Annotated in this window: 103 protein-coding genes, 1 tRNA gene and 1 riboswitch (2 of these 105 running past the window's edge); of the genes, 53 read left to right on the forward strand and 51 right to left on the reverse strand. The window is 68.3% G+C overall.

Annotation, left to right across the window (positions count from 1 at the left end; genetic code table 11):
* The 5 genes from H0X95_RS11415 to H0X95_RS11435 all read left to right on the forward strand — a co-directional run.
* Positions 1 to 505, forward strand: partial view of a TetR/AcrR family transcriptional regulator gene (locus tag H0X95_RS11415; protein ID WP_006485742.1) — the 3' portion only. It extends 95 nt beyond the left edge of the window; the window shows 505 of its 600 coding nt (coding positions 96–600); its start codon lies off the left edge, out of view; its stop codon occupies positions 503 to 505.
* Between the two features lie 58 nt (positions 506 to 563).
* On the forward strand, positions 564 to 2,351 hold the full coding sequence (locus tag H0X95_RS11420) for an acyl-CoA dehydrogenase C-terminal domain-containing protein (protein WP_006485746.1): 1,788 nt from the start codon (positions 564 to 566) through the stop codon (positions 2,349 to 2,351).
* Between the two features lie 113 nt (positions 2,352 to 2,464).
* The gene (locus H0X95_RS11425; protein WP_059720722.1) at positions 2,465 to 4,900 is read left to right on the forward strand and encodes a 3-hydroxyacyl-CoA dehydrogenase/enoyl-CoA hydratase family protein; all 2,436 of its coding nucleotides are present in this window, start codon (positions 2,465 to 2,467) and stop codon (positions 4,898 to 4,900) included.
* A gap of 70 nt (positions 4,901 to 4,970) precedes the next feature.
* On the forward strand, positions 4,971 to 6,170 hold the full coding sequence (locus tag H0X95_RS11430; RefSeq protein ID WP_006485733.1) for an acetyl-CoA C-acyltransferase: 1,200 nt from the start codon (positions 4,971 to 4,973) through the stop codon (positions 6,168 to 6,170).
* Positions 6,171 to 6,261: 91 nt separating this feature from the next.
* Complete coding sequence (locus H0X95_RS11435) at positions 6,262 to 7,029, forward strand: enoyl-CoA hydratase (RefSeq protein ID WP_059720721.1); 768 nt, start codon at positions 6,262 to 6,264, stop codon at positions 7,027 to 7,029.
* 51 nt (positions 7,030 to 7,080) lie between these two features.
* Here the strand turns inward: H0X95_RS11435 and fdhD are convergent, their stop codons facing one another.
* Positions 7,081 to 7,923: a formate dehydrogenase accessory sulfurtransferase FdhD gene (gene fdhD, locus H0X95_RS11440; RefSeq protein WP_374762754.1), complete on the reverse strand. Its 843-nt coding sequence runs from the start codon at positions 7,921 to 7,923 to the stop codon at positions 7,081 to 7,083.
* A 114-nt stretch (positions 7,924 to 8,037) separates the two neighbouring features.
* On the opposite strand from fdhD, the gene H0X95_RS11445 reads away from it, so the two are divergent.
* Complete coding sequence (locus tag H0X95_RS11445) at positions 8,038 to 8,520, forward strand: nitrate reductase associated protein (RefSeq protein WP_012492415.1); 483 nt, start codon at positions 8,038 to 8,040, stop codon at positions 8,518 to 8,520.
* A gap of 36 nt (positions 8,521 to 8,556) precedes the next feature.
* Here the strand turns inward: H0X95_RS11445 and H0X95_RS11450 are convergent, their stop codons facing one another.
* A complete protein-coding gene (locus H0X95_RS11450) occupies positions 8,557 to 8,952 on the reverse strand; it encodes an acyl-CoA thioesterase (RefSeq protein ID WP_006485741.1) in 396 nt (131 codons plus the stop codon).
* Between the two features lie 175 nt (positions 8,953 to 9,127).
* Between H0X95_RS11450 and H0X95_RS11455 the strand changes: the two genes are divergently transcribed.
* Positions 9,128 to 10,999 (forward strand): ABCB family ABC transporter ATP-binding protein/permease, encoded by a 1,872-nt coding sequence (locus tag H0X95_RS11455; RefSeq protein WP_006497382.1) that lies wholly within the window; start codon positions 9,128 to 9,130, stop codon positions 10,997 to 10,999.
* Positions 11,000 to 11,204: 205 nt separating this feature from the next.
* Here the strand turns inward: H0X95_RS11455 and murU are convergent, their stop codons facing one another.
* Both murU and H0X95_RS11465 read right to left on the reverse strand, forming a co-directional pair.
* On the reverse strand, positions 11,205 to 11,927 hold the full coding sequence (gene murU, locus H0X95_RS11460) for an N-acetylmuramate alpha-1-phosphate uridylyltransferase MurU (RefSeq protein WP_012492416.1): 723 nt from the start codon (positions 11,925 to 11,927) through the stop codon (positions 11,205 to 11,207).
* Positions 11,928 to 11,949: 22 nt separating this feature from the next.
* Positions 11,950 to 12,999, reverse strand: coding sequence for an aminoglycoside phosphotransferase family protein (locus H0X95_RS11465; protein WP_034201384.1), 1,050 nt, complete (start codon positions 12,997 to 12,999; stop codon positions 11,950 to 11,952).
* A gap of 224 nt (positions 13,000 to 13,223) precedes the next feature.
* On the opposite strand from H0X95_RS11465, the gene H0X95_RS11470 reads away from it, so the two are divergent.
* From H0X95_RS11470 to rsmA, 4 genes are read left to right on the forward strand one after another with little or no spacing between them, the layout of a single operon-like run.
* On the forward strand, positions 13,224 to 15,584 hold the full coding sequence (locus tag H0X95_RS11470; RefSeq protein ID WP_006485743.1) for an LPS-assembly protein LptD: 2,361 nt from the start codon (positions 13,224 to 13,226) through the stop codon (positions 15,582 to 15,584).
* 51 nt (positions 15,585 to 15,635) lie between these two features.
* Complete coding sequence (locus H0X95_RS11475) at positions 15,636 to 16,994, forward strand: peptidylprolyl isomerase (protein WP_034178516.1); 1,359 nt, start codon at positions 15,636 to 15,638, stop codon at positions 16,992 to 16,994.
* Positions 16,995 to 17,005: 11 nt separating this feature from the next.
* Positions 17,006 to 17,995 carry a 4-hydroxythreonine-4-phosphate dehydrogenase PdxA gene (gene pdxA, locus H0X95_RS11480; protein WP_006491615.1) on the forward strand — a complete coding sequence of 330 codons (990 nt, stop codon included), beginning with the start codon at positions 17,006 to 17,008 and terminating at the stop codon, positions 17,993 to 17,995.
* A gap of 47 nt (positions 17,996 to 18,042) precedes the next feature.
* On the forward strand, positions 18,043 to 18,870 hold the full coding sequence (rsmA, locus tag H0X95_RS11485) for a 16S rRNA (adenine(1518)-N(6)/adenine(1519)-N(6))-dimethyltransferase RsmA (RefSeq protein WP_058901797.1): 828 nt from the start codon (positions 18,043 to 18,045) through the stop codon (positions 18,868 to 18,870).
* 85 nt (positions 18,871 to 18,955) lie between these two features.
* Here the strand turns inward: rsmA and H0X95_RS11490 are convergent, their stop codons facing one another.
* Positions 18,956 to 19,891: a DMT family transporter gene (locus H0X95_RS11490; RefSeq protein ID WP_006491616.1), complete on the reverse strand. Its 936-nt coding sequence runs from the start codon at positions 19,889 to 19,891 to the stop codon at positions 18,956 to 18,958.
* Between the two features lie 398 nt (positions 19,892 to 20,289).
* Between H0X95_RS11490 and gloA the strand changes: the two genes are divergently transcribed.
* Complete coding sequence (gloA, locus tag H0X95_RS11495; protein ID WP_006477863.1) at positions 20,290 to 20,673, forward strand: lactoylglutathione lyase; 384 nt, start codon at positions 20,290 to 20,292, stop codon at positions 20,671 to 20,673.
* Between the two features lie 108 nt (positions 20,674 to 20,781).
* Here the strand turns inward: gloA and H0X95_RS11500 are convergent, their stop codons facing one another.
* From H0X95_RS11500 to glyQ, 5 genes are read right to left on the reverse strand one after another with little or no spacing between them, the layout of a single operon-like run.
* Positions 20,782 to 21,669, reverse strand: coding sequence for a M48 family metallopeptidase (locus tag H0X95_RS11500; protein WP_034201389.1), 888 nt, complete (start codon positions 21,667 to 21,669; stop codon positions 20,782 to 20,784).
* Between the two features lie 45 nt (positions 21,670 to 21,714).
* Positions 21,715 to 22,479, reverse strand: coding sequence for a lysophospholipid acyltransferase family protein (locus H0X95_RS11505; RefSeq protein ID WP_006488592.1), 765 nt, complete (start codon positions 22,477 to 22,479; stop codon positions 21,715 to 21,717).
* Between the two features lie 43 nt (positions 22,480 to 22,522).
* Positions 22,523 to 23,086 carry a D-glycero-beta-D-manno-heptose 1,7-bisphosphate 7-phosphatase gene (gene gmhB / locus H0X95_RS11510; protein WP_006488591.1) on the reverse strand — a complete coding sequence of 188 codons (564 nt, stop codon included), beginning with the start codon at positions 23,084 to 23,086 and terminating at the stop codon, positions 22,523 to 22,525.
* A gap of 10 nt (positions 23,087 to 23,096) precedes the next feature.
* On the reverse strand, positions 23,097 to 25,196 hold the full coding sequence (gene glyS / locus H0X95_RS11515; RefSeq protein WP_006488597.1) for a glycine--tRNA ligase subunit beta: 2,100 nt from the start codon (positions 25,194 to 25,196) through the stop codon (positions 23,097 to 23,099).
* 22 nt (positions 25,197 to 25,218) lie between these two features.
* A complete protein-coding gene (gene glyQ / locus H0X95_RS11520; RefSeq protein WP_006488593.1) occupies positions 25,219 to 26,223 on the reverse strand; it encodes a glycine--tRNA ligase subunit alpha in 1,005 nt (334 codons plus the stop codon).
* Between the two features lie 283 nt (positions 26,224 to 26,506).
* Between glyQ and H0X95_RS11525 the strand changes: the two genes are divergently transcribed.
* Complete coding sequence (locus H0X95_RS11525; RefSeq protein WP_059720720.1) at positions 26,507 to 28,153, forward strand: hypothetical protein; 1,647 nt, start codon at positions 26,507 to 26,509, stop codon at positions 28,151 to 28,153.
* A gap of 72 nt (positions 28,154 to 28,225) precedes the next feature.
* Here H0X95_RS11525 and lnt read toward each other — a convergent pair whose 3' ends face one another.
* The 8 genes from lnt to H0X95_RS11565 all read right to left on the reverse strand — a co-directional run bounded on the left by lnt (position 28,226) and on the right by H0X95_RS11565 (position 36,551).
* Positions 28,226 to 29,926, reverse strand: a complete 1,701-nt coding sequence (gene lnt / locus H0X95_RS11530) for an apolipoprotein N-acyltransferase (protein ID WP_006497374.1) — start codon at positions 29,924 to 29,926, stop codon at positions 28,226 to 28,228.
* 52 nt (positions 29,927 to 29,978) lie between these two features.
* Entirely contained in the window at positions 29,979 to 30,866 is an 888-nt protein-coding gene (locus tag H0X95_RS11535; RefSeq protein ID WP_006487531.1) for an HlyC/CorC family transporter, read from the reverse strand.
* Between the two features lie 294 nt (positions 30,867 to 31,160).
* Positions 31,161 to 31,310 carry a hypothetical protein gene (locus H0X95_RS11540; protein ID WP_006497373.1) on the reverse strand — a complete coding sequence of 50 codons (150 nt, stop codon included), beginning with the start codon at positions 31,308 to 31,310 and terminating at the stop codon, positions 31,161 to 31,163.
* A gap of 43 nt (positions 31,311 to 31,353) precedes the next feature.
* Entirely contained in the window at positions 31,354 to 31,986 is a 633-nt protein-coding gene (locus H0X95_RS11545; protein WP_006486595.1) for a gamma-glutamylcyclotransferase, read from the reverse strand.
* 12 nt (positions 31,987 to 31,998) lie between these two features.
* Entirely contained in the window at positions 31,999 to 32,775 is a 777-nt protein-coding gene (ybeY, locus tag H0X95_RS11550; protein ID WP_006497372.1) for an rRNA maturation RNase YbeY, read from the reverse strand.
* 151 nt (positions 32,776 to 32,926) lie between these two features.
* Positions 32,927 to 33,973, reverse strand: a complete 1,047-nt coding sequence (locus tag H0X95_RS11555; RefSeq protein ID WP_006486600.1) for a PhoH family protein — start codon at positions 33,971 to 33,973, stop codon at positions 32,927 to 32,929.
* Between the two features lie 29 nt (positions 33,974 to 34,002).
* The gene (gene miaB, locus H0X95_RS11560; protein ID WP_006486604.1) at positions 34,003 to 35,376 is read right to left on the reverse strand and encodes a tRNA (N6-isopentenyl adenosine(37)-C2)-methylthiotransferase MiaB; all 1,374 of its coding nucleotides are present in this window, start codon (positions 35,374 to 35,376) and stop codon (positions 34,003 to 34,005) included.
* Between the two features lie 242 nt (positions 35,377 to 35,618).
* On the reverse strand, positions 35,619 to 36,551 hold the full coding sequence (locus tag H0X95_RS11565; protein ID WP_006486591.1) for a LysR family transcriptional regulator: 933 nt from the start codon (positions 36,549 to 36,551) through the stop codon (positions 35,619 to 35,621).
* A 147-nt stretch (positions 36,552 to 36,698) separates the two neighbouring features.
* Between H0X95_RS11565 and H0X95_RS11570 the strand changes: the two genes are divergently transcribed.
* From H0X95_RS11570 to ribB, 3 genes are all read left to right on the forward strand, one after another.
* Positions 36,699 to 37,874 (forward strand): MFS transporter, encoded by a 1,176-nt coding sequence (locus tag H0X95_RS11570; protein WP_006497370.1) that lies wholly within the window; start codon positions 36,699 to 36,701, stop codon positions 37,872 to 37,874.
* A 219-nt stretch (positions 37,875 to 38,093) separates the two neighbouring features.
* Entirely contained in the window at positions 38,094 to 38,783 is a 690-nt protein-coding gene (locus H0X95_RS11575) for a helix-turn-helix domain-containing protein (protein ID WP_006489265.1), read from the forward strand.
* A gap of 187 nt (positions 38,784 to 38,970) precedes the next feature.
* Positions 38,971 to 39,119: riboswitch (FMN riboswitch) on the forward strand.
* Between the two features lie 118 nt (positions 39,120 to 39,237).
* Positions 39,238 to 39,948 (forward strand): 3,4-dihydroxy-2-butanone-4-phosphate synthase, encoded by a 711-nt coding sequence (gene ribB / locus H0X95_RS11580; RefSeq protein WP_006489272.1) that lies wholly within the window; start codon positions 39,238 to 39,240, stop codon positions 39,946 to 39,948.
* A 70-nt stretch (positions 39,949 to 40,018) separates the two neighbouring features.
* Here the strand turns inward: ribB and H0X95_RS11585 are convergent, their stop codons facing one another.
* The 5 genes from H0X95_RS11585 to H0X95_RS11605 form a co-directional block, all read right to left on the reverse strand.
* Positions 40,019 to 40,705 carry an HAD family hydrolase gene (locus H0X95_RS11585; protein ID WP_034178337.1) on the reverse strand — a complete coding sequence of 229 codons (687 nt, stop codon included), beginning with the start codon at positions 40,703 to 40,705 and terminating at the stop codon, positions 40,019 to 40,021.
* A 188-nt stretch (positions 40,706 to 40,893) separates the two neighbouring features.
* Positions 40,894 to 41,880 carry an inositol 2-dehydrogenase gene (iolG, locus tag H0X95_RS11590; RefSeq protein ID WP_048987467.1) on the reverse strand — a complete coding sequence of 329 codons (987 nt, stop codon included), beginning with the start codon at positions 41,878 to 41,880 and terminating at the stop codon, positions 40,894 to 40,896.
* 38 nt (positions 41,881 to 41,918) lie between these two features.
* Positions 41,919 to 42,746, reverse strand: a complete 828-nt coding sequence (locus tag H0X95_RS11595) for a TIM barrel protein (RefSeq protein WP_059720719.1) — start codon at positions 42,744 to 42,746, stop codon at positions 41,919 to 41,921.
* A gap of 40 nt (positions 42,747 to 42,786) precedes the next feature.
* Positions 42,787 to 43,812, reverse strand: coding sequence for a xylose isomerase (locus H0X95_RS11600; RefSeq protein WP_196446048.1), 1,026 nt, complete (start codon positions 43,810 to 43,812; stop codon positions 42,787 to 42,789).
* Positions 43,813 to 43,955: 143 nt separating this feature from the next.
* The gene (locus H0X95_RS11605; protein WP_059720717.1) at positions 43,956 to 45,020 is read right to left on the reverse strand and encodes a LacI family DNA-binding transcriptional regulator; all 1,065 of its coding nucleotides are present in this window, start codon (positions 45,018 to 45,020) and stop codon (positions 43,956 to 43,958) included.
* A 174-nt stretch (positions 45,021 to 45,194) separates the two neighbouring features.
* Here H0X95_RS11605 and H0X95_RS11610 point away from each other — a divergent pair, with 174 nt between their 5' ends.
* From H0X95_RS11610 to H0X95_RS11620, 3 genes are read left to right on the forward strand one after another with little or no spacing between them, the layout of a single operon-like run.
* Complete coding sequence (locus tag H0X95_RS11610; RefSeq protein ID WP_059720716.1) at positions 45,195 to 46,277, forward strand: fatty acid desaturase family protein; 1,083 nt, start codon at positions 45,195 to 45,197, stop codon at positions 46,275 to 46,277.
* A 36-nt stretch (positions 46,278 to 46,313) separates the two neighbouring features.
* Positions 46,314 to 46,622 (forward strand): non-heme iron oxygenase ferredoxin subunit, encoded by a 309-nt coding sequence (locus H0X95_RS11615; protein WP_059720715.1) that lies wholly within the window; start codon positions 46,314 to 46,316, stop codon positions 46,620 to 46,622.
* A 4-nt stretch (positions 46,623 to 46,626) separates the two neighbouring features.
* On the forward strand, positions 46,627 to 47,877 hold the full coding sequence (locus H0X95_RS11620) for an NAD(P)/FAD-dependent oxidoreductase (protein ID WP_059720714.1): 1,251 nt from the start codon (positions 46,627 to 46,629) through the stop codon (positions 47,875 to 47,877).
* A 60-nt stretch (positions 47,878 to 47,937) separates the two neighbouring features.
* On the opposite strand, the gene H0X95_RS11625 is transcribed toward H0X95_RS11620, so the two are convergent.
* The 3 genes from H0X95_RS11625 to glpD form a co-directional block, all read right to left on the reverse strand.
* A complete protein-coding gene (locus tag H0X95_RS11625; RefSeq protein ID WP_006484467.1) occupies positions 47,938 to 48,654 on the reverse strand; it encodes an MIP/aquaporin family protein in 717 nt (238 codons plus the stop codon).
* A gap of 81 nt (positions 48,655 to 48,735) precedes the next feature.
* Positions 48,736 to 50,238, reverse strand: a complete 1,503-nt coding sequence (gene glpK, locus H0X95_RS11630) for a glycerol kinase GlpK (RefSeq protein ID WP_006497360.1) — start codon at positions 50,236 to 50,238, stop codon at positions 48,736 to 48,738.
* Between the two features lie 104 nt (positions 50,239 to 50,342).
* Positions 50,343 to 51,866 carry a glycerol-3-phosphate dehydrogenase gene (gene glpD, locus H0X95_RS11635; RefSeq protein WP_006484470.1) on the reverse strand — a complete coding sequence of 508 codons (1,524 nt, stop codon included), beginning with the start codon at positions 51,864 to 51,866 and terminating at the stop codon, positions 50,343 to 50,345.
* A gap of 162 nt (positions 51,867 to 52,028) precedes the next feature.
* Between glpD and H0X95_RS11640 the strand changes: the two genes are divergently transcribed.
* Positions 52,029 to 52,397, forward strand: a complete 369-nt coding sequence (locus H0X95_RS11640; RefSeq protein ID WP_012492423.1) for a hypothetical protein — start codon at positions 52,029 to 52,031, stop codon at positions 52,395 to 52,397.
* A gap of 94 nt (positions 52,398 to 52,491) precedes the next feature.
* On the opposite strand, the gene H0X95_RS11645 is transcribed toward H0X95_RS11640, so the two are convergent.
* Together H0X95_RS11645 and H0X95_RS11650 are read right to left on the reverse strand one after the other, a co-directional pair.
* Complete coding sequence (locus H0X95_RS11645; RefSeq protein ID WP_006477892.1) at positions 52,492 to 52,689, reverse strand: hypothetical protein; 198 nt, start codon at positions 52,687 to 52,689, stop codon at positions 52,492 to 52,494.
* 300 nt (positions 52,690 to 52,989) lie between these two features.
* The gene (locus H0X95_RS11650) at positions 52,990 to 53,769 is read right to left on the reverse strand and encodes a DeoR/GlpR family DNA-binding transcription regulator (protein ID WP_006493999.1); all 780 of its coding nucleotides are present in this window, start codon (positions 53,767 to 53,769) and stop codon (positions 52,990 to 52,992) included.
* 212 nt (positions 53,770 to 53,981) lie between these two features.
* Between H0X95_RS11650 and H0X95_RS11655 the strand changes: the two genes are divergently transcribed.
* The 3 genes from H0X95_RS11655 (at position 53,982) to H0X95_RS11665 (ending at position 57,354) form a co-directional block, all read left to right on the forward strand.
* The gene (locus H0X95_RS11655) at positions 53,982 to 55,622 is read left to right on the forward strand and encodes a gamma-glutamyltransferase family protein (RefSeq protein ID WP_059720713.1); all 1,641 of its coding nucleotides are present in this window, start codon (positions 53,982 to 53,984) and stop codon (positions 55,620 to 55,622) included.
* Between the two features lie 327 nt (positions 55,623 to 55,949).
* Positions 55,950 to 56,777: a ferritin-like domain-containing protein gene (locus tag H0X95_RS11660; protein ID WP_006484464.1), complete on the forward strand. Its 828-nt coding sequence runs from the start codon at positions 55,950 to 55,952 to the stop codon at positions 56,775 to 56,777.
* 70 nt (positions 56,778 to 56,847) lie between these two features.
* Positions 56,848 to 57,354, forward strand: a complete 507-nt coding sequence (locus H0X95_RS11665) for a hypothetical protein (RefSeq protein WP_059720712.1) — start codon at positions 56,848 to 56,850, stop codon at positions 57,352 to 57,354.
* Here the strand turns inward: H0X95_RS11665 and H0X95_RS11670 are convergent.
* From H0X95_RS11670 to H0X95_RS11680, 3 genes are all read right to left on the reverse strand, one after another.
* Positions 57,348 to 58,796 (reverse strand): DEAD/DEAH box helicase, encoded by a 1,449-nt coding sequence (locus H0X95_RS11670; protein ID WP_034201401.1) that lies wholly within the window; start codon positions 58,794 to 58,796, stop codon positions 57,348 to 57,350. The two genes, H0X95_RS11665 and H0X95_RS11670, sit on opposite strands and share 7 nt — an antisense overlap.
* Positions 58,797 to 58,933: 137 nt before the next feature.
* Positions 58,934 to 60,232 carry a c-type cytochrome gene (locus H0X95_RS11675; RefSeq protein WP_006477897.1) on the reverse strand — a complete coding sequence of 433 codons (1,299 nt, stop codon included), beginning with the start codon at positions 60,230 to 60,232 and terminating at the stop codon, positions 58,934 to 58,936.
* Between the two features lie 19 nt (positions 60,233 to 60,251).
* A complete protein-coding gene (locus tag H0X95_RS11680; protein WP_006483254.1) occupies positions 60,252 to 61,016 on the reverse strand; it encodes a c-type cytochrome in 765 nt (254 codons plus the stop codon).
* Positions 61,017 to 61,391: 375 nt separating this feature from the next.
* Between H0X95_RS11680 and H0X95_RS11685 the strand changes: the two genes are divergently transcribed.
* Positions 61,392 to 62,324: a CopD family protein gene (locus H0X95_RS11685; protein WP_059720733.1), complete on the forward strand. Its 933-nt coding sequence runs from the start codon at positions 61,392 to 61,394 to the stop codon at positions 62,322 to 62,324.
* Between the two features lie 164 nt (positions 62,325 to 62,488).
* Here the strand turns inward: H0X95_RS11685 and dgoD are convergent, their stop codons facing one another.
* A complete protein-coding gene (dgoD, locus tag H0X95_RS11690) occupies positions 62,489 to 63,637 on the reverse strand; it encodes a galactonate dehydratase (protein ID WP_006483258.1) in 1,149 nt (382 codons plus the stop codon).
* Positions 63,638 to 63,775: 138 nt separating this feature from the next.
* On the opposite strand from dgoD, the gene H0X95_RS11695 reads away from it, so the two are divergent.
* Positions 63,776 to 64,459, forward strand: coding sequence for a FadR/GntR family transcriptional regulator (locus H0X95_RS11695; RefSeq protein ID WP_034178258.1), 684 nt, complete (start codon positions 63,776 to 63,778; stop codon positions 64,457 to 64,459).
* A gap of 34 nt (positions 64,460 to 64,493) precedes the next feature.
* On the opposite strand, the gene H0X95_RS11700 is transcribed toward H0X95_RS11695, so the two are convergent.
* On the reverse strand, positions 64,494 to 64,739 hold the full coding sequence (locus H0X95_RS11700) for a DUF1272 domain-containing protein (protein WP_006483256.1): 246 nt from the start codon (positions 64,737 to 64,739) through the stop codon (positions 64,494 to 64,496).
* 148 nt (positions 64,740 to 64,887) lie between these two features.
* Here H0X95_RS11700 and H0X95_RS11705 point away from each other — a divergent pair, with 148 nt between their 5' ends.
* Positions 64,888 to 65,235 carry a GFA family protein gene (locus H0X95_RS11705; RefSeq protein WP_196446049.1) on the forward strand — a complete coding sequence of 116 codons (348 nt, stop codon included), beginning with the start codon at positions 64,888 to 64,890 and terminating at the stop codon, positions 65,233 to 65,235.
* A 39-nt stretch (positions 65,236 to 65,274) separates the two neighbouring features.
* Here H0X95_RS11705 and H0X95_RS11710 read toward each other — a convergent pair whose 3' ends face one another.
* Positions 65,275 to 68,382, reverse strand: a complete 3,108-nt coding sequence (locus H0X95_RS11710) for a transglycosylase domain-containing protein (RefSeq protein WP_059720711.1) — start codon at positions 68,380 to 68,382, stop codon at positions 65,275 to 65,277.
* 246 nt (positions 68,383 to 68,628) lie between these two features.
* Positions 68,629 to 69,516, reverse strand: a complete 888-nt coding sequence (locus H0X95_RS11715) for a LysR family transcriptional regulator (protein ID WP_034201402.1) — start codon at positions 69,514 to 69,516, stop codon at positions 68,629 to 68,631.
* Between the two features lie 563 nt (positions 69,517 to 70,079).
* Here H0X95_RS11715 and H0X95_RS11720 point away from each other — a divergent pair.
* Positions 70,080 to 70,364: a PAAR domain-containing protein gene (locus H0X95_RS11720; RefSeq protein WP_006483555.1), complete on the forward strand. Its 285-nt coding sequence runs from the start codon at positions 70,080 to 70,082 to the stop codon at positions 70,362 to 70,364.
* Positions 70,365 to 70,401: 37 nt separating this feature from the next.
* Here H0X95_RS11720 and H0X95_RS11725 read toward each other — a convergent pair whose 3' ends face one another.
* Both H0X95_RS11725 and H0X95_RS11730 read right to left on the reverse strand, forming a co-directional pair.
* Entirely contained in the window at positions 70,402 to 70,713 is a 312-nt protein-coding gene (locus H0X95_RS11725; RefSeq protein ID WP_021033176.1) for a cupin domain protein, read from the reverse strand.
* Between the two features lie 59 nt (positions 70,714 to 70,772).
* Entirely contained in the window at positions 70,773 to 71,456 is a 684-nt protein-coding gene (locus H0X95_RS11730) for a DJ-1/PfpI family protein (protein ID WP_006483566.1), read from the reverse strand.
* Between the two features lie 116 nt (positions 71,457 to 71,572).
* On the opposite strand from H0X95_RS11730, the gene H0X95_RS11735 reads away from it, so the two are divergent.
* Entirely contained in the window at positions 71,573 to 72,547 is a 975-nt protein-coding gene (locus H0X95_RS11735) for a GlxA family transcriptional regulator (protein WP_048989299.1), read from the forward strand.
* A gap of 164 nt (positions 72,548 to 72,711) precedes the next feature.
* A complete protein-coding gene (locus tag H0X95_RS11740) occupies positions 72,712 to 73,686 on the forward strand; it encodes a LysR family transcriptional regulator (RefSeq protein ID WP_059720710.1) in 975 nt (324 codons plus the stop codon).
* 108 nt (positions 73,687 to 73,794) lie between these two features.
* Here H0X95_RS11740 and H0X95_RS11745 read toward each other — a convergent pair.
* From H0X95_RS11745 to H0X95_RS11760, 4 genes are all read right to left on the reverse strand, one after another.
* Positions 73,795 to 73,871 (reverse strand) — tRNA-Met (locus H0X95_RS11745).
* Positions 73,872 to 74,025: 154 nt separating this feature from the next.
* Positions 74,026 to 75,684 (reverse strand): MFS transporter, encoded by a 1,659-nt coding sequence (locus H0X95_RS11750; RefSeq protein ID WP_006483562.1) that lies wholly within the window; start codon positions 75,682 to 75,684, stop codon positions 74,026 to 74,028.
* Between the two features lie 228 nt (positions 75,685 to 75,912).
* The gene (locus H0X95_RS11755; RefSeq protein ID WP_006497348.1) at positions 75,913 to 77,460 is read right to left on the reverse strand and encodes a sensor histidine kinase; all 1,548 of its coding nucleotides are present in this window, start codon (positions 77,458 to 77,460) and stop codon (positions 75,913 to 75,915) included.
* A gap of 17 nt (positions 77,461 to 77,477) precedes the next feature.
* On the reverse strand, positions 77,478 to 78,206 hold the full coding sequence (locus H0X95_RS11760) for a response regulator transcription factor (protein ID WP_196446050.1): 729 nt from the start codon (positions 78,204 to 78,206) through the stop codon (positions 77,478 to 77,480).
* Between H0X95_RS11760 and H0X95_RS11765 the strand changes: the two genes are divergently transcribed.
* From H0X95_RS11765 to H0X95_RS11810, 10 genes are all read left to right on the forward strand, one after another.
* On the forward strand, positions 78,205 to 78,423 hold the full coding sequence (locus tag H0X95_RS11765; protein ID WP_125332991.1) for a hypothetical protein: 219 nt from the start codon (positions 78,205 to 78,207) through the stop codon (positions 78,421 to 78,423). The two genes, H0X95_RS11760 and H0X95_RS11765, sit on opposite strands and share 2 nt — an antisense overlap.
* The gene (gene recA, locus H0X95_RS11770) at positions 78,393 to 79,463 is read left to right on the forward strand and encodes a recombinase RecA (RefSeq protein ID WP_006486701.1); all 1,071 of its coding nucleotides are present in this window, start codon (positions 78,393 to 78,395) and stop codon (positions 79,461 to 79,463) included. Before H0X95_RS11765 ends, recA begins: the two co-directional genes overlap by 31 nt.
* Entirely contained in the window at positions 79,463 to 80,326 is an 864-nt protein-coding gene (gene recX / locus H0X95_RS11775) for a recombination regulator RecX (RefSeq protein WP_006486692.1), read from the forward strand. Before recA ends, recX begins: the two co-directional genes overlap by 1 nt.
* Positions 80,327 to 80,472: 146 nt before the next feature.
* A complete protein-coding gene (locus H0X95_RS11780; RefSeq protein ID WP_034178260.1) occupies positions 80,473 to 81,081 on the forward strand; it encodes a DUF2889 domain-containing protein in 609 nt (202 codons plus the stop codon).
* A gap of 68 nt (positions 81,082 to 81,149) precedes the next feature.
* Complete coding sequence (gene sucC / locus H0X95_RS11785; protein ID WP_006491644.1) at positions 81,150 to 82,316, forward strand: ADP-forming succinate--CoA ligase subunit beta; 1,167 nt, start codon at positions 81,150 to 81,152, stop codon at positions 82,314 to 82,316.
* A 64-nt stretch (positions 82,317 to 82,380) separates the two neighbouring features.
* Positions 82,381 to 83,262 (forward strand): succinate--CoA ligase subunit alpha, encoded by an 882-nt coding sequence (gene sucD, locus H0X95_RS11790; RefSeq protein WP_006477916.1) that lies wholly within the window; start codon positions 82,381 to 82,383, stop codon positions 83,260 to 83,262.
* A 157-nt stretch (positions 83,263 to 83,419) separates the two neighbouring features.
* Complete coding sequence (locus H0X95_RS11795) at positions 83,420 to 84,124, forward strand: TerC family protein (protein ID WP_006497345.1); 705 nt, start codon at positions 83,420 to 83,422, stop codon at positions 84,122 to 84,124.
* Between the two features lie 97 nt (positions 84,125 to 84,221).
* Entirely contained in the window at positions 84,222 to 84,818 is a 597-nt protein-coding gene (locus H0X95_RS11800; protein WP_006497344.1) for a pilin, read from the forward strand.
* Between the two features lie 156 nt (positions 84,819 to 84,974).
* Complete coding sequence (locus H0X95_RS11805; RefSeq protein WP_034201903.1) at positions 84,975 to 86,753, forward strand: PglL family O-oligosaccharyltransferase; 1,779 nt, start codon at positions 84,975 to 84,977, stop codon at positions 86,751 to 86,753.
* Positions 86,754 to 87,204: 451 nt separating this feature from the next.
* Positions 87,205 to 87,555, forward strand: a complete 351-nt coding sequence (locus H0X95_RS11810) for a TonB family protein (RefSeq protein WP_059720708.1) — start codon at positions 87,205 to 87,207, stop codon at positions 87,553 to 87,555.
* A 351-nt stretch (positions 87,556 to 87,906) separates the two neighbouring features.
* On the opposite strand, the gene moaC is transcribed toward H0X95_RS11810, so the two are convergent.
* Positions 87,907 to 88,395, reverse strand: a complete 489-nt coding sequence (moaC, locus tag H0X95_RS11815; protein WP_006482362.1) for a cyclic pyranopterin monophosphate synthase MoaC — start codon at positions 88,393 to 88,395, stop codon at positions 87,907 to 87,909.
* 269 nt (positions 88,396 to 88,664) lie between these two features.
* On the opposite strand from moaC, the gene H0X95_RS11820 reads away from it, so the two are divergent.
* Positions 88,665 to 90,359 carry a M48 family metalloprotease gene (locus tag H0X95_RS11820; RefSeq protein ID WP_043205695.1) on the forward strand — a complete coding sequence of 565 codons (1,695 nt, stop codon included), beginning with the start codon at positions 88,665 to 88,667 and terminating at the stop codon, positions 90,357 to 90,359.
* Between the two features lie 39 nt (positions 90,360 to 90,398).
* Here H0X95_RS11820 and H0X95_RS11825 read toward each other — a convergent pair whose 3' ends face one another.
* The 6 genes from H0X95_RS11825 to H0X95_RS11850 all read right to left on the reverse strand — a co-directional run bounded on the left by H0X95_RS11825 (position 90,399) and on the right by H0X95_RS11850 (position 94,957).
* Entirely contained in the window at positions 90,399 to 90,986 is a 588-nt protein-coding gene (locus H0X95_RS11825; RefSeq protein ID WP_059720707.1) for a DUF2946 family protein, read from the reverse strand.
* Positions 90,979 to 92,016 (reverse strand): hydrolase, encoded by a 1,038-nt coding sequence (locus H0X95_RS11830; protein ID WP_006482501.1) that lies wholly within the window; start codon positions 92,014 to 92,016, stop codon positions 90,979 to 90,981. Before H0X95_RS11830 ends, H0X95_RS11825 begins: the two co-directional genes overlap by 8 nt.
* Positions 92,017 to 92,049: 33 nt before the next feature.
* The gene (locus H0X95_RS11835) at positions 92,050 to 92,496 is read right to left on the reverse strand and encodes a nuclear transport factor 2 family protein (protein ID WP_006477934.1); all 447 of its coding nucleotides are present in this window, start codon (positions 92,494 to 92,496) and stop codon (positions 92,050 to 92,052) included.
* 115 nt (positions 92,497 to 92,611) lie between these two features.
* On the reverse strand, positions 92,612 to 93,649 hold the full coding sequence (gene waaF, locus H0X95_RS11840) for a lipopolysaccharide heptosyltransferase II (RefSeq protein WP_059720706.1): 1,038 nt from the start codon (positions 93,647 to 93,649) through the stop codon (positions 92,612 to 92,614).
* Between the two features lie 139 nt (positions 93,650 to 93,788).
* Positions 93,789 to 93,983, reverse strand: coding sequence for a zinc-finger domain-containing protein (locus H0X95_RS11845; protein WP_006482499.1), 195 nt, complete (start codon positions 93,981 to 93,983; stop codon positions 93,789 to 93,791).
* Positions 93,984 to 94,033: 50 nt separating this feature from the next.
* Positions 94,034 to 94,957, reverse strand: a complete 924-nt coding sequence (locus H0X95_RS11850) for a branched-chain amino acid transaminase (RefSeq protein ID WP_059720705.1) — start codon at positions 94,955 to 94,957, stop codon at positions 94,034 to 94,036.
* A 207-nt stretch (positions 94,958 to 95,164) separates the two neighbouring features.
* Here H0X95_RS11850 and H0X95_RS11855 point away from each other — a divergent pair, with 207 nt between their 5' ends.
* The 9 genes from H0X95_RS11855 (at position 95,165) to H0X95_RS11895 (ending at position 104,810) form a co-directional block, all read left to right on the forward strand.
* On the forward strand, positions 95,165 to 95,920 hold the full coding sequence (locus H0X95_RS11855) for an AzlC family ABC transporter permease (protein WP_006481734.1): 756 nt from the start codon (positions 95,165 to 95,167) through the stop codon (positions 95,918 to 95,920).
* Positions 95,917 to 96,240, forward strand: coding sequence for an AzlD domain-containing protein (locus H0X95_RS11860; protein WP_059720704.1), 324 nt, complete (start codon positions 95,917 to 95,919; stop codon positions 96,238 to 96,240). Before H0X95_RS11855 ends, H0X95_RS11860 begins: the two co-directional genes overlap by 4 nt.
* Before the next feature lie 280 nt (positions 96,241 to 96,520).
* Positions 96,521 to 97,717 carry a phosphoglycerate kinase gene (locus H0X95_RS11865; protein ID WP_006481732.1) on the forward strand — a complete coding sequence of 399 codons (1,197 nt, stop codon included), beginning with the start codon at positions 96,521 to 96,523 and terminating at the stop codon, positions 97,715 to 97,717.
* A 284-nt stretch (positions 97,718 to 98,001) separates the two neighbouring features.
* Positions 98,002 to 99,438 (forward strand): pyruvate kinase, encoded by a 1,437-nt coding sequence (pyk, locus tag H0X95_RS11870; RefSeq protein WP_006493398.1) that lies wholly within the window; start codon positions 98,002 to 98,004, stop codon positions 99,436 to 99,438.
* A 317-nt stretch (positions 99,439 to 99,755) separates the two neighbouring features.
* Positions 99,756 to 100,820, forward strand: coding sequence for a class II fructose-bisphosphate aldolase (fba, locus tag H0X95_RS11875; protein WP_006481730.1), 1,065 nt, complete (start codon positions 99,756 to 99,758; stop codon positions 100,818 to 100,820).
* Positions 100,821 to 101,054: 234 nt separating this feature from the next.
* Positions 101,055 to 101,945 (forward strand): phosphoribosylaminoimidazolesuccinocarboxamide synthase, encoded by an 891-nt coding sequence (locus tag H0X95_RS11880; RefSeq protein WP_006477945.1) that lies wholly within the window; start codon positions 101,055 to 101,057, stop codon positions 101,943 to 101,945.
* 16 nt (positions 101,946 to 101,961) lie between these two features.
* Positions 101,962 to 102,483: a 5-(carboxyamino)imidazole ribonucleotide mutase gene (gene purE, locus H0X95_RS11885; protein WP_006481724.1), complete on the forward strand. Its 522-nt coding sequence runs from the start codon at positions 101,962 to 101,964 to the stop codon at positions 102,481 to 102,483.
* A 90-nt stretch (positions 102,484 to 102,573) separates the two neighbouring features.
* Positions 102,574 to 103,770, forward strand: a complete 1,197-nt coding sequence (locus H0X95_RS11890) for a 5-(carboxyamino)imidazole ribonucleotide synthase (RefSeq protein ID WP_006497338.1) — start codon at positions 102,574 to 102,576, stop codon at positions 103,768 to 103,770.
* An 11-nt stretch (positions 103,771 to 103,781) separates the two neighbouring features.
* Positions 103,782 to 104,810 (forward strand): L-threonylcarbamoyladenylate synthase, encoded by a 1,029-nt coding sequence (locus tag H0X95_RS11895; protein WP_006497337.1) that lies wholly within the window; start codon positions 103,782 to 103,784, stop codon positions 104,808 to 104,810.
* A gap of 90 nt (positions 104,811 to 104,900) precedes the next feature.
* On the opposite strand, the gene H0X95_RS11900 is transcribed toward H0X95_RS11895, so the two are convergent.
* The 3 genes from H0X95_RS11900 to dacB form a co-directional block, all read right to left on the reverse strand.
* The gene (locus H0X95_RS11900; RefSeq protein WP_006481733.1) at positions 104,901 to 106,037 is read right to left on the reverse strand and encodes an SGNH/GDSL hydrolase family protein; all 1,137 of its coding nucleotides are present in this window, start codon (positions 106,035 to 106,037) and stop codon (positions 104,901 to 104,903) included.
* 95 nt (positions 106,038 to 106,132) lie between these two features.
* Positions 106,133 to 107,047, reverse strand: a complete 915-nt coding sequence (locus H0X95_RS11905; RefSeq protein WP_006497335.1) for a sterol desaturase family protein — start codon at positions 107,045 to 107,047, stop codon at positions 106,133 to 106,135.
* A 332-nt stretch (positions 107,048 to 107,379) separates the two neighbouring features.
* Complete coding sequence (gene dacB, locus H0X95_RS11910) at positions 107,380 to 108,912, reverse strand: D-alanyl-D-alanine carboxypeptidase/D-alanyl-D-alanine endopeptidase (RefSeq protein ID WP_059720703.1); 1,533 nt, start codon at positions 108,910 to 108,912, stop codon at positions 107,380 to 107,382.
* Positions 108,913 to 109,099: 187 nt separating this feature from the next.
* Here dacB and H0X95_RS11915 point away from each other — a divergent pair, with 187 nt between their 5' ends.
* The 4 genes from H0X95_RS11915 to H0X95_RS11930 all read left to right on the forward strand — a co-directional run.
* On the forward strand, positions 109,100 to 109,762 hold the full coding sequence (locus tag H0X95_RS11915) for a response regulator (RefSeq protein ID WP_006481728.1): 663 nt from the start codon (positions 109,100 to 109,102) through the stop codon (positions 109,760 to 109,762).
* A gap of 3 nt (positions 109,763 to 109,765) precedes the next feature.
* A complete protein-coding gene (locus H0X95_RS11920; RefSeq protein ID WP_006493399.1) occupies positions 109,766 to 111,112 on the forward strand; it encodes an ATP-binding protein in 1,347 nt (448 codons plus the stop codon).
* Positions 111,113 to 111,213: 101 nt separating this feature from the next.
* On the forward strand, positions 111,214 to 112,698 hold the full coding sequence (locus H0X95_RS11925) for a DegQ family serine endoprotease (protein WP_006497333.1): 1,485 nt from the start codon (positions 111,214 to 111,216) through the stop codon (positions 112,696 to 112,698).
* Between the two features lie 112 nt (positions 112,699 to 112,810).
* A protein-coding gene (locus H0X95_RS11930; RefSeq protein WP_006490101.1) for a carboxypeptidase-like regulatory domain-containing protein crosses the window boundary here: on the forward strand, positions 112,811 to 112,970 show its start. The gene runs 278 nt beyond the window's last position; the window shows 160 of its 438 coding nt (coding positions 1–160); the start codon lies at positions 112,811 to 112,813; its stop codon lies off the right edge, out of view.

Raw genomic sequence — 112,970 nt, forward strand, 5'->3', positions numbered from 1 at the left:
GGCCGAGCGCATGCAGATGAGCAAGAGCGGCGTGTTCGCGCACTTCGGATCGCGCGAAGACCTGCAGGTCGAGGTCGTCCGCGAGTACCACCATCGTTTCGAAAACGAGGTGTTCTTTCCGAGCCTGCGCGAGTCGCGCGGTCTGCCGCGTCTTCGGGCGATGCTGGCGCGCTGGATCGAGAAGCGCATCCAGGAGGTGACGACCGGGTGCATCTACATCAGCGGCGCAGTGGAGTACGACGACCGGCCGGACAGCCCCGTGCGCGAGCAGTTGATCGCGAGCGTGACCGCCTGGCGTGCCGCGTTGCTGCGCGCCATTTCGCAGGCGATGGAAGAAGGGCATCTGCGCACGGACACGGATCCGGAACTGATGCTCTTCGAGTTGTACAGCTTCACGCTCGGCCTGCATCACGATGCACGCTTCCTGCATTCGCCGGACGCCGTGCGCCTCACGTGGGCCGCGCTGGAAAAGACGATTGTTTCGTATCAGAGCGAGAGCCGTTAGCGGCGCGTGACCCGCCCGCCAGGAGCTCGAGCCGTTTTGCCCACCTTTGGAGAGAGTCATGGGACAGTACGCCGCGCCGCTGCGCGACATGCAATTCGTGTTGCACGAGCTTCTGAACGTCGAAGCCGAAGTCAAGCAAATGCCCAAGCATGCGGACCTCGACGCCGACACGATCAACCAGGTCCTCGAGGAAGCGGGCAAGTTCTGCTCCGAGGTACTGTTCCCGCTGAACCAGGTCGGCGACCGCGAAGGCTGCACGTATGAAGGCGACGGCGTCGTGAAGACCCCGACCGGCTTCAAGGAAGCGTATCAGCAATACGTCGAGGCCGGCTGGCCGGCGCTCGGCTGCGATCCGGACTACGGCGGCCAGGGCCTGCCCGCGTTCGTGAACAACGCACTCTACGAAATGCTGAACTCGGCGAACCAGGCCTGGACGATGTATCCGGGCCTGTCGCACGGCGCGTACGAATGCCTGCACGCGCACGGCGCGCCGGAACTGCAGCAGCAATATCTGCCGAAGCTCGTGTCGGGCGAATGGACGGGCACGATGTGCCTGACCGAGCCGCACTGCGGCACCGACCTCGGCATCCTGCGCACCAAGGCCGAACCGAACGGCGACGGCTCGTACTCGATCAGCGGCACGAAGATCTTCATCTCGAGCGGCGAGCACGACATGTCGAAGAACATCATCCACCTCGTGCTCGCGCGCCTGCCGGACGCGCCGCAAGGCACGAAGGGGATCTCGCTGTTCATCGTGCCGAAGTTCATTCCGGACGCTGCGGGCGAGCCGGGCGAGCGCAACGGCATCAAGTGCGGCTCGATCGAACACAAGATGGGCATCCACGGCAACTCGACGTGCGTGATGAACCTCGACGGCGCGAAGGGCTGGATGGTCGGCGAGCCGAACAAGGGCTTGAACGCGATGTTCGTGATGATGAACGCCGCGCGCCTCGGCGTCGGCATGCAGGGCCTCGGCCTCACGGAAGTCGCGTACCAGAACTCGCTGACGTACGCGAAGGAACGCCTGCAAATGCGTTCGCTGACGGGCCCGAAGGCACCGGACAAGCCGGCCGACCCGATCATCGTGCACCCGGACGTGCGCCGCATGCTGCTCACGCAGAAGGCTTACGCGGAAGGCGCGCGCGCGTTCACGTACTGGTCCGCGCTGCAGATCGACAAGGAGCTGTCGCACGCCGACGAAGCGGTGCGCAAGGAAGCGGCCGACCTCGTCGCGCTGCTCACGCCGATCATCAAGGCGTTCCTGACCGACAACGCGTTCGAGTCGACCAACCACGCGATGCAGATCTACGGCGGCCACGGCTTCATCTCCGAGTGGGGCATGGAGCAATACGTGCGCGACGCGCGGATCAACATGATCTACGAAGGCACGAACTCGATCCAGTCGCTCGACCTGCTGGGCCGCAAGGTGCTCGGCGACATGGGCGCGAAGCTGAAGAAGTTCGGCAAGCTCGTCACCGAATTCGCGGAAGCCGAAGGCGTGAAGCCGGAGATGGCCGAGTTCATCAACCCGCTCGCCGACATCGGTGAAAAGGTGCAGAAGCTGACGATGGAAATCGGCATGAAGGCGATGCAGAACCCCGACGAAGTCGGCGCGGCCGCCGTGCCGTACCTGCGCACCGTCGGCCACCTGGTGTTCTCGTACTTCTGGGCGCGCATGGCGCGTCTCGCACTCGACAAGGAAGCGTCGGGCGATCCGTTCTACAAGTCGAAGCTCGCCACCGCCCGCTTCTACTTCGCGCGTCTGCTGCCTGAAACGGCATCGACGATCCGCGCCGCGCGCGCCGGTTCGAAGACGCTGATGGAAGTCGACGAATCGCTGTTCTGACGCGATTCAGGGCGGTGCGCGCCGCGCGCCGCCCGGACGCAACGGTTCCTGGTACTCACTTCGCCGTGCAGCCCTCACATTTCGCGCTGCACGACACTATCCGGAGACATCCCGTGAGCAATTTCCTGATTCGCAAGGTCGCCGTGCTGGGCGCCGGCGTGATGGGCGCGCAAATCGCCGCGCATCTCATCAACGCGCGCGTGCCGGTGCTGCTGTTCGACCTGCCGGCCAAGGAAGGCCCGAAAAACGCGATCGCGCTGAAGGCGATCGAGAACCTGAAGAAGCTGTCGCCCGCGCCGTTCGGCGTGAAGGACGATGCGAAGTACCTCGAAGCGGCGAACTACGAGGACGACATCGCGAAGCTGGCCGAATGCGACGTCGTGATCGAGGCGATCGCCGAGCGGATGGACTGGAAGCACGACCTGTACAAGAAGGTCGCGCCGCACATCGCTTCGCACGCGATCTTCGCGACCAACACGTCGGGCCTGTCGATCACGAAGCTGTCCGAAGGTTTCTCGGACGAGCTGAAGTCGCGCTTCTGCGGCGTGCACTTCTTCAACCCGCCGCGCTACATGCACCTCGTCGAGCTGATCCCGACCGCGCATACGCGCCCGGAGATCCTCGACCAGCTCGAGACCTTCCTGACGAGCGTCGTCGGCAAGGGCGTCGTCCGCGCGAAGGACACGCCGAACTTCATCGCGAACCGCGTCGGCATCTTCTCGATCCTCGCGGTGATCACCGAGGCCGCGAAGTTCGGCCTGCGCTTCGACGAAGTCGACGACCTGACGGGCAGCCGCCTCGGCCGCGCGAAGTCGGCGACGTTCCGCACCGCGGACGTGGTCGGCCTCGACACGATGGCGCACGTGATCAAGACGATGCAGGACAACCTCGCCGACGATCCGTTCTTCCCGGTCTACCAGACGCCTGCCGTGCTCGCCGAGCTGGTGAAGCAGGGCGCGCTCGGCCAGAAGACGGGCGGCGGCTTCTACAAGAAGGAAGGCAAGGCGATCAAGGTGCTCGACGCGAAGACGGGCACCTACGTCGATTCGGGCGCGAAGGCGGACGAAACGGTCGGCCGCATCCTGAAGCGTCCGCCGGCGGAACGCCTGAAGCTGCTGCGCGAGACGGATCATCCGCACGCGCAGTTCCTGTGGTCGATCTTCCGCGACGTGTTCCATTACATCGGCGTGCATCTCGAGTCGGTCGCCGACAACGCGCGCGACGTCGACCTCGCGATCCGCTGGGGCTTCGGCTGGAACGAAGGTCCGTTCGAAGGCTGGCAGGCCGCCGGCTGGAAGCAGGTCGCCGAGTGGGTGCAGGAAGACATCGCGGCCGGCAAGGCGCTCGCGAACGTGCCGCTGCCGTCGTGGGTGCTCGAAGGCCCGGTCGCCGAGAAGGGCGGCGTGCACACGGCCGAAGGCTCGTGGGCGCCGGCCGCGAAGCGCTTCGTGCCGCGCTCGGACCTCGCGGTCTACGGCAAGCAGGTGTTCCGTGCGCCGCTGCTCGGCGAAGCGGGTGCCGATCCGAAGACGTACGGCAAGACGCTGTTCGAGACCGACGCGGTGCGCGCATGGGTCGACGACCGCGCCGGTGAAGACGACGTCGTGATCGTGTCGTTCAAGTCGAAGATGAACACGATCGGACCGAGCGTGATCGACGGCCTCGTGCAGGCGATCGAACTCGCGGAGAAGGACTACAAGGGCGTGGTGATCTGGCAGCCGACGTCGCTGAAGCTCGGCACGCCGGGCGGCCCGTTCTCGGCCGGCGCGAATCTCGAGGAGGCGATGCCCGCGTTCATGATGGGCGGCGCGAAGGGCATCGAGCCGTTCGTGAAGAAGTTCCAGGAAGGCATGCTGCGCGTGAAGTACGCGAACGTGCCGGTCGTCGCGGCCGTGTCGGGCATCGCGCTCGGCGGCGGGTGCGAGCTGATGTTGCACAGCGCGAAGCGCGTCGTGCACGTCGAGAGCTACATCGGTCTCGTCGAAGTGGGCGTCGGCCTCGTGCCGGCGGGCGGCGGCCTGAAGGAAGCGGCGCTGCGCGCGGCAGACGCCGCGACGGCCGCGAACGCGACCACCGACATCCTGAAGTTCGTCACGAAGTCGTTCGAGAACGCGGCGATGGCGAAGGTGTCGGCGTCCGCGCACGACGCCCGTGCGATGGGCTACGTGAAGCCGTCCGACACGATCGTCTTCAACGTGTTCGAACTGCTCGACACCGCGAAGAAGGAAGCGCGTGCGCTGGCCGACACCGGCTACCGCGCACCGCTGCGTGCGAAGGACGTGCCGGTTGCAGGCCGTTCGGCGATCGCGACGATCAAGGCATCGCTCGTCAACATGCGTGACGGCCGCTTCATCAGCGACCACGACTACCTGATCGCGAGCCGCATCGCAGAAGCCGTGTGCGGCGGCGACGTCGAAGCCGGCAGCCTGGTCGACGAAGAATGGCTGCTTGCGCTGGAGCGTCGCGCATTCGTCGAGCTGCTCGGCACGCAGAAGACGCAGGAACGGATCATGGGCATGTTGCAGACCGGCAAGCCGGTGCGTAACTGAGCGAGCGGATAACTTTGTATGGGGCCCGGGCCGGCGCTGAAGCGCCCGCTCGGGTCGACAGGAGTCTGAAATGAGCAAACAACTGCAAGACGCATACATCGTCGCCGCCAGCCGCACGCCGATCGGCAAGGCCCCGCGCGGTGTCTTCAAGAACACGCGGCCGGACGAGCTGCTGGTCCACGCGATCAAGTCGGCGGTCGCGCAGGTGCCCGGCCTCGACACGAAGGTGATCGAGGATGCGATCATCGGCTGCGCGATTCCGGAAGCGGAGCAGGGCCTGAACGTCGCGCGCATGGGCGCGCTGCTCGCCGGCCTGCCGCAGACGGTCGGCGGCGTGACGGTCAACCGCTTCTGCGCGTCGGGCATCACCGCGCTGGCGATGGCGGCCGACCGCATCCGCGTCGGCGAATCGGACGCGATCTTCGCGGGCGGCTGCGAATCGATGAGCATGGTGCCGATGATGGGCAACAAGCCGTCGATGTCGCCGCACATCTTCGATCGCAATGAAGATTTCGGCATTGCATACGGGATGGGCCTGACCGCCGAGCGCGTCGCCGAGCAGTGGAAGGTGAGCCGCGAAGACCAGGACGCGTTCTCGGTCGAGTCGCACCGCAAGGCGCTCGCCGCGCAGCAGGCCGGCGAGTTCAACGACGAGATCGCCGCCTACACGATCAGCGAGCGTTTCCCGAACCTCGCGACGGGCGAAATCGACGTGAAGACGCGCGAGATCAAGCTCGACGAAGGTCCGCGCGCGGATACGTCGCTCGAAGGCCTCGCGAAGCTGCGCACGGTATTCGCGAACAAGGGCTCGGTCACGGCCGGCAACAGTTCGCAGACGTCGGACGGCGCGGGCGCGCTGCTCGTCGTGTCGGAGAAGGTGCTCAAGGAATTCAACCTGACGCCGCTCGCGCGCTTCGTGAGCTTCGCGGTGCGTGGCGTGCCGCCGGAAATCATGGGCATCGGTCCGAAGGAAGCGATTCCGGCCGCGCTGAAGGCCGCCGGCCTGAAGCAGGACGATCTCGACTGGATCGAGCTGAACGAAGCGTTCGCCGCGCAATCGCTGGCGGTGATGCGCGACCTCGGCCTCGATCCGTCGAAGGTCAACCCGATGGGCGGCGCGATCGCGCTGGGCCACCCGCTCGGCGCGACCGGCGCGATCCGCGCGGCGACCGTCGTGCACGGCCTGCGCCGCCGCAACCTGAAGTACGGGATGGTCACGATGTGCGTCGGCACCGGCATGGGTGCGGCGGGCATCATCGAACGCCTGTAAGCGGGACGCGACGACAAGCGATGACGGTGCGCGGGCCACGAGCTCGCGCACCGTTTTTTCATTCCGGTAGAGACAGTCAAAGGAGACGGTTGTGGCCGACATTCAAGTGGAACGCGCCGACGGCGTGATGACGATCACGATCGCGCGCCCGGCGAAGAAGAATGCGCTGACGGCGGCGATGTACCAGACGATGGCCGATGCGCTCGCCGATGCGCAGGAAGACAAGGCGGTTCGCGTGATCCTGCTGCGCGGCAGCGACGGCAATTTCAGCGCGGGGAACGATCTCGAGGATTTCCTGAAGTCGCCGCCGAAGGACGACACCGCGTCGGTCTTCCAGTTCCTGGCGCGGATCAGTAGCGCGAGCAAGCCGGTCGTGGCGGCGGTGCCGGGCATCGCGGTCGGCGTCGGCGTGACGATGCTGCTGCACTGCGATCTGGTCTACGCGGCCGATACCGCGACGTTCTCGCTGCCGTTTGTGCAGCTCGGGCTGTGCCCGGAGGCCGCATCCAGCGCGCTGCTGCCGCGTCTGGCCGGCCATCAGGTCGCGGCCGAGAAGCTGCTGCTGGGCGAGCCGTTCGACGCGCTGGAAGCGCACCGGATCGGCATCGTCAACCGCGTGCTGCCGGCGGCCGAACTCGACGCGTTCGCGGCGAAGCAGGCGGCGAAGCTGGCGGTATTGCCGGCGGCATCGCTGCGTGTGACGAAGGCGCTGCTGAAGGAGACGGGCGGCGTGGCGACGCCCGCGCGGATGGCCGAGGAAGCGCGCCACTTCGCGACGATGCTGCGCGCGCCGGAAGCGCGCGAGGCGATGACGGCGTTCTTCGAGAAGCGCAAGCCGGATTTCCGTCAGTTCGACTGACGGAGCGGGCCGCGCCGGCGGCGGAGCGCCGGCGCGATCCGTTGATTGCGGTCAGGCCGTGCCGTAGTCGACGTGGCCGGTTTCGCGGCAGAAGCTGACGAGCCGCAGGCCAGCCGCCTTCGCGATCTCGATCGCGAGCGACGACGGCGCGGAGATGGTCGCGACCAGCGGGATGCCGACCCGCGCGGCCTTGCGTACGAGCTCGTAGCTCGCGCGGCTCGACAGGAACACGAAACCGTCGGTGGTATCGGCGCGCGACAGCACGAGCGAGCCGATCAGCTTGTCGAGCGCATTGTGGCGGCCGACATCCTCGAATGCCGCGCGGATCGCGCCTGTTGCGTCGCACCACGCGGCCGCGTGCAGGCCGCCGGTCAGTTTCGTGAGCGCCTGATGCGCCGGCAGCGCATGCGCGGCGCGCGCCAGTGCGTCGGGCGCGAGGCGCGCGAGAAAGCCGGTATCGGGCACGCGTTCGGGCGCAAGGTCGAGCAGGTCGATGCTCTCGATGCCGCAGACGCCGCAGCCCGTGCGCCCCGCGAGTGCGCGGCGCCGGTCCTTCAGCGCGGCGAACGCCTGCTGGACCACGTCCAGATGGACTTCCGCATGCGGCAGCGGCGCGTCGGCGTGCAGGATCACCTCGATGTCCTTGATGTCGCTGCCGCGCGCGACGATCCCTTCCGAGATCGCGAAGCCGACCGCGAACGCTTCGAGGTCGCATGGCGTACACATCATCACCGCGTGCGAGATGCCGTTGAAGACAAGTGCGACCGGCCATTCCTGGCCGACGAAGTCGTGCGCGGTGTCGACCGCGCCGCCGCGCGTACGGCTGACGGGCAGCTCGATCGCGCCGCGCGGTTCGTCGCGAAGTTCGTCTGATTGGGTCGGATTCACGAGCACTCCCGTTGATTCGAAGCACGGCCGGCGACGATCGTGCCGCCGCCCGCGCGCAGAGGTTCTAAAATACCCCAGGCAAGCCGGCCGCGCCGGCATCCGCCACGTCAGGTAACGACCATGGGACTCAGCGACGCTCCGTTGCTCTTCAACTTCGAACACGATTCGTCGGAAAACTTCACGTACATCCCGATGATCGTGCGTTTCAATCTCGACCGCTTCGGCCTGCGGATTTCGCTCGACCAGTGGCAACTGCTGCCGCTCGAGGACCGCAAGCTGCTCGCGCGCTTTCCGGCCGACGACGACACCGCGATCGAGCCCAATTTCGATCATGCGCTGTTCGAAATGCTGCGCACGCACGCCGATCTGGAGCCGTCATGGTTCCAGCCGGACGAGCAGCCGGCCTGGCGTGCGGTCGACACGGTGCCGGAGTCGCTCGTGCAGCAGAGCGCGCTGGCCGGGCTGCCGGCGCCCGCGCTCGCGCAGTGGCAGCGGCTCGCGCCGTTCCAGCGCTACGTGCTGGTCAAGCTGTCGCGCAAGCCGACGCTGAATCACGATTTCCTGCCCGCGATGCGGGAGTTCGGGCTGACGGCCACGCACTGACGGCCATCTGCCGCGCGGCGGCGCGGCGCGTGCCCGTCAGAGCGGCGGCAGTTGCCGCGGCTTGCGGTCCGGGCCGGTCGCGACGTACGTGAGCGTCGCTTCGGTGACCTTCACGACTTCGCCCATCAGGCGCATGCGCTGCGCGTATACCTCGACGTCGACCGTGATCGACGTGTTGCCGGTGCGCATGATCGTGGCGTAGAAGCTCAGCAGATCGCCGACGAATACCGGCTGCTTGAACACGAACGAATTGACCGCGACCGTCGCGACGCGGCCGTTCGCGCGCTGGCTCGCGGGGATCGAGCCGGCGATGTCGACCTGCGACATGATCCAGCCGCCGAACACGTCGCCGTGGACGTTCGCGTCGTGCGGTTGCGGGACGACGCGCAGCGCGGGCTGCTTCTGCGGAAGTTCGAGGGTCGAATCGGTCATGGCGGGGGCTTTCATCCTGTAATAAATGGACCGCCGCGCGCAGGCTGGCCGGCGAGGGCGCCGGCAGCGGCGCGAAGCGGCTTCTGCGACAATACAACGTTCACAAATTGTACGAGAAAGCGCGCGAGCCGGCCGTCGGAAAACGGATCCGGCATCGCCGCGCAATCCTTCCCCCATGCGCCGATTTCCCGCTTCCGGCGAGCCCGCGCCGGCTTCGACCGGGCCACGCAACGACTGGCAGACCATCCGGTCGCTGCTGCCGTACCTGACCACCTACAAATGGCGCGTCGCGCTGGCGCTCGGCTGCCTGATCGGGGCGAAGGTCGCGAACCTCGGCGTGCCGGTCGTGATGAAGCGCATCGTCGACCACCTGTCCTACGTGCAGCAGCTCACCGCGCTCGGCCGTGCCGAACAGTCGGCCGGCATCGTGCTCGCGGGCGGCGTCGGGCTGCTGGTCGTCGCGTATGCGCTCGTGCGGCTGTCGACGTCGCTGTTCACCGAGCTGCGCGAAATCCTGTTCTCGAAGGTCACCGAGAGCGCGGTGCGCCAGCTCGCGCTGCAGGTGTTCCGGCATCTGCACGGGCTGTCGCTGCGGTTTCATCTCGAACGCCAGACGGGCGGCATGTCGCGCGACATCGAGCGCGGCACGCGCGGCATCCAGCAGCTGATTTCGTATTCGCTGTACAGCATCCTGCCGACGCTCGTCGAGGTCGGGCTCGTGCTCGGCTTCTTCGTCGTCAAGTACGAGGCCTACTACGCGTACGTGACGTTCGCGGCGCTCGTCACGTACATCGTGTTCACCGTGAAGGTCACCAACTGGCGCACGCATTTCCGCCGCACGATGAACGAGCTCGATTCGCGCGCGAACTCGCGGGCGATCGATTCGCTGATCAACTACGAGACGGTCAAGTACTTCGGCAACGAGGAATGGGAAGCGCAGCGCTACGACGAGAACCTGAAGCGCTACCGGAAGGCCGCGATCCGCTCGCAGAACTCGCTGTCGGTGCTGAACTTCGGCCAGCAGGCGATCATCGGCACGGGGCTGGTGTTCATCCTGTGGCGCGCGACGCAGGGCGTGCTCGCGGGCAAGCTGACGCTCGGCGATCTCGTGCTGATCAACACGTTCATGCTGCAGCTGTACATTCCGCTGAATTTCCTCGGCGTCGTCTATCGCGAGCTGAAGCAGAGCCTGACCGACATGGACCGGATGTTCGGGCTGCTGTCCGCGCCGAAGGAAGTGGCCGACCGGCCCGATGCGCCGCCGCTCGCGGTGACCGGCGCGCAGGTGCGCTTCGAGCACGTGAACTTCGCGTACGAGCCGTCGCGGCCGATCCTGCACGACGTGACGTTTACGATCGAGGCCGGCACGACGACCGCGGTGGTCGGCCACAGCGGGTCGGGGAAATCGACGCTGTCGCGGCTGCTGTTCCGTTTTTACGATCTCGACCGGCAGGCGGGCGGCGCGATCCGGATCGACGGCCAGGACATCCGCGACGTCACGCAGGAATCGCTGCGCGCATCGATCGGGATCGTGCCGCAGGACACCGTGCTGTTCAACGACTCGATCTACTACAACATCGCGTACGGGCGACCGACCGCGACCCGCGACGAGGTGGTCGCGGCCGCGCGCGCCGCGCACATCCACGACTTCATCGAAAGTCTGCCGAAGGGCTATGACACGCCGGTCGGCGAGCGCGGGCTGAAGCTGTCGGGCGGCGAGAAGCAGCGCGTCGCGATCGCGCGCACGCTGCTGAAGGACCCGCCGGTGCTGCTGTTCGACGAAGCGACGTCGGCGCTCGATTCGCGCTCGGAACGCGCGATCCAGCACGAACTCGACCAGATCGCGCGGCATCGCACGACGCTCGTGATCGCGCACCGGCTGTCGACGGTCGTGCACGCGCAGCAGATCCTCGTGATGGACCACGGGCGGATCGTCGAGCGCGGCACGCACGACGAACTCGTGCGCGCCGACGGGTTGTATGCGCAAATGTGGGCGCTGCAGCAGCAGCGCGCGGCGGCTGGCGGGGAAGAGGCCGAGGCCGCGTGAGCGCGCAGGCGCCGCGCGACACGGCGGGCGGCGGGAATGGATGGTGGGCGTCCGTCCGGTAGCGGGCGGTGTAGCGGCGTCCCGGTCGGGTGACCGGGCGGATGCCCGCGGGCACGTGATCCGGGCTCGGCCGGGCATTCATTGGCCCGTCAGGCCATCGGCGCCGCGCCGGCTACCCGACGACCGGCGCCCGGCCACGAGACGATCAGCCCGCGGCGGCGCGCAGCCGCGCGTCGAGCTCGCCGAGCTGCGCGGGCGTGCCGACGTTCTCCCAGATGCCTTCGTACAGTTCGCCGCTCGCGTGGCCGGCTTCGATCGCCGCGCGATAGTACGGCGTCAGCGCGCGCCGCGTGCCGGGCGCGAGGTCGCGGAACATCCGCGTGTCGTACAGGCCGATGTTGCCGAACGTGAAGCGCGCGGCGCCGTCGAGCGCCAGACGGCCATCGTCGCCGAGCGCGAAGTCGCCGGCCGGGTGGAACGGCGGGTTCGGCACCATCACGAGGTGCATCGCCGGCGTGTCGAGCGCGGCCATCCGGGCCGCGCGCGGCGCGAGCGTCCGGTAGTCGAACGCGCAATACACGTCGCCGCTGACCGCCGCGAACACGGCCGGCTGCCCGTCGCGCTCCAGCAGCGGCAGCGCCTGCGCGATGCCGCCGGCGGTTTCCAGTGCGTCGCCCTCGGCCGAATAGGCGATCCGCACGCCCCAGCGCGAACCGTCGCCGAGCGCGGCCTCGAGCTGCTCGCCGAGCCATGCGTGGTTGATCACGATGGTCTCGATGCCCGCCCGCGCGAGCGCCTCGATCTGCCACACGATCAGCGGCTTGCCGCCGGCTTCGAGCAGCGGCTTCGGGCGGGTGTCGGTCAGCGGGCGCATCCGTTCGCCGCGTCCGGCGGCGAAGATCATCGCCGTGGTCAGGGTAGTGCTCATGTTCGACTGGGTGTGGGGACGGTCAGAATGTATAGCCGACGTCGGCCGGCGCATTGCCCTCGAGCTCGTCGAGCAGCTTCGCGAACGGCACGAGCGGGCGATAGCGCAGCGCGACCTTGCGCGCATAGGTCAGGAAGCGCGGCAGGTCGTTCAGGTAATGCGGCTTGCCGTCGCGATAGTTGATGCGCGCGAACAGGCCGAGGATCTTGATATGGCGCTGCAGCCCCATCCATTCGAGCTGGCGGTAGAACTCGCCGAAATCCGGATCGACCGGCAGGCCGGCCTTTTTCGCCTTTTCCCAGTAGTACGCGAAGCAGTCGAGCTCGAACTCCTCGTCCCAGCTGATGAACGCGTCGCGCAGCAGCGACACGACGTCGTACGTCAGCGGCCCGTACACGGCGTCCTGGAAGTCGAGCACGCCCGGATTCGGCTCGCAGACCATCAGGTTGCGCGGCATGAAGTCGCGCAGCATGAAGCCTTGCGGCTGCGCGTGCGCGCTCGCGACCAGCAGCGCGAAGGTGCGCTCGAGCGTGCCGCGCATCGCGTCGGTGACCGGCTTGCCGAGGTGGCGGCCGACGAACCATTCGGGCAGCAGCTCCATTTCGCGGCGCAGGAACGCTTCGTCGAACGGCGGCAGCACGTCGGGCTTCGACGTGAGCTGGAAGCGGATCAGCGCATCGAGCGCGGCGCGCATCAGCGGACGTGCGGCGGCCGGGTCGGCCGGGTCGAGCACCGAGATGTACGACGTGCGGCCGAGGTCGGTCACGAGCATGAAGCCTGCGTCGAAATCGTGAGCCAGCACGTCGGGCACGTGGTCGCCGGCCGCGGCGAGCAGCTGCGCGACCTGGACGAACTCGCGGCATTTCTCGGGCGGCGGCGCATCGACGGCGATCAGCGTGCCGCCGGCACTGGTGGCCGACGCGACCCGGAAATAGCGGCGGAAACTGGCGTCCGACGACGCGGGCGCGAGGGTCGACAGATCGAGGGCGTAGCGCCCGGCGAGCGGGTGCAGCCACGCGGTGAGCGCTTCGAGGCGGGCGTCGGGCTGGGATGCGGCGGATGGGGGCGTCATGAAACTCGGCGGAGGGGGGAACGTCTTGCCATATAATACCCCACGACTTTTTTGACGCGCCCCCGCGTCAGCTTCCGCCGTGCAGGCCCGCCGCCTGTCGCGCCGTCCGCCCGATCGCCTCCCCGGTTTGCGAAGAGCCGCAGTCGCGGCTCGACGGCGCGGCCCGCCGCGCGCGAAGGTGCCGTGCAGGCGCGGTTGACAAGGGGCGATTCGCCAAACGATAGATGCCGCCCAAACCGCTATTCCCGAATGTTTTCCCCGGTGACGGGGCGCCGCGCAAACGGCGGCTCGCGCTCGCGCTCCTGGCCGTGCCCGGCCTCGTGCCGGCCGTGTCGTACGCGCAGCTGTCGGGCGCGGCTGCGCAGCCGCAGCCGCTCGACTCGCCGTGGGATCTGCGTCTCGCACCCCAGCTCGAGGATCATCCGCTGAAGGACGGCGCGAAGCCGGCCGCCTTCGTGATCGCCGACCACACGAGCGGCACCGCCGAGCAGGATCTCGCCGCGAAGGGCTCCGCCGAGCTGCGGCGCGGCGACGCCGTCGTGAAGGCCGACGCGATCCACTACGATCAGGATACCGACATGGCCGATGCGTACGGCCAGGTCAAGGTGGTCAATGGCGGGATGTCGTTCGCGGGCCCCGAGGCGCACATGAAGATCGAGGCGAGCCAGGGCTTCATGACCGCGCCGAAGTATCACTTCAACGTGACGGGCGGGTCGGGTAGCGCGGAGCGCGTCGACATGGTCGACAACGAGCGCTCGGTGTTCGTCAACGGCACGTATACGGCGTGCCAGTGCTCGACGAACCCCGCGTGGTACATCAAGGGCAGCCGCTTCGACTTCGATACGGGCGCCGACGAGGGCACCGCGCGCAACGGCGTGCTGTTCTTCCAGGGCGTGCCGATCTTCGCGAGCCCGTGGATGACGTTCCCGCTGTCGGGCGAGCGGCGCAGCGGCCTGCTGCCGCCGACGTTCTCGATGAACTCGAACAACGGCTTCGAGCTGTCGCTGCCGTACTACTTCAACATCGCGCCGAACCGCGACCTGACGCTCACGCCGCGCATCATCTCGCGGCGCGGCGTGATGACCGAGGCGACGTTCCGCTACCTGTCGCCGTCGTATTCGGGCACGTTTACGGCCAATTACCTGCCGGATGACCGGCTCGCGCACCGCAACCGCTACGCGATCTACTGGCAGCACCAGCAGAACTTCGGCGGCGGTTTCGGCGGCTACGTCTACTTCAACAAGGTCTCGGACAACACGTATCCGGAAGACCTCGGGTCGACGAACCAGTTCGTCAACGGGACGCAGACGCTGTACCAGCAGGAAGCCGGCCTCACGTACAACAACGGCCCGTGGTCGGTGCTCGCGCGCTACCAGCACTGGCAGACGCTGCCGCCGTCGATCGCGCCGTACAGCCGCGAGCCGCAGTTGAACGTGAAGTACACGAAGTACAACGTCGGCGGTTTCGACTTCGGCGCGGAAGCCGACTATTCGCGGTTCCGCATCACGACCGCCGATGCGACCCAGGGCGACCGGATCGTCTTCAACCCGTACATCTCGTACGGCGTGTACGGCCCCGGCTACTTCGTCGTGCCGAAGGTCCAGTATCACTTCGCGTCGTACGACCTGGGCTACCTGTCGTCGACCACGCCGAACAACCCGAAGCGCTTCACCGAGTCGATCCCGACCGTGAGCGTCGATTCGGGCCTGATCTTCGACCGTTCGGTGCGCCTGTTCGGCCAGGACTTCATCCAGACCCTCGAGCCGCGCCTGTACTACGTGTACACGCCGTATCGCGACCAGTCGAACGCACCGCTGTTCGACACCGCGGAATCGGACTTCGGCCTCGCGGAGATCTACCAGCCGAACACGTTCGTCGGTAACGACCGGATCGCCGATGCGAACCGGATCACGGCCGGCCTGACGTCGCGCTTCATCGATCCGCGCACCGGCGACGAGCGCGCGCGCTTCGTGATCGCGCAGCAGTACTACTTCGCCGATCAGCGCGTCACGCTGACGCCGGGGCAGAGCGCCGTGCTGGCGCGCCACTCGGACCTGATCGTCGGCGCCGCGCTGAAGCTCGGCTCGGGCTTCATGTCGGAAACGGCGTTCCAGTACAACCAGAACAACAACCAGCTCGTGAAGTCGAGCGTCGGTTTCGGCTACAGCCCGGGCGAGCGCCGCGTGATCAACGTCGGCTACCGCTATACGCGCGCGAACACCACGCTCGACAACCAGCCGATCAACCAGTTCCTGGTGTCCGCGCAATGGCCGCTCACGCGCCGCCTGTATGCGATCGGCCGTTTCAACTACGACCTCGCCGGAGATCGCGTGGTCGACGGTCTGGTCGGCTTACAATACGACGCGGACTGCTGGGCGCTCGGGGTCGGGGTCCAGCGATTTGCGAACGGCATCAATACGTCGGGACAGCAGAACTCGTCGACGCGATTCATGATGCAGCTGACGCTCAAGGGCCTGTCGACCGTCGACAACGGCCTCGTGTCCGCGTTCCGCGCCGGGGTGCCGGGCTACACGCCGTTGCCGCCGCCGCCGCCGCCGATGTCCCGCTTCAGCAACTACGAGTAACGCCGGCATGTCTGCACCGGTCAGCACGATTTCAATGGAGTTTCAGTGGCAATGAAGAAAACCCTTCGTTTCGCGGCAGTCGTGTCCAGCCTTGCCGCGTCCGCCGCGCTGCTCGCCGCCGCGCCGGCCGCGGCGCAGGCGCTCGGTTCGCAAGGTGCGCAGCTCGCCGACGAAGTCGTCGCGGTCGTCAACAACGACGTGATCACGGGCCGTGAACTCGACCAGCGTGTCGGCTTGATCGCGCGCCGGCTGCAGCAGCAGAACGCGCCGGTGCCGCCGGCCGACCAGCTGCGCGGGCAGGTGCTGAACCAGATGGTGCTCGAACGTATCCAGGTGCAGAAGGCCAAGGATGACGGGATCCGTGTCGACGACGCGACCGTGCAGGCCACGCTGCAGCGTCTCGCGCAGGCGAACGGGATGACGCTCGACCAGTACCGCGCGCGTCTCGAGGCGCAAGGCGTGCCCTGGAGCATTTTCACGAACGACGCGCGCACCGAGCTGACGCTGTCGAAGCTGCGCGAGCGCGAGGTCGACGGCAAGATCACGGTGTCGGACGCCGAGGTCGCGAACTACATCGCGAGCCAGCGCGGGCCGAACGCGTCGCAGCAGCAGGACCTGCGCTTCCAGCACATCTTCATCAAGGCGCCGACCAACGCGCCGCAGGCCGACATCGAAGCCGCGCAGAAGAAGGCGGAAGCGCTGCTGCAGCAGGCGAAGTCGGGCGCCGATTTCGAGCGGCTCGCGAAGAACAACTCCGAAGCGAACGACGCGAAGAAGGGCGGCGATCTCGGCTTCAAGTCGCCGAGCGCGCTGCCGGCCGACGTCGTCGAGGCCGCGTCGAAGCTGCGCCCGGGCCAGGTCAACCCGACGCTGATCCGCGTGCCGGACGGCTTCGAGATCGTGCGCCTCGTCGATCGCCGCCAGAGTCAGGGCGCGAGCGCCGCGGCGCCGAAGATCGTCCAGACGCACGTGCGCCACATCCTGCTGCGCGTCGGCGAAGGCAAGTCGGAAGGCCAGGCGCGCCAGCAACTCGTTGACATCCGCAACCAGGTCGAGGCCGGCGGCGATTTCGCGAAGTTCGCGCGCACCTACTCGCAGGACGGGTCGGCGTCGCAGGGCGGCGATCTCGGCTGGATCAGCCCGGGCGAGACCGTGCCGGAATTCGAGCGTGCGATGAACAACCTGCAGGACGGCCAGATCAGCCAGCCGATTCGTACCGAGTACGGCTACCACCTGATCCAGGTGCTGAACCGCCGCGAAGCGGAAGGGTCGGTGCAGCAGCAGATGGACATCGCCCGCCAGGCGATCGGCCAGCGCAAGGCCGAACAGGCCTACGCCGACTGGCTGCGCGAGCTGCGCGATTCGTCGTACGTGCAGTACAAGATCGGCGGCGTCGGCCCGGCGAACTGAGCGAGCATCGAATGACCACGCCCGCGCTGCAGATCGCGATCACGACCGGCGAACCCGCGGGAGTCGGCCCGGAGCTGACCGTGCAGGCGCTGCGTGACGCCGCGCAGCGTTGGCCCGACGCGCATTTCACCGTGCTCGGCGATGCGGCGTTGCTCGACGCGCGGGCCGCGGCGGTCGGCATCGACCCGGCCACGCTGGCCGGCGGCGCGCAGGTGTCGGTCGCGCATCGCGCGCTGGCCGTGCCCGCGCAGGCGGGCAAGCTCGACGCGGCGAACGGCCGCTACGTGCTCGGGCTGCTCGACGCGGCGATCGACGGCGCGCTGGCGGGCCGGTACGACGCGATCGTCACCGCGCCGCTGCAGAAAAGCACGATCAACGATGCGGGCGTGCCGTTCACCGGCCATACCGAATACCTGGCCGAGCGCACGCATACGCCGCGCGTCGTGATGATGCTGGCCGGCACCGGCCAGCGGCCGCTACGTGTCGCGCTCGCGACCACCCACTTGCCGCTGAAGGACGTATCGGCCGCGCTGACGATCGACGGGCTCGTCGAGACGCTCGCGATCATCGATCGCGACCTGCGGCGCGACTTCGGTCTCGCCACGCCGCGCATCCTCGTGACGGGCCTGAACCCGCACGCGGGCGAGAACGGTTATCTCGGCCGCGAGGAGATCGACGTGATCTCGCCGGCGCTGGCCCGTGCGCATGCGCAACACATCGATGCGCGCGGCCCGTATCCGGCCGACACGCTGTTCCAGCCGCGCCATCTGGCCGATGCCGATTGCGTGCTGGCGATGTTCCATGACCAGGGCCTGCCCGTGCTGAAGTACGCGACGTTCGGCGAGGGCATCAACGTGACGCTCGGGCTGCCGATCATCCGCACGTCGGTCGATCACGGCACCGCGCTCGATCTGGCCGGCACGGGCCGCGCCGATCCGGGCAGCATGATCGCCGCGCTCGATACGGCCGTTACGATGGCGCGCCATCGCCGCGCAGCCTGACGCTGCCGGTTTACCCCATTCGTCGTATTTTTCGTTTTACTCAGTCGATGTCGAACAGCAGACAGCACCAAGGCCATTTCGCGCGCAAGCGCTTCGGGCAGAACTTCCTCGTCGATCACGGCGTGATCGATTCGATCGTCGCGACGATCGGCCCCGCGCGCGGCCAGCGGATGGTCGAGATCGGGCCCGGGCTCGGCGCGCTGACCGAGCCGCTGATCGAGCGTCTCGCGACGCCCGAGTCGCCGCTGCACGCGGTCGAGCTCGACCGCGACCTGATCGGGCGCCTGCAGCAACGCTTCGGCGCGCTGCTGGAACTGCACGCGGGCGATGCGCTCGCATTCGACTTCCGCTCGCTCGCGGCGCCCGGCGACAAGCCGTCGCTGCGGATCGTCGGCAACCTGCCGTACAACATTTCCAGCCCGCTGCTGTTTCATCTGATGACGTTCGCCGATGCGGTCGTCGACCAGCATTTCATGCTGCAGAACGAAGTCGTCGAGCGGATGGTCGCGGAGCCGGGCACGAAGGCGTTTTCGCGGCTGTCGGTGATGCTGCAGTACCGCTACGTGATGGAAAAGATGCTCGACGTGCCGCCGGAGTCGTTCCAGCCGCCGCCGAAGGTCGATTCGGCGATCGTCCGGATGATTCCGTACGAGCCGCACGAACTGCCGGACGTCGATCCCGTGCTGCTCGGCGAAATCGTCACCGCCGCGTTCTCGCAGCGCCGCAAGATGCTGCGCAATACGCTCGGCGACTACCGCGAGACGATCGATTTCGACGCGCTCGGCTTCGATCTCGCGCGCCGTGCGGAGGACGTGAGCGTGGCGGAGTACGTCGGCGTCGCGCAGGCGCTTGCGGCGGTGCGCAAGGCCGGATGACGCGGGTCGCGCGCGCCACCGGCTGTATCGAAGAGGCTGCCTGACCGGCGGCCTTTTTTATTGCCCGCGCATCTCGCGTCGGTCGTCACGCCCGCCGGCGCGGCGGCGCGTTGACGAGCGCGATGCCGGTCAGCACGAGCGCGGCCGCGGACATGAAGCGCCAGCCGACCGATTCGCCGAGCAGCAACACGCCGAACGCGACGCCGAACAGCGGCGACAGAAACGTGAACACGGACAGCCGGGACGCGCTGTAGCGTGTCAGCAGCCAGAACCACGACAGGTAGCTGACGAACGCGACGATCACCGACTGGTACGCGAGGCTCGCCAGCGCGACCGGCGTCACGTGCGCGAACGACATCTGGCCGGACAGCGCGGCGAGCGCGACCAGCACGACCGCCGATACCGCGAGCTGGTAGAACAGCGTCTTGCTCGCGCTGGCCCGCGCGAGCGCCGTCGAGCGCACGACGACCGTCGTCGCGGCCCACATCGCGCCGCCGAGGATCCCGAGCGCGTCGCCGGCGAGCCCGGCCAGCACGGATGCGCCGGGCGCGCGCGGCTTCAGGAAGCCGTCCGCGAACGCGAGCGCGATGCCGGCGAAGGCGAGACCGACACCGGCCCATTGCGTGCGCTGCAGCCGCTCGCCCGGGGCGAACAGGTGCAGGCCGAGCGCGGTGAAGCACGGCGCCGTGTACAGGAAGATCGCCATGTGCGACGCGCTCGTCAGCGTCAGTCCGAAGAACACGCAGATGAATTCGCCGGCGAACAGCGCGCCGGCGGCGAGCCCCGCGCCGAACGTGCCGTCCGCCTGGAACAGCGGCGTGCCGCGCGTGCGGGCCCAGCCCCATAGCAGTACCGCCGCGATCACCGAGCGCAGCCCGGCCTGGAACATCGGTGCGATCGCGGCGTTCGTGCTCTTGATCGCGACCTGCTGGAAGCCCCAGATCGCGCACAGCAGCAGCATCAGGCCGACCGCGCGCGTATCGAGCGCGCGGCGCACGGGGGCGGCGGCAAGCGCGGTCATCGGCGCGCCTCGCGGGTCCGGTATGACGGCGGCGAGGTCAGGCGGGCGGCGCGTCCGGCGCGCTCGAATCGGCGGTTTCGCACGGCAGTGTGGGGTAGGGAAGAGTGGGTGGTCGCGGTCGGGCGGCGGGACGCATGCCCGCTTTTGGTGCGAAGTGGAAGGATGTTACCCGATCGGCGCGGTGGTCGGGCGGGCCGGAGTGTGACGTTTTCTGCCGTTGCGCTTGCGTCGGGTCAACCGATGCGCCGCCTCGGCCGTGCGCCGGGCGGGGCGCATCCAGCTGGGCGCCGCCGGCTGGGCGCCGCCGGCTAGGCGCCCCCGGCTAGGCGCCCCCGGCGAAATTCACCCGTCTCCGGTAGAATTTCCGGTTCTGGAAAGTCCCCACAGGAGTACAACACATGCGTTTGCTGCATACGATGCTGCGAGTCGGCGATCTCGACCGCTCGATCAAGTTCTACACCGAATTGCTCGGCATGAAGCTGCTGCGTCGCGAGGATTATCCGGAAGGCAAGTTCACGCTCGCGTTCGTCGGCTACGAAGACGAGAGCACGGGCACCGTGATCGAACTCACCCATAACTGGGAGACGCCGTCCTACGATCTCGGCAACGGCTTCGGCCATCTGGCGGTAGCGGTCGACGATGCGTACGCGGCCTGCGAGAAGATCAAGGCGCAAGGCGGCAAGGTCACGCGCGAGGCAGGCCCGATGAAGCACGGCACGACCGTGATCGCGTTCGTCGAGGATCCGGACGGCTACAAGATCGAGTTCATCCAGAAGAAGTAAGCGCGGGATGAACCGGGCCGCGGCGTGCGATGTGCGCCGCGGCAGCGAAAAAGGGCGATGCGGAGTAATCCGCATCGCCCTTTTTCGTTGGAGCCGAAGCCGCGCGCGTCAAAGCGACGGCAGCAACTCGGGCGGATGATGCTTGAGCGTATGCCGCGCTTCGCGGAACTCGGGGAAGATCGATTCGACGGTCTGCCAGAAGGCCGGGCTGTGGTTCATCTCGCGCAGGTGCGACAGCTCGTGCGCGACGACGTAGTCGATGATCGACATCGGGAAATGGATCAGCCGCCAGTTCAGGCGGATCTTGCCGTCGCTCGAGCAACTGCCCCAGCGCGTCGCGGCCGACGACAGCGCATACATCGAATACGTGACGCCGAGCTTTTCCGCGTAGACGACGAGGCGTTCGCCGAAGATGCGTTTCGCTTCGCCCTGCAGCCAGCCCTGCACGCGATCCTTGATCTGCTGCATGTCGGCCTGCACGGGCAGCGGCAGCGACAGCCGCAGCGCATCGGCATCGAACGCGACGGCGCCCGCGCCGAGCGCGATCGTCACCGTCTTGCCGAGATACGGCAGCTGCGCGCCGTCGCGCCAGTCGATTTGCGGCAGCGCGCGCTGCTCGGTGCGCGTCTTCCACTCCGCGAGCTTCGCGAAGATCCAGCGTTGTTTCTCCGCGATCGCCGCTTCGATGTCGGCGAGCGTGACCCAGCGCGGCGCGGTGATCGACAGCCCGCTGCCGTCGATCGTGAAGCCGATCGTACGGCGCGCCGAGCGCTTCAGCCGGTATTCGAGCACGCGGCTGTCGAGCGCGAACGTGCGCACGCGCGAGCGATCGGGCGCCGGGCCCGGATCGAGTGGTGCGGCGGGTGCGACTTCAGGCGGCGCCGGCGGGGCGGCGGGCGCCGACGGCGCCGCGGCCGGCCCGTCGAAGAGCGGCAGATCCATCTGGCGATGATCGAGGGCCACGACGGCAGGCCGTGGCCGCGGACGCTGTTTCATCAGTTCGCTTCTTTTTGTCGTACGCAACGGCTGCAATCCGGGGCTTCAGGCGCGCGCGGCATCGCGTGTGCCGGCGTTACCCGCCTGACGATACGCATCGGGATCGATGCGGCGCATTTCCGCTTCGATCCATGCTTCGACCTGCGAGTTCAATGCATCGGGCGTCAGCCCTTCGCTCGCGATCGGCTTGCCGATCGACACCGTGACGACGCCCGGGAATTTCGTGAACGAGTTACGCGGCCAGACCCGCCCTGCATTGTGCGCGATCGGCACGACCGGCGTGCCGGTTTCGATCGCGAAGCGCGCGCCACCCGTCTTGTACTTGCCCTGCTTGCCGACCGGCGTACGCGTGCCTTCGGGGAACATGATCATCCATGCGCCTTCCGACAGGCGCTTCTTGCCCTGGCGGATCACCGAATTGAACGCGTTCTTGCCTTCCTTGCGGTTGATGTTGACCATGTGCAGCAGCCCGAGCGCCCAGCCGAAGAACGGCACGTACAGCAGCTCGCGCTTGAACACGTAGCAGAGCGGCTTGGGCATCAGCGCCGGGAACGCGAGCGTCTCCCACGCGGACTGGTGCTTCGACAGCAGCACGGCCGGGCCGTCGGGCAGGTTTTCCATCCCTTCGATCCGGTAGCGGATGCCGTTCAGCCAGCGCACGACCCACAGCGTCGACTTGCACCAGCCGGCCGCCATCCAGTAGCGCGCGTCGGGGCGCATGAACGGAAACGCGATGAAGCACGCGGTGGCGTACGGCACCGTGTACAGGATGAAGTAGATCAGCAGCAGCAGGGAGCGGACGAAGCGCATCGGCGTGAGTCTGGCGTTGGGGAGGATGCGCGCGGCAGCCGCATCACTCGTGTTCGTGTGAAAGAAAATCGAGCGCAAACGCGCGCAGGTCGTCGTGGACCTTCGTGCCGGGCGGCAGATTGCCCGCGGCGAGCGTTTTCTTGCCCTTGCCGGTCAGCACGAGGTGCGGCTGGAAGCCGACCGCGACGCCGGCCTGCAGGTCGCGCAGCGAATCGCCGACGACCGGCGTGTGATCGGGATCGATCTCGAAGCGCTCGGCGATCATCTGCATCATGCCGGGTTTCGGCTTGCGGCAGTCGCAATGATCCTCGGCCGTATGCGGGCAGAAGAACACCGCATCGATGCGCGCGCCGACCGCGGCCGCCGCGCGATGCATTTTCAGGTGCATCTCGTTGAGCGCGGCCATGTCGAACAGCCCGCGACCGATGCCGGACTGGTTGGTCGCGACGACCACGCGGTAGCCCGCGTGGTTGAGCCGGGCGATCGCCTCGAAGCTGCCGGGCAGCGCGATCCATTCGTCGGGCGTCTTGATGAACGCGTCCGAATCGACGTTGATCACGCCGTCCCGGTCGAGGACGACGAGCTTGCGGTTGGGGCTGGTCGGCATCGGGCGGCCCTTATGCGGCGAGCTTCGAGATGTCGGCGACGCAGTTCATCTGCTGGTGCAGCGCGGACAGCAGCGCGAGACGGTTCGCGCGCAGGGCCGGATCTTCCGCGTTGACCATCACGTCGTTGAAGAACGTGTCGACCGGCGCGCGCAGCGCGGCGAGCGCCGACAGCGCGCCCGTGTATGCACGCGCCTCGAGCTGCGACTGCACGTGCGGCGTGACGGCCGCGAGCTGTTCGTGCAGCGCCTTCTCGGCGGCCTCGACGAGCAGCGTCGGCTGCACCGCGCCGTTCGCGCCGCCTTCCGACTTCTTCAGGATGTTCGAGATCCGCTTGTTCGCGGCCGCGAGCGCTTCGGCTTCCGCGAGGCGCGTGAATTCGCGCACCGCGTCGAGACGCGCGACGAGATCGTCGATGCGCGTCGGATTCAGGCTCAGCACCGCGTCGATTTCGCCGGCCGAATAGCCGCGCTCGCGCAGCAGGCCGCGCAGGCGATCCATGAAGAACGCGAAGATCGCGTCGGTCGATTCGGCGACGCCCGGCACGCCGTTAAAGCGTGCATGGGCCGTGCGCAGCAGCGAGACGAGATCGAGCGGCAGCTGCTTTTCGAGCAGCAGGCGCAGCACGCCGAGCGCGTGGCGGCGCAGCGCGAACGGATCCTTCTCGCCGGTCGGCGCGAGGCCGATGCCCCAGATGCCGACGATCGTTTCGAGCTTGTCGGCGAGCGCGACGGCGGTCGACACCGGCGTGGTCGGCAGTGCGTCGCCGGAAAAGCGCGGCTGGTAGTGCTCGGCGCATGCGAGCGCGACGTCGTCGGCTTCGCCGTCGTGGCGCGCGTAGTACGTGCCCATCGTGCCCTGCAGTTCCGGGAACTCGCCGACCATGTCGGTCAGCAGGTCGGCCTTCGCGAGGCGCGCGGCGCGCTTCGCGTGCGCGGTGTCGGCGCCGATCGCCGGGGCGATTTCGCCGGCCAGCGCCTCGAGGCGCTCGACGCGGGCGAGCGCCGAACCGAGCTTGTTGTGATAGACGACGTTCGCGAGTTGCGGCACGCGGTCGGCGAGCGGCTTCTTCTTGTCCTGCTCGAAGAAGAACTTCGCATCGGCGAGGCGCGGGCGCACGACGCGCTCGTTGCCCTCGATGATCTCGCCCGGCGTCTTCGTCTCGATGTTCGACACGATCAGGAAGCGCGAGCGCAGCTTGCCGGCGACGTCGGTCAGCGCGAAATACTTCTGGTTCGTCTGCATCGTGAGGATCAGGCATTCCTGCGGCACCTGCAGGAATTCGTCCTCGAAGCGGCACGGGTAGACGACCGGCCATTCGACCAGCGACGTGACTTCGTCGAGCAGCGATTCGGGCATCACGACCGTGTCGCCGTTCGCATGTTCGTTCAGCTGCGTGCGGATCGTTTCGCGGCGATCGGCGAAGTGCGCGATCACGCGGCCCTTGTCGCGCAGCGTGTCGGCGTACGCGCGGGCGTGCTGGATCGCGACCAGGCCGTCGGACAGGAAGCGGTGGCCGAGCGTCGTGTCGCCGGCGTCGACGCCGAACGCGGTGACGGGCACGATGCGGTCGTCGTGCAGCACCGTCAGGCGATGCACCGGGCGCACGAACTTCACGTCCGAGCCGTCCGGGCGCTGGTACGTCATGAATTTCGGGATCGGCAGCTTCGCGAGCGCCTCGTCGAGCGCGGCCTGCAGGCCGTCGGCGAGCGTGGCGCCGGCCGCCGAGTAATTGATGAAGAACGCTTCGGCCTTGCCGTCCTGCGCGCGCTCGAGATCGGCGATCGACAGGTTCGGGTGGCCGAGCGCCGCGAGCTTCTTCGCGAGCGGGGCCGTCGGCTTGCCTTCGGCGTCGAGCGCGACCGACACGGGCAGGACCTTTTCGCGGACCTGCCGGTCAGGCGCGACGGCGCGCACGTTCTGCACGACGACCGCGAGGCGGCGCGGCGTGGCGTAGCGTTCGAACACGAGTTCGCCTTCGACGAGGTCGCGCGCCGCGAGGCGTTGCGCGAGACCTTCGGCGAATGCGTCGCCGAGGCGCGCGAGGGCCTTCGGCGGCAGCTCTTCGGTCAGCAGTTCGACGAGCAGGGGGGCGGGATGATTGTGCGTCATGGTTGGATTGAATCTCGTCTCGTCAGACCTGATCGATCTTGCGTTCGACCTTGAGCGGCGGCGCCCATGCCGGCTGGGCGGCGTCCTGGGCGTCGGTGGTGAGGCCCGGCACGCCCGGCGGGTTGCCGAGCATCGGGAAGCCGAGCTTCTCGCGCGAGTCGTAGTAAGCCTGCGCGACGAGACGCGACAGTGCGCGGATGCGGCCGATGTACGCGGCCCGCTCGGTCACCGAGATCGCGCCGCGCGCGTCGAGCAGGTTGAACGTGTGGCCGGCCTTCAGCACGAGTTCGTACGCGGGCAGCGCGAGCTGCGCGTCGATCATCTTCTTCGCTTCCGCTTCGTAGCTGTTGAAGAACGTGAACAGCAGGTCGACGTTCGCGTGCTCGAAGTTGTAGGTCGACTGCTCGACCTCGTTCTGGTGGTACACGTCGCCGTACGACAGGCGGCGCAGCTCGGGGCCGTTCGGGCCTTGCTCTTCCCACTCGGTCCACACGAGGTCGTACACGTTCTCGACCTTCTGCAGATACATCGCGAGGCGCTCGAGGCCGTACGTGATCTCGCCGAGCACCGGCTTGCATTCGAGCCCGCCGACTTCCTGGAAATACGTGAACTGCGTGACTTCCATCCCGTTCAGCCACACTTCCCAGCCGAGGCCCCACGCGCCGAGCGTCGGGTTCTCCCAGTCGTCCTCGACGAAGCGCACGTCGTTCTGCTTCAGGTCGAAGCCGAGCGCCTCGAGCGAGCCGAGGTACAGGTCGAGGATGTTTTCCGGCGCCGGCTTGAGCACGACCTGGTACTGGTAGTAGTGCTGCAGGCGGTTCGGGTTTTCGCCATAGCGGCCGTCCTTCGGGCGGCGCGACGGCTGCACGTACGCGGCGCGCCACGGCTCGGGGCCGACCGCGCGCAGGAACGTGTGGACGTGCGACGTGCCCGCGCCGACTTCCATGTCGATGGGCTGGAGCAGGGCGCAACCCTGCTTGTCCCAGTAGGACTGCAGCGTCAGGATGATTTGCTGAAACGTAAGCATGAAGAGCCTTCGTGGCGCTGGCGCTCCGTTGCGGACGGCGCTCCGGGCGGGCCCGGAGGGTCGGCTCGCGCGGCGGCGCGGCTTGTTAGTGTGCTGAAACGCGTAATTTTACCGGATCGGCGACCGGATGCGGCCGGAAGGCCGATGCGGGCATCGCCGCACCGCTCCCGCGGCCTGCGCGCACGCGCGCGGCGCCCCTGCCGCGGCGCGTCGCGCGGGCGGTAAGATGCGCGTATTGCGGCGCGCCACGCGTGCCGCGTCACCGCTTGCCGATGCCGATTGCATGGATGAACCGACCGACATTCTGATTCCGCTGCTTCCGCCGTTCCTCGCGTTGCTCGGCCAGGCCGCCGACGCGCAGGCGCGCGGCGAGCGCGCCGCGCACGATCTGTGGCTGGCCGCCGCCGCCCATCTGCATGCGGTCGATGCCGACGCGCTCGTGCGGCTCACGACGGCGCTCGTCGCGCGGCAGCGCACGGCCGACGCGCTCGCGCTCGCCGAATGCGCGGTGCGCGTGCAGCCGGGCGCGGCCACACACTTCAACCATGGCTATGCGCTGCAGATGGCCGGCCGTCATGCGGATGCGGTCGCGCCGTACCGCGCGGCGCTCGCGATCGATGCCGGCTGGCCGTCGCTGCGCAACAACCTCGCGATCGCGCTGCGCTTGTCGGGCGCCGATCGCGCGGAAGAGATCGCGTTGCTCGACGCGGCCGTGCAGCACGATCCGCAGGACGTGCAGGCATGGATCAACCTCGTCGTCGCGCGGATCGCGACGCACGACCTGGACGGTGCGCTCGCGTGCGCCGCGCGGCTCGTCGAGCTCGCGCCCGACAACGCGCTCGCGATGAACAACGTCGCGATGGCGATGAAGGAGGCGCAGCGCTGGGACGAGGCCGAGCGCCATGCGGCGCGCGCCTGCGAACTCGCGCCCGACGATGCGTCGTTCCGCTTCAATCTCGCGATCATCCAGCTGGTGCGCGGCAACCACGCGGCCGGTTGGCGTGGCCACGAGGCGCGCTGGGACGGCGCGGGCGAGTTGCGCGGTCGCCGGCCGGCACTGCCGGGCCCGCGCTGGCAGGGCGAGCCGCTCGCCGGCAAGACGCTGCTGGTGTGGGGCGAGCAGGGGCTCGGCGACGTGCTGCAGTTCTGCCGCTTCGTCGTGCCGCTCGCCGAACGCGTGCATCGCGAAGGCGGCCGGCTCGCGTGGAATACGTTTCCGGCGCTCGGTACGCTGATGCAGCGCAGTCTCGGCGCGCACGCGGACGTGTTCGGCGCGGGCGGCGGCATCGATGCGCTGCCGGCATTCGATTACGAAGTGCCGTTGATCGGCCTGCCGCTGATGCTCGGGATGGAGGCGTCGACGCTCGCCGCGTCGGTGCCTTACCTGCGGGCCGAACCACGCGCACGTGATGCATGGCGCGCGCGGCTCGCGGGCGATGGCCGGCTGAAGGTCGGGCTCGTGTGGACGGGCAGCACGGGCCATCAGCGCAATCCGTTCCGGCGCGTCGGGCTCGAGCGCTATGCCGACGCGTTTCGCGGCATCGACGGCGTCGCGTTCTATTCGCTGCAGCCGGGTGCGGATGCGGATGTCGCCGCCGCGCGCGCGGCGGGCTTTGCGATCGACGACTACACGGCCGAGTTGAAGAGCTTCGACGATACGGCCGCGTTCATCGGCGCGCTCGATCTCGTGATCACCGTGTGCACGTCGGTCGCGCACCTGGCCGGCGCGCTCGGTGCGCGCACCTGGGTGCTGCTCGACGTGAATCCGCACTGGCCGTGGCTGCTCGATCGCGCGGACAGCCCGTGGTATCCGACCGCGACGTTGTACCGGCAGCCGACGTTCGGCGCGTGGGCGCCGGTGATGGAGGAAGTGAGCCGCGATCTGCGCGGCCTTGCCGCGCAGCCGGCGCAACAGGATCGATCGAACTGATCGTCCCGGCCCGCCTGAGCGGCCGGCCGGTTCGTGGTCACGGGCCGCCGCGCGCGGCAGCGGCCCGCTGCATCATGCCGCTTCGTCGTCGCCGGGCTTGCGGCCGTTGCGTCGCCGCAGCCCGGGCCCGAACGTGAAGCCGAACGCGAGCAACACGAGCGACACCGCGAGCACGATATTGTTGCCGCTCGTCACGTACGGCGTGAAGCCGCTCGTGCCTTCGATCCGCACGTCGAGCGAGCCGATCGTGAACGGCTTCAACTGGCCGAGCACGCGGCCGTGCGCGTCGATCGCGGCCGTCATCCCGGTGTTGGTCGAGCGCAGCATCGGCCGGCCCGTTTCGAGCGAGCGCATCCGGGCGATCTGCAGGTGCTGGTCGAGCGCGATCGTGTCGCCGAACCACGCGAGGTTCGTGACGTTGACGAGCACGCCCGGCGGCTGCGGGTTGTCGCGGATCGTCGCGGCGATTTCCTCGCCGAACAAGTCCTCGTAGCAGATGTCGGCCATCACCGGCTGGTTGTGCACGAGGAACGGCTTCTGCACGGGCGCGCCGCGCGCGAAGTCGCCGAGCGGCATCTTCATCAGGTCGACGAACCACCGGAAGCCCCACGGAATGAACTCGCCGAAGGGCACGAGGTGGTGCTTGTCGTAGTGATAGATGTCGCGCGAGTTCGGCGTCACGCCGTACAGGCTGTTCGTGTAGTCGACGTAGTGGCCGTCCTCGGTCACCGACGCGCCGACCGCGCCGAACAGCACGGCCGAGCCGGTCGTGTCGCTGAACTTGCGGATCGCGACCGCGAACGGCTCGGGCAGCTCCTGGATCATCACCGCGATCGCGGTCTCGGGCGTGACGATCAGGTCGGCCGGCTTCTCGACGATCATCTGCTGATACATCTTGATCGCTGCGTCGATGCCTTCCTGCTCGAACTTGATGTCCTGCTTCACGTTGCCCTGCAGCAGCCGCACGGTGAGCGGCGCGTTCGCGGGCACGGTCCAGGTGACCTGCGACAGTCCGAGGCCGGCCGCGACGAGCGCGACGGCGATGCCGGCCGGCGCGGCGACGCGCACGCGGGCGTTGCCGCCGGATGCACCGGCTCCGTTGTCACGCACGGGCGACGGACGCGCGGCGACGAGCGCCTGCACGACCAGTGCGGCGAACAGCGCGAGCACCCACGCGATCCCGTACACGCCGACCACCGGCGCAAAGCCGGCGAACGGGCCGTCGACCTGCGGGTAGCCGCTGCCGAGCCACGGAAAGCCGGTGAACACGGTGCCGCGCAGCCATTCGCCGAGCGCCCACGCGCTCGCGAACGCAAACGCGCCGTGCCAGGTCGGCGAGAACGGCCGCGGGTCGGGCGCGCGGCGATGCCACGCATGGCCCGCGCAGAACGACCACAGCCCGGCCGAGAATGCCGGGTATAGCGACAGGTACAGCGAGAACAGCACGAGCGCGCCGCCCGCGAGCGGCGCGGCCATCTCGCCGTACACGTGCATGCTGATGTAGAGCCACCAGACGCCGCTGATGAAGTTGCCGAAGCCGAACGCGCCGCCGGTGAGCGCGGCACCGCGCCAGCTCGACGTGCGCGTCAGCTGTGCGAAAAACCAGACGAATACGACGAGCTGCAGCCAGCCGCCGTGCGGCGTGGGCGCGAAGCTGAGCGTATTGGCGGCGCCGGCGAGCAGCGCGGCCGGATAATGCCAGCGCGGCAGCGCGCGGCCGGGGGCCGGCGCGAGAAGGCCGCCAGCCGGGCGGGACGGGATCGGATCGTCCATGTGAAGCGGAAGTGGGCGAGCGGTTGAAGGAGGCGCGGCTGGCGCGGAACGGTCAGTCTTCGTGCGAGGTTTCGGCGCGACGGCTGGCGAGCGGGTTGCGGCGCACCAGCAGCACATGAACCTGGCGCGCATCGCCGCGCTGGATTTCGAACGCGAGGTTGCCGAGCTGCAGCTTCTCGCCGCGGTGCGGCACGCGTCCGAAATGATGGGTGATCAGCCCGCCGATCGTGTCGACTTCGTCGTCGGGGAAATCGGTGCCGAACACCTCGTTGAACTGTTCGATCTCGGTGAGCGCACGCACGCGGTAGCGGCCGTCCGGCCCCGCGATGATGTTGCCGGCTTCCTCGTCGAAGTCGTATTCGTCCTCGATGTCGCCGACGATCTGTTCGAGCACGTCCTCGATCGTGATCAGGCCCGCGACGCCGCCGTATTCGTCGACGACGATCGCCAGGTGGTTGCGGTTCACGCGGAAGTCGTGCAGCAGCACGTTCAGGCGCTTCGATTCCGGAATGAACACGGCCGGGCGCAGCATCCCGCGCACGTCGAACTCTTCCTCGGCGTAGAAGCGCAGCAGGTCCTTCGCGAGCAGCACGCCGATCACGTTGTCGCGGTTCTCCTCGTACACGGGGTAGCGCGAGTGCGCCTTTTCGAGGACGAACGGGATGAAATCCTCGGGCTTGTCGGCGATGTTGATCGCGTCCATCTGCGCGCGCGGCACCATGATGTCGCGGGCGCACAGATCGGATACCTGGAACACGCCTTCGATCATCGACAGCGAATCGGCGTCGATCAGGTTGCGTTCGTGGGCGTCCTGGAGGATTTCCAGCAGCTCGCCGCGGGATTCGGGCTCGGGCGAGATGAAGTCGGTCAGGCGCTCGAGCAGCGAGCGCTTTTCTTGCGGTTTGTCGGTTGACTTACGACTGGGATACGAATCGTTCATGGTGGTGCGCCCGGGTCATGCCGGGGCGCGCGGTCACGGAGTAGGCAAGGATACACCAAGGGCACGACGCGACCGTGTCACCCCGGCCGCACGGCCAGGATGGGCGGCTCGCGCGGGCCCGCTCGCGGACGGCCGCGCCGGGCGCGACATCGTCCTCGGGTCCATCCTAGCGCAGAAAGAGTCGGCGGGGCGCGGCGGCAAAAAAACGGCGGCGGCAAGGGCGGCGCGGCCCGACGCGGGACATCGGTCGTGAGCGCGGCATTCTGCCGCAGGCGGGCGCCGCCGGCGCGCGGTTCAGAACCGCATGCCGGCCGAGCAGCCGCCGGCGGCCGCGCCGTTGGTCGCGGCGCCGCCGCAGCCGAGGATTCCGCAGCCGGACAGCGCGACGCTCGCGGCGACGAGCAGCGCGGCGATCCTGCCGCGCGACCAGTTTGACGGTTTCATCGGGGATGTCCTCGTTCGGATGCGCGGGCGGCGTGGTGTCGCATCACCGGCATCGCGCCAGCAGCCCTTCCAGCGCGCGGTCGGGGATGCCGCTCGCGCGCAGCGCGTCGACCGTGCGGCTCACGTAGTCGAGCGTCGTGCCGTAGCGGCCGGCCGCGCAACTGAACACTTCCTTCACGACGGGATCGGTCAGCTTGCCCGTATAGGTCGGTGCATCGCGGCGCATCACGAACGCGAGCGCGTTCACGCGTTCGCCGGTCTCGAGCGAGCACGGCAGCCACGCGGGCCGGTACGAGCCCATCGGCATCTCGCGCTTCCACAGCGTCTCGAGATGCGGCTGCGCGGTCGGGCCGGAGAGCCGGAACGCGATGCCCGAGCACGAGCCGCCGCGATCGAGCGCGAGCACGAGGCCCGGCCGTTCGGGGGTGCCGCGGTTCACGCGCGACCACAGGTAGAGCCCGCGGTGATAGCCGTGCACCTTGCCGCGTACGGCGGCGACGGTCGGCAGCCCGGGGTTCCAGATCAGCGAGCCATAGCCGAACAGCCACAGATCCTGCCGGCCGTCCCAGTCGCGCATCGTATGCGCGAGCGACGCCGCGAGCTCGTCTTCCGTCAGCAGACGGCCTTCGCCGATCGACGGCGGGTAGGCGGGCGGCAGCATCGCGGCGTTACGCATCGGGCGGACGGCTTACTGGTACGGGTTCGGGAAACCCAGTTTAGCGAGGATGTCGACTTCGAGCGCTTCCATTTCGGCCGCGTCCTCGTCGCTGGTCTCGTGGTCGTAGCCCTGCGCGTGCAGCGCGCCGTGCACCAGCAGGTGCGCGTAATGGGCCATGAGCGGCTTGCCCTGGTCGTGCGCTTCCTTCTCGACCACCGGGCAGCACAGCACCAGGTCGCCGATCACGGTGCCGTCGGGCGCCGCGTCGTACGCGAAGGTCAGCACGTTGGTCGGATAGTCCTTGTGGCGGTAGCCGGCGTTCAGCGTACGGCCTTCGTTCTCGCCGACGAAGCGCACGGTGAGCTGCGCGCTCGCGAACAGCGCCGGCTCGAGCCATTCGGCGATCAGCTTGCGCTTGGGGAGCGTCTTGCGCACGTCGCTCGTGATCTCGTCGCCGTACTGCACCGACAGGTCGAGTTCCAGCGCGCGCGGCTCGTCTTCCGGATCGTCCTCGCGCGGCGCGAACTCGGCGCCGACGTGCAGCGTCACGCTGTCGTAATGCTCGGGTTGCAGCGCGAGCTTCGCGCGCATCGCCGGATCGTTGTGCTGCGCGACGATCGCGACGGCCGCGTCGCCCGAGCTGCCCGACAGGTCGAACATCAGGCTGCGGCCGTCCGGGAAGTCGATCCGCAGCCCTTGCGCGTTGACGGTGCGGGCTTTGCCCTTCGCGTCGAACAGCGAAAGGCGGGGGGATTCGGACGCGGCGGACTGGGCGCGACCGGACTTGCGGGAACGGGAGGATTTCATGACGCGTGCGGCGATTGGGACGCGTTGAGGATACACCAAACGGCCGATCGCGCCCGAATTCGGCCGGGCGGCGCGCGGGCGAAAAAAAGCCCGGCGCGCCATGACGGCGGGCCGGGCCGGCAGGCCTGGGGCAGCGCACGCGCGCCGCCGCTCAGCCGTCCTGGTGCTGCGCGTGGAATTCGTCGTACGCCTCGACGATGCGCGCGACGAGCGGATGGCGCACCACGTCCGCGCTCGTGAAGCGGGTGAGCGCGATGCCGCGCACGCCGCCGAGCACCTGCTGCGCCTCGACGAGGCCGCTCTTGTGGCCGCGCGGCAGGTCGACCTGGCTCGTGTCGCCCGTCACGACCGCCTTCGAGCCGAAGCCGATCCGCGTGAGGAACATCTTCATCTGCTCGGGCGTCGTGTTCTGCGCCTCGTCGAGGATGATGAACGCGTGGTTCAGCGTGCGGCCGCGCATGTACGCGAGCGGCGCGATCTCGATCATCTGGCGCTCGAACATCTTGGCCGTCTTGTCGAAGCCGAGCAGGTCGTACAGCGCGTCGTACAGCGGACGCAGGTACGGGTCGACCTTCTGCGCGAGATCGCCGGGCAGGAAGCCTAGCCGCTCGCCGGCCTCGACGGCCGGGCGCGTCAGCACGATCCGCTTGACCTGGTCGCGCTCGAGCGCGTCGACCGCGCACGCGACCGCGAGGTAGGTCTTGCCGGTGCCGGCCGGCCCGATGCCGAACGTCACGTCGTGCGACAGGATCTGCTTCAGGTATTCGCGCTGGGCGGGCGTGCGGCCGCGCAGGTCGGCGCGCCGCGTGTAGAGCTTCGGCGCCGGCTCTTCGTCCGGCTCGTCCGCGTCGAGCTGCACGACCGGTTCGTCGAACGGATGATCGGGGTCGCCGCGAAAGCGCACGTCGAGCGTGTCCTGGCGGCCGTTGCCGGCCGTGTGGCGCACCTCGACCAGCGCGAGCTGGATGTCGTCGACCGACAGCGGATCGCGCGCGCGGTTGTAGAAGTTTTCGAGCGCGGCGAGCGCGAGCTTGGCGCCGCGCCCGCGGATCGTGATCCGGTGGCCGCGCCGCGCGAGCGTGACGTCGAGCGCCTGTTCGATCTGCCGCAGGTTCTCGTCGAGCGGGCCGCAGAGGTTGGCGAGGCGCGCGTTGTCGTCGCGCGGGGCGGTGAATTCCAGTGCTTGGACGGTCTTCAAAGTAGCGTCGGGCTCCTGTCGGGCGTCAATCAGTGGGTGGCCGCGCTCGCGTCGTCGCTGACGATCACGAGCTCGCCGCGCAGCGAGTGCGGGTACGCATGGTTGATCTTCACGTCGATCATCTGGCCGATCAGGCGCGGGTGCGACGCGAGCGGCGCCGGGAAATTCACGACCCGGTTGTTCTCGGTGCGGCCCGCGAGTTCGTTCGGGTCCTTGCGCGACGGGCCCTCGACGAGGATCCGCTCGACCTTCCCGACCATCGACTGGCTGATGCGCGCGACGTTCTCCTCGATCGTCGCCTGCAGATGTTGCAGGCGTTTGAGCTTCACGTCGCGCGGCGTGTCGTCGGCGAGGTTCGCGGCCGGCGTGCCGGGGCGCGGGCTGTAGATGAACGAGAAGCTGGTGTCGTAGCCCATCTCGTGCACGAGCGCCATCATCTTGTCGAAATCGTCCTCGGTCTCGCCGGGGAAGCCGACGATCATGTCGGTCGACAGCGACAGGTCGGGGCGGATCGCGCGCAGCTTGCGGATCACCGACTTGTATTCGAGCACCGTGTAGCCGCGCTTCATCGCCATCAGGATGCGGTCGGAACCGTGCTGGACCGGCAGGTGCAGGTGGTTCACGAGCTTCGGCACCTTCGCGTAGGTGTCGATCAGGCGCTGCGTGAATTCCTTCGGATGCGACGTCGTGTAGCGGATCCGCTCGATGCCGGGGATGTCGGCGACGTATTCGATCAGCGTCGCGAAATCGGCGATCTCGGACGAGCCGGCCGCCAGCGCGCCGCGGTAGGCGTTCACGTTCTGGCCGAGCAGCGTGACTTCGCGCACGCCCTGGTCGGCGAGGCCGGCCACTTCGGTCAGCACGTCGTCGAGCGGGCGCGACACTTCATCGCCGCGCGTGTACGGCACCACGCAGTAGCTGCAGTACTTCGAGCAGCCTTCCATGATCGACACGAACGCGCTCGGCCCCTCGACGCGCGCGGGCGGCAGGTGGTCGAACTTCTCGATTTCGGGGAACGTGATGTCGACCTGCGCGCGGCCGCTCGCGCGGCGCGCGTCGATCATCTGCGGCAGGCGGTGCAGGGTCTGCGGGCCGAACACGAGGTCGACGTACGGCGCGCGCGACACGATCGACGCGCCTTCCTGGCTCGCGACGCAGCCGCCGACGCCGATCAGCAGGCCGGGCTTCGCTTCCTTCAGCTCGCGCACGCGGCCGAGATCGGAGAACACCTTTTCCTGCGCCTTTTCACGCACCGAGCACGTGTTGAACAGGATGATGTCCGCGTCTTCCGGCGTGTCGGTCTTTTCGAGGCCTTCGGCCGCGTTGAGCACGTCCACCATCTTGTCCGAGTCGTACTCGTTCATCTGGCAGCCGAAGGTCTTTACGTAAACTTTCTTGGTCATGGGGATTCGCCGTTCGCAGTGGTTGACCTGGGGGCGTCGTCAAGGGTGAGTCGGGACGGCCGTGCGCGGCACGCGAATCGCGCGCACGGACAGGAAAGGCCGTCGGGAAAGCCTTCCATTAGAAATGGCCGTCGGGAAAGCCTTCCATTATAGCTTTTCATGCCAAGACGGACGGGCGGCCGGTTGCGGGCGCGCGACGCCGGTTTTCGCGTTCCGACCCCGGATTGGTGACGGCCCGGCCGTCAGCGACACGCGTTCAGCAGATCGTCGAGCGCGGCTTCCTCGCGCGCGAAGCGTTCGGCGAGAAAGTCGAGCAGCACGCGCACGCGCGGCGCCATGTAGCGCTTGCTGTGATAGATCGCGTGCAGCGGCGCGTCCTGGTGCCGCCACTCGGGCAGCAGCACGCGCAGCCGGCCCGCGCGGACGTCGTCGGCGATGTCCCACAGCGACTTCAGCGCAATGCCGTGGCCGCGCAGCGTCCATTCGCGCGTGAGCCCGCCGTCGTTGGTCTCGAACGCCGTCGACACGGGCACCGTGTGGATCTGCACTTCGTCGCCGCGCGTGAAGTGCCAGGTGTTCATCGGGCCGGACGCGATCGTGATCACGTTGCACGGAAAGCGGGCCAGATCGTGCGGATCGGCCGGCACGCCATGGCGCTCGACGAACGACGGCGCCGCGCACAGCACGCGCCGGTTGGTCGCGAGCCGGCGGGCGATCAGCGCGCCGTCGGGCGGCGCGGCGAAGCGGATCGCGAGGTCGATCTCGTCCTGCCACAGGTTCGACGACGAATCGGACGCCGTCAGCGAGAACGTGACGCCCGGATGCAGCGTCGTGAATTCGTGGAGCCAGTCGAGCAGCTGATGGCGGCCGAAATCGGACGTTGACGACAGCCGCACCTTGCCGCTTACGACATTGCGGCCTTCCTGCAGCATCGCGTCCGCGTCGTCGAGCGCCTGCAGCGCCTGGCGGCAGCAGTTCAGGTACAGCTTGCCTTCGTCGGTGAGCCGCAATTGCCGCGTCGAGCGTTCGAACAGCCGCGTCGCGATCTTCGCCTCGAGCTTCGCGAGCCGCGCGCTCGCGGCGGCCGGCGTGAGGTTCAGCTTGCGCCCGGCGGCGGACAGGCTGCCCAGCTCCGCCGCCTCGACGAACAGCCGGATGTCGCCCAGTCGGTCCATGCGATTTTCCAGAAATATTTGAAAATGGTTCAAATGCCACGCCAATTATCAAATATAGGCGTCTTCGGGACAATGCGCGCACACCCCGCTTTTTTGTGCGGTGCGGCACCGATCGGGCGCCGCGGCCGCCGCCTTCCGGAGAACGTCATGCCCATTCCGTTACTGGCGCTCGCGATCAGCGCCTTCGCCATCGGCACCACCGAATTCATCATCATGGGCTTGCTGCCCGAAGTCGCGCACGACCTGGCCGTGTCGCTGCCGTCGGCCGGCCTGCTCGTCACCGGCTACGCGCTCGGCGTCGCGGTCGGCGCGCCGCTGCTCGCGGTGCTGACGAGCCGCATGCCGCGCAAGGCCGCGCTGCAGTTGCTGATGGCGATCTTCATCGTCGGCAACGTGCTGTGCGCGACCGCGTCCGGCTACGCGATGCTGATGGTCGCGCGCGTCGTCACGTCGTTCGCGCACGGTTCGTTCTTCGGCATCGGTGCGGTGGTCGCCGCGTCGCTCGTGCCGGCCGACAAGCGCGCGAGCGCGATCGCGCTGATGTTTACCGGACTCACGCTGTCGAACGTGCTCGGCGTGCCGTTCGGCACGTTCGTCGGCCAGTTGCTCGGCTGGCGCGCGTCGTTCTGGATCGTCGCCGCGCTCGGCGTGCTGGCGCTCGGCGGCGTGGCCGCGCTGGTGCCGAACCGCCACGACAGCGGGCCGGTCGGCCTCGGCCACGAAGTGCGCGTGCTGAAGGAGCCGCAGGTGTGGCTCGCGCTGCTGATGACCGTGCTCGGCTTCGGCGGCGTGTTCGTGGTGTTCACGTACATCGCGCCGATTCTCGAGACCGTGTCGGGCTACTCGCCGCGCGCGGTCGCGCTGATCCTCGTGCTGTTCGGCGCGGGGCTGACGATCGGCAATACGATCGGCGGCAAGCTCGCTGACCGCGCGCTGATGCCGTCGCTGATCGCGATCCTCGTCGCGCTGATGGCCGTGATGGCCGTGTTCGCGAAGACGAGCCACCTGCCGGTCGCGGCGGCCGTCACCGTATTCGTCTGGGGGATCGCCGCGTTCGCGACGGTGCCGCCGCTGCAGGCGCGCGTGGTCGAGAAGGCCGCGAGCGCGCCGCATCTCGCGTCGACGCTGAACATCGGCGCGTTCAACGTCGGCAATGCGGGCGGTGCGTGGCTCGGCGGCCTCGCGCTGGAACACGGCTTCGCGCTCGATGCGCTGCCGTGGGTCGCGGTCGCGGTGACGTTCGCGGCGCTGATCGTCACGTGGCTCGCGATGCGGCTCGACGCGCGCGGCCCGGCCCGCGGCGCCGCGCCGGCGGCGCAGTGAGCGTCGGCCCCGGCGCGCCGACGGCGACGCCATAGCGGCAGGAAAAGGTTCGCGAGAAACGCATTCCTCCGCGATGCTGATAACGGTGTGAAGATAACTTCGTTTGCCCGTGCCAGGCCGGGTGATAGCGTCTCGATACGCGCCAATGACCGGCGCAACCCGATTCCGATTCCGGCTTACCCCCTACGCAGGGCCGCGCGGCGGCCCGGAGGCAATGCTATGTCTTCATCCCTGGCGCTCGTGCGCGACGTGTCTTCCTTCGAGTCCGGCCATGCCGCCGACCTGCGCGCGTCCGCGTCGCTCGACGTGCTCGAGCAGGTCGTCGGCGTGAACCTCGCGCGCTTGCGCGCCGAGCGGCAACTGTCGCTCGATGCGCTCGCGCGGCTGTCCGGCGTGTCGCGCGCGATGCTCGCGCAGATCGAATCGGCGCGCAGCGTGCCGTCGATCAAGGTGCTCTGCAAGATCGCCGCGGCGCTGAAGGTATCGGTCGCCGCGTTCCTGCGGCGCCACGCGGTGAACGGTTTCGAGCATCTGGCGGCCGAGCGCGCGTCGCGCGTCGTCAGCTCGAACGGCCGTTTCTCGGCGCGTGCGCTGTATCCGGAAGGCGAGCCGGCCGCGGCCGAATTCCACGAGCTGCGCATCGCGCCGCTGCATACGGAGCCCGGCGCGCGTCGGGCCCCCGGCACGACGGTCAACCTCGTCGTCAGCGAAGGCACGCTCGAAGTCAGCGTGCACGATCGCCGCCAGTTGCTCGCAACCGGCGACGCGATCGTGTTCGATGCCGACCAGCCGTACAGCCTGCGCAACCCGGGCGACAGCGAAGCGCGGGCGTTTCGCGTGACGGTGAGCCCCGAGGTGCCGCCGCGCTGGCTTGTGCCCGACGCGGCGCACACGGCGGCCGCCAACTGATCGCGCGGGCCGCGCGGCGCGACTGCGCTCCCGGATTCTCGCGGGATCGCGGGCGGGTGCGTCGGCCGTTCGGACGATGCCGTTAGACAGGGTCGTCAGTAAGGTTTTACCGGTAGTGGGCTGCGCGTCGCGCGCGGCTGTTGTATGCTTGGCCCGCCGGTGACGGGGCGTTCCCGTCCGGCAATCAGTGCGTCTTCAGGGCGGGGCGAAATTCCCCACCGGCGGTAGGCTGGCGTAAGCCGGCGAGCCCGCGAGCGCCCGCGCATCCGCGCGGGGTCAGCAGATCTGGTCGAATGCCAGAGCCGACGGTCACAGTCCGGATGAGAGAAGATGTGCAGATAGTCATGTCCGTCAGGGCCGCTTCGCGCTGCGTGCGAAGCGGGTTGTCGTTCTGTCTGTTTGCAATGCCCTGAAACGTTTTTCGCCCAAATCGTATTTGCGAGGAGCGTTTCACATGTCCTTGATGTCCGTTTCGTCGGCGCCTGCCGACGCCTTTGCCGATCTCCCGTTGCTGGATTCCGAACCGGTGCCGCCCCGCATCGCCGCTGCGCTCGACGCGATGCGCGCAGGCCGCGCGGTCGTGCTGCAGGACGACCACGACCGCGAGAACGAAGCCGACCTGATCGTCGCCGCCGAGCGCATCACGCCCGAGACGATGGCGCTGTTGATCCGCGAGTGCAGCGGCATCGTCTGCCTGTGCCTGACCGACGACACGGTGCGCGCGCTCGAGCTGCCGCCGATGGTGCAGACCAACGAAAGCCGCAACGGCACCGCGTTCACCGTGTCGATCGAGGCGCGCGAAGGCGTGCATACCGGGGTGTCGGCCGCCGATCGCGTGACGACGATCCGCGCGGCGATCGCCGACGGCGCGAAGCCGCACGACATCGTGCGCCCCGGCCACGTGTTTCCGTTGCGTGCGCAACCGGGCGGCGTGCTGGCGCGCCGCGGTCATACCGAAGGCACGGTCGACCTGTCGATCCTCGCGGGCCTGAAGCCGGCCGGCGTACTGTGCGAGCTGATGAATCCGGACGGCACGATGACGCGCGGCGACGATGTCGAGCGCTTCGCGCAACGGCACGGGCTGCCGATGCTGACGATCGCGGAACTCGTCGAGTTCCGCGAGGCGCTGGCCGCGGCGCGCGAACGCTGCTGCGAGCCGGCCTGAGCGAAGGAAGGCGGGCGCGTACGCGCGCCCGCGGCATGGCCGGATCGACCCGGTCCGGCCCGAATGACGATCAGGACTGCACGTCGCCGAATTCGCCGCGCATGCCGGCTTCGACGAGCGCCGGCAGTTCGTCCATCCGGCGCATGATCCGCGTGATGCCCATCGCGCGCAGCGCGTCCGCGTAGTTGTCGGGAATGTGGCTCGCGCCGACGAACGCGATCGTCTTCATCCCGGCCGCCCGCGCGGCATTCAGCCCCGAGATGCTGTCCTCGACGACGACGCAGCGCGCCGGCTCGACGCCGAGCGTGTGCGCCGCATGCAGGTAGACGTCGGGGTAGGGCTTCGGCCGCGCGACCTGTTCGGAACTGAACACGCGCTCGCCGAAGATCTCGGTGAGCGACGCGCGCTTCAGCGAATTGCGCACGCGCACGAGCCGGCTGTTCGACACGACGGCGGCCGGCAGCGTGACCTTCAGCAATGCGTCGCGCACGCCGCTGATCGGTGCGAGCGATTGCGCGAGCGCGATTTCGATGTTGTGCTCGATGGTTTCGATGAAGTTGGCGGGCATCTCGATGCCGAAGCGGGATTCGATGCCGGTGAGGAAGCGCGACGTCTGCTGGCCGAATGCCGACTTCGCGGCGGCTTCGAAATCGAGGTTGGGGAACGTGGCGGACAGCGTGTCGAGCAGCACGCGGTCGGCGATGACTTCGCTGTCGACGAGCACGCCGTCGCAGTCGCAGATGAGGTGATCGAGCATGGTGATGAAAACGCGGGATATCGGCGACGCCGATCGATTCGCCATCATACGTGCTTTCATGCGCCTGCCGCGCGACGTGGCGGCAAATTTGCCCGATGCGGCCGTGCTACTGCGGCAACGCGTGCCCAGGTGCCGCCGGTCGTGCGGCTGCGGCGACCCGGTTGCGCGGGCCGCCGCCGTTCACGGCGTCACAGCGCGATCACGCGCCCCGTTTTCCACGACGTCATCGCGGCTTCGGCCAGCTCGAGCGCGGCGAGCCCGTCGTCGATCGTCGTCCGGACCGGCGTGCCGTCGCGCAGCGCGTCGACGAAGTGCGCGATCTCGGCCGCGTACGCGTGCCGGTAGCGTTCGAGGAAGAACGGCTCCGGCACGTCCGTCGCGATGCCGCCCGCGAGCCAGGCGCTCACCTCGGTCGGCCGCACGTTGCCGGCCTGCAGCATCCCTTGGCTGCCGAGCAGCTCGAAGCGCTGGTCGTAACCGTAGGCCGCGCGCCGCGACGTGTTGATCTGGCACAGCAACCCGCGCCGCGTGCGGATCGTCACGGCGGTCGAATCGATGTCGCCCGCGTCGTGCACGGCCGGATCGGTCAGGCAACTGCCCGTCGCGTGCAGCGTCTGCGCTTCGTCGCCGAGGATCCAGCGGAACACGTCGAAGTCGTGGATCAGCATGTCCTTGAAAATGCCGCCCGAGCTGCGAATGTAGTCGGCGGGCGGCGCGCCCGGATCGCGGCTCGTGACGACCAGCATTTCCGGCGCGCCGATCTCGCCGCGCTCGACGCGCGCCTTCAGCGCCGCGAAGGTCGGGTCGAAGCGGCGCTGAAAGCCGATCATGCAGGTCACGCCGGCGCGCCGCACGACGTCCGCGCATGCACGCGAGCGTTCGACGGTGAGGTCGACCGGCTTCTCGCAGAACACCGCCTTGCCCGCATTCGCGGCGGCGACGATGAGATCCGCGTGCGTGTCGGTGCTCGACGCGATCACGACAGCCTGCACCGACGCGTCGCCGAGCGCGCGCTCGACGTCGGCGACCTGCGCGCCGTGCATGCGGGCGAGCGCTTCCGCCGACGGCGCGTGCCGGTCGATCACGTATGTCAGTTTCGCGCCCGGCTGGCGCGCGAGATTCGCCGCGTGGATCTTGCCGATGCGGCCCGCGCCGAACAAAGCGAATTCGATCATTCCGTTCTCCTGTGGATTGCGTTGTCTTGCCGATGCGCTCAGCGATCCGCCAGCTCGCCGCGCACGTAGTCGATGCTCGCCCGCAGCCGGTCTTCGATGTCGTCGGCTTCGGCGATCTCGCTCGCGAACGGCTCGAACGACAGCGCGCCGCGGTAGCCGCGCGCGAGCAGTTCGCGCAGTTGCCGGATGTTGCCGAGCCGGTCGGCGCCGCCGACCAGCACGCGGTGGCCGTCGCGCATCCGCTCGATCGGCAGGTCGGCTTCCTCGACGCCCGAGATGTGCACGAGGCCCGTCAGGTTCGGGAAGAAGATGTCCTCGCCGGCGAGATGATGGTGGAACGTGTCGTGCACGAGCCGGAACACCGGCTCGCCCGCCGCCGTGTAGATGCCCTTTACCGCGTCCGACTTGCGGCGCAGCGCGCATTGCTCGAAACCGAGCGGCTCGATGAAGCCGAGCAGGCCGCGGGCCGCGAGGATCGGCTTCAGCGCCTGCAGCGCCGTCACGAGATCCGCGTGGCGGGCGTCCGCGCTGCGCGTGTCGGCGCGGCTGTTGGTCGGGCACAGCACCAGCGCACGCGCGCCGCATTGCGCCGCGTAGTCGGCCAGCGCGGTCGCCTCGTCCGCGCGCTCGGCGTTCCACTGCTCGAAGCGCTGCAGCGCGTTGATCGTCAGGATCGTCACGCCGCCGGCCTCGGCCGTTGCGCGCACGGCGGCGGCCGGCGTGCCGTCGGCGAGCTCGACGCCGTCGAGATCGTTGCGGATCTCGATCGTGTCGACACCGAGGCGCCGGCACAGCGCGACGTAGCGGTCGAACGGCAAGCGCGGCGCGCTCATCCGGTTCAGCGAAAACTGGCAGGCTTGCGTCATCGTTCTGTCCTTGGAGCTTGAGTGGGGTGTGGGGGGCGAATCAGGTGCCGGCATGCGCGGCGAATGCTTGCCACGTGTCGCGCAGCCATTGCGCGCACGCGACGTTGTTGTCGAAGATCGAATAGCGTGCGCCGCCGCCGTAGTCGGGAAACGGGATGAACTCGCAGCTGATCTGCTCGAGTCGTGCCGGCTGCGCGGGAGCGGGAGCGTGAACCTCGGCCTGCGCTTGCGCGTGCAGCAACTGGCGCAGCGCGGCTTTCCACGGATCGAGCGACGCCGCACGCCATTCGCCGTGATAGGCGCCCGGCGCGGGTTCGACGAACGGGTACTGGATACCGCGCCCGGGCCGGCCGTCCGCGCGGCGCATCCAGCGGTTGGCGGGATTGTTCGGCGTCACGCTGCGCGCATGCGCATGCCGGACCCAGCCGCGCGCGATCCAGTCGGTGTAGATCGCGGCGGGCGACGCCGGGTCGAGCATCGCGCAGCCGCCGTCGGCCGATTCGCGCAGCCCCGACGCGTCGAGCTCGGCGCGGTTGCCGATCTTGAACAGCAGGTGCGAATGATCGAGCGTGATCCGGAACGGCGCGCCGGCCTCCTCGACCAGCCGCGCGACGCGCGCCACGCGGGCGACATCCTCGCTCCACATGTCGACGTGCACTTCGAGGCTCGGCAGGCAGCCGACCGGCTCGCCCGATGCGTAGGCGCGCAGGTAGAAATCGGCGACTTCGCGGTCCGACAGCGGATGGCCGTCCGCGTGATGCGCGAACAGCTGGCAGTTGAGCACCGTGCTGCCGAAGCGCGCGCCCGCGGCGACGATCTCGGCGACATGCGCTTCGTCGCGGCCGGCGCACCAGATGCCGCCGATCACGCGAATCGGCAGCGCGTGGCGGTCGACCAGCGCGAAATACGGCGACAGGTCCTCGCCGCGTACCGGGTTCTGTTCGACGTAGTCGAACACGCCGGCGCCGGCGATCATCCGAAAGCGTTCGGCGGGCGTTGGCGCCGGCAGCCCGTCGTGTTCGAGCACGCCGTCGAGGTTCACGCCGATGAGGATCGGTTCAGCCATCGTCTCCTGTCCGTTGTCGGTTATCGATGGCTGACCAATGTACGGAGGCGCGGCGCGACCCGCATGACAAACGTTGGCGAAAAATCGCCAACGCGACGGTCGATTTTTTCGCCACGAGCACGCGGTCCGCCGCGCGGCGCGATTCACGGCTGCAGGTACGCGCTCGTCCTCACGTTCGCCGGACAGAACACGCGGAATTCGACCGGATCGTCCGGCGGCGGCTGTTCGACGATGCCGCATGCATGCAGCACGTGCTGCAGCGCGGAAATCGCCTGGCCGTCCGGATCCTGGTCGATCGCGAGATCCATCGCGCCGGCTTCGATGAAGGCGCGATGCTGGTCGATCATCTCGTGGCCGATCCACACGAGGCGCCCGATCGCGCCGGCCTTGCGCAGCGCCGCTTCGATGCCGGCCGAACCGGCGCCGCTGTTGTAGATCGCGACCACGTCGTCGTGCGCCTGCAGCGCCTTCGACACCGCGCGGTAGCAGCGGTCGTCCTGGTCGAGCGTCTCGACCGGCGCGTCGTCGCAGCGCACGGCGGCGAACGCGTCGGCGAGCTGGTCGCGGCAGCCGGCCATCCGGTCGACGTGCGCGCGGTAGCCCATGCGCCCGCCGAGCAGCAGCACGCGGCCGGGGCGCGCCGCGAGGCGGCCGATGTAGTAGCCGGCCGTGCGCCCGGCGCGATAGTTGTCGATGCCGGCGAAGTGCGTGCGGTCGATGCCGCCGATGTCGGTGACCATCGTGACGACGGTCTCGCCCCGCGCGATCGCGCCGGCCAGCGCGTCGCGCACGCGGGCCGTGTCGTGCGCGGTGACGATCAGCGCCGCGCGCCGGTACGCGGGCCGTTCGATCAGCGTCGCGGCGCGCACGTCGTCCGCGGCGGGCAGGATCGTCCGGTGCACGACCACGCGCCGGTCGAGCATCTGCAGCGAGCGCTGCAGCGCCTGCTGCAAGCGTCGGAAGAATGGCGCGTCGGTGTCCGGCAGCAGCACGTCGACGTGGATCAGCCCGTGCCGCGTGTCGGGCAGCTGCCGCGGCACGCCGAGCTGCCGCGCGGCCGCCACCACGCGTTCGCGCGCCTGCGCGGAGACGCTGCCGCGCTCGTTCAGCACGCGGTCGACGGTGGTCGTGCTGACGCCGGCGAGCGCCGCGATCTCGTCGAAGCGCGCGGTACGCTTGCGCCAGCGCGGCCCGGATTCACCTGCCATGGTCGTCTCCATCGTGAGGGTCGCCATCGATCGCGTGGCGTTGTCGGGAACGCTAAAGCGGTGGCGAAATTTCGTCAACGTTTCGATTGAGGCGGGGCGGCCGCTCGCCTAATTTCGTTCCTATGGCGAAGCGCTTGCCGCGCTTCCCCCGCACAAGAACCCCAGGAGACAGACGTGGCCCAACCCGACGACCCGGCAGGCGAACCCACGGCGGCGCGCCGTCAGGCATACCGAATGATTGGCGGCGCCGGCGAGCGCGCGCACGCGGCCGGGCTTGTCAACGCCGCGTGGTACCGCTGCGCGGTGCCGCGGCCGCTGATGAAGCAGCTGATGCAGCGCGGCGATGCGCGTGCGATTCGCGACACGCTGATCTGGTACGCGGCGATTGCAATCAGCGGCGCGCTCGCGTGGCTGGCGTGGCGCGCGCACTCGGCGTGGGCGATCCCCGCATTCTTCGTGTACGGCACGCTGTACTGCAGCCCGGCCGATTCGCGCTGGCACGAATGCGGGCACGGCACCGCGTTCCGCACGCGCTGGATGAACGACGCGCTGTACCAGGTCGCGTCGTTCCAGGTGTTCCGCCGCGCGACTGCATGGCGCTGGAGCCATGCGCGCCATCACACCGATACGCTGATCGTCGGGCGCGATCCGGAAATCGCCGCGCCGAAGCCGACCGACTGGCTCACGCTCGCGCTGAACGTCGTCGCGATGAAGCACGTGGCCGGCGAACTGCGCAAGATGATCGCGGTGTCGTTCACCGGCCGGCTCGACGACGAGGAGCGCACCTACGTGCCCGAATCGGAGTGGCGGAAGGTCGTGCGCGAGTCGCGCATCCATCTCGCGATCTACGCACTCGTGACGGGCGCGGCGCTCTACTGGCACACGCTCCTGCCGCTGCTCTACATCGGGCTGCCGAGCCTCTACGGCGCGTGGCTGTACCTGTATTTCGGCCTTACGCAGCACGCCGGCATGCCGGAGAACGTGCTCGATCACCGGCGCAACTGCCGGACCGTGATGATGAATCCGGTGTTCCGCTTCCTGTACTGGAACATGAACTATCACGTCGAGCACCACATGTTCCCGATGGTGCCGTTCCATGCGTTGCCGAAGCTGCATGAAGCCGTGAAGGCCGACATGCCGCCGCCGTACCGCAGCACGCTGGCCGCGTACGCGGAGATCGTGCCGGCGCTGGTCCGGCAGACGCGCGACCCGTCCGCTTGCGTCGTGCGGCCGGTGCCCGATGCCGCGCGCGCCTAGCCGTTATCGAATATCCCGACGAAGGAGACACACACCATGACGCAATGGATCGACACCGGCGCGCTCGACGATATCGACGATGAAGACGTCGCACGCTTCGACCACGACGGCCGCACGTACGCGATCTACCGGATCGGCGGCCACGTGTATGCGAGCGATGGCCTGTGCACGCACGAGCAGGTGCATCTCGCGGACGGGCTCGTGATGGATCACGTGATCGAATGCCCGAAGCACAACGGCCGCTTCGACGTGCGCGACGGCCGGCCGCTGTCGGCGCCCGCGTGCGAGAAGCTGCGCACGTACCGCGCGAAGATCGAAGACGGCCGCATCCTGATCGAGGTATGACGCAATGAACAGCGACCGGGTGATGGCGATCGTCGGTGCGGGCCATGCGGGCGGCCGCGCGGCGCAGGAGCTGCGCGCGTGCGGCTGGCGCGGGCGCATCGTGCTGATCGGCGCGGAGCCGCATCCGCCGTACGAGCGGCCGCCGCTGTCGAAGGGCGTGCTGACGGGCGAGCGCAGCGCGGCGCAATGCCGGTTGCGCGATGCGCAAGCCTGGGCGGCCGATCGCATCGAACGGATCGTCGCGACCGTCGAGCGCATCGAACCGCACGCACGCGAAGTGCGGGTGTCCGGCGGGCACGTGTTCGGCTACGACGCGCTGCTGCTGGCCACGGGCGGCCGTGCGCGTCGCCTGGCCATCCCGGGCGCGGCGCTCGACGGGGTATTCGCCTTGCGCACGCTCGACGATGCGGCGGCGCTCGGCGCGCGGCTCGTGCCCGACGCGCGGATCGTGCTGATCGGCGGCGGCTTCATCGGTCTCGAAGTCGCGGCGTCGGCGCGGCAGCGCGGCTGCCGCGTGACCGTGCTCGATGCGGCGCCGCGGCTGCTCGGCCGCGCCGTGCCGGCAGCCATCGCGACGCGCATGCATGCGCTGCACGACGCGCGGGGCGTGGCGATTCGCCTGAACCGAAAGCCGGTGGCGATCGAGCGGACCGCGGGCGGGGCGCTGGCCGTCGTGCTCGACGACGGCGACACGCTGATCGCCGACACGGTCGTGGCCGGCATCGGCATCGAACCGGCCGACGAGCTGGCGCGCGACGCGGGCCTTGCGGTCGAGCGCGGGATCGTCGTGAATGCGCAGCTCGAGACGTCGGCGCGCGGCATCTACGCGGCCGGCGACGTCGCGGTGTTTCCGAGCGCGCTATCGGGCCAGCCGGTTCGGCAGGAGACGTGGCACGGCGCGGAGACGCAGGCGCACGTCGCCGCCCGCAACATGCTCGGCGCGGGCGAGCCGTATCGCGATACGCCGTGGTTCTGGTCCGATCAATATGATGCGCAGTTGCAGGTGGCCGGGGAGCCGGCGCTCGGCACGCGGTCGGTCGCGCGCGTGCTCGGCGACGATGCGGAAATCCATTTCCATTTCGACGCGCGCGCGCGGCTCGTCGCGGCGAGCGGCTTCGGCCGTGCAGCGGGATTCGTGAAGGACATGCGCGTGGCGAGAATGCTGGTCGAGCGCGGGGCCGACGTGACGCCGGCGGCGGTCGCGGACGTCGACGTGAAGCTGAAATCGCTGGTGACGGCCGTGAATGACCGGTAGAACGACGCAGGGGCGTGAAGCGCGCGGCAGTGCAGGCCGCGCGCTTCGTTCAAACCGCGATCAGATCGTGGTGTGCAGGTGCAGATACAGGCCGGCCGCCGCGGCGCCGCCCAGCAGCGGGCCGACGACCGGCACCCATGCATAGCGCCAGTCGCTGTCGCGCTTGCCGGGAATCGGCAGCAGCGCATGCATGATGCGCGGCGACAGGTCGCGCGCGGGGCTCATCGCATAGCCGGTCGGGCCGCCGAGCGAGATGCCGATGCCGAGCACCAGCAGGCCGACGGGCAGCGCGTCGAGTGCGCCGAGGCCGACCTGCGGCGACGCGAGATACAGCACGCCGAGGATCAGCACGAACGTGCAGATCGCTTCGGTCAGCACGTTGTGCGTGACGCTGCGGATCGCCGGCGCCGTGCAGAACACCGCGAGCTTCAGGTCCGCATCGGCTTCCTTCGCGAAGTGCTGGCGATACGCGAGCCACACGAGCAACGCGCCGGCCATCCCGCCGAGCATCTGCGCGAGGACGTAGCCGCCGACTTTCGACCACGCGAACTTGCCCGCGAGCGCGAGGCTGATCGTGACGATCGGGTTCAGGTGTGCGCCGCTGAACGACGCGGTCACGTAGACCGCGACGAATACCGCCATCGCCCAGCCCATCACGATCACGATCAGGTCCGCGCCTTTGCCCTTGGTCTTTGCAAGCAGCACGTTTGCGACCGCGCCGTTGCCGAGCAGCACGAGGATCGCTGTGCCGATGAATTCTGCAATGTAAGGTGACATGATTGTCTCTCGTATGTCACGGCGGACTCGCGCGTCGCGCGGTCCGCCGGTGTTGTTGTATGTCGTCCGGACTGATTCGGATTACTGGGCGTCGTCGGCCCATGCCTTCGCGGCGCGCACCGCCCGCTGCCAGCCGGCCATGCGCTGCTCGACCTGCTCCTTCGGCATCGACGGTGCGAAGCGGCGATCGAGCTGCCACTGGTCGCGCACTTCGTCGAGGTTCTTCCAGTAGCCGATCGCGAGGCCCGCGAGGTAGGCCGCGCCGAGCGCGGTCGTCTCGGTGATCTGCGGGCGCACCGCGTCGACGCCGAGCAGGTCGGCCTGGAACTGCATCAGCAGGTCGTTCGCGCTCGCGCCGCCGTCCACCCGCAGCTCGCCGATGCTGATGCCCGAATCGGCTTCCATCGCGGCCAGCACGTCGAGCGACTGGTACGCGATCGCATCGAGCGCCGCGCGCGCCAGATGCGCGGCGCTCGTGCCGCGCGTGACGCCGAACACCGAGCCGCGCGCCCGCGCGTTCCAGTGCGGCGCGCCGAGGCCGGCGAAGGCCGGCACGAGATACACGCCGTCGGTATGCGGCACGCTGGCGGCGAGCGCCTCGATTTCCGCGGCCGTCTTGATGAGGCCGACGCCGTCGCGCAGCCACTGCACGACCGCGCCGGCGATGAAGATGCTGCCTTCGAGCGCGTACTGCACGTCGTCGCCGATCTGCCAGGCGATCGTCGTGACGAGGTTGTTCTTCGATTCGATCGGCTTGTCGCCGGTGTTCATCATCAGGAAGCAGCCGGTGCCGTAGGTGTTCTTCACCATGCCCGACGTCGTGCACATCTGGCCGAACAGCGCCGCATGCTGGTCGCCGGCGATGCCCGCGAGCGGGATCTTCGATGCGAACACGGTGGTCTTCGTGTGGCCGTAGATTTCCGATGACGCCTTCACTTCGGGCAGCATGCTGCGCGGGATGTCGAGCAGTTCGAGCAGCTCGCTGTCCCACTCGCGCGTATGGATGTTGAACAGCATCGTGCGCGACGCGTTGGTCACGTCGGTCACGTGCAGCTCATGCTTCGTGAAGTTCCACACGAGCCAGCTGTCGACGGTGCCGAACGCGAGCTTGCCCTGGCGCGCCTTGTCGCGCGCGCCTGGCACGTTGTCGAGGATCCACCGGATCTTCGTCGCGGAGAAGTACGAGTCGATCGGCAGGCCGGTCTTCGCGCGCACCTTCGCTTCGAGGCCCTGCTTCTTCAGCGAGTCGCAGAAGTCGGCCGTGCGGCGATCCTGCCAGACGATCGCGTTGTAGACGGGCTGGCCCGTCTCGCGATCCCAGACGATCGTGGTTTCGCGCTGGTTCGTGATGCCGATCGCGGCGATCGACGTGCCGTTCAGGCCCGTGCGCGTGACGGCTTCCGCGGCGACGCCGGCTTGCGTCGACCAGATTTCCTGCGGGTCGTGCTCGACCCAGCCGGGTTGCGGGTAGATCTGTTCGAATTCCTTCTGGGCGATCGATACGATATTGCCCTGGCGATCGAACAGCATCGCGCGGGAACTCGTGGTGCCCTGGTCAAGCGCGAGGATGTACTGGTCCTGCATGTCTCTCATCTCCATCCGTGGATTGGCTTAGTTGTGATGCGCGCCGCATGTGAGCGGCGCGTCGGTGAGTCAACGTCGGTCAGGCAACTGCAACTGCATTCGGATCAGGCGTGCGGCGCATGCGCGGCGGCGAACCATGCGTCGACCGCGGCGGTCACGGCGTCGAGCGTGCCGGGCGCGACGTGCAGCCCGAGCTTCGAGCGGCGCCACAGCACGTCCTGCGCGCAGGTCGCCCATTCGGCGTCGCGCAGGTAGCGCAGTTCCGCATCGTGGATGCCCGGCGCGATTTCGGCGCCGAGATCGGCGAGCGACTTCGCGTCCGCCACCACGCGCTCCGCACGCGTGCCGTACGCCCGTGCATAGCGGCGCGCGAGCGCGGCGGGCAGCCACGGATGGCGTTTCGCGAACGCGCTGGCGAACCCGTCGAACTTCGCGTCCGCGATGTCGCCGCCCGGCAGCGCGACGCCGGCCGTCCAGGTCTTCGCGTCGCGGCCGAGCGCGCGGCACAGCATGTCGCCGGCTTCTTCCGCGAGCTTGCGGAACGTCGTGATCTTGCCGCCGAACACCGACAGCAGCGGCGCGCCCGCGCCGTCGTCGAGTTCGAGGCGATAGTCACGCGTGACGGCCGATGCGTTCGCCGCGTTCTCGTCTTCCAGCAGCGGGCGCACGCCCGAATAGGTCCAGTGCACGTCGGCCGGCGAGATCTTGCGCTTGAAATAGCGGTTGATCGAATCGCACAGGTACTGCGTCTCGTCGCGATCGATCGCGACCTTCGCCGGATCGCTCGTGTATTCGACGTCGGTCGTGCCGATCAGCGTGAAGTCGTGCTCGTACGGAATCGCGAAGATGATCCGCTTGTCCGGGTTCTGGAAGATGTACGCGTGATCGTGATCGAACAGGCGGCGCGTGATGATGTGGCTGCCCTTCACGAGCCGCACGCTGTGATGCGCGCCGCGGCCGAGCGCGCCGTGCAGCACGTCGCCGACCCACGGGCCGGCCGCGTTCGCGATCGCGCGCGCCTGCACGACGCGGATCGAACCGTCGGCCTGCTGCAGCCGCGCTTCCCATTCGTCGCCGCGGCGTTCGGCGGACAGGAGCTTCGTGCGCGTCAGGATCTCGGCGCCGCGCTCCTTCGCGTCCATCGCGTTCAGCACGACGAGGCGGGCGTCGTCGACCCAGCCGTCGGAATACACGAAGCCGCGCTTGATGGAGTCGATCAGCGGCGCGCCGGCCGCATGGCGGCGCATGTCGATGCCGCGCGAGCCGGGCAGCAGCTCGCGTTTCGCGAGGTGATCGTAGAGGAACAGGCCGATGCGGATCAGCCAGGCCGGGCGCAGGTTCGGCATGTGCGGCATCACGAAGCGCAGCGGCCACATGATGTGCGGCGCCGCGCGCAGCAGCGTTTCGCGCTCCTGCAGCGCCTTGCGCACCAGTCCGAACTCATTGTACTCGAGGTAACGCAGGCCGCCGTGAATCAGCTTCGTGCTGGACGACGACGTATGCGACGCGAGGTCGTCCTGCTCGCAGAGCATGACCGACAGGCCGCGGCCGGCCGCATCGCGCGCGATCCCCGCGCCGTTGATGCCGCCGCCGACGACGAGCAGATCGTAGCGATTCGGTTGGGTCACCTGCTGTCCTTATCGTCTGTTGAAATGGGGCGAACATGAAATGTTCGAATTCGAAATTTAACGAACGGAATCGAAAAAGTAAAGTTCGAAAAAGCGGGGCCAGTAGCGCGCGACACGATCCCGGACGATACTGGCGGAATCGACCGTTTCGCGAGGTGAATCATGCGTATTGGGATGTGGGTCGGCGTGTGCGCCGTCCTTCTGGCGGGGTGCGGCGCGGGTATGCCGCCGCTCGCCGGCAACTGGCGGGCGCCGTCGTTCGTCGACCTGCAGACGTCGTGCGGCGGCGCGGCGCGCGACTGGGGCGCGGACGCGCAGCCGGTCTACTCGACACTGTACGACGCGTACGTGGCGAAACGGTATCGCGGGCTGACCGAAGCGAACTATTGTGCGTTCGTAAACGAACTTTCGACCCACTATGTGGCGCCTGACGCGGCGGCACGCGCCGGCTGGATCGCGTATTTCAACGGGGCGCGTGCGCAGGCCATCAGCTGGCGGGCGGCGGTCGATCCGACGCTGCGCGGCGGTTGAGGCCGACGGCGACGAACGGGCAGGCGGGAGGCAGGAACGACCGCGCGGCCGATTCCGGCCGCGCGAGCAGGTTCAGGTCAGGGAACGGCGGAGCTTACGAATAGCGGTATTTGATGGATCGCAGCGCGGCGTCGCCGGTCTCGGTCACGCAGTATTTGCGCCCCGAGCCGAGCCCTTCCAGGCGGACGAGCTGTTGTTCGAGCAGGATGTCCAGTTCATCCCGATCCATGTCGCGCTGATCAGGCGCGTCCTTCACAAGCAATAGCGTGGCGAATTCATGCGGACTCAGCATCGTTTCTCTCCATGGCAATCGGACTGCCCGCGCGGCCGGCGCACCGCCGACGCGCGATACCCCGCGGGGTATGGCTTGGGGGGAAAGCTGTCTTCGCCGGCCCTGCGATTCGCACCGCCCTGGCACAGGCGGATCGGCGAACGGGCCGGGGAACTGGAGTCTAGTCGAGCGCGCAGGCAACGACAAATCGTGCCCCGTTAATTTTCCGTTTGACAGAAGGGCCCGCCACAAGCGGTTTGCGCGCGGCGCCAACTTCTTGATTTCACTTGAAGTTTCAGGTGCGGTGCAGCATCGCAACGGTCATTCCGCGACGTACACCTGGGTGCCGGCGGCCGCCACCGTATCGGCCATTTCGGGCGGCAGCGGCTTGTCGGTGAAGAGCGCATGCACCTGGCTCAGATGGCCCTGGCGCACCAGCGCCGGGCGGCCGACCTTCGAATGGTCGGTCACGAGGTAGACCGTGCGCGCATGCTGCATGATCGCCTCGGCGACGCGCACCTCGCGCGTGTCGAAATCGCGCAGCGTGCCGTCGGCCTCGATCGCCGACGTGCCGATGATCGCGTAGTCGACCTTGAACTGGCGGATGAAGTCGATCGCGAGCTCGCCGACGATGCCCTTGTCCCACGGCCGCACGATGCCGCCCGTGATCAGCACCTCGCAGTCGGGGTAGCCGCTCATCATCGACGCGACGTTCAGGTTGTTCGTGATCACGTGCAGCCCGTGATGGCGGTTCAGCGCGCGCGCGACTTCCTCGGTCGTCGTGCCGAGGTTGATGAACAGCGACGCCTGGTCGGGGATGTGCGACGCCGCGAGCGCCGCGATGCGCCGCTTCTCGTCGTGGAACATCCGCTGGCGCGCGGTGTACGACACGTTCTCCGAGCTGGTCGGCAGGCTCGCGCCGCCGTGGTAGCGGCGCAGTAGGTTCAGGTCGGCGAGCCAGTTCACGTCGCGGCGAATCGTCTGCGGCGTCACCGCGAAGTGCGCGGCGAGATCGTCGACGGTCACGAAGCCGTCGCGCTGCACCCATTCGAGCAATTCCTGCTGGCGCGCGTTGAGGGTGAGGCGGGGATCTCGGGTCATGGCTCGATGGTCGTGTCGTGAGACGGAGCGGGTATTGTAAGGGCGGCAACGGCGTTCGGCCGGCCTGCGGAACATCGCCGCGCGCGATTCATGTAGAAAACGCATGGATTCATTTGACAAATGAATTTGTGCGATCGCGCGGATCGCGCTGCAATGGCGGATTGCCCGTTCACGCGGGGCACGTTCATTCAGCTTTCGACGAGGTGGTATCGATGAGTGGCTTCAACTGGCACAACCCGTATCCGACGACCCGCATTCCGGTGTTCGCGCGCAACGTCGTGTCGACGTCGCACCCGCTGGCCGCGCAGGCTGGGTTGCGGATGCTGTGGAAGGGCGGCAACGCGGTGGACGCGGCGCTGGCCGCCGCCGCCGCGATCACGGTCGTCGAGCCCGTGTCGTGCGGGCTCGGCGGCGATGCATTCGCGCTCGTGTGGGACGGCGAGCGGCTGTCCGGGCTGAACGCATCGGGCGTGGCGCCGGCCGCCTGGAACGTCGACTACTTTCGCAAGCGCCACGGCGAGGACGCGCACGGCATCGCGAACAAGCCGACGCGCGGCTGGGACACCGTCACGGTGCCGGGCGTGATCGCGGGCTGGGAAGCGCTGCACGCGAAGTTCGGTTCGCTGCCGTTCGCGGACCTGCTCGAGCCGGCGATCGAGATCGCGGAGCGCGGCTATTCGGTGCCGCCGATCGTCGCGCACAAGTGGGCGGCGGCCGTTCCCGAACTGCAGGGCCTGCCGGGCTTCGCGGACACCTTCATGCCGCGCGGCCGCGCACCGCTCGTCGGCGAACGCGTGTGCCTGCCCGGTCATGCGCAGACGCTGCGCACGCTCGCGAAGGACGGCGCCCGTGCGTTCTACGAAGGGGCGCTCGCCGAGCGTATCGCCGCGTTCGCGCGCGAAGGCGGCGGCGCGCTGACGGAAGCCGACCTGCGCGCGTACCGGCCGGAATGGGTCGAGCCGATCGGCAAGCGCTTCGGCCGCCACACGATTCACGAGATTCCGCCGAACGGGCAGGGTATCGCCGCGCTGATCGCGCTCGGCATCGCCGAGCATGCGGGCGTGACCGAATGGCCGGTCGACTCGGTCGATTCGCAGCATCTGCAGATCGAGGCGATGAAGCTCGCGTTCGCGGACGTCTATCGCTACGTCGCCGATCCGCGCGCGATGGAGGTCACGCCCGAACAGATGCTCGACGATGCGTATCTCGCCGAACGCGCGAAGCTGATCGATCGCGCGCGGGCGACGCACTTCGCCGCCGGCCGTCCGCATTCGGGCGGCACGATCTACCTGTCGGCGGCCGACGAGCGCGGGATGATGGTGAGCTTCATCCAGTCGAACTACATGGGCTTCGGTTCGGGGCTCGTCGTCCCCGGCACGGGCATTGCGCTGCAGAACCGCGGGCACGGCTTCTCGATGGACCCGGCTTCGCCGAACGTCGTCGCGGGCGGCAAGCGGCCGTTCCACACGATCATCCCGGCGTTCGTCACCGAGGAAGCCAATGGCCGCACCGAGGCGGTGATGAGCTTCGGCGTGATGGGCGGCGACATGCAGCCGCAAGGCCATCTGCAGACCATCGTGCGGATGCTCGGCTATGGCCAGCAACCGCAGGCCGCGTGTTGCGCGCCGCGCTGGAAGGTCAACCGCGACTTCACGCTCGACGTCGAGGCCACGATGAACCGCGCGACCGTCGACGGGCTGGCCGCGCGCGGCCATACGATCAAGTCGATCGACGATCCTTACATGGATTTCGGCTCGGGGCAGTTCGTCTGGCGCCTCGATCCCGACGATCCGGAGCGCGGCTACGTGGCCGCGAGCGACAGCCGGCGCGACGGGCTGGCGGCCGGTTTCTGACGGATCGCTTCCAGCCTGCTTGGCAGTGTCCCGGCATGACGGGCGGCCCGACGGCCGCCCGTTTTCATTTGGCGCGGCGCCTGCCATCGAGCACGCGCAAGCGGTTTGAAGGACTCGTCTAACGCACGGCAACAGACGCCGTGGAACTGCGCTCGTCGGGTATGGTCAGTGCTCTGGAGCACGAACATCAAAGTCCGGCTAAGATGCCAAGATGGTTCGGCCGGACCGATTCACTATAAACGCAAGTAAAACGCCGCCTGCGGATCGGCTGGCGCCTGTGCCCCAGGCATGGGCCGGCCTCCGCGCGACGACTGGGAGCGCACTACCATGGACACCAAAACGACGCATGTGATGCCGTGGCGTATCGAGGACATCGACCTGAACCGGATCGATCGTCAGCGTGCCGCCGCGAACGAGGATCTGCTGCTGCTGCTGTGCGCGTCGTCGTTCATCGAGAGCGGCTCGGATCTCTATACGAGCAATCTGAGCGAATTCTTCAATGACGATCCGGAAGTCTCCGCATGGCTCAACAATGCATGGGAGCACGAAGAATTGCAGCACGGCCGCGCGCTGAAGGCGTACATCGCGCACGTGTGGCCCGAGTTCGACTGGGATACCGCGTTCGCGAATTTCTTTGCCGAGTATTCGAAGACCTGCTCGGTCGAGGCGTTCGAAAAAACCCGCGCGCTCGAAATGGTCGCACGCTGCGTCGTCGAGACGGGCACGGCCACGCTCTATCGCGCGATCAACGAATGCTCGGACGAGCCGGTGCTGAAGGAAATCACCGACAACATCCGCACGGACGAAGTGCGTCACTACAAGCACTTCTTCAAGTTCTTCAAGAAGTACAACCAGGTCGAAGGCAACGGCCGGCTCGCGGTGCTCGGCGCGCTCGCGCGCCGCGTGATGGAAATCAAGAACGAGGACTCCGAGATCGCGCTGCGCCACGTGTTCGCGATCCGCTATCCGGATCGCGTCGGCGACAGCCAGTACAACCGCGAGCGCGCCGCGCGCATCAATTCGCTCGTCCGGCGCAACCTGTCGGCCGACATGTGCGTGAAGATGCTGCTCAAGCCGCTCGACCTGCCCGCGAAGATCCAGCCGGGCGTCCACTATCCGCTCACGAAGATCACGCGGCACGTTTTCCTGCGCTGATCGCCGCGGCACGGCCCGCCGCGCGTATGCTGGCGCATCCTCATCCGATCCGCACCGGGGCCACGCCATCATGACCGATACCCATCGCCACGCGCTCGAACAATGGACGTTCGACGCGTGGCCGCCCACCGTCGTGTCGCGGTTCGACGGCACCGCACTCGAGCGTCATGCCGACATGGCCGCATCGTTGATCGTCGCGACCGACGACGGCCAGTTGCGCACGACGCTGCTCGGCGTCGGCGAGATCTATGCACACGATGCGCGCACGCTGCTGATCGCGCTCTGGCCGCAGTCGCGGGCGGCGCGCGCGATCGCGCAGCGGCGCACGGCCGCGTTGACGCTCGTCGCGGACGGTGCGTTCTTTCAGGCGCAACTGGAGATGGCGCCCCTCGAAGGAGACTTCGGCGGACTGGCCGGATTCGCTGCGACGATCGCGCACGGCGATGCGCAGCGGGTCGGCTATGCGCGTCTCGCGACAGGCGTCACGTTCACGCTGGAAGGGGAGCGCGCCGCGGTGCTCGCACGCTGGCAACGCCAGGTCGAGCACCTGCGGCGCGCGGCCGCGCGGCTTCAGTGACCGCGCTGGCCGCTGCGCGACGAACGGTTGCGGTTCGCGTGCGCGGCGTTGCCGTTCGCCGGGCGGGCGCCGTTGCCGCCGCCCGCCGGACGTCCGCCGCCGTTACCACCGGCGCCGGCACCGCCTTGCGTGCGCGGCTTCGCGGCCTTCTGCTGCGCGGCCTTCGGTTGCGCGTGGCCGTCGCGTTTTGCGGCCGGCTGGCCTGAGCCGCCGGCGCGCGGCTGGCGATTGCCGCCGCCGCCACCGCCACGCGGTTGCTGCTGCCCGCGGCGCTGCTGGATCGGCTCCGGCTTCGCGTTCGGATCGGGTTCGAAGCCCGCGATCACTTCCTGCGGGATCTCGCGCTTGATCAGCCGCTCGATGTCGCGCAGCAACTGCTTCTCGTCGACGCACACGAGCGACACGGCTTCGCCGGTCGCACCCGCGCGGCCCGTGCGGCCGATCCGGTGCACGTAATCCTCGGGCACGTTCGGCAGGTCGAAGTTGACGACGTGCGGCAACTGGTCGATGTCGATCCCGCGCGCGGCGATATCGGTCGCGACGAGCACCTGCAGCGTGCTGTTCTTGAACTCGGCCAGCGCGCGCGTGCGGGCCGACTGGCTCTTGTTGCCGTGGATCGCCATCGCGCTGATGCCGTCCTTCGTCAGCTGCTCGGCAAGCCGGTTCGCGCCGTGCTTGGTGCGCGTGAACACGAGCACCTGGAACCAGTTGTGTTCGCGGATCAGGTGCGTGAGCAGCTCGCGCTTGCGGTCGCGATCGACCGGGTGGATCTTCTGCGCGACGCTCTCGGCGGTCGTGTTGCGGCGCGCGACTTCGATCAGGGCGGGCGAGTCGAGCAGGCTGTCGGCGAGCGCCTTGATTTCATCGGAGAAGGTGGCCGAGAACAGCAGGTTCTGACGCTGCGGCGGCAGCTTCGCGAGCACGCGCTTGATGTCGTGGATGAAGCCCATGTCGAGCATCCGGTCGGCTTCGTCGAGCACGAGGATGTCGAGATCCGACAAGTCGATGGTCTTCTGCTGCATGTGATCGAGCAGGCGGCCCGGCGTCGCGACGACGATGTCGACGCCGCGCTTGAGCGCATCGATCTGCGGATTGATGCTGACGCCGCCGAACATCACGGTCGAGCGCAGCTTCAGGTACTTGCTGTACGCACGGACGCTTTCCTCGACCTGGGCGGCGAGTTCGCGCGTCGGCGTGAGGATCAGCGCGCGCACCGCGCGCTTCGCGCCACGGTGCTCGGCGTAGAACGTGTGCAGGCGTTGCAGGATCGGCAGCGTGAAGCCGGCGGTCTTGCCGGTGCCGGTCTGTGCGCCGGCGAGCAGGTCGCCGCCGCCGAGGACGGCCGGGATCGCCTGCTGCTGGATCGGGGTCGGCGACGTGTAGCCGAGTTCGTTGACCGCCTTGACCAGCGGTTCGGCCAGGCCGAGAGATTCGAAAGACATAGATACCACTCTTGAGTTTTATGATCGGCGATGCGTCGCGCGGCCCGCGCGGCAAACCTGCATCGCAAAACAGCCAAAAAGCAAAAGGGCGCGGCCGCGGTTTCCCGCAGCCGCGCCCCGTTTGTGTGAGCCGCTTCTTAGTCGAGCGGCGCGGAACGCAGGTCGCTCACCTGTTGCGGCGAGATCGGCGTACCGTTGTTACCCCAAGACATCCGGATATACGTGACGACCGCCGCGACTTCCTGGTTCGACAGCGACTGTGCGAACGGCGGCATCCCGTACGGACGCGGATTCTTGAACGTGCTCGGCGGATAGCCGCCATTCAGCACCATGCGGATCGGGTTGACGGCCGATTCCATCATGATCGAGTGGTTGCCCGCGAGCGGCGGATAGGCCGGCGGCTTGCCGGCGCCGGTTTCGGCGTGGCAGGTCGCGCAGTTGTCCGCGTAGATCTTCTTGCCCTGGTCGAACAGCGCGTTGCCGAACTGCTTCGACGGCTCGTACTGCATGTTCTTCGGCGCTTCAGCCTTCTGCGGGATCGACTTCAGGTACGTCGACATCGCGCGCGTATCTTCGTCGGTCATGTACTGCAGGCTGTTGTGGACCACGTCCGCCATCGGGCCGAATACCGCACCCTTCTGCGACACGCCGGCCTGCAGCAGGTCGGACAGCTCCTGCACGTGCCAGTCGCCGAGGCCGAGTTCCTTGTCGTTCGTCAGCGACGGCGCATACCAGTTCTGCAGCGGGATCAGGCCGCCGGCGAACGCCGACGAGCTCACCGGGCCGCCCATCATGTTGATCGACGTGTGGCACATCGAGCAATGGCCGAGGCCTTCGACGAGATACGCGCCGCGGTTCCATTCGACCGACTTCGTCGGGTCCGGCTTGTATTCGCCTTCCTTGAAGAACAGCGTGCGCCAGCCGATCAGCAGGTTGCGGTTGTTGAACGGGAACTTCAGTTCGTGCGGACGGCTCGGCACCGACACCGGCGGGACCGAACGCAGGTACGCGTAGATCGCGTCCGAATCGGCGCGCGTGACCTTCGTGTAGCTCGCGAACGGGAAGCCCGGGTACAGCAGGCTGCCGTCCTTCGAGCGGCCCGTGTGCATCGCGCGGTAGAAGTCGTCCGACGTCCACTTGCCGATACCGTTCTGGTCGTCCGGCGTGATGTTCGGCGTGTACATCGTGCCGAACGGCGTCGCCATCGGCAGGCCGCCCGCGAACGACTTGCCGCCGCGCACGGTGTGGCACGCGATACAGTCGCCGACGCGCGCGAGGTATTCGCCCTTCTTGATCAGCGCGGCCTGGTCGGCCGGCGTGGCGGCGACGGCGGCAGCGCCGTGCAGCGTGTCGTTGCCCGGCCACAGGACCGGCACGAGGGCGGCAGCCGCGACGATCGCGACGGCCGAGAGTGCAAACAGGGACTTGCGTTTCATTGTGTCTGTCTCCCTTGCCTTATTGCGGTTCGCTGCCGCAGGCGAGCGGAGTCTTCATCGAACGCGCCGGGGCCGGCACGGGGTTGGCGGGCGCCGGTTGCGCGGCGAGCCATGCGGTCACGGCCGTCACGTCTTCGTCGGAGAGCTTCGCAGCGATGTCGTGCATGCAATCGGGTGCCTTCGCGTGGCGGTTGCCCGAGCGCCATGCGCCGAGCTGCGCGCTCAGGTAATCGGCGTGCAGGCCGACGAGGCCCGGGATCGCCGGCTGCATGCCGGTCAGCCCTGCGCCGTGGCAGGCTACGCAAGCCGGCAGCTTGCGGGACGGGTCGCCCTGCGTGACGAGCTGCTTGCCGCGTGCGAGCGTCGCGGCCGGCAGCGTCGGCTTCGCCGGCGTCGGGTACGGCGGACGTTCGGCCGAGAAATGCTCGGCGATTTCGCGCAGGTAGTCGTCGCTCAGGTACGTCAGCAGGTAGTTCATCGGCGGGTACTTGCGCCGGCCGTCGCGGAAATTGACGAGCTGGTTGTACAGGTACTCGGCCGGCTTGCCGGCAAGACGCGGGAAATAGTCGTTGTCCGTGCCCTGGCCGTGGACGCCGTGGCATGCGGTACAGCCGCGCACGCGCTCGGCCATGGTATCGGGTGCCTTGAGCGGCGCCTGCTGGGCGTGCGCTTGCTCCGTGGGCTTGGTCTGCGCTTGGGCAGCGCTCATAAGGCCCGCGCCGCCGATCATCAGAACGGCGAGCAGCGGACGGAAGAGGCGTCTTGAAGACACACGAGACTCCATGTTTATTCGTCGGGGACCTTGTCCGGGCTACGATCGGCTCGGCGCATGGACGGCAGGACAGCCGGGCTGCTGCGACGCGGCATTCTATCATCGATGGGTAATGACGGCTATTTGACGAAAGGACATCGGTTCCTGTCTGTTTGCGACTTGCGACAATTTGACGCGCATTGCGGTGGGGCCGTGTGAACCGGCGTGCGTTTTCACCATCGAAGACCGTACACTCGCGGGTCGCGCGGCGCCTGCGCCGCAGGTCCAGTCATTTCTCCCGTTTCCGGATTCATCGATGACGTTTTTTACCGTGCCGTTGCCTGCCTCACGCTGTCCGTCCCGTTGCCGCCGCATTGCCGGCCTGCCGCTTGCGGGAGGGTGCGCGCGATGAAGTTCGACAGCTTGTGGATCGGCCAGGTCGCGCTCGCGGCGCTGATGGATGCGGCGTTCGCGATGGCGGTCGGCTCGGCGCTGCTCAAGGCGTGGCTCGGCAAGGACGGCGCGCGGCCGGTCGTCGCGCCGTCGCACCCCGCATGGCTGCGCGCGCAACATTCGCTGGTCGCGGCGGCGCTGGCGCTGGTGCTCGCCGATCTCGGTTGGCTCGTCTACGAGGCCGCGACGATGAGCGGCGCGGGGCTCGGCGGCGCGTTCGCCGCGATCCCCGTCATGCTGATGCAGACGCACACGGGCTTCGCGTGGAGCGTCGCGTTCGCCGGCGCGGTGGTGCTCGCGATCGTCGCGCTCGCGAAGCCGGATGGCCCGCTCGCGCATGCGGTGCTGTGGCTCGCGGTGATCGTGGTCGCGGCCGGCAAGGCGTCGCTCGGCCATGCGGCCGACAGCGGCGTGGTGTCCGCGGCGGTCGGCGTGCAGACGCTGCACCTGCTGGCCACCGCCGTCTGGGGCGGCCTCGTGCTCGCGGGCGGGCTCGCGGTGCTGCCGGCGCTCGGGTCGTCGGTCGCGCGCGGCGCGCTGATCCGCATCGGCCAGCACCTGTCGCGCACGTCGATCGTCGCGGTGGTCTTCGTGCTCGGGACGGGCGTGCTCAACGCGATCCGCGGGCTCGGCGGCTCGCTCGCGCCGCTCGACGGCAGCACGTGGGGACGCGTGTTGCTGCTGAAGCTGCTGCTCGTCGCGCTCGCGCTGGTGCTCGGCGGGCTCAACCGCTTCTCGGCGCTGCCGCGTCTGCGCCGCACCGCGTCGACCGAGGACGCGCACACGTTCCGCAACATCCTGCATCTCGAAGGGATGACGATGATCGGCGTGTTCGTCGCGGCGGCCGTGCTGTCGTTCAGCGTGCCGGGGTTCGCGGCGCTCGGCTGACGACCGAACGGGCTGACGACCGAACGGCGCGGCCCGACGCGAGATGCCGGCGCGCGGCGGGCGTGGCGCGGATGCAAGAACGGCCGCCTGGTCGGGGCGGCCGTGTCGAACGTGTGGCGCGGCGCGCGTGCCGCGCCACCCGGCTTCGTCATCTCACGCGTTCATCACCATTCGGCGACGCTGCCGTCCGCGTGGCGCCACACCGGGTTGCGCCAGCGATGGCCGGTCTTCGCCATCTCGCGCACCTTCTCCTCGTTCACGTCGATGCCGAGCCCCGGGCCCTGCGGGATCGCGACGAAGCCGTCCTCGTAGCGGAACACTTCAGGGTTGCGCAGGTAGTCGAGCAGGTCGTTGCCCTGGTTGTAGTGGATGCCGAGGCTCTGTTCCTGGATGAATGCGTTGTAGCTGACCGCGTCGAGCTGCAGGCACGCGGCGAGCGCGATCGGCCCGAGCGGGCAGTGCAGTGCGAGTGCGACGTCGTAGCTTTCCGCGAGCGTCGCGATCTTGCGGCACTCGGTGATGCCGCCCGCGTGCGACGCGTCCGGCTGGATGATGTCGACGTAGCCGCCCGCGAGGATGTGCTTGAAGTCCCAGCGCGAGTACAGCCGTTCGCCGAGCGCGATCGGCGTGTTGGTCTGGTTGACGATGTCGCGCAGCGCTTCGGCGTTCTCCGACAGCACCGGCTCCTCGATGAACATCAGCTTGTACGGGTCGAGTTCCTTCGCGAGCACCTTCGCCATCGGCTTGTGCACGCGGCCGTGGAAGTCGACGCCGATCCCGACGTGCGGGCCGACCGCGTCGCGCACCGCCGCGACGTTCGCGATCACCTGCTCGACCTTGTCGTAGGTGTCGACGATCTGCAGCTCTTCGGAGCCGTTCATCTTCACGGCCTTGAAGCCGCGCTCGACGACCGCGCGCGCATTGTTCGCGACGTCGCTCGGGCGGTCGCCGCCGATCCACGAATACACCTTGATGCGGTCGCGCACCTGGCCGCCCAGCAGCGCGTGCACGGGCACGCCGTGATGCTTGCCCTTGATGTCCCACAGCGCCTGGTCGACGCCCGCGATCGCGCTCATCATGATCGGGCCGCCGCGGTAGAAGCCCGCGCGGTACATCACCTGCCAGTGATCCTCGATCAACAGCGGGTCGCGGCCGACGAGGTAGTCGGCCAGTTCCTGCACGGCGGCCTCGACGGTGTGCGCGCGGCCTTCGACGACCGGCTCGCCCCAGCCGATGATGCCCTCGTCGGTTTCGATCTTGAGGAACAGCCAGCGGGGCGGAACGACGAAAGTTTCAAGGCGGGTGATTTTCATGACGCGAGTCTCCATGATTGACCGGCGCGGCCGGGGCGCACGATCCGTGCTTTCGCGGTTATCCTAGCGTAGTCGAATAAAAAATAGTATTAATAGCATTAATGTGCAGATAGTGGGCAGCCCGCCCGACGGAGAACGATCATTCAACGCGACCTGCATGGACAGACGGCCTTCCGGCTCGCGACGGCGATCCTGCGCGGCGACTATCCGCCCGAATCGCTGCTGCCGAGGGAACCCGACCTGATGGAGATGTACGGCGTGAGCCGCACGGTGATGCGCGAGGCGCTGCGCACGTTGACGTCGAAGGGGCTGGTCGAATCGCGGCCGAAGGTCGGCACGCGCGTGCGGCCGCGTCGTGCGTGGAACCTGCTCGATGCCGACCTGCTCGACTGGTATGCGCGCGTCGCGCCGCCGCTCGCGTTCGCGCTGAAGCTGCAGGAGATGCGCGAGATGATCGAGCCGCACGCGGCCGCGCTGGCCGCGCGCACCCATACGCCCGAAGCGTTCGACGCGATCGACGACGCGGTGCGGGCGATGGCCGCCGCGCGCAACGTCGACGAATGGGTGCGCGCCGACCTGCGCTTTCACCTGAGCGTGCTGGAGGCCGGCGGCAACGAGCTGCTGGTGCCGCTCGGCGCGCTGATCGATCGCACGCTCGAGGCGCAACTGCAGCTGAACGCGCGCCGGGCCGAGGTGTACAACGCGTCGCTTGCCGAGCACACGGCCGTCAGCGACGCGATCCGCGTGCGCGACGAGGACGGCGCGCGCCACGCGATGGCGATGCTGCTCGCGGTGACGCGCGCGCGGATCGAGATGTCGTGACGGACGCGAGGCGGGCGGCGCCGGCGGCGTGCCGTCAGGCGTTCGCGCAACCGCCCGGCTTGTGGATGCGTTCCGTCGACGGCGGGTACTTCGCGAGGAGGCTCGCCGGCCGCCGCGGGCGGGCGACCAGGTCGCCGCCGCAGTTCGGGCAGCGGCCCTTCAGCACGTCGTCCGCGCAGGTCGCGCAAAACGTACATTCGAATGTGCAAATGCGCGCTTCCGCCGAATCGGGCGGCAGGTCCTTGTCGCAGCATTCGCAGCCGGGGCGCAGTTCGAGCATGACGGTCTCCTGGGTCGGTGAGGGATGGGCGCCGCCCGGGCATTGCGTGCGGCGCATGCGAGCGCTACTGTACGCGCTTGGATCGGCCCGGCCAACGGTGTCCCGCCCGGGCGCCGGCGATGCGCACGGGCTGCACCGGGAGACGACCATGCTTTATCGCGGAAGCTGTCATTGCGGAGACGTGACGTTCGAGGCGGAAGGTGACCTGCAGGGCGTGATGGCGTGCAACTGCTCGATCTGCCAGCGCAAGGGCGCGCTGATGTGGTTCGTGCCGCGCGATCACATGAAGCTGCTGACGCCCGACGAGCATCTCGCGACCTACATGTTCAACAAGCACGTGATCCAGCATCGCTTCTGCAAGCGCTGCGGGATTCATGCGTGCGGCGAAGGCGTCCATCCGGACGGCACCGCGATGGCCGCGATCAACGTGCGCTGCCTGGAAGGCGTCGACCTCGACGCGCTGCCCGTCACGCACTACGACGGCCGCTCGCTCTGAGCGGCGCATCGGCGCGGGCGCCTGCGGGCCGCGATCGCGTCACGACGGTTGCACGGCCGCCGCGTTCGGCGCGGGCGTTTCCGCTTGCGGCGCCGGTCCGGCGGTGCGCGTGCCGGCGCTGGCCGGGCGTTCGATCAGCGGCGCGAGCGCCGGCGCCATCGACTTCAGCAACTGCACGGCCATCGCGCTCGTGAAGTCGTAGCGCGCCGCATACGGCTCATGCGCGGTCGCCGTCAGCACGCCGAAGAACCGGTCGCCGAGTGCGAACACGAAGGTGCCGCTGCGATTGACCTTGCGCGACTCGATCAGCCGCGCGCCGCGCGCATAGACGTTGAAGCGCTGGTCGCCCGTCCCCGTCTTGCCGTACACGTCGAGCGTCTTGCCGTCCGGCAGCGTGAGCCCGCCTGCGAGGCGGCGCGCGGTGCCGTTGAGCACGACGTCGCGCAGCAGCGTGTGCGTCACGTTGACGATCTCCGGCGCCAGCATCGGCTGCGGCTGCGCGGCCGCGCGCACGAAGCGCGTTTCGTACGGCGTGCCCTTCGCGAAATCGAGCCGCGTGATCGTTTCGGTCGGCGCCTTCTGGCCGCCGTTGGCGATCAGGCCGATCAGTTTCGCGAGCGCGTCGGGCTGGTCGCCCGATGCGCCGATCGCGGCTGCATACGACGGCGTCACTTCCGCGAACGGATAGCCGAGCGCGCGCCACGACTTCGTGATCTCCGCGTACGCACGCAGCTCGACCATGCGGCGGATGCGCCGGTCCTGCGTCGCGTGGTAGCGGGTCTTGTACAGCCACGAATACGTGTAGAAACGCGCATCGCGGCTGTCGCGCTGAACCTCGGCGAGCGATGCGCCCGGATGCGCGCGCAGGTAGTTGAGTGTCCACAGCGCGAGCGGATGGACGCTCGCGATATAGCCGCGATCGTTGAGATTGAAGCGGTCGATCGCGTATTTCGCGTAGAGCGCGGCGAGATCGTCGTCGGACAGCGTCGCGGCCGGCGTGCCCTTCAGTTGCGCACGCATCTGCGCATTGAACCATGCGGGCGATTCGTTCGGCGCGACGCTGCGCAGCACCGTCGCGAGCTTCGGCGGCGACTTGCGGACGTCGCGCAGCATCAGCGCGAGTGCGTCGTCGGGCGCCTTGCCCGCATAGCGCGTGTAGTAGCGCTTCACGTAGACCTGGCTTTCGCCGTCGACGAATTGCTGCAGGTAGTGCTGGCGCTGCGCGGGATCGTTGAGCCACGACGACGACGGCCCGGCCGCCTGCAGCGTCTCGTAGTGGACGATGTCGCGCATCAGCCGCACGAACACCAGGTTCACCGAATGCTCGAATGCCGCGTGCAGCGTCATGATGCGGCCGTTGTCCGACTTCTCGAAGTTGGAGAACACCTGCGCGCCGCCGCCCGTGTAGAACACGTCCGGGCTCGCCGAATACTTGCGTTCGACGGAGGCGTCGAGCATCGCCTGCAGCGAGCGGTCGCGCGTATGCGACAGATAGTCGAGCGCCCAGCGCGACAGCCCGTCGATCGGATCGGGCTTCACGCGCGCGAGCTCCGCTTTCGACAGGTTCGCGTAGCGCGCATGCAGGTCGGAGACGATCTGCAGGTACGTGATCAGCGTGCGCAGCTTCGCGGTCGAGCCGAGATTGATGCGGCCGCCGCGATTCACGTCGAACGGCTGGTTCACGCTGTCGGTCTGCACGCGCAGCAGGTTCGCGCCGTTGCGGTGTTCGTAGAGCGTGAAGCTGTACGTGAGGTGCGACGGGTCGTCCTTCGGCGCGAGCATTTCGAAACCGTACAGGCCGGCGGCCTGTGCGCCTTCACGTGTCGACGCTTGCGCGAGCCGCTCGGCGACCGCCTGCTGCACGCCGTTGTCGAGCGTGCTGGTCGCCTGGAGATCGAGCTGGTCGAGCTGGTACAGGTCGCTGATGCCGAGCGCCGACAGCAGCGACGCGCGCGCGGACGTGACGGCCTTGCGCGACACGAACGACTGCACGCGCGCGGCGGCCGGCGGCGCGCTGCGTTCGATCTGCGCGGCGAGCGCGGCATCGCGCAGCGCGGGCGAGATCACGCCGCCGTTCGACAGCAGCCGCAGGTAGCTGTCGGTCAGCTTCTGCAATGCCGGATAGCCGCGGTTCAGGAAGTACGACGGCGCGCGCTGCGCGATCAGCAGCGACAACACCTCGCGGAACGTCTTGCCCTGCTGATCGACGTTGTCGCCGGTCGTCGGCGCGGACAGTACGCGATTCACGTCGTTGAAGTCGCGGCCGTACCACGCGGCGAGACCGTCGCCGATGCCGGTGATTTCGCCCACGTGCGGCCGCGCGGCGAGCGGCACCGAGTTCAGGTAGCGCACGACGATCGTGCGGCGCGCGAGCATCGTCTGCGGACCGTTCAGGTAGGCGCGCACCGACGCGGAGGCGATCTGCCGCAGCTTTTCGGGCGGCGTCGCGGTGCGGCCCTCGGGCGAATGGCGGAACTTCTCGATCTGCGTCGCGAGCGTGCTGCCGCCCGGGCGCGCCTGGTGGCGGTTGACGACGTGCAGCGCCTGGTCGGCGAGCGCGCGGCTGAAGCGTCCCCAGTCGATCGCCGGGTTGCGGTTCGGCTCGTTCGCATCGAGCAGGTAGCGATCCTCGATGAACAGCAGCGAATCGGTGATCACGCGCGGCACCGTGTCGAAATCGGCATAGACGCGCTGCGGAAACACGGTCGCGAACAGCGGCGAGCCGGTCGAATCGAACAGCATCAGGCCCGTCTGGTCTTTCTCTTCGTAAGGGAGGAACAGCCCGCGCTCGCCGAGCGACAGCATCCGCTGCGAATCGCGCGCCTGCTCGCTGACGACGAAGCCGCGTGCGAGCAGCCGCTGCTGGAACGCGGGAATCATCGCGTAGCCGAAGCGCTGGTCGTACGGGCCGTTTGCCGGGAAGCGGATGTGATCGCTCGGCCCCGCCTCGACCGTGTAGCCGACGTCGCGGGTGAGCTCGGACAGGTAGTGCGCCTGCAACCGGGACGTTTCGATCTCGGTCTGCACGAGCCGTGCGACGATCGCGACCGCGATCAACAGTGCGGCGAGCAAGGACCACTTGACCCACGTCCACACCGAGGCGGGACCGGTCACGCGCGGCAGGATACGATTCAGCGGCCGATTCATGGCGGCGTCTCCCTGAGGGCGCGGTTATCCGGCCGCACCCCATTAAGGATTAGTGTAGTCCTCCGCGGCGGGCTGCCAAGGGCGGTTGACTACCGAGATGCGCCGGCGCAACAGGCGTGCCCACGCGAGCCGCGCGGCGGCTCGCGGGCCGTCGGGGCGCCTGCCGGCGCGCCGCCGCGACCAGGCGAGGGCCGCGCGGGCGGCGGCGAATCGGTGTGAAAAATGGTGTGCGATGCCACCCTTCATTCAACCGACGAAATGGTCGATCAGGTGATCGACGAAAAGCCGGGCCTTGCGCGGAAAGTGACGGCGGCTCGGGTATGCGACGTTCATCTCGAGCGTCTCGAGCCGATAGCCGGGCAGCAGCGCGAGCAGTTGGCCGTCGTCGAGATCCGACTGGACGAGGAAGTCCGGCAGGACCGCGATGCCCATGCCGGACAGCGCCCAGTTGCGGATCAGCCCGACGTTGTTCGACGACGCGGACTTGTTCGGGCGCACGGTGATGCGCGTCTGGTCGTGATCGAACGACAGGTATTCGCCCATGAAGTCGGCATGGAACGACAGGCACGCGTGCGACGCGAGGTCGTGCGGATGCGCGGGCGCGCCATGCCGGTCGACATAGTGCGGTGCGGCGCAGACGATCTGCTTGAGCCGCGTGAGCGGGCGCTTCACCAGCGTGTTGTTGCTGATGTGCTGGGACAGCAGCAGCCCGACGTCGAAGCCCTCCGACACGAGGTCGACGTGACGATCGACGATCGTGACCTCCGGCACGATGGCCGGGTGGCGCATCTTGAACGCGTCGATGGCCGGCGCGAGCACGTGCATGCCGAACATGACCGGCGCGGCGATTTTCAGCGATCCGATCGGTTCGTGATGCATCGACGCGATCGTTTCCTCGACCCGGTCGATTTCGTCGATCACGTGACGGATCTGCGCCAGATAGAGGTGGCCTGCGTCGGTCAGCGACAGGCTGCGGGTGGTGCGATTCAGCAGGCGGGCGCCAAGCCGGTCCTCGATGCTCATGACGAGGCGGGTGGCCGATGAATTGGAGATGTTCAGTTCCGTGGCGGCGCGCGCGAAACTACGAAGTTCGGCGACCTTGACGAATAGTCGCATCGGTAGGAGTTCGTCCATTTTCTTATCGATAAACAGAAGGCATTTGCTGAATTTTAACGCCCCGTTTTAATGAATGTTTATTATGGAATAGCGTGTTTATCGGGTGTGCGAACGGTCGGAGAATGGTAGGTTTTGAGGTGGGAAGGGCGTCGAATGAATGATTCGAATCGGCTTGCTATTAAGCCTTTTTGATGTATTTGTATTTAGTACTTGTACGAAAATATAGGCTACTTTTTTCATTAAAGCATCAGACATTATCGATGCAATGCGATGCCGAACCAGCTGTGTCCTGATCGCCATGACGACTTCATGCGATCGTGCCGGCGCACGGCTCCGATGGAACAGGGGAACGGGTCGTCGCAGGCAGGCGGGTTCGACGCGTCATGGTGCGTGAGCACACCGCGACGCCGAATAGCCGTGTGCGGCGAAGGCGTGTTGCGACGGCCGCCCGATGCGGAGGGCCTGCGTCGCGGCCGTGGCGAGCGGTGATATGCTCGCGGGACGCCCGCGACCGACGGGCAGTATCACGATACCCGTGCGCGGTTGCGTTGCGCGGCGTTTCCGAGGGAAGAACCGACATCATGAGCCGCAAATTCATTCTGAAGGGCGACACGACCGATCATGGCGGCGTCGTGCTCGAAGGGATCGCCAATTCGTCGTTCGACGGGCGCGAACTCGCGTATCTCGGTGCAGCCGTGTTCTGCGCGGCGTGCAAGTCGCCGGGCGTGATCGTGTCGGACGGCGGCGAGCGCACGATGACCGTGATGGGCAAGGTCGTCGCGCTCGAGCACGACCTGTGTCAGTGCCAGTGCACGCCGCTGCCGAAACTGATCGCATCGCAGGCAACCGGCACGATCTCGGGGTAACGCCCACCGCGCGGCGTCGAGCCTCCGAGGCTCGCCGTCAGACGCTGCCTTCGGTCTCGATCACCAGGATGCGCGCGCTGCCGAGCGGATGCGCGACGTGTTCGGTGCCGACCGTCGCGTGGAAGACGTCGCCCGTCTCCAACACCGTCGCATGCTCGACGCCTGCCTCGCGGTAGCGCATCTCGACGCGGCCGTCGAGCACCGCGAATACCTCCTCGCCGTCGTTCACGTGCCAGCGATACGGCTGGTCGGTCCAGTGCAGCCGGACCGTGATGCCGTTCAGGTTCGCGATGTCGAGGGCGCCCCACGCGCGGTCCGCGGTGAATGCGGCGCTCCGGATGATGTTCATCGAGATGGTCTCCCGCACGCGTGCGCGCTGCTTTCCCATGATTGTTCCGACATCCGCATTCAACGCGGCGTCGCGCGCAGCGCGTGCTCGACGATCTGCTTGCGTTTCGCGAAGCCGGCGGCCGAACGTTCGGTGACGCGCTTCACGACCGCGGCCGGCGCGGTGTCGGGCGAGCCGGCGTCGAACGGCGGCGCCGGCGCATATTCGAGTTGCAGCTGGATCGCCTGCGCTTCTTCTTCGCCGACCAGCTCCGCGGCGATCGTCAGCGCGAAGTCGATGCCGGCCGTCACGCCGCCGCCCGTGACCAGGTTGCCGTCGCGCACGACGCGCTCGCGCACGGGTATCGCACCGAGCGGTTCGAGCAGCGCATGGAAGGCCCAGTGCGTCGTCGCGCGCCGCCCGCGCAGCAGGCCGGCCACGCCGAGCAACAGCGAACCCGTGCAGACCGACGTCACGTAGCGCGCGGTGGCCGCGCGCTGCTGCACGAACGCGATCGTTTCGGCATCGAGCAGCAGCTCGTTGATGCCGATGCCGCCCGGGATGCAGATCACGTCGAGCGGCGGGCAGTCGTCGAACGTGCAGGTCGGTGCGAGCGCGAGGCCGCTGCTCGACGCGACCGCGTCGCGCGACTTCCACACCAGGTGGACGGCTGCGTCCGGCAGTGACGCGAGCACGTCGTGCGGGCCGGTGAGGTCGAGTTGCTGGACACCCGGAAAGACGAGAAGGCCGATATGCAGGGTCATGCGAAGACTCCGAGAGGAAGGGAACGCGCGCCGTTCGGCACGGGATGGACAGATCGATTCTAGGCGCGTAGTGTTTGGCGAAATTGCCATATCCCCCACGTTTTCAGCCAATCGCCATGCCTGCCGCCGCCCCGCGCTCGATCCTGGTCCTCGCGTTTCCCCGTGCGCAACTGCTCGATGTGACGGGCCCGCTGCAGGTATTCGCGTCCGTCAACGAGCTCGCGCTGGAGCGCGGGCAGCCGGCGCCGTATGCGCCGCGCGTCGTGGCCGTCGAAGCGGGACCGGTCGAGACGTCGTCGGGCCTCGTCGTGATGGCCGAGTCGCTGCGCGCGGCCGCGCGCCATCCCGATACGCTGATCGTCGCCGGCGGCAAGGGCGTGCATGCGGCGTCGAAGGACGCGCGGATGGTGCGCTGGGTGCGGCAGCAGGCCGGGCGCGCGCGGCGCGTGGCGTCGGTCTGCACCGGTGCGTTCCTGCTCGCCGAAGCCGGCCTGCTCGACGGGCGGCGCGCGGTCACGCACTGGGCGCGCTGCGACGAATTCGCGGCGCGCTATCCGAACGTGCGCGTCGAACCGGACCCGATCTTCATCCGCGAAGGCGCGCTGTGGACGTCGGCCGGTGTGACGGCCGGCATCGATCTCGCGCTCGCGCTGGTCGAGGAGGATCTCGGGCGGGCGACCGCGCTCGACGTCGCGCGCGAACTCGTCGTGTTCCTGAAGCGTCCGGGCGGGCAGGCGCAGTTCAGCACGATGCTGTCGATGCAGCGCACCGCCGACCGGTTCGGCGAGCTGCACGCATGGATGGCCGAGCACCTGACGGCCGACCTGTCGGTGCCCGCGCTCGCCGAACGCGTGAGCATGAGCGAGCGCAGTTTCGTGCGCCACTATCGCGCGGCAACCGGCCGCACGCCCGCGCGCGCGGTCGAGCAGATCCGTGTCGAGGCCGCGCAACGCCTGCTCGGCGAAACGGCGTGGCCCGTCAAGCGGATCGCCGGGCGTTGCGGCTTCGGTTCCGAGGAGACGCTGCGGCGCAGTTTCGTGCGCGTGCTGGGCGTGTCGCCGCAGGGATATCGCGAGCGGTTCGTGCGGTGACGTACGACGGATGAGTGGGCTCGCCCGGAACTGCACGGAAACGACGCGATTTCCAGTCCGAAGCGTCGAAACTATTCGGCATTGGAGAACAATAGACGGGGGCTTGTGCCGCGCTTGCCGCGCGCTCTATTCTGTTCCGTTGGCGATTCGAAGGGGGAAGCAGCATGGACCGAATCCAGGCAATGGAAGTTTTTACCCGCGTGGTCGACGCGAACAGCTTCACGCGGGCGGCCGACACGCTCGCGATGCCGCGCGCGTCGGTGACGACCATCATCCAGAATCTCGAGGCGCTGCTCGGCGTGCGCCTGATGCACCGGACGACGCGCCGGCTGTCGCTGACGCCGGAGGGCGCCGCGTACTACGAGCATTGCATGAAGATCATCGCGGAGATCGCCGAGGCCGACGCGAGTTTCCAGACCGGCAACCGCAAGCCGAGCGGCGTGCTGCGCGTCCACATGCCGAGTTCGCTCGGGCGGCGCATCGTGCTGCCGTCGCTGTCGATCTTCCGGCAGCGCTATCCGGACATCACGCTCGAGCTGGGATTGTCCGACCGTTACGTCGATCCGGTCGAGGAAGGCATCGACTGCATGATCCGGGTCGGCCCGCTCGAGGATTCGTCGATGGTCGCGCGGCGCATCGGGATGCTCAAGCGCGTGACGTGCGCGTCGCCCGATTACCTCGCCCGTCACGGCGAGCCGAACGAGATTGCCGATCTCGTCGAACATCATGCGGTGAATTTCCGGTCGAGCCACGGCGCGCGGGCGATTCCGTGGGTGTTCATGATCGACGGCAAGCCGTTCGAGGTGCGGATGAACGGCAGCGTGACGGTCAACGACTCGGATGCGTACGTGACGTGCGGGCTCGAAGGCTTCGGGATGATCCAGCCGACGCTGTTCATGGTGCTGCCGAACCTGCGCGACGGATCGCTCGTCGAGGTGCTGCCGGACTGCAATCCGAAGCCGAAACCGATCTCGATCGTCTATCCGCACAACCGGCATCTGTCGCAGAAGGTGCGCGTGTTCGCCGACTGGATCGCGGAGGTGTTCGAGTCGACGCCGGCGCTGGAGGGCGGGGAGAACTGGCGGGGGAAGCTGCGGGCGCAGACGCCGGATGCGCAGCGCGGCGCGGTGGTGGCGTAGTCGCGGCGCAGCGCGCGGCCTGAAGGCGGGCAGCGCGCGACACCGCGTGCGCCGGATGAGGCAATGAAAAAAGCCGCTGTTTCTTTCGAAACAGCGGCTTTTCGCATTTGGTGGCGAATCAGGGATTCGAACCCCGGACCTGCGGATTATGATTCCGTCGCTCTAACCGACTGAGCTAATTCGCCGTGAAGACTTGAATTATGTCGATCGGCCGGTCAGCTGTCAATACCTTTTTCCATCTTTCCCGAAAAAAGTTGCCGGCGGCTCGTGCCGGCCTCCATCGCGGGCGGGCGCCGGAAGGCGATTCTCCGCCGGCCGTCCCCCGCCGCGGACCCGACATCAATCCTGCGCGTAGATGTCCGAGTCCTTCGTCTCCTTGACGAACAGCAGGCCGATCACGAACGTGGCCAGCGCGATCACGATTGGATACCAGAGCCCCGAGTAGATGTTGCCCTTCGCCGCGACGATCGCGAACGCGGTTGCCGGCAGGAAGCCGCCGAACCAGCCGTTGCCGATGTGATAGGGCAGCGACATCGACGTGTAGCGGATCCGCGTCGGGAACATCTCGACCAGCATCGCGGCGATCGGGCCGTAGACCATCGTCACGAAGATCACGAGGATGGTCAGAATCACGATCGTCATCGGCCAGTTGAGCTGCGCCGGGTCGGCCTTCGCCGGATAGCCGGCCCCCTTCAGCGTCGACGCGAGCGTCTTGTCGAACGCCGCACCCTGCGTCTTCGCGTCGGCCGCCTTGCCGTCGTAGGTCTGGATCACCGTGTCGCCGACCTTGATTTCGGCCAGCGTCCCGGCCGGGGCCGCGACGTTCTCGTAGTTCAGGCCGGCCTTCGCGAGCGCGCTTTTCGCGATGTCGCACGAGCTGGTGAACTTCGACGTGCCGACCGGGTTGAACTGGAACGAGCAGGTAGCCGGATCGGCGACGACCGTGATCGGCGCCTTCTGCGTCGCGAGTTCGAGCTGCGGGTTCGCGTAGTGCGTGAGCGCCTTGAACAGCGGGAAGTAGGTCAGCGCGGCGATCAGGCAGCCGGCAAGGATGATCGGCTTGCGGCCGATCTTGTCCGACAGCGAACCGAAGAACAGGAAGAACGGCGTGCCGATCAGGAGCGCGATCGCGATCAGGATGTTCGCGCTGGCGCCGTCGACCTTCAGCGTCTGCGTGAGGAAGAACAGCGCGTAGAACTGGCCCGTGTACCACACGACCGCCTGGCCGGCCGTCAGGCCGATCAGCGCGAGGATCACGATCTTCAGGTTCTTCCACTGGCCGAACGCTTCGGTCAGCGGCGCCTTCGACGTCTTGCCTTCCGCCTTGATGCGCAGGAACACCGGCGATTCATTCAGTTGCAGCCGGATCCACACCGATACCCCGAGCAGCAGGATCGACGCGACGAACGGCACGCGCCAGCCCCAATTGCCGAACGCTTCCTCGCCGATGAACGTGCGCACGCCGAGGATCACGAGCAGCGACAGGAACAGGCCGAGCGTGGCCGTCGTCTGGATCCACGCGGTGTAGAAGCCGCGACGGTTGGCGGGCGCATGCTCGGCGACGTAGGTCGCCGCGCCGCCGTATTCGCCGCCGAGCGCGAGGCCCTGCAGCAGCCGCATCGCGATGAAGATCACGGGAGCGGCGATGCCGATCGACGCGTAGCCGGGCAGGAAGCCGACCACGAACGTCGAGACGCCCATGATCACGATCGTCACGAGGAACGTGTGCTTGCGGCCGACGAGGTCGCCGAGCCGGCCGAACACGATCGCGCCGAACGGCCGCACCGCGAAACCGGCCGCGAAGCCGAGCAGCGTGAAGATGAACGCGGCGGTCGGATTGACGCCGGAGAAGAAGCTCTTGCTGATGTAGGCCGCGAGCGAGCCGGCCAGGTAAAAGTCGTACCACTCGAACACGGTGCCGAGCGACGACGCGAAGATCACCTTCTTCTCTTCGCCCGTCATCGGCGAGTGCGAAATTTGCCCGCCTAACGTTGCCATGAATCGTCTCCAAGTCCCTTGATATAGATGTGCGGCCGCCTTGGGAGGGGCGGGCCTGTCGACGATTATTGGCACGGAAACTTACGGCGCACTGACTCGCGCGCACAAAACGACTGCGCGTTAACCCGTGTCGAATCGGCGGCTTCGCGCGCGGATCGTGACGCGAACGTCCGGTAAAGCGCCGGTTTCGACGTATCTGCAGCCGAGCCGCGGCGGCGTACGTCAGGGTTAATCCGGGGCGGTGTCGGTCAGCGGCAGGCTGATGCGCACGAGCGTGCCGGCGAGACGCGGCGCATGCTGGTAGACGTGATCGTCGAGCGTCAGCGTGCCGCCGTGCTGCGTGGCGATCTCGCGCACGATCGCGAGCCCGAGGCCGCTGCCGTCGCCTTCGCGGCCGAGGATCCGGTAGAAGCGCTCGACGACGCGCTCGCGCTCGCCGGCCGGGATGCCGGGGCCGGTATCCTCGACTTCGAGATGCACGCGCCGCGCCGCGCGCTCGGCCCGCACGCGCACCGTGATGCGTCCGCCTTCCGGCGTGTAGCGGATCGCGTTGTCGATCAGGTTGCCGAGCATCTCGCGCAGCATCACCGGGTTGCCGTCGACGTCGAGCGGCGCGTCGTCGTCCGGGCCTTCGTAGCCGAGGTCCATGCGTTTCGCGAGCGCGGCCTGCACCCAGTCGCGCACCGCGCGCCGCGCGAGCGCGGCGATCTCGACCGGCTCGAACGTCAATCCGCTCGCACGGTTCTCGGCGCGCGCGAGCGCAAGCAGTTGCGTGACGAGCCGCGCGGCCTGCTCGGAACTCGTCGCGATCTGCTCGAGCGAGCGCTGCACGTCGGGCGGGACCGGGTGGCGCATCGCGAACTCGGCCTGCGTGCGCAGGCCCGCGAGCGGCGTCTTCATCTGGTGCGCGGCGTCGGCGATGAAGCGTTTCTGCAGCGCCATGTTCTGTTCGAGGCGTGCGAGCAGGTCGTTGAACGACGTGACGAGCGGTTCGATCTCGGGCGGCGCGCGCTGCGCCTCGACGGGCGACAGGTCGTCGGGCCGGCGCGCGCGGATGTGCGCCTGCAGCGCGTTGAGCGGCGCGAGCCCGCGCGACAGCCCGAACCAGACGAGCAGGATCGCGAGCGGCAGGATCACGAATTGCGGCAGGATCACGCCCTTGATGATGTCGTTCGCGAGCGCGTTGCGCTTGTCGAGCGTCTCGCCGACCTGCACCAGCACGGGCTGCGCGCCGCTCGTCTGCGGCAGCGCGACGGTCGTATACGCGACCCGCACGTCGTTGCCGCGCAGCAGGTCGTCGCGGAACACGACGACGCCCGGCGGCGGGCGGTCCTCGTCGCGCGGCAGCGGCATGTCGGCTTCGCCCGCGACCAGCTCGCCGCGCGTGCCCAGCACCTGGAAGTAGACGCTGTCGATGTTGTCCGCGCGCAGGAAGTCGCGCGTCTGCTCCGGCAGCGTCAGCTCGGCGACGCCGTTGACCGGATGGATCTGGCGCGCGAGCACGTACGCGTTGGTCTCGAGCGCGCGGTCGAACGGGCTGTTCGCGATCGTTTTCGCGACGAGATAGGTGACGGCGATGCTCATCGGCCACAGCAGCAGCAGCGGCGCGAGCATCCAGTCGAGGATTTCGCCGAACAGCGAGCGCGGGCGCGGCGTTTCGGGCGATTCGGTTTCGTCGGGCGGCGCGAACGGGTTCTCGTAGCGCGCGTCGCGTGCCTCGTCGGCGGCCGACGACGGCGCGCCGGTCGGGTGGCGGGATTGGGCCGGCGTGGCCATCGCGGCGACGCCCGGCGTCAGCGCAGCGGCGTGCCGGCCGCCGCGGGCTGGGGCGCCGCCGTGTCGGCCGGCGTCGCGGGCGCGACCTTCTCGAGGCAATAGCCGAGGCCGCGCACGGTCGAGATCCGCACGCCGCTCGGTTCGATCTTCTTGCGCAGCCGGTGCACGTAGACTTCGATCGCGTTGTTGCTGACTTCCTCGCCCCATTCGCACAGGTGATCGACGAGCTGTTCCTTCGACACGAGCCGGCCGATCCGCTGCAGCAGCACCTCGAGCAGACCCAGTTCGCGCGCGGAGAGATCGAGCACGTGATCGTTCGCATACGCGATGCGGCCGACCTGGTCGAACGCGAGCGAGCCGTGGCGCACGACGGTCGGGCCGCCGCCGGCGCCGCGCCGGGTCAGCGCGCGCACGCGCGCCTCGAGCTCGTTGAGCGCGAACGGCTTGGCCATGTAGTCGTCGGCGCCGAGGTCGAGTCCCTTCACGCGTTCGTCGACGCTGTCGGCGGCGGTCAGGATCAGCACGGGGAGATTGGAATTGCGCGCGCGCAGGCGCTTGAGCACGTCGAGCCCGGACATTTTCGGCAGCCCGAGATCGAGGATCAGCAGGTCGAAAGTCTGCATCGACAGCGCGGTGTCGGCGTCGGCGCCGCTCTTCACGTGATCGACGGCATAGCCCGATTGGCGGAGTGACCGGGTGAGGCCGTCCGCGAGTATGCTGTCGTCTTCGGCGATGAGAATTCGCATGTTGCTGACCGATGCCGGCAGGGCGTTCGCGCCGGTGCGGCTGTCTCCGAAGTTATTCGTGCACAACGCGCTGCATTGCGGGCTTGCACAAAACACTGTTTTTTTATACAGTGTCTGCATTCGTGGGCAGCGCTTGAAAGGGGCGCGCCTCCAACAGACGCTGCTCATCATAGCAAAGGACGATTCATGGAAGATAGCAAGAAGGGCTCCGGGATGACCGCCGAGAAGAGCAAGGCGCTGGCGGCCGCGCTCGCGCAGATCGAAAAGCAGTTCGGCAAGGGCTCGATCATGCGGATGGGCGACGGCGAAGCGGCCGAGGATATCCAGGTCGTCTCCACGGGGTCGCTGGGTCTCGACATCGCGCTGGGCGTCGGCGGCTTGCCGCGCGGCCGGGTGGTCGAGATCTACGGTCCGGAATCGTCCGGTAAGACCACGCTCACGCTGCAGGTCATCGCCGAGCTGCAGAAGCTGGGCGGCACCGCGGCGTTCATCGACGCCGAGCACGCGCTCGACGTTCAATATGCCGCGAAGCTCGGCGTGAACGTGCCGGAGCTGCTGATCTCGCAGCCGGACACCGGCGAGCAGGCCCTCGAAATCACCGATGCGCTGGTGCGCTCGGGCTCGATCGACATGATCGTCATCGACTCGGTCGCGGCGCTCGTGCCGAAGGCCGAAATCGAAGGCGAGATGGGCGATTCGCTGCCGGGTCTGCAGGCCCGCCTGATGTCGCAGGCGCTGCGCAAGCTGACCGGCACGATCAAGCGCACGAACTGCCTCGTGATCTTCATCAACCAGATCCGGATGAAGATCGGCGTGATGTTCGGCAACCCGGAAACCACGACGGGCGGTAACGCACTGAAGTTCTACTCGTCGGTGCGTCTCGATATCCGCCGGATCGGCTCGATCAAGAAGAACGACGAGGTGATCGGCAACGAAACCCGCGTGAAGGTCGTCAAGAACAAGGTGTCGCCGCCGTTCCGCGAAGCGATCTTCGACATCCTGTACGGCGAAGGCATTTCGCGTCAGGGCGAGATCATCGATCTCGGCGTGCAGGCGAAGATCGTCGACAAGGCGGGCGCCTGGTACAGCTACAACGGCGAGAAGATCGGCCAGGGCAAGGACAACGCGCGTGAATTCCTGCGCGAAAATCCGGAAATCGCGCGCGAGATCGAGAACCGCATCCGCGAATCGCTCGGCGTCGTCGCAATGCCCGATGGCGCAGGCAACGAAGCCGAGGCGATGGACGAAGAAGAGTGATGGTTGCGCGCCGAGGTCAGGCCGGCGAGCCGGAGGAGCACGACACGCCCGAAACGGCGGGTCGCTCCGGCCGGCGAGGCGGATCCTCGGGCGCCGACCGGCGGAGCGCAGGCGGCAACGCCGCGAACCGCACCGCGACGAGGGCATCCGACGATGCCCTCGTTTCGTTTGAGATTGCCGCACCGGACGATCCGTTCGACGACGATGAGTCGTTCGACGCGCACGATCGGTCCCGCCGTCGCGTGTCCGGTGTCCGCTTCCCGGTCGATCGCACAGCCGATGCGCCGGCGACGGAAGATGTCTATACGCGCAGCAGCCAGCATCCGCGCCGCGCACGCCGTGCAGCCGGCGCGTCTTCCGGCGATGCCTCGAGTGACGCGCCGGGCGCCCGCGAGCGCAAGTCGTCGAAGCCGCCGCGGTCGTTGAAGGGCCGCGCGCTCGGCTATCTGTCGAGGCGCGAATACAGCCGCGCGGAGCTCGCGCGCAAGCTCGCCCCCTACGTCGGCGAGGACGAATCCGTCGAGCCGGTGCTCGATGCGCTGGAAAAGGAAGGCTGGTTGTCCGACGCCCGTTTCGCCGAGAGCCTCGTGCATCGCCGCGCGTCGCGTGTCGGCGTCGCGCGCATCGTCGGCGAGCTGAAGCGCCACGCGGTCGGCGACAGTCTCGTCGAAGCGGTGAATGCACAATTGCGCGAGACCGAGTTGACGCGCGCGCAGGCCGTCTGGCGCAAGAAATTCGGTGCACTGCCGCAAACGCCCGCCGAGCGCGCGAAGCAGGCGCGCTTCCTGGCCGCGCGCGGCTTCTCGAGCGCGACCATCGTGAAGTTGCTGAAGGTCGGCGACGATTTCCCGATCGACGACTGACGGGCCCGGTCGCGCGCGTGGCGCGCGATTTTGCTGCATTGCAACCGCTTCCGGACAGGCGGGAATACCCGCCGTCGCGGCAAACTGTCTCAAATACCCAATATGCTAAAATCCACGGGTTTTCCTCTTCGGCCTCAACCTCCAGCATGCCGCTATCCGAGCCCGTGCCCCGTCAGTTGCGACATCGACGCGCAATCCGAGCGGAAGCCTACGAGCGCGGCGACGGCTTGTGGGACATCGAAGCCTGCCTGACCGACCACAAGCCGCGCGATGTCGCGCTTGCGTCGGGCATCCGGCCCCAGGGCCTGCCGATCCACGAACTCTGGCTGCGCGTGACCATCGATCGTGACCTCAATGTCGTCGACGCCGAAGCGTCTTCGGAATGGGTGCCCTATCCCGGTCACTGTCAGTCCGCCCCGCCTGCCTATCGGGCCCTCATCGGGCTCAATCTCTTCCGCAATTTCCGCCGCAACGCGAACCGGCTGCTCGCCGGCGTCGCAGGCTGCTCCCATCTCACCGAACTGTGCGCCGTGCTGCCGACGGCCGCGATCCAGGCGTTCGCCGGTGATGTGTGGAACGTGCGCGAGGAGGGCGGCGAGGGGCCGGATCATGACGACGCGCACGCCGAACCGCCTTTCCAGCTCGGCCGCTGCCGGGCGCTGCGATTCGACGGCGAGGTCGTGCGGCAGTACTACCCGAAGTGGTATGGCCCGCTTCGGCCGGATTTGCCCGGTGAAGGCAGCACGAAGGAATGAACGGAAATCATTCGAAGAAGCGTCTTAAGCGACTTTTCATCCAACTCTCAGACTGAAGGGAATCACGCATGAAGATTCACGAGTACCAGGGTAAGGAAATCCTGCGGAAATTCGGAGTCGCGGTACCGCGCGGCAAGCCGGCGTTCTCGGTTGACGAGGCCGTCAAGGTGGCGGAAGAGCTCGGCGGCCCGGTATGGGTTGTGAAGGCTCAGATTCACGCGGGTGGCCGTGGCAAGGGCGGCGGCGTGAAGGTGGCGAAGTCGATCGAGCAGGTCCGCGAATACGCGAACCAGATCCTCGGCATGCAACTCGTCACGCACCAGACCGGTCCGGAAGGCCAGAAGGTCAACCGTCTGATGATCGAAGAAGGCGCCGACATCAAGCAGGAACTGTACGTCAGCCTCGTCGTCGATCGCGTGTCGCAAAAGATCGTTCTGATGGGTTCGAGCGAAGGCGGCATGGACATCGAAGAAGTCGCCGAAAAGCACCCGGAACTGATCCACAAGGTCATCGTCGAGCCGTCGACGGGGCTGCTGGACGCGCAGGCCGACGACCTCGCCGCGAAGATCGGCGTGCCGGCTGCTTCGATCCCGCAAGCGCGCGCGATCCTGCAAGGCCTGTACAAGGCATTCTGGGAAACCGACGCATCGCTGGCTGAAATCAACCCGCTGAACGTCTCCGGCGACGGCAAGGTCACCGCACTCGACGCGAAGTTCAACTTCGACTCGAACGCGCTGTTCCGCCACCCGGAAATCGTCGCGTACCGCGATCTGGACGAAGAAGATCCGGCTGAAATCGAAGCGTCGAAGTTCGACCTCGCGTACATCTCGCTCGACGGCAACATCGGCTGCCTCGTGAACGGCGCGGGCCTCGCGATGGCGACGATGGACACCATCAAGCTGTTCGGCGGCGAACCGGCGAACTTCCTGGACGTCGGCGGTGGCGCGACGACCGAGAAGGTCACGGAAGCGTTCAAGCTGATGCTGAAGAACCCGGGCCTGAAGGCGATCCTCGTGAACATCTTCGGCGGCATCATGCGCTGCGACGTGATCGCGGAAGGCGTGATCGCCGGTTCGAAGGCCGTGAACCTGAACGTGCCGCTCGTCGTGCGCATGAAGGGCACGAACGAGGACCTCGGCAAGAAGATGCTGGCCGATTCGGGCCTGCCGATCATCTCGGCGGACAGCATGGAAGAGGCTGCGCAGAAGGTCGTCGCGGCTGCCGCAGGCAAGTAACGCTATCGAATACGCATGGCGGCGCGGTCTGTACGCGACGCCCATCGAACAGAGGTCAAAATACATGTCGATTCTGATCAACAAGGACACGAAGGTCATCACGCAGGGCATTACCGGCAAAACCGGTCAGTTCCATACGCGCGCCTGCCGTGAATACGCAAACGGCCGCGAAGCATTCGTCGCGGGCGTGAACCCGAAGAAGGCCGGCGAAGACTTCGAAGGCATTCCGATCTACGCGAGCGTCAAGGAAGCGAAGGCGGAAACCGGTGCGACCGTGTCGGTCATCTACGTGCCGCCGGCAGGCGCGGCGGCTGCGATCTGGGAAGCGGTCGAAGCCGACCTGGATCTCGCGATCTGCATCACGGAAGGCATTCCCGTCCGTGACATGATCGAAGTGAAGGACCGCATGCGTCGCGAAGGCCGCAAGACGCTGCTGCTCGGGCCGAACTGCCCGGGCACGATCACGCCGGACGAACTGAAGATCGGCATCATGCCGGGTCACATCCACCGCAAGGGCCGCATCGGCGTCGTGTCGCGTTCGGGCACGCTGACGTATGAAGCCGTTGCGCAGCTGACGGCCCTGGGCCTCGGCCAGTCGTCGGCAGTCGGTATCGGCGGCGACCCGATCAACGGTCTGAAGCACATCGACGTGATGAAGATGTTCAACGACGATCCGGATACGGACGCGGTCGTGATGATCGGCGAAATCGGCGGTCCGGACGAAGCCAACGCGGCCGAGTGGATCAAGGACAACATGAAGAAGCCGGTCGTCGGCTTCATCGCGGGCGTCACGGCGCCTCCGGGCAAGCGCATGGGCCACGCCGGCGCGCTGATCTCGGGCGGTGCGGATACGGCCGAGGCGAAGCTGGAAATCATGGAAGCGTGCGGCATCACCGTCACGCGCAACCCGTCGGAAATGGGCCGTCTGCTGAAGAAGGCGCTGTAATCATTTCCCCCGGGCTCGTCCTGCAGAAAACGCCGGCTTTGCCGGCGTTTTTTGTTATGCTGCCGCAATGAATTCGTAAGCACCGGGCATGCGTCCTGCATGTGCCGGCGATGAACCGGGTCGCCCTCGGAGCGGCCGCTGTCCTTTCCTCACCGCCATGCTCGAATTCCTGACCTCGCTGCACTGGGGCGCGATTCTCCAGATCGTCATCATCGATATCCTGCTCGGCGGCGACAACGCGGTCGTGATCGCGCTGGCCTGCCGCAACCTGCCGGCGAACCAGCGGCTGCGCGGCGTCGTCTGGGGCACCGCCGGGGCGATCCTGTTGCGTGTCGCATTGATCACGTTCGCGGTCGCGCTGCTCGACGTGCCATTCCTGAAGTTCGGCGGCGGGCTGCTGCTGCTGTGGATCGGCATCAAGCTGATGGCGCCGGCCGCCGACGCGCACGACAACATCAAGCCGGCCGACCGGCTGTGGGACGCCGTGAAGACGATCGTGATCGCCGATGCGGTCATGAGCCTCGACAACGTGATCGCGATCGCCGGCGCGGCCGAGCAGGCCGACCCGTCGCACCGGATCGCGCTCGTGATCTTCGGGCTCGTCGTCAGCGTGCCGATCATCGTGTGGGGCAGCACGCTGGTGCTGAAGCTGCTCGACCGTTTCCCGGTCGTCGTCGCGCTCGGCGCCGGGCTGCTCGGCTGGATCGCGGGCGGGCTGATCGTGAACGACCCGGTCGGCGATCGCTGGCCGGTGCTCGATACGCCGCCGGTGGTCTACGGCGCGAGCATCGCCGGCGCGCTGTTCGTCGTGGCGATCGGTTACGCACTCAGAAAACGCCGCAGCGCGCCGCATGCGCACTGACTAGGCCATCCGGCCGACTGCCGGCTTCGCCGCCCGCTGGCTACGATCGAGACGCCTGCCTGTATCGGCAGGCGTTTTTCGTTTCCGGAGCCTGTTCATGTTCGAAGCCTTTTCCGTTTCCCTGTTCCGTCGCGTGGCCGCCGACCTGCGGCGCGCGAACCGGCCATCGCCGCGCTGGCGGCCGGCCGGCTTCACGCTGATCGAACTGATGATCGTGCTCGCGATCGTCGGCGTCGTCGCGGCCTATGCGATTCCCGCGTACCAGGATTACCTCGCGCGGTCGCGCGTCGGCGAGGGGCTGGCGCTCGCATCGTCGGCGCGGCTCGCGGTCGCCGACAACGCGGCGAGCGGCACGAGCCTCGACGGCGGCTACAGCCCGCCTGCCGCGACCCGCAACGTCGAGTCAGTGGCGATCGACGGCGCGACCGGTCAGATCACGGTCGCGTTCACCACCCGCGTCGCCGCGGCCGGCACGAATACGCTGGTGCTCGTGCCGTCCGCGCCCGACAAGGCCGATACGCCCACCGCACGCGTGCCGCTCAAAAAGGGCACGATACAAGCCGGCACGATCGCGTGGGAATGCTTCGCCGCCGGCAAGGATGCGTCGTCGCTGCCGGCACCGGGAGCCGGGCCGTTGCCGGGTAACGCCGCGACGTTGCCCGCGAAATATGCGCCTGCGGAGTGCCGCGCATAGGCCTGGCGCGGAACGATGGCGCCGGGGGCATGCGGCCTGCCGTCCGCCGCTTCGGCCGGCGGGGCGCCGGCCCCGCGCCGGCTCGCGGAGCGACAGCCCCGCACAGAGCAGGGAAAGTTTTGTATAGTGCGCCGGTTGCTGACATCCGGTTCGCTCATGCCTTCTACTTTTTCCCGTTCGTTGTCGCTCGTTGCGCTGGCTGTCGCCCTGATCGTGCCGTACGCGATCACGAATCACACGTATCCGATCCCGACCTTCTATTCCGAGTTTTCCGCGCTGGTGCTGTATCTGCTGGTGGGCGTGTCCGTCGTGCTGCTCGCGCGCACCGGCCGTCCGGCCGAGCCGTTTGCCGCGCCGGCCGCGTTCGCGGTGCCGCTCGGCTTTGCGGTGGTGCTGCTCGCGCAGGTTGCGCTGATCCCGCTCAAGGTGCCGTCGATGAACTGGCTCGCGCTCGGGTATCTGGCCGCTGCGCTGGTCGCGATGCAGGCCGGCTATGCACTGGCGCGCGACGGGATGGCGGAAACGGTGTGGCCGATGATGGCCGGTGCGCTGCTCGTCGGCGGCGTGTTCGCGGTCGGTACCCAGATCGTGCAGCTGTTCCACCTCGAGTCGGCCGTCTCGCCGTTCGTCGTGGTGTACAACATCGCGGTCGACCGCCGTCCATACGGCAACATGGCGCAGGCGAACCATCTGGCCAGCTACATCGCCTTCGCGCTCGCGGGCGCGCTGTATCTGGTGCAGACGCGCCGGCTCGCGGTGTGGGCATGGCTTGCGCTGTCGCTTGTGCTGTCGGTCGGTCTCGCGCTCACCGTGTCGCGCGGGCCGTGGCTGCAGGTCGCGGTGATGGTCGTCGCGGGCTTCTGGATGGCGTGGGTCGAATCGCGCCGCACGCCGGGCAATGCACGCGCGTGGCTGATCCCGGTCGTGCTCGCGGCCGCCTTCATCGCGGTGAACGTCGCGGTGCGCTGGGCCAACGTGCACTATCACCTGAATCTCGCGGAGTCGGCCGCCGACCGGATGCGCGACGCCGGGCAGATCGCGCCGCGCCTCGCGCTGTGGAAGTACGGGCTCGCGATGTTCCGCGAGCATCCGCTGCTCGGGGTCGGCTGGGGCGAATTCCCGTCGCACCAGTTTGCGCTGGTGCGCACGCTCGGCGGCGTCGAGATCGCGAACAACTCGCACGACATCTTCATCGACCTGCTCGCGAAGTCCGGTCTCGTCGGGCTCGGTGTGCTCGCCGTCACGCTCGTCGCGTGGTTCGTGCGCGCGGTGCGTGCGCCGCAGTCGAGCATGCGCGTGTTCGGCTTCGCGCTGATCGGCATCCTGCTGATGCATGCGCTGGTCGAGTATCCGCAGCAGTACATGTTCTTCCTGCTGCCGGCGATGTTCGTGATCGGGCTGCTCGACGTGAAGCCGCTGCGCATCCTGCCGGGGCGGGCGGCCTTCGGGCTGTTCGCGGTGCTGTCGTTCGGCGGCGTGCTGGCGGCGGTGCCCGTGCTGCGCGACTACCAGCGCGCGGAAGTGCTCTATTACGGCAGCAGCCCGGCCGCGCAGTACCGCGATGCGCCGTCGCTGCTGTTCGGCGCGTGGGGCGATTACGGTGCGGCGACGCTGCTGCCGATTTCGCCGGACGATCTGCCGGCCAAGCTCGCCGCGCACGAGCGCGCGATCGCGCTGTTGCCCGGCGAGACGGTGCTGCGTCGCTACGCGGTGCTGCAGGCGCTGGCCGGCCGCGAAGCCGACGCGCTCGATACCGTCGCACGCCTGCATGTGTTCGCGAAGGAACTGAAGGACTGGCCGCAACAGCTGGCCGCGTTGTACAAGCTGTGCGACCAGGAGCCCGCGCTGAAGACGTTCAGGGCGGCCGTCGTCGCGAAATACGGGGAAGCGCCGGCCGACGAGGGCGACGACTCGGACGACGACGATTCGGATTGACGCCTGTCGTGCGCGCCGGAACGGGGAATTCCGGCGTCGATCGCGGCGGGCTTGAGGCGGCTGACGTCGGAGCCACACGACGTGGCCTGTCGTGCGGCAATCCGTCGGATCTCGATTACCTCGCGGATCGCGCGGATTCCGGCCGAACGAGCAGCGATTCGCGTCAACCATTGTCAAATTGACGCCGCTGACCTGGCGGCGCGTGCACAATGCGCGAAAGCGTTTGCGTGCCCGCAGGCGCCGGGCATCGCCGGTGCGAATACGGCAGATTTCCCGGCTATCCGGGCATTGCGCCGAGCAGGATCGCGGCCGAGCATCGCTCGGTCGTGCGGCCGTAACGGGGCGCCGGTCCGATGGCCGCGGCGCAGTGCGACACATGCGATGCGGCCGGGGAAGGCTGCCGGCCTGCGGTGCGTGTGCCCAGAACAGTGCTGAAGAACGATATTCGACCATGGCCATTCGCTCGACCTACCTGATCCTGCCTGCCGCCGCGATGCTGTTTTCCGGCTGCGCGATGTTGTCGTCATCGCAGGAAAGCAAGCTGACCTGCCACATTCCGCGGGCCGTCTATCCGGATACCGCGAAGCCGCTCACGCGCCCGGCGACGGTGCTCGTGCGCGCGCTGATGACGACGTCCGGCGAAGCGCAGAACGTCACCGTGACGACGAGCAGCCGCAATGCGGCGGCCGATCGCGCGGCCGTCGAAGCGATGACGCACGCGACCTGCGTGCAGACCGGCGCGAGCGCGAATCCTTTCTTGCTGACCCAACCGTTCGTGTTCGAGCCGCAGCGCGGGCAGTGACGCGGGGCGGGCGCCGCGCCGTGGCGCGCGGTCCAGATTCAGTTCCGGGGTATCGGGTTCGTGCCGCGACAGTCCGGCGGGGCACGAATGGCGCGAACCCGTCGCGCGTCCGTCGATCAACGCATCGTGACGGTGTTTTCCCGCGCTTGCCCGTCAGGGCCGGTTCACATGGGAACGGATAGCTGCCGGCACGGTGGCGCACCGGGGCACGCATACGGCAGCGGCGCAACGCATTTCACCGAATCGCTCCCCATCGGCGACGTGGTTTCCTGATGGTCTGTCGTCCGACCGGGAAATCACGACAACCATCGATTCTCCACGAGCTGCGGGCGAGTGCGTCGCGGCGGGCGCTCAACCGGCGACGTCTTCCGCCTTCCAGTCCCCCGACTTCCCACCGCGCTTCTCCCGCACGCTCACGTCGGTGATCACCATCCCGCGATCGACCGCCTTGCACATGTCGTAGACGGTCAGCAGCCCGACCTGGACGGCCGTCAGCGCTTCCATCTCGACGCCGGTCCGGCCGAACGTCTCGACCTGCACGACGCAGTGGACGCCCGGCAGCGCGTCGTCGAGTTCGAAGTCGACGGCCACGCGCGTCAGCGCGAGCGGATGGCACAGCGGAATGAGATCGGCCGTGCGTTTCGCGCCCTGGATCGCCGCGATGCGCGCGACGCCGAGCACGTCGCCTTTCTTCGCCTTGCCGTCGCGGATCAGCGCGAACGTGGCCGGCAGCATCCGGATCGTGCCGCGCGCGATCGCGATGCGTTGCGTTTCCTGCTTGCCGCCGACGTCGACCATGTGGGCGTGGCCGGCGGCGTCGAAATGGGTGAGTCCTGACATGTCTTCCTCTGGTGGAACGGAGTGCGCGTGCACGTGCGTCGATCCTGCTTCGCGATCGGCAGGGCACCGGATGCCATACCGGCGCGACGAACCGATCCAACCGCTCAACGGGCGCCTATCATAGCAGCGGCGTTCGCGTTGCCGGAGGCGCAGATGACGCACGCGCGGTACGGGACAGTCATCGCGGCGCCGGTACAATGACCCGAATATTCAGACCAAACGCCGCGATGCGCGCCGCTCGCGCGGGACGGCGTCGTTTTCATCCTGCCATGCGTGTCAAACAGTTGCTTGCCGTGTCGCTGTCGGCGGCGCTCGCGCTACCGCCGGGCGGCCATGCGCAGAGCGCCTCCGCGCCGCCGCTCGAGCCGGCGGCCGGCGGCGCGACGTCGATTTCCACCGTGCCGTCCGGCATCGCGACCGGCGTGTTCGGCACGTACGGCGGCGCGGAGAGCCGGTTCTCGGGCGCGGGCGGTGCGTCGGCGCCGGTCGCGAGCCTGCGCGCGCCGCTGCGGGCGCTGGAGCTGCCCGATCTCGGCGACGGCTCCGGCGGTGCGCTGACGCCGCGGGCCGAGCGCCGGCTCGGCGAGCGCGTGATGCGCGAAGTGCGGCGCGATCCCGACTATCTCGACGACTGGCTCGTGCGCGACTACCTGAACGCGATGGCGGCGCGGCTCGCGGCCGCGGCGGCGGCGCGCTACATCGGCGGCTACGCGCCGGACTTCGACCTGTTCCCGGTGCGCGATCCGCAGATCAACGCGTTCTCGATGCCGGGCGGCTTCATCGGAATCAACAGCGGGCTGGTGGTCACGACGCAGACGGAGTCGGAGCTCGCGTCGGTGGTCGGCCACGAGATGGGCCACGTGCTGCAGCGGCACATCGCGCGGATGATCGGCGCGAGCGAGAAGACCGGCTACACGGCGCTCGCGACGATGCTGCTCGGCGTGCTGGCCGGCGTGCTCGCGCGCAGCGGCGATCTCGGCAGCGCGATCGCGATGGGCGGACAGGCGTACGCGGTCGACAACCAGCTGCGCTTCTCGCGGTCGGCCGAGCGCGAGGCCGATCGCGTCGGCTTCCAGTTGCTCGCGGGAGCCGGCTACGACCCGTACGGCATGCCCGGCTTCTTCGAGCGGCTGGACCGCGCGTCGATGGGCGATGCGGGCGTGCCGGCCTATGCGCGCACGCACCCGCTGACCGGCGAGCGGATCGCTGACATGGAAGATCGTGCCCGTCGCGCGCCATACCGGCAGCCACGCCAGTCGGCCGAATACGGGTTCGTGCGTGCGCGGCTGCGCGTCCTGCAGAACCGGGCGCCGACCGACATCTCGGCCGAGGCGCGGCGGATGCAGCTGGAGATCGACGATCGCACGGCGCCGAACGTCGCGGCGAACTGGTACGGCATCGCGCTCGCGAACACGCTGCTCGGCCAGTACGATGCGGCGGACAAGGCGCTCGCGTCGGCGCGCAGCGCGTTCGATGCGCGCGAGCGGCGCGACGACGATCCGGCGACCAGCTCGCCGAGCCTCGACGTGCTGGCCGCGGACATCGCTCGCCGCGCGGGCCGGACCGACGACGCGGTACGGCTGTCGGCGCTCGCGCAGCGGCGCTGGCCGGCGTCGCACGCGGCGATCGTCGCGCACCTGCAGGCGCTGATCGCCGCGCGCCGCTTCGCCGAAGCGCAGACGCTCGCGCGGGCGCAGGCGAAGGCCGACCCCGAACAGCCGGACTGGTGGGATTACCTCGCGAAGTCGAGCGACGGCAAGGGCGACGTGCTCGCGCGGCGTCGCGCGCTGGCGGAGAAGCTGGCGCTCGACGGCGCGTGGCCGTCGGCGATCCGGCAACTGAAGGAAGCGCGCGACGCGAAGGATGTGTCGTTTTACGAGCAGTCGATCATCGGCGCACGGCTGCTGGAATTCGAGGCGCGCTACAAGGAAGAGCGCGACGACGAGAAGAACGGCCGCGGGTAGCGGCCGTCGCGCAGCGAACGCCGAAGGCGCCGCGGCGGGTCAGTTGCCGCTGTCGGCGGCATCGCGTGCGTGGCGCGCCGGGCTGGGAATGTAGCCGAACCGCGCAGGCACGTCGGCGCACGCGATGCCGCCAAGCGGCAGCGAGCGGCCGTCGCGCCAGCGCAGCACGGGCGGCTCCGCGTCGAAATCCGCGTGGTCGGCGAACAGCCCGAGATCGTGATCGTGCAGTGCCGCGATGCGCGGCGGTGTGCCGGCATCGCGAAACAGCACGCCGCCGCCGTCATCGAGCCACGCTGCGTCCGGTTCGAACGGGGCGCCCGTCTGGTCGGTGAGCGCGAGCTGCCCGTCGCGTTCGGCGAGCCGCACGATCCACGGCGTATAGGCGAGTTCGACGTACACGCGCTGCGGCCCGTTCTGGAAGAACCACTGGCCCTGCGCGTCGCATTCGTAGTTGCGGCCGATGAACGCGTTCAGCGCCGCATGCCGGATCGGCGAGCCGAGCTCGCCGGCCGCCTGCGCCGCGTCGTCGCGCAGCCGCCATGCGCCGCGCCGGTCGAGCAGCAGCCAGCCGGTGCAATGCGGCACGTTCGGCCATTTGGCGAGCGCCTGCCTGACGATGTCATCCATGGTCGACGAATTTCGAGCAATAGCCGAACACCCGCGCCGACAGCCAGTCGAGGCGGCCGGGGAACGGCCCGGTCATGAAACCCGCATGGCCGCCGTGCGCGGGCTGGTCGAGCTCGACGGCGGGCGACACGTCGGCCGGGCCCGGCAGCGCCGATTCCGGCAGGAACGGGTCGTTGCGGGCGTTGAGGATCAGCGTCGGCACGTCGATCGCGGGCAGCAGCGGCCGCGTGGTCGCCTGCGTCCAGTAGTCGTCGGCGTTCGCGAAACCGTGCAGCGGCGCGGTCACGACCTCGTCGAAGTCGCGCATCGTCACGGCCTGCAGCATCGCGTCGCGGTCGAACAGCCCCGGATACTGGTCGAGCTTCGCGAGCGCCTTGCGCTTGAGCGTCTTCAGGAAGCTGCGTGTGTAGACCATCGCGAACCCCTGCGACAGCGCGCGGCCGCCCGCATGCACGTCGATCGGCGTCGAGATCGCGGCGGCGGCGCGCACGATCGACGTGTCGCTGCGATGCTCGCCGAGCCAGCGCAGCAGCACGTTGCCGCCGAGCGATACGCCGGCCGCGACCAGCGGCCCGCGATGCTGCGCGGCGAGCCGGCGCAGGATCCAGTCGACCTCGGCGCTGTCGGCGAGATGGTAGAAGCGCGGCTGGCGGTTGATCTCGCCGCTGCAACTGCGGAAGTGCGGCACCACGGCGTGCCAGCCGTTCGCGCGCGCGGTGGCCATCATCGCGAGCGCGTAGTGCGACGCGGAGCTGCCTTCGAGACCGTGGAACAGCACGAACAGCGGCGCGTCGGGCGCCGGCGCCGCGCTGTCGAGGTGCGCGACCCAGTCGAGGTCGATGAAGTCGTGGTCGGGGGTTTCCCATCGCTCTCGCCGGTAAGCGACAACCGGACGCCGCGCGAACAGCGCGGGCACGATGGTTTGCACATGGCTGTTGGGCAGCCAGCGCGGTGCGCGATAGCGCAGTGTGTCGTCGTCGGGGGCCGGGGCCCCGGTCAGCGGCGAGGTGGGCGGAGAAGCCGTACTCATGATCGCCCCGCTAATGCGTTGCTTCGTTCTTCGTCAGTGCAGCGGACCCTGCCCGTGACGGATCTTCGCGGCGAATTGTCCGGCCGCCTGTTCAGGAATCGGGCTCGCGTGGATGTGCGCGATGCGCCATTCGCCGCGTTCGTGGATCATCACGTACGTCGCGAAAACCATGTCGGGTTCGGCCGTCAGGTCGGCCTGCTGATGCGCTTCGGCGATCGTATAGACGACCGTGCCGAGGCTGTCGTACACGCGGATGTCGAGCGGCTCGATCGTGACCGGACGCGTCGCGAGCCGGTTGGCGAGCCCGCCGCGGATCTGGTCGAGGCCGTGCAGATGCTCGCCGTCCGCCCACACGCAGCTGGCGAAATCCTCGTCGATCCACAACGCCAGCAGCGCGTCGAGATTGGCATCCGCGACGGCCTGGTAGTAGGCGTTCAGCGTATCGGCAGCGGCTTCGAAGAGGCGGGCAAAACGTGGCATCGGGGTTGTCTCTCGCGCGCGTCGCGCGCCGTATTCAGCACGGCGGCCCGGATCGAGCCGCCGCACACCGGTGAATCGGATTGCCCGGCGCGCCGTGCGACGCTGCCGGTCAGGGTCAGCGCTGCCCGACGAGCATGCCGCGCAAATCGCCGAATACCTGCTCCGGACCGAGTTCGCGCAGGCACTTCAGGTGGCCGAGCGGGCACTCGCGTTCGAAGCAGGGACTGCATTCGAGATGCAACCATTGTACCTTCGCCAGCTCCGACAGCGGAGGGGTGTGGCGCGGATCGGTCGATCCGTACAACGCGACGAGCGGCCGGCGCAGCGCGGCCGCGACGTGCATCAGCCCGGAATCGTTGGTGACGACCGCGTTCGCGCGCGCGATCAGCGCGCACGCCTCGGACAACGACGTCTGCCCGCACAGGTTGCGCACGTTCGGCGCGTGGTCGGCGATCGCCTGCGCGGCCGCGGCATCCTTCTGCGAGCCGAGCGCGACGATCTGCGTATACGGGAACGACTGGTGCACGATGGTCGCGAGCGACGCGAAGTGCTCGGGCGGCCAGCGCTTGGCCGGGCCGTATTCGGCGCCGGGGCAGAACACGACGAGCGGCTTGCGTGTATCGAGATTGAAACGTGCGGACACCCGCGCCGTTTCGTTCAGGTCGGCGTCCAGGCGCGGGGCGGGCAGCGTCTTCATCGACTCGGGCAGCTTCGCGCCCGGCGCGTACGCGAGCGCCGCGTAGTGGGTCGTCATCGGCGGCCGCTCGCCCGACTTGTCGGGGTTCGCGTGGCGCACGTTGAGCAAGCCGTAGCGGTGCTCGCCCGTATAGCCGATCCGCAGCGGGATGTTCGCGAGCCACGGGATCACCGCGGACTTCAGCGAATTCGGCAATACGTACGCCGCGTCGTAGCCGACGTCGCGCAGGTCGCTCGCGAGCTGCCAGCGGCGCAGCAGCTGCAGCTTGCCGTGCGCGAGATCGGTCGCGTGGACATCGTGGATCTCGGGCATCCGCTCGAGCACGGGCGCGACCCACGAGGGTGCGACGGCATCGACGGCGATGCGGGGATGGAGTTTCTTCAGCAGCGCAAAAAGCGGCTGCGCCATCAATGCGTCACCGATCCAGTTCGGTGCGATAACCAGCGCTCGACGCATCAGGTCGACTTCCGATGTCGTAATGAAGCACGGCGCTCGGGCGCCGCGTTCGGGTTGCCAGAATGGGGAACGGCGGCGCGCCGGACTTCCGGCTGCGCCGCCTTGCGGGTCGGTGGGCCTTCAGGCCCGGCCGCCGGGCTCAGTGGCCCTTGACGACCTCGCCGTCGCGCAGCTTGTAGCGCGTGCCGCAGTACGGGCAGCGCGCCTCGCCGTGCGACACGTCGATGAAGACGCGCGGGTGCGCGTTCCAGCGGGTCATGGCCGGGTTCGGGCAGTAGGCGGGAAGATCCTTGGCCGTCAGCTCGACCAGCGGCATTTCCTTGATTTCACTCATGAGACTTTCTCTTATCACTCTTGTGTGGGGCGGTCGGTCGCGCGGCGCGCTCAGACCTTCGTCAGCCAGTGCGCGTACTTCGCGTTCTTGCCCGACACGATATCGAAAAACGCCGACTGGAGCTTTTCCGTGATCGGGCCGCGCGCGCCGATGCCGATCGTGCGGTTGTCGAGCTCGCGGATCGGCGTGACTTCGGCGGCCGTGCCGGTGAAGAACGCTTCGTCGGCCGTGTAGACCTCGTCGCGCGTGATGCGCTTCTCGATCACCTCGATGCCGGCGTCCTTCGCGAGCGTGATGACCGTGTCGCGCGTGATGCCGTCGAGGCACGACGACAGGTCGGGCGTGTACAGCTTGCCGTTGTTCACGAGGAAGAAGTTTTCGCCCGAGCCTTCCGACACGTAGCCGTCGACGTCGAGCAGCAGCGCTTCGTCGTAGCCGTCAGCCGTCGCTTCCTGGTTCGCCAGGATCGAGTTCACGTACCAGCCCGACGCCTTTGCGCGCACCATCGACACGTTCACGTGGTGGCGCGTGAACGACGACGTCTTCACGCGGATGCCCTTCGCGAGGCCGTCTTCGCCGAGGTACGCGCCCCACGGCCATGCGGCGATCGCGACGTGGATCGTGTTGCCCTTCGCCGCCACGCCGAGCTTTTCCGAGCCGACCCAGATGATCGGGCGCAGGTAGCACGACTCGAGCCGGTTCTCGCGCACGACCGCGAGTTGCGCGGCTTCGAGCGTTTCGCGGTCGAACGGCACGTCCATCTGGAAGATCTTCGCCGAATTCAGCAGACGTTTGGTGTGCTCGGGCAGGCGAAAGATCGCGGTGCTGCCGTCGGCCGCCTTGTACGCGCGCACGCCCTCGAAGACGCCCATGCCGTAGTGCAGCGTGTGGGTCAGGACGTGGATCTTGGCGTCGCGCCAGTCGATCAGCTTGCCGTCCATCCAGATCTTGCCGTCGCGGTCGGCCATTGACATAGGATTCTCCTGGAAGCGGTGAGGTGCTGCGGGTTGTATGCAGCGTTGAGCCGGAAAGACGCGTATTTTAGCGTCATTTGGCGACGATCCGGTCGGACGGCGCGGGGCCGGCGCTATAATCGTCCGGTACCGATTCCAATAACGATGGGTCGCACCGGCAGGAGGCGCCGGCGTCCCGACGAACCGCCCGCTGCGGCCCGCTTTCCCATGCTCGCTCGATTGTCCGCCACCGACCGCTTCGCGCTGATCCAGGGCGCGCGCGACTATTCCCCGACACTGATGGCGATCCTGTCCTGGGGGCTCGTCACCGGCATCGCGATGAGCAAGTCCGTGATGACGCTCGGGCAGGCGAGCGCGATGTCGCTGTTCGTCTACGCGGGCTCGTCGCAGCTCGCGGTGCTGCCGCTCCTCGCGGCGAAGCTGCCGATCTGGACCGTGCTGCTCACGGCCGCGATGGTCAACATGCGCTTCGTGATCTTCAGCGCCGGGCTGGCGCCGCATTTTTCCTACCTGCCGCTGTGGCGGCGTCTCGCGATCGGCTATTTCAACGGCGACGTGATCTACCTGCTGTTCCAGAAACAGGGCTTCGCGTACGGCCGCGTGCCGGGCAAGGAAGCCTATTTCTGGGGGATGGCGCTCGCGAGCTGGGCGTCGTGGCAGGTGTCGTCGCTCGCCGGCATCCTGCTCGCGAGCTTCTTTCCCGCGAGCTGGGGGCTGGAGCTGGCCGGCACGCTCGCGCTGATCCCGATCATGGTGTCGGCGGTCGCGAACCGCTCGACGCTCGCGGCCGTCGCGGTCGCCGGGATCGTGTCGCTCGTCGCGTTCGACCTGCCGTACCGGCTTGCGCTGCCGCTCGCGGTGCTCGCCGCGCTCGCGGCCGGCTGCACGGCCGACTTCTTCGTCGAGCGGGCCGACTGGCGGCGCATCCGTACCGAAACCGTGCACGAAAAGGAGATCGAATGAGCGCGACCGAGATCTGGATCGTCATCGTCGGGATGACGATCGTCACGGCGGTCACGCGCGCGCTGTTCCTGATCGGCGGCGAGCGCACCGTGCTGCCCGAACGCGCGCAGCGCGCGCTGCGCTACGCGCCGGCCGCCGCGCTGGTCGCCGTCGTGCTGCCCGACGTGCTCGAAACGCCGGCCGGCCTGTCGTTCGCGCTGTCCAACCATCCGTTCTTCGCGGCGCTCGCCGGCCTCGGCTGGTTTTTGTGGCGGCGCAGCATGCTCGGTACGATCGTCGTCGGAATGCTCGTCTTCACCGCGTTGCGCCTGATCTTCTGATGGGCCGCCGTTCCGGCTCGCCCGGCGCCGCCCGGTTGCGTCGGCGAATTGCTGCGTTGCGGCAATATGTCGGTTCCGGCGCGCGATCCCAAATAGGCGGAATTCGCCGCCGCACGGGTCAGTCTGCCGGGTGGATCGGCTAGAATGCCCGTTCGAGATTTTTTACCCGTGCGCGTCATGCGAACCGCCAGCCACGGCCGCATCCGGCGCCCTTTCGCGGCAGCCCGCGCACGTCCAGCGTGAACCCCCTTTCCCCATCCACTACTTCAATCTGTTCAACATGAGCCAAGTCAAGCGTCTTACCGACCTGATCGCCGCCGGCCAGCTCGCCGGCAAGCGGGTGTTCATCCGCGCCGACCTCAACGTCCCGCAGGACGATCACGGCAACATCACCGAGGACACCCGCGTGCGTGCGTCCGTGCCGGCCATCCAGGCCGCGCTCGACGCCGGCGCGGCCGTGATGGTCACGTCGCACCTCGGCCGTCCGACCGAAGGCGAGTTCAAGCCGGAAGACTCGCTCGCGCCGGTCGCCAAGCGTCTCGCCGAGCTGCTCGGCCGCGACGTGCCGCTGGTGTCGAACTGGGTCGAGAACGGCGTGAACGTCGCACCGGGCCAGGTCGTGCTGCTCGAGAACTGCCGCGTGAACAAGGGCGAGAAGAAGAATTCGGACGAGCTCGCCCAGAAGATGGCGAAGCTCTGCGACGTGTACGTGAACGACGCGTTCGGCACCGCGCACCGCGCGGAAGCGACCACGCACGGGATCGCGAAGTACGCGCCCGTCGCGTGTGCGGGCCCGCTGCTGGCCGCCGAACTCGACGCGCTCGGCAAGGCGCTCGGCAACCCGGCGCGCCCGCTGGTGGCGATCGTCGCCGGCTCGAAGGTGTCGACCAAGCTGACCATCCTGAAGTCGCTGGCCGGCAAGGTCGACCAGCTGATCGTCGGCGGCGGCATCGCGAACACGTTCATGCTCGCGGCCGGCCTGTCGATCGGCAAGTCGCTCGCGGAAGCCGATCTCGTCGCCGAGGCGAAGGCGATCATCGACGAAGCGCGCGAGCGCGGCGCGTCGGTGCCGATCCCGACCGACGTCGTCACCGCCAAGGAATTCTCGCCGACGGCCGCGGCCACGGTGAAGCAGGTCGCCGACATCGAAGCGGACGACATGATCCTCGACATCGGCCCCGATACGGCCAAGGCACTCGCGAGCCAGCTCGAGAAGGCCGGCACGATCGTGTGGAACGGCCCGGTCGGCGTGTTCGAGTTCGACCAGTTCGGCAACGGCACCAAGACGCTCGCCGAAGCGATCGCCAAATCGTCCGCGTTCTCGATCGCGGGCGGCGGCGACACGCTCGCGGCCATCGCGAAGTACGGCATTCACGACCAGGTCAGCTACATCTCGACGGGCGGCGGCGCCTTCCTCGAGTTCCTCGAGGGGAAGAAGCTGCCGGCGGTGGAAGTGCTCGAAACGCGGGCGGCCTGAGCGTGGCGGCGCGCGCAGGGGTGACGAAGGCCGCGCGCTCCGCGAAAGCGGAGCAGCCGGCCGGCGCGGGCAAGCGCAAACGCGCGCCCGCGCGGGCGAACACCGCCCCGCGCGCACCGGCGGCTGCCGGCGACGCGGCCGCACAGCACCACGAGATCCAGAACAAAGCGATGCCGGGCGCAAGCACCGGCACGCCCCCCGGAACGGCCGCCGCTGGGCCCGCCGATTCCGGCTCTCGCAGCGTTTCACCCAGCGCATCCACCTTGATCCAGATGAGGAGTTTCATGCAGCGCGCCACCAAGATAGTCGCCACGATCGGCCCGGCTTCCAGTTCGCCGGAGATTCTGCTGCAGATGATGCAGGCGGGCCTCGACGTCGTGCGGCTCAACTTTTCGCACGGCACGGCCGACGATCACCGCCAGCGCGCCGAAATGGTGCGCGAGGCCGCCCGCAAGGTTGGCCGCGAGATCGCGATCATGGCCGACCTCCAGGGCCCGAAGATCCGCGTCGGCAAGTTCGAGAACGGCAAGACCACGCTCGTGCCCGGGCAGCCGTTCATCCTCGATGCGGGCTGCGAGCTCGGCAACGACGAGCGCGTCGGCCTCGACTACAAGGAACTGCCGCGCGACCTGAAGCCGGGCGACCTGCTGCTGCTGAACGACGGCCTGATCGTGCTGACCGTCGAGCGCGTGCTCGGCGACGAAATCCACACGATCGTCAAGGTGGGCGGCGAGCTGTCGAACAACAAGGGGATCAACCGCCAGGGCGGCGGCCTGTCGGCGCCGGCGCTGACCGCGAAGGACATGGAAGACATCCGCACCGCGATGTCGCTCGGCGCGGACCTCGTCGCGGTGTCGTTCCCGAAGAATGCGACCGACATGGAAATGGCGCGCCAGCTCGCGAACATCGCGGGCGCGCCGTACGGCATCAAGCCGAAGATGATCGCGAAGATCGAGCGCGCGGAGGCGATTCCGGCGCTGCAGAGCATCCTCGACGCGTCCGACGGCATCATGGTCGCGCGCGGCGACCTCGCGGTGGAAGTCGGCAACGCGGCCGTGCCGGCGCTGCAGAAGCGCATGATCCGGATGGCGCGCGAGTCGAACAAGCTCGTGATCACCGCGACGCAGATGATGGAATCGATGATCCACGCACCGGTGCCGACCCGCGCGGAAGTGTCGGACGTCGCGAACGCGGTGCTCGACGGCACCGACGCGGTGATGCTGTCGGCCGAGACGGCCGCCGGCAAGTACCCGGTCGTCACGATCGAGACGATGGCGGCCGTGTGCGTCGAAGCGGAAAAATCCGAAGAAGTCGAGCTGGACAAGGATTTTCTCGACCGGACGTTCACGCGGATCGACCAGTCGATCGCGATGGGCGCGCTGTTCACCGCGTACCACCTGGGCGCGAAGGCGATCGTCGCGCTGACCGAATCGGGCGCGACCGCGCTGTGGATGTCGCGTCACTACACGCACGTGCCGATCTTCGCGCTGACGCCGCGCGTCGGCAGCGAGCGCACGATGGCGCTGTACCGCAACGTGACGCCGCTGCACGTCGACTTCAACAGCGACCGCGATTCGGCACTGCAGGCGGCGCTCGAGATCGTCGTCAAGCAGGGTTACGTGCAGCATGGCGACATGGTCGTGCTGACCGTCGGCGAGCCGATGGGGCAGGCGGGCGGCACCAACACGCTGAAGATCGTGCGGGTCGGCGAGCACTATTGAGCGCCGGCTGAGCCTCGCTGAGCCGGCCTGCGAGCCGGCGACCCGGATCGGTCGAGGCTGATCCGGTACCATTTTTGCGCAAAAAGCCGCGCGGGGTCCGAAGCCCCGCGCGGCTTTTTTTCTCCTTTTTGGCCGCATTGTGCCGTGCGAACGTAACAAATTGCGAGCGGGGGCCACCGGGCGGTCGGAATCGGAGGCGCTTCGCGATAAAATGCGGCTATTCGACGCTCAGCCGCGCCGCGCTGCCCCGGTCCAGACCCGGGCAGGTGCCGCGCCGGCGTCAGGGCGCACCGGTTTTCATTCCAAGGAGTTCCACAATGCCTCTCGTATCAATGCGTCAATTGCTGGACCACGCGGCAGAGCACGGTTACGGCCTGCCGGCCTTCAACGTGAACAACCTGGAGCAGGTCCAGGCGATCATGGCGGCGGCGGACCAGGTCGGCGCGCCCGTGATCATGCAGGCATCGGCCGGCGCGCGTAAGTATGCGGGCGAGCCGTTCCTGCGCCACCTGATCGAAGCGGCGGTCGAATCGTATCCGCACATCCCGGTCGTGATGCACCAGGATCACGGCCAGTCGCCGGCCGTCTGCACGGCCGCGATCCGCAGCGGCTTCACGAGCGTGATGATGGACGGTTCGCTCGAAGCCGACGGCAAGACGGTCGCGTCGTACGAGTACAACGTCGACGTGTCGCGCAAGGTCGTCGAGATGGCGCACTCGATCGGCGTGACGGTCGAAGCCGAACTCGGCGTGCTCGGCTCGCTCGAGACGATGAAGGGCGACAAGGAAGACGGCCACGGCGCGGAAGGCACGATGACCCGCGAGCAGCTGCTGACCGATCCGGAGCAGGCCGCCGACTTCGTCAAGCTCACGCAGTGCGATGCACTCGCGATCGCGATCGGCACGTCGCACGGCGCGTACAAGTTCTCGAAGAAGCCGACGGGCGACATCCTGTCGATCCAGCGCATCAAGGAAATCCACGCGCGCATCCCGAACACGCACCTCGTGATGCACGGTTCGTCGTCGGTGCCGCAGGAACTGCTGGCCGAGATCCGCGAATTCGGCGGCGACATGAAGGAAACCTACGGCGTGCCGGTCGAGGAAATCCAGGAAGGCATCAAGCACGGCGTGCGCAAGATCAACATCGACACCGACCTGCGTCTCGCGATCACCGGCGCGATCCGCCGCTACCTGTTCGAGAACCCGGGCAAGTTCGATCCGCGCGACTACCTGAAGCCCGCGCGCGAAGCGGCGAAGAAGGTGTGCGTCGACCGTTACCTCGCGTTCGGCTGCGAAGGCCAGGCCGGCAAGATCAAGCCGGTGTCGCTCGACAAGATCGCCGAGCAGTACAAGTCGGGCGCGCTCGCACAGGTCGTGCGCTGAGACTGTAGTACGATTTGCCCCGCCCGGTTCTGCCGCCGGGCATGGGCTGGCCGCCCGGCGGGCCGGATCCGATCCGGCCCCGGCAGCCGTTCCGTCCGGCCGAACAAGGGCCGGCCGGCAGCCGTCGGGGCGCTGCGCCCGCCGGTTCGCCGACGTATTGCAAGACCGCCGTTCCCGCCTGCCGCGGGGAACGGCGTTTCCCTTTTTGTTTGGCTCCTTATCTGCGAAAAGACGATGTCTACCCTTTACGAATCCACGCTCCGTTCGCTGCCGCTCCTCGGTCGCGGCAAGGTTCGCGATAACTACGCGGTCGGCAACGACAAGCTCCTGATCGTCACGACCGATCGCCTGTCGGCGTTCGACGTGGTGATGGGCGAGCCGATTCCGAACAAGGGCCGCGTGCTGAACCAGATGGCGAACTTCTGGTTCGACAAGCTCGCGCACATCGTGCCGAACCACCTGACGGGCGACGCGCCGGAAGCGGTCGTCGCGGCCGACGAAGTCGAGCAGGTGAAGGGCCGCGGCGTGGTCGTCAAGCGCCTCGAGCCGATCATGATCGAAGCGGTCGTGCGCGGCTACCTGGCCGGCAGCGGCTGGAAGGAATACCAGGCGTCGGGCGCCGTGTGCGGCGTGCAGCTGCCGGCAGGCCTGCAGAACGCGCAGAAGTTGCCGGAGCCGATCTTCACGCCGGCCGCGAAGGCCGAGATGGGTGAGCACGACGAGAACATCACGTTCGAGGAAACCGAGCGCCGCATCGGCACCGAGCTGGCCGCGACGATCCGCGACATCTCGATCAAGCTGTACAAGGAAGCGGCCGACTACGCGGCGACGCGCGGCATCATCATCGCCGACACGAAGTTCGAATTCGGCCTCGACAACCACGGCAAGCTGTACCTGATGGACGAAGTGCTGACCGCCGATTCGTCGCGCTTCTGGCCGGCCGACCAGTACGAAGTGGGCACCAACCCGCCGTCGTTCGACAAGCAGTTCGTGCGCGACTGGCTCGAGGCGCAGCCGTGGGGCAAGACGGCGCCGGCGCCGGCGCTGCCGGCCGACGTCGTCGAGAAGACGGCCGCGAAGTACCAGGAAGCGCTCGAGCGCATCACGGGCCAGTCGCTCGCCTGATCGGGACAGATACGACATGAGCGAAATCCAGACTGCCCACACGCACAGCGCGCCGCTCGTCGGCGTGCTGATGGGCTCGAGTTCCGACTGGGACGTGATGAAGCATGCGGTCGCCATCCTGCAGGAATTCGGCGTGCCGTACGAAGCGAAGGTCGTGTCCGCGCACCGGATGCCCGACGAGATGTTCGACTATGCGGAGAAGGCGCGCGAGCGCGGGCTGCGTGCGATCATCGCGGGCGCCGGCGGCGCCGCGCACCTGCCCGGCATGCTGGCCGCGAAGACCACGGTGCCGGTGCTCGGCGTACCGGTCGCGAGCAAGTACCTGAAGGGTGTCGATTCGCTGCACTCGATCGTGCAGATGCCGAAGGGCGTGCCCGTCGCGACGTTCGCGATCGGCGAGGCCGGCGCCGCGAACGCCGCGCTGTTCGCGGTGTCGATCCTGTCCGGCAACTCGGTCGACTACGCGAACCGGCTCGCCGCGTTCCGCGTGCGCCAGAACGAAGCCGCGCACGCGATGGTGCTGCCGCCGCTGGAATGACGGCATGGCGCGCGGCCGCACGACGCGGCCGGCGCCGGATTTTCCCACTGCGGCGGGCCGTTCCGCGTTCCGCCGCGACCGACCACTGACATGACCGCAACTCCTGATTCCGTTTCCCCGATCCTGCCCGGCGCGTGGCTGGGCATGGTCGGCGGTGGCCAGCTCGGCCGCATGTTCTGCTTTGCCGCCCAGTCGATGGGCTATCGCGTCGCGGTGCTCGATCCCGATCCGACGAGCCCCGCCGGCGCGGTCGCCGATCGCCACCTGCGCGCGGCGTACGACGACGAAGCCGCGCTCGCCGAACTGGCCGACCTGTGCGAGGCTGTATCGACGGAGTTCGAGAACGTGCCGGCCGCGAGCCTCGATTTCCTCGCGCGCACGACGTTCGTCGCGCCGGCCGGCCGCTGCGTCGCGGTCGCGCAGGACCGGATCGCGGAGAAGCGTTTCATCGCGGCATCGGGCGTGCCGGTCGCGCCGCACGTCGTGATCGAATCGGCGGCGGCGCTCGCCGCGCTCGACGATGCGGCGCTCGACGCGGTGCTGCCGGGCATCCTGAAGACGGCCCGCCTCGGTTACGACGGCAAGGGCCAGGTGCGGGTCGCCACCGCGCAGGAAGCGCGCGACGCGCATGCCGCGCTCGGCGGCGTGCCGTGCGTGCTGGAGAAGCGCCTGCCGCTGAAATACGAAGTGTCGGCGCTGATCGCGCGCGGCGCGGACGGCCGTTCGGCCGCCTTCCCGCTCGCGCAGAACGTGCATCACAACGGCATCCTCGCGCTGACGGTCGTGCCGGCGCCGGCCGCCGATGCGGCCCGCGTCGAGGAAGCGCAGCAGGCGGCGATCCGGATCGCTGATACGCTCGGCTACGTCGGCGTGCTGTGCGTCGAATTCTTCGTGCTGGAGGACGGCTCGTTCGTCGCGAACGAAATGGCGCCGCGCCCGCACAACTCCGGCCACTACACGGTCGATGCGTGCGCAACGAGCCAGTTCGAGCAGCAGGTGCGCGCGATGACGCGCATGCCGCTCGGCAACCCGCGCCAGCATTCGCCGGCCGCGATGCTGAACATTCTCGGCGACGTGTGGTTCCCCAACGGTGCGGCGGCCGATGCCGTCACGCCGCCGTGGGACACGGTCGCCGCGATGCCGGCCGCGCACCTGCACCTGTACGGCAAGGAAGAAGCGCGCGTCGGCCGCAAGATGGGCCACGTGAACTTCACGGCCGAGACGCGCGACGAAGCCGTCGTCGCCGCCACCGCGTGCGCGCAACTGCTGCGCGTGCCGCTCGACTGAGGCGCCGGCCGATGTCCAGCGATCTCCCGAAGCACGTGACGCCCGCGCAGATCGACGCGGCTGCCGCGTTGCTCGACGCGGGCCAGCTCGTCGCGTTTCCGACCGAAACCGTCTACGGGCTCGGCGGCGATGCGGCGAACCCCGAGGCCGTCGCACGCATCTACGCGGCGAAGGGGCGGCCCGCGAACCATCCGGTGATCGTGCATCTGCCGCCGGGCGGCGATCCCGGTTACTGGGCCGACGACTTGCCGGCCGACGCGCACGCGCTGATCGACGCGTTCTGGCCGGGCCCGCTGACGCTGATCCTGAAGCGCCACGCGCGCATTCCGGATGCCGTGAGCGGCGGGCAGGATTCGGTCGGGCTGCGCTGCCCGTCGCATCCGGTCGCGCAGGCGCTGCTGGCCGCGTTCGGCGCGCGGCGCGGCGGCCACGGCGGCGTGGCTGCGCCGTCCGCGAACCGGTTCGGCCACGTGAGTCCGACGACCGCGCAACACGTGCGCGACGAATTCGGCGATACCGTGCACGTGCTCGACGGCGGCGCATCCGAAGTCGGCATCGAGTCGACGATTCTCGACCTGTCGCGTGGTTTCCCGGCGCTGCTGCGCCCGGGGCACGTGACGCCGCAACAGATCGCCGACGTGCTCGGCCGCGCCCCGAAGCTGCCGGACGGCAGCGATGCGACGGCCCCACGCGCGTCGGGCACGCTGAAAGCGCATTACGCGCCGCGCACGCCGCTCGCGCTGCTGCCGTTCGACGCGCTCGAGCCGCTGCTCGCGGCCGCGCAAACCGACGGCGAACGCATCGCGCTCGTCGCCCGCGCGTCGCGTGCGGGACGCTGGGCGCAGGCTGACGGCGTGCACTTCGTCGCGGCGCCGGAAGATCCGCAAGCCTATGCGCGCGACCTGTACGGAATGCTGCGCGCGCTCGACCGGGCGCAGGTCGCGCGCATTCTCGTCGAGAAGCTGCCCGAGACCGTCGAATGGATCGCGGTCAACGATCGCCTCGGCCGCGCGGCCGCGGCGTTCGAAGCGCGCGACTGACGCAGCCACGCGCATCCGTCCACGCAAACAAAAAACGCCTGACCGGCGCGAACCGGTCAGGCGTTTTCGTTTGGGCGCGTAGTGAGCGGCTTACTTGCCGACGCCGGACTTCGCGATCTGCTGTTCGACGTACTGCGCGAACAGCGCATGCAGGCGCGTCGTCGGGTGGACCGTGTCGGCGAACATGTAGGTCTGGTCCGCGTTCGCGACCGTGTAGGTCTGCGGCGAGCAGAACAGCGACGAGCCGAACGCGGTCGCGTTCGCGACGCCGTACTGCGTGGCGGCCTGGACCATCGCCTTCAGGTTGCAGGCGGTGTCGGTGTTCGACACGCTGAAACCGTTCGACTGGTAGTTGGCCGCGATGCCGTCCTGCCACGTGAACGAATCGACCACCGCATATTTCGTCGGGTCGACCTTCAGCGCGGCGAGCGTACCGACGAGCGTCTTGTTGAACAGCCCGGACAGTTGCGTGAACGCGGCCTGCGTGCCGCCTTGCAGCGCGAGCGGCGTGCCGCCGATGTCCGGCACGTTCGCGACGAACACGTGGGTCGCGCCGGCCGCGACGATCTGCTGGACGATCCCGCCGAGCTGCTGCGCGGCCAGGCCGATCGCCTGCGCCGCCGCGAGCTGCGCGGCCGGCGTGTTGCCTTGCGCCTGCGCGACCTGGGCCTGGTAGAAGATGTCGTTCGCACCGCCGTTGATCAGCACGATCTGGCCGGCGTTGAAGCTGCCGTATTGCGACAGGTACTGCTTGACCTGGTCGGCGATCGGCGTGGTCGTCGCCTGCGCGTAGTCGGGATTCGGCACGCTCGCGTCCGCATGGCCGATGCCCGGCTGCAGCGTCACGCGCGAGCCGCCCTGCGCGTAGCCGAGGCCGCCGGTGGCCTGCAGCGGGATGCCGAAGCCGCCCTGGTTGGCGGGCTGCAGCGTGTCGCCGTAGTACTGCGCGACGTTCTGCGTCCATACCTGGCCCGGGTTGGTCGTGAAGCGGCCGCCGCCGAAGCCGAGCTTGATCTGCGAGTAGGTGCCGACGTCGGACAGGCTGTCGCCGAACGACACGATCTGCATTTTCACGCCCGACGGCGGCGTGTTCGACGCACTGCTGTTGTTGTCGTCACCGCCGCCGCATGCGGCGAGCAGCGCGAGCGCGGCGCCGGCGATCGCGACCTGCGCGGTGCGCAGCATGCGCTGCCGGGTGCGGGAAGGTGCGTGTTGTTGTGTCTGCATCGTTCGATCTCCTCGTAGATATGGCCTGATGTGTTGCTCATCTGCCGCGCGCCTGCTCGGTTCCGGGCTGCGCGGCGGCCGTTGGCTGAAACGGTTTATCGATCGCGCGCAGCCGCCAGCGGCACGGTGCGCGGATCCTGGTTCGCGGCCTCGGCAATCTGCGCATGATAAGCGCTCGCCCATTCGGGCGGGCCGAAAATCGCGCGCAGCTTGTTGCGCCATCCGCCGACGCGCAACGCGTCGGACGCCATCGACACCCACTCGTGAAACGTCGCGACGAGCGGGTTGTTCGAGCCGAGCCGCTCGACGATGCCGTACTGCGGCGGATCGTCGGGCGTTTCCTCGACATAGCTGCCGAACAGGCGATCCCAGATCACCAGGACGCCTGCGTAATTGCGGTCGATGTAGCGCGCGTTGCGCGCATGGTGCGCGCGGTGGATCGACGGTGTGTTGAGCACGTATTCGAGCCAGCCGAGCTTGCCGATCGCCTGCGTGTGCACGAAGAACTGGAACGCGAGGTTGATCAGCACGACGCCGACGACCTGTTGCGGCGGAAAGCCGGCGAACGCGAGCGGCAGCCAGAACAGCCACATGCCCGCGACTGGGTACATCAGGCTCTGGCGGAACGCGGTCGAGAAATTCATTCGCTCGGACGAGTGGTGCACGACGTGCGCGGCCCACAGCCAGCGCACGCGATGGCTCGCGCGATGGAACACGTAGTAGAGGAAGTCCTGCGCGACGAACAGCACGGCGAACGACAGCCAGCCGTCGTGCCACGTGTAGACGCGATAGTGCCGGTAGCAGTACGCATAGACAGGAATCACGAACAGCCACGCGATCTTGTCGGCGCCCTGGTGCATCAGCGCGAGCGCCGCGTTGCACAGCGTGTCGCGCCACGCATAGATACGGTCCTGCGCACGGGTGCGGGCGAGGTGCCAGGCCTCCCACGCGATGCAGAGCAGGAAGACGGGCGCCAGCGCGAGCAGAAGCAATTCGACGTCGAATCGCATGGGCGTGTGTCTCCTTCGTTCCCCTGCAAGCCATCAGGCCGGGCGTGTGGCCCGTTGTAGATATCGTCAGGCCAACAGCCTACGCAATCGCTACGCGCTAGGCGAGGGGGCAGCGTAGAGGGTTCCCTCTGAGGACAGGGTTTCTACGGAATCCGTACTGCACGGGGCCGGGCGGTGTGGCCCCGTTTTGAGGATGGGGCGAGCGCGCGAGGCGCCGCGCGACGGTGGCGGCGCGCGTTTCAAACCGCGCGGCGCGAAATTTCGCGGGTGACGCACTGCGGGGCCGCACGGGCCGCCGTGTCACGACGGCCCGCCGCGCGGTGTACGGATCGTCAGTGCGCGCCCGCGTAGATCCATTCGAGCAGCGTGTCGTGCGCGGCGCGCGCGGCTTCCGCGTGATCGTTGTTGATGAAGCTGACGACGATGTAGCTCTGGCCGTCCGAGCCGGCGACGTAGCCGGCGATCGCGCGCACGTCGCGCAGCGTGCCGGTCTTGATGTGCGCGTTGCCGAGCACGCCCGCGTTGGTGAGGCGGTTCTTCATCGTGCCGTCGATGCCCGCGATCGGCAGCGAATCGATGAACGCCTGCGCGACCGGGCTCGCGTTCGCGGCCTGCAGCAGCGCGGCGAGCGACAGCGCGCTCACGTGCTCTTCGCGCGACAGCCCCGAGCCGTTCTCGAGCACGAGGTCGGGCATCGCGATGCCGTTCTTCTGCAGGAACGCCTGGATCGCGCGGCTCGACTGCTCGGGCGTCGCGGGCGGCTTGCCGCTGACCGCGCCGATCGTCAGGAACAGGTTGCGCGCCATCACGTTGTTGCTGAACTTGTTGATGTCGTAGACGATGCTGCCGAGCACCGGGCTGTGATGCACGGCGAGCGGCCGCGCGGTGGTCGGCACCTTGCCTTCGCTCACGGGCCCGGCGATCGTGCCGCCGTCCTGCTGCCACAGCGCGAGGAAGCCGCGCGCGAAGAAGGTCGTGTGATCGAGGATCGCGAGGTTGGTCGTGTGCGCGCCGCAGCGCAGCGGGTAGTCGCCGGCGAACGACGCCGTCATGATTCCGCCGCCGGCCGTCAGCGTCGGGCGCGCGGCCGCGGCGGCCGCGCTGCACGAGCCCGAACCTTCGACGAGCTGGTTGTCGATCGACAAGTCCGCGAGCGGCGGCAACACGTCGACGGCGACCTTGCCGTCGTCGCCCGGCGTGACCGTGAACGACACGGCCTTGAACGCGTACAGCAGCGGATCGGGGCCGACGTTGTACGGCGCGCTGGCATCGTCGTCGAACGACGGCAGGTCGCGCGTCGACGCCGCGAAATAACTCTTGTCGAGCACGAGGCCGCCGGCCACGCGCTTGACGCCGGCCTTGCGCAGCTTGTCGACGAGGTCGATCAGCTCCTCGGGCACGAGCTTCGGATCGCCGGTGCCCTTGATGTACAGGTTGCCCTGCAGCGTGCCGTCCGGGTCGACCGTGCCGTCCGTGTACGCGGTGGTGCGCCAGCGGTAGTCGGGGCCGAGGATCGACAGGCCCGAGAAGGTCGTCACGAGCTTCATCGTCGAGGCCGGCAGCATCGGCCGGCTCGCATTCCACGCGATCAGCGGCTGCGGATCGCCGACGCGCTCGACCACCACGCTCATCGCCGACGCCGGCACCTTCGCACGCTGCAGCGCGACGAGCACGGAGGCCGGCAGGCCGGCCGCGCGTGCGGCCGGCGACACGACGGCGGTCTTGCGTGCTTCCTTGTGGGATTTCTTGCGGGCCTGGGCGGACGGCGCGAACGCGAGGGCCGTGCAGGTGGCGACGACGGCGGCCGCGCGCAGGCAGACGCGGGCGCGGGGGGCGAACCGGGCGGAAAGATCGGAAATCGGCATGGGCGAATACGGGAAAAGCAGGGGGCTCGGGCAGGACGCGCGGGGGCGCCGAAGCGCACATTGTAGAGACAAGTCGGGGCAGGCCCCTTGCAATCCGCCTTACTGTTGCATTGCACGGTGCCGCGCACCCGATTCGCGGCGCTACAATGGTCGCCGTGTTTGACTCGCCCCCTGGATGCGTGGCCCGATGCGGATTCTGCTTGTCGAAGATGATCGAATGATTGCCGAGGGCGTGCGCAAGGCGCTGCGCTCGGACGGCTTTGCGGTCGACTGGGTGCAGGACGGCGACGCCGCGCTGACGGCGCTCGGCGGCGAGACGTACGATCTGCTGCTGCTCGATCTCGGCCTGCCGAAGCGCGACGGCATCGACGTGCTGCGCACGCTGCGCGGGCGCGGGCTCGCGCTGCCGGTGCTGATCGTCACCGCGCGCGACGCCGTCGCCGATCGCGTGAAGGGGCTCGACGCGGGCGCCGACGATTACCTCGTCAAGCCGTTCGATCTCGACGAGCTGGGCGCACGGATGCGCGCGCTGATCCGCCGTCAAGCGGGGCGCAGCGAGTCGCTGATCCGCCACGGCGCGCTGACGCTCGATCCCGCGTCGCACCAGGTGACGCTCGACGGCGCGCCCGTTGCGCTGTCCGCGCGCGAGTTCGCGCTGCTCGAGGCGCTGCTCGCGCGGCCGGGCGCGGTGCTGTCGAAGAGCCAGCTCGAGGAGAAGATGTACGGCTGGGGCGAGGAGATCGGCAGCAACACGGTCGAGGTCTACATCCACGCGCTGCGCAAGAAGCTCGGTTCGGACCTGATCCGCAACGTGCGCGGGCTCGGCTACATGGTCGTCAAGGAAAGCTGACGCGTGCGGTCGATTCGTCATCAACTGCTGATCTGGCTGCTCGCGATCGTCGTCGCGGGCGTGGGCGCCGCGGGCTGGCTCATCTACCGGCAGGCGCTCGCCGAGGCGAATGAGCTGTTCGACTACCAGTTGCAGGAAATCGCCGCGGCGCTGCCGTCGGAGCCGTTCTCGCAGGTGTTCGGCTCGCGCACCAACGGCGACGAAGGCATCGTGATCCAGATCTGGAATCGCAACGGCGTGCTGATGTACTTCTCGCATCCGCGTGCGCCGATCGCGCCGCGCGCGGAACTCGGCTTCTCGACCGAACGCACCGATCGCGGCGAATGGCGCGTGTACGGAGCGATCGTCGGCGACAACGTCGTGCAGCTCGCGCAGCCGCTGTCGGTGCGCAACCGGCTCGCGGCGAACGTCGCGCTGCGCACGCTGTGGCCGCTGATCGTGCTGCTGCCGTTCCTCGGCGCGGCCGCGTGGGGGATCGTCGGGCGCGGGCTCGCGCCGCTTGGCCGCGTGACGCGCGCGGTCGAGGCGCGCCGGCCGGAAGCGCTCGATCCGCTGCCCGACGCGCGCCTGCCGCTCGAGGTGCAGCCGCTCGTGCGGGCGCTGAACGGGCTGCTCGCGCGACTGTCGGCGGCGCTCGACACGCAGAAGGCGTTCGTCGCCGACGCCGCGCACGAATTGCGCACGCCGCTCGCGGCCGTGCAGATCCAGGCGCAGCTCGTCGCGCGCGCGAAGGACGATGCGTCGCGCCGCGAGGCGATCGCGGATCTCCAGGACGGCGTGTCGCGCGCGACGCGGCTCACCGAGCAACTGCTCGCGCTCGCGCGCGCCGAGCCGGACGGCGCGACGATGCGCGAGCCGGTCGACCTGCAGGCGCTGCTCGCCGAATGCGTGGCCGCGCATGCGCCGCTCGCGCAGCGGCGCGACATCGATCTCGGCTTCGAGGAAACGCGCGCGGCGAGCGTCGTCGCGGACGTCGGCGCGCTGCGCGTGATGTTCGGCAACCTGCTCGACAACGCGGTGAAATACACGCCGGACGGCGGCCGCATCGACGTGTCGCTGACGCGCGACGCGGCCGGCCGCGCCTGCGTGCAGATCGGCGACAGCGGGCCGGGCATTCCGGCCGACGAGCGCGAGCGCGTGTTCGACCGCTTCTATCGCGACAGCACGGCACGGGCACGCACCGACGTGTCGGGCAGCGGGCTCGGGCTCGCGATCGTCAAGCGCGTGGCGGCGCAGCAGGGCGCGACGGTGTCGCTCGGCGATGCGGCCGCGGGCGGCCTGCTCGTCAGCGTCGTGTTCCGCGATGCCGAGATGCCGGCCCCGGCTTCGCAGCCGTCCGAAACCGTCTGAAGGGGCGGCGCGGGCAGCCGCTTAAGCCCCGCTTAAGGCTGATTAAGCCTCCTTTAAGTCAGGGTCGTTACGCTGCGTCCTAACAAAGAGGAGGTCCTACGATGAACACCCGATTCCTTGCGCGCGGCGCCGTCGCGGTCGCCGTGGCGGCCGCCCTGTCGGCCGGCTATTTCGCCGGCACCCGCCGCGCCGATCCGCAGATCATCACGCCCGCGCAGGCGGCCGCATTGATGCCGGCCGAAGCTGCCGCCAAGACCGGCATTCCCGATTTCTCCGGGCTCGTCGAGACCTACGGCCCGGCGGTCGTGAACATCAGCGCGAAGCACGTCGTGAAGCAGGTGGCGCGGCGTGCGCCGCAGCCGCAACTGCCGATCGATCCGAGCGACCCGTTCTACCAGTTCTTCAAGCACTTCTACGGCCAGGTGCCGGGCATGGGCGGCGACGCGCAGCCGGACGACCAGCCGAGCGCGAGCCTCGGGTCGGGCTTCATCGTCAGTTCCGACGGGTACATCCTCACCAATGCGCACGTGATCGACGGCGCGAACGTCGTCACGGTCAAGCTGACCGACAAGCGCGAATACAAGGCGAAGGTCGTCGGCTCCGACAAGCAGTCCGACGTCGCCGTGCTGAAGATCGACGCGAGCGGCCTGCCGACCGTGAAGATCGGCGATCCGGCGCAGAGCAAGGTCGGCCAGTGGGTCGTCGCGATCGGCTCGCCGTACGGCTTCGACAACACGGTCACGTCGGGCATCATCAGCGCGAAGTCGCGCGCGCTGCCGGACGAGAACTACACGCCGTTCATCCAGACCGACGTGCCGGTGAACCCCGGCAACTCGGGTGGTCCGCTGTTCAACCTGCAGGGCGAGGTGATCGGCATCAACTCGATGATCTACTCGCAGACGGGCGGCTTCCAGGGCCTGTCGTTCGCGATCCCGATCAACGAGGCGATCAAGGTGAAGGACGAGCTCGTGAAGACGGGCCACGTGAGCCGCGGCCGGCTCGGCGTGGCCGTGCAGGGGCTGAACCAGACGCTCGCGAGCTCGTTCGGGCTGCAGAAGCCGGACGGCGCGCTCGTCAGCTCGGTCGACGCCAACGGTCCGGCCGCGAAGGCCGGCCTGCAGCCGGGCGACGTGATCCTGTCGGTCAACGGTTCGCCGGTCGCCGATTCGACGTCGCTGCCCGCGCAGATCGCGAACCTGAAGCCGGGTTCGAAGGCCGACCTGCAGATCTGGCGCGACAAGTCGAAGAAGTCGATCACCGTGACGCTCGGCGCGATGGCCGACGCGAAGCTTGCGTCGAACGACGGCGGGCCGGTCGAACAGGGCCGGCTGGGTGTCGCGGTGCGGCCGCTGTCGCCGCAGGAACGCAGCGCCGACAACCTGTCGCACGGGCTGATCGTGCAGCAGGCCGGCGGGCCGGCCGCCAACGCGGGCATCCAGCCCGGCGACGTGATCCTCGCGGTGAACGGCCGTCCGGTCACGAGCCCCGAGCAGTTGCGCGACGCGGTGAAGGGCGCGGGCAACAGTCTTGCTCTGCTGATCCAGCGCGATAATGCACAGATCTTCGTGCCGGTCGACCTGAGCTGACCGGCAACGGCCGACGGCCGGCCCGGCCGGCCGGCCGTGGCGGGCGCCGCCGCCGCTCGATCGATCGCGTGACGCCGCGCCCCGTATGTGTTCCGACCCCAAGGAGAGAGCCATGCAATATCTACGCAACGTGTCCCGATTTGCCGTCGCCGCGGCGCTGACCGCCGGCCTCGCAGCCGGTGCGACCGGCGCGTACGCGCAGTCGGACGGCTTGCCCGCCGCGCGCCAGCAAGGCGATGTCACCTTCGTGTCCGGCGGTGTCGGGCAGGACG

The organism is Burkholderia sp. 9779_493, from assembly GCF_015712215.1.
Classification (GTDB): Bacteria; Pseudomonadota; Gammaproteobacteria; order Burkholderiales; family Burkholderiaceae; genus Burkholderia; species Burkholderia cenocepacia.

Coding starts and splice junctions, on each gene's coding strand:
- H0X95_RS11420 (WP_006485746.1), top strand. CDS start 564: ATGGGACAGTACGCCGCGCCGCTGCGCGACATGCAATTCGTGTTGCAC.
- H0X95_RS11430 (WP_006485733.1), top strand. CDS start 4,971: ATGAGCAAACAACTGCAAGACGCATACATCGTCGCCGCCAGCCGCACG.
- H0X95_RS11445 (WP_012492415.1), top strand. CDS start 8,038: ATGGGACTCAGCGACGCTCCGTTGCTCTTCAACTTCGAACACGATTCG.
- H0X95_RS11450 (WP_006485741.1), bottom strand. CDS start 8,952: ATGACCGATTCGACCCTCGAACTTCCGCAGAAGCAGCCCGCGCTGCGC.
- H0X95_RS11455 (WP_006497382.1), top strand. CDS start 9,128: ATGCGCCGATTTCCCGCTTCCGGCGAGCCCGCGCCGGCTTCGACCGGG.
- murU (WP_012492416.1), bottom strand. CDS start 11,927: ATGAGCACTACCCTGACCACGGCGATGATCTTCGCCGCCGGACGCGGC.
- H0X95_RS11465 (WP_034201384.1), bottom strand. CDS start 12,999: ATGACGCCCCCATCCGCCGCATCCCAGCCCGACGCCCGCCTCGAAGCG.
- H0X95_RS11470 (WP_006485743.1), top strand. CDS start 13,224: ATGCCGCCCAAACCGCTATTCCCGAATGTTTTCCCCGGTGACGGGGCG.
- H0X95_RS11475 (WP_034178516.1), top strand. CDS start 15,636: ATGAAGAAAACCCTTCGTTTCGCGGCAGTCGTGTCCAGCCTTGCCGCG.
- pdxA (WP_006491615.1), top strand. CDS start 17,006: ATGACCACGCCCGCGCTGCAGATCGCGATCACGACCGGCGAACCCGCG.
- rsmA (WP_058901797.1), top strand. CDS start 18,043: ATGTCGAACAGCAGACAGCACCAAGGCCATTTCGCGCGCAAGCGCTTC.
- H0X95_RS11490 (WP_006491616.1), bottom strand. CDS start 19,891: ATGACCGCGCTTGCCGCCGCCCCCGTGCGCCGCGCGCTCGATACGCGC.
- gloA (WP_006477863.1), top strand. CDS start 20,290: ATGCGTTTGCTGCATACGATGCTGCGAGTCGGCGATCTCGACCGCTCG.
- H0X95_RS11500 (WP_034201389.1), bottom strand. CDS start 21,669: ATGAAACAGCGTCCGCGGCCACGGCCTGCCGTCGTGGCCCTCGATCAT.
- H0X95_RS11505 (WP_006488592.1), bottom strand. CDS start 22,479: ATGCGCTTCGTCCGCTCCCTGCTGCTGCTGATCTACTTCATCCTGTAC.
- gmhB (WP_006488591.1), bottom strand. CDS start 23,086: ATGCCGACCAGCCCCAACCGCAAGCTCGTCGTCCTCGACCGGGACGGC.
- glyS (WP_006488597.1), bottom strand. CDS start 25,196: ATGACGCACAATCATCCCGCCCCCCTGCTCGTCGAACTGCTGACCGAA.
- glyQ (WP_006488593.1), bottom strand. CDS start 26,223: ATGCTTACGTTTCAGCAAATCATCCTGACGCTGCAGTCCTACTGGGAC.
- H0X95_RS11525 (WP_059720720.1), top strand. CDS start 26,507: ATGGATGAACCGACCGACATTCTGATTCCGCTGCTTCCGCCGTTCCTC.
- lnt (WP_006497374.1), bottom strand. CDS start 29,926: ATGGACGATCCGATCCCGTCCCGCCCGGCTGGCGGCCTTCTCGCGCCG.
- H0X95_RS11535 (WP_006487531.1), bottom strand. CDS start 30,866: ATGAACGATTCGTATCCCAGTCGTAAGTCAACCGACAAACCGCAAGAA.
- H0X95_RS11540 (WP_006497373.1), bottom strand. CDS start 31,310: ATGAAACCGTCAAACTGGTCGCGCGGCAGGATCGCCGCGCTGCTCGTC.
- H0X95_RS11545 (WP_006486595.1), bottom strand. CDS start 31,986: ATGCGTAACGCCGCGATGCTGCCGCCCGCCTACCCGCCGTCGATCGGC.
- ybeY (WP_006497372.1), bottom strand. CDS start 32,775: ATGAAATCCTCCCGTTCCCGCAAGTCCGGTCGCGCCCAGTCCGCCGCG.
- miaB (WP_006486604.1), bottom strand. CDS start 35,376: ATGACCAAGAAAGTTTACGTAAAGACCTTCGGCTGCCAGATGAACGAG.
- H0X95_RS11565 (WP_006486591.1), bottom strand. CDS start 36,551: ATGGACCGACTGGGCGACATCCGGCTGTTCGTCGAGGCGGCGGAGCTG.
- H0X95_RS11570 (WP_006497370.1), top strand. CDS start 36,699: ATGCCCATTCCGTTACTGGCGCTCGCGATCAGCGCCTTCGCCATCGGC.
- H0X95_RS11575 (WP_006489265.1), top strand. CDS start 38,094: ATGTCTTCATCCCTGGCGCTCGTGCGCGACGTGTCTTCCTTCGAGTCC.
- ribB (WP_006489272.1), top strand. CDS start 39,238: ATGTCCTTGATGTCCGTTTCGTCGGCGCCTGCCGACGCCTTTGCCGAT.
- H0X95_RS11585 (WP_034178337.1), bottom strand. CDS start 40,705: ATGCTCGATCACCTCATCTGCGACTGCGACGGCGTGCTCGTCGACAGC.
- iolG (WP_048987467.1), bottom strand. CDS start 41,880: ATGATCGAATTCGCTTTGTTCGGCGCGGGCCGCATCGGCAAGATCCAC.
- H0X95_RS11595 (WP_059720719.1), bottom strand. CDS start 42,746: ATGACGCAAGCCTGCCAGTTTTCGCTGAACCGGATGAGCGCGCCGCGC.
- H0X95_RS11600 (WP_196446048.1), bottom strand. CDS start 43,812: ATGGCTGAACCGATCCTCATCGGCGTGAACCTCGACGGCGTGCTCGAA.
- H0X95_RS11605 (WP_059720717.1), bottom strand. CDS start 45,020: ATGGCAGGTGAATCCGGGCCGCGCTGGCGCAAGCGTACCGCGCGCTTC.
- H0X95_RS11615 (WP_059720715.1), top strand. CDS start 46,314: ATGACGCAATGGATCGACACCGGCGCGCTCGACGATATCGACGATGAA.
- H0X95_RS11620 (WP_059720714.1), top strand. CDS start 46,627: ATGAACAGCGACCGGGTGATGGCGATCGTCGGTGCGGGCCATGCGGGC.
- H0X95_RS11625 (WP_006484467.1), bottom strand. CDS start 48,654: ATGTCACCTTACATTGCAGAATTCATCGGCACAGCGATCCTCGTGCTG.
- glpK (WP_006497360.1), bottom strand. CDS start 50,238: ATGCAGGACCAGTACATCCTCGCGCTTGACCAGGGCACCACGAGTTCC.
- H0X95_RS11640 (WP_012492423.1), top strand. CDS start 52,029: ATGCGTATTGGGATGTGGGTCGGCGTGTGCGCCGTCCTTCTGGCGGGG.
- H0X95_RS11645 (WP_006477892.1), bottom strand. CDS start 52,689: ATGCTGAGTCCGCATGAATTCGCCACGCTATTGCTTGTGAAGGACGCG.
- H0X95_RS11650 (WP_006493999.1), bottom strand. CDS start 53,769: ATGACCCGAGATCCCCGCCTCACCCTCAACGCGCGCCAGCAGGAATTG.
- H0X95_RS11655 (WP_059720713.1), top strand. CDS start 53,982: ATGAGTGGCTTCAACTGGCACAACCCGTATCCGACGACCCGCATTCCG.
- H0X95_RS11660 (WP_006484464.1), top strand. CDS start 55,950: ATGGACACCAAAACGACGCATGTGATGCCGTGGCGTATCGAGGACATC.
- H0X95_RS11665 (WP_059720712.1), top strand. CDS start 56,848: ATGACCGATACCCATCGCCACGCGCTCGAACAATGGACGTTCGACGCG.
- H0X95_RS11670 (WP_034201401.1), bottom strand. CDS start 58,796: ATGTCTTTCGAATCTCTCGGCCTGGCCGAACCGCTGGTCAAGGCGGTC.
- H0X95_RS11675 (WP_006477897.1), bottom strand. CDS start 60,232: ATGAAACGCAAGTCCCTGTTTGCACTCTCGGCCGTCGCGATCGTCGCG.
- H0X95_RS11680 (WP_006483254.1), bottom strand. CDS start 61,016: ATGGAGTCTCGTGTGTCTTCAAGACGCCTCTTCCGTCCGCTGCTCGCC.
- H0X95_RS11685 (WP_059720733.1), top strand. CDS start 61,392: ATGAAGTTCGACAGCTTGTGGATCGGCCAGGTCGCGCTCGCGGCGCTG.
- dgoD (WP_006483258.1), bottom strand. CDS start 63,637: ATGAAAATCACCCGCCTTGAAACTTTCGTCGTTCCGCCCCGCTGGCTG.
- H0X95_RS11700 (WP_006483256.1), bottom strand. CDS start 64,739: ATGCTCGAACTGCGCCCCGGCTGCGAATGCTGCGACAAGGACCTGCCG.
- H0X95_RS11705 (WP_196446049.1), top strand. CDS start 64,888: ATGCTTTATCGCGGAAGCTGTCATTGCGGAGACGTGACGTTCGAGGCG.
- H0X95_RS11710 (WP_059720711.1), bottom strand. CDS start 68,382: ATGAATCGGCCGCTGAATCGTATCCTGCCGCGCGTGACCGGTCCCGCC.
- H0X95_RS11715 (WP_034201402.1), bottom strand. CDS start 69,516: ATGGACGAACTCCTACCGATGCGACTATTCGTCAAGGTCGCCGAACTT.
- H0X95_RS11720 (WP_006483555.1), top strand. CDS start 70,080: ATGAGCCGCAAATTCATTCTGAAGGGCGACACGACCGATCATGGCGGC.
- H0X95_RS11725 (WP_021033176.1), bottom strand. CDS start 70,713: ATGAACATCATCCGGAGCGCCGCATTCACCGCGGACCGCGCGTGGGGC.
- H0X95_RS11730 (WP_006483566.1), bottom strand. CDS start 71,456: ATGACCCTGCATATCGGCCTTCTCGTCTTTCCGGGTGTCCAGCAACTC.
- H0X95_RS11735 (WP_048989299.1), top strand. CDS start 71,573: ATGCCTGCCGCCGCCCCGCGCTCGATCCTGGTCCTCGCGTTTCCCCGT.
- H0X95_RS11740 (WP_059720710.1), top strand. CDS start 72,712: ATGGACCGAATCCAGGCAATGGAAGTTTTTACCCGCGTGGTCGACGCG.
- H0X95_RS11750 (WP_006483562.1), bottom strand. CDS start 75,684: ATGGCAACGTTAGGCGGGCAAATTTCGCACTCGCCGATGACGGGCGAA.
- H0X95_RS11755 (WP_006497348.1), bottom strand. CDS start 77,460: ATGGCCACGCCGGCCCAATCCCGCCACCCGACCGGCGCGCCGTCGTCG.
- H0X95_RS11765 (WP_125332991.1), top strand. CDS start 78,205: ATGTTGCTGACCGATGCCGGCAGGGCGTTCGCGCCGGTGCGGCTGTCT.
- H0X95_RS11760 (WP_196446050.1), bottom strand. CDS start 78,206: ATGCGAATTCTCATCGCCGAAGACGACAGCATACTCGCGGACGGCCTC.
- recA (WP_006486701.1), top strand. CDS start 78,393: ATGGAAGATAGCAAGAAGGGCTCCGGGATGACCGCCGAGAAGAGCAAG.
- recX (WP_006486692.1), top strand. CDS start 79,463: ATGGTTGCGCGCCGAGGTCAGGCCGGCGAGCCGGAGGAGCACGACACG.
- H0X95_RS11780 (WP_034178260.1), top strand. CDS start 80,473: ATGCCGCTATCCGAGCCCGTGCCCCGTCAGTTGCGACATCGACGCGCA.
- sucC (WP_006491644.1), top strand. CDS start 81,150: ATGAAGATTCACGAGTACCAGGGTAAGGAAATCCTGCGGAAATTCGGA.
- sucD (WP_006477916.1), top strand. CDS start 82,381: ATGTCGATTCTGATCAACAAGGACACGAAGGTCATCACGCAGGGCATT.
- H0X95_RS11795 (WP_006497345.1), top strand. CDS start 83,420: ATGCTCGAATTCCTGACCTCGCTGCACTGGGGCGCGATTCTCCAGATC.
- H0X95_RS11800 (WP_006497344.1), top strand. CDS start 84,222: ATGTTCGAAGCCTTTTCCGTTTCCCTGTTCCGTCGCGTGGCCGCCGAC.
- H0X95_RS11805 (WP_034201903.1), top strand. CDS start 84,975: ATGCCTTCTACTTTTTCCCGTTCGTTGTCGCTCGTTGCGCTGGCTGTC.
- H0X95_RS11810 (WP_059720708.1), top strand. CDS start 87,205: ATGGCCATTCGCTCGACCTACCTGATCCTGCCTGCCGCCGCGATGCTG.
- moaC (WP_006482362.1), bottom strand. CDS start 88,395: ATGTCAGGACTCACCCATTTCGACGCCGCCGGCCACGCCCACATGGTC.
- H0X95_RS11820 (WP_043205695.1), top strand. CDS start 88,665: ATGCGTGTCAAACAGTTGCTTGCCGTGTCGCTGTCGGCGGCGCTCGCG.
- H0X95_RS11825 (WP_059720707.1), bottom strand. CDS start 90,986: ATGGATGACATCGTCAGGCAGGCGCTCGCCAAATGGCCGAACGTGCCG.
- H0X95_RS11830 (WP_006482501.1), bottom strand. CDS start 92,016: ATGAGTACGGCTTCTCCGCCCACCTCGCCGCTGACCGGGGCCCCGGCC.
- H0X95_RS11835 (WP_006477934.1), bottom strand. CDS start 92,496: ATGCCACGTTTTGCCCGCCTCTTCGAAGCCGCTGCCGATACGCTGAAC.
- waaF (WP_059720706.1), bottom strand. CDS start 93,649: ATGCGTCGAGCGCTGGTTATCGCACCGAACTGGATCGGTGACGCATTG.
- H0X95_RS11845 (WP_006482499.1), bottom strand. CDS start 93,983: ATGAGTGAAATCAAGGAAATGCCGCTGGTCGAGCTGACGGCCAAGGAT.
- H0X95_RS11850 (WP_059720705.1), bottom strand. CDS start 94,957: ATGTCAATGGCCGACCGCGACGGCAAGATCTGGATGGACGGCAAGCTG.
- H0X95_RS11855 (WP_006481734.1), top strand. CDS start 95,165: ATGCTCGCTCGATTGTCCGCCACCGACCGCTTCGCGCTGATCCAGGGC.
- H0X95_RS11860 (WP_059720704.1), top strand. CDS start 95,917: ATGAGCGCGACCGAGATCTGGATCGTCATCGTCGGGATGACGATCGTC.
- H0X95_RS11865 (WP_006481732.1), top strand. CDS start 96,521: ATGAGCCAAGTCAAGCGTCTTACCGACCTGATCGCCGCCGGCCAGCTC.
- pyk (WP_006493398.1), top strand. CDS start 98,002: ATGCAGCGCGCCACCAAGATAGTCGCCACGATCGGCCCGGCTTCCAGT.
- fba (WP_006481730.1), top strand. CDS start 99,756: ATGCCTCTCGTATCAATGCGTCAATTGCTGGACCACGCGGCAGAGCAC.
- H0X95_RS11880 (WP_006477945.1), top strand. CDS start 101,055: ATGTCTACCCTTTACGAATCCACGCTCCGTTCGCTGCCGCTCCTCGGT.
- purE (WP_006481724.1), top strand. CDS start 101,962: ATGAGCGAAATCCAGACTGCCCACACGCACAGCGCGCCGCTCGTCGGC.
- H0X95_RS11890 (WP_006497338.1), top strand. CDS start 102,574: ATGACCGCAACTCCTGATTCCGTTTCCCCGATCCTGCCCGGCGCGTGG.
- H0X95_RS11895 (WP_006497337.1), top strand. CDS start 103,782: ATGTCCAGCGATCTCCCGAAGCACGTGACGCCCGCGCAGATCGACGCG.
- H0X95_RS11900 (WP_006481733.1), bottom strand. CDS start 106,037: ATGCAGACACAACAACACGCACCTTCCCGCACCCGGCAGCGCATGCTG.
- H0X95_RS11905 (WP_006497335.1), bottom strand. CDS start 107,047: ATGCGATTCGACGTCGAATTGCTTCTGCTCGCGCTGGCGCCCGTCTTC.
- dacB (WP_059720703.1), bottom strand. CDS start 108,912: ATGCCGATTTCCGATCTTTCCGCCCGGTTCGCCCCCCGCGCCCGCGTC.
- H0X95_RS11915 (WP_006481728.1), top strand. CDS start 109,100: ATGCGGATTCTGCTTGTCGAAGATGATCGAATGATTGCCGAGGGCGTG.
- H0X95_RS11925 (WP_006497333.1), top strand. CDS start 111,214: ATGAACACCCGATTCCTTGCGCGCGGCGCCGTCGCGGTCGCCGTGGCG.